The following is a 111,228-nucleotide window of genomic DNA, read 5'->3' on the forward strand; positions in this document are numbered from 1 at the left end:
GGGCGCCCTGCCCCTTGGCACCGGAACCGCGACAGCACGCGCACAAGCGCCGCGCAACAGGCAAGATGACAGCCCGGCGCCGCAGACGCTGCCCCTGCAAACCACGCCCCTGCAAGCCACGTCGGAACTGGGGCGGCTGGCGCTGGCCGCCCGGCACGCTGGCGCCCCGCAAGATCCCGACCTGATCACCCGGACCGCCGCCCGCGCCTATGACCATGCCGCGCAGGTGCTGGGGCCGGGTCAGGCCACGGCGCAAGGCATCTGCGAACGCATTGCGCTGCTGCCTGTGCCGGGCGATCTGTCGCTGGAAGCCTCGCGGATGCCGCCGCTCGGCGATGATGCGCGCCCAACCGGGGAATGAGGCGCGTATGCCGCACCCGTTTCTGCTGCGCGGCATGACCCATTGACGAACTTGTGAGGCATTGTGAAAGCGGCTATGGCAGGGTTCTGTTCTCCCCATAAGTGAGCAAGATCGTGTCGCAAGCTGCCCCGGGCGACCACATCCCCCATCCCGCGAATGTATCCGTTGCCAAGTTGACTCTCGGGGCGATCGGCGTCGTCTATGGGGACATCGGCACCAGCCCGCTTTACGCCATGCGCGAATCGCTGCACGCCGCCAGCCATGACGGGTTGACCCGCAGCGATGTGCTGGGGGTGATTTCGCTGCTGGTCTGGACGCTGACCCTGATCGTGACGCTGAAATATGTGCTGCTGATCATGCGCGCCGATAATAATGGCGAGGGGGGCACGCTGTCGCTGGTCGCGCTGGTACAACAGGCGCTACAGCGCCGCCCGGTCTGGCTGCTTGGCCTCGGCGCAGTGGGGATCTCGCTGTTCTTCGGCGATGCGATCATCACCCCGGCCATGTCGGTTCTGTCGGCGGTGGAAGGCAGCGCGCTGGTGGCGCCGGGGCTGAAGGACTATGTGGTGCCGATCACGCTGGTGATCATCATCCTGCTGTTTGCCGTGCAGTCGCGCGGCACCGAGGCGGTTTCGGTGCTGTTCGGCCCGATCATGGTCGTGTGGTTTCTGGTGATGGCGGCGCTTGGCCTCTATCACCTGACGGATGACCTGAGCATCCTGGCCGCGCTCAACCCGCTTTATGCGCTGCAATTCCTGATGGAGAACGGTGCGGGCTCGCTCATCGTTCTGGGCTCGGTCTTTCTGGCCGTGACCGGCGGCGAGGCGCTTTATACCGATATGGGGCATTTCGGGCGGCGCCCGATCCGCATCGCCTGGGGCATTCTGGTCTTCCCGGCGCTGACGCTCTCTTATCTCGGGCAAGGCGCCATGGTGCTGGCCCACCCCGAAACCGCCAGCAACCCGTTCTTCCTGCTGGCCCCGCCCTGGCTGCTGGCGCCGCTGGTGCTGTTGGCCACCGCTGCCACGGTGATCGCCAGCCAGGCGGTGATCTCGGGCGCCTTCTCTGTGGCAAAACAGGCGGTGCAGATGGGGCTGCTGCCGCGGATGCGCATCCGCCACACCTCCGAGACGCATTACGGCCAGATCTTCCTGCCCAAGATCAATTCGATCATCGCCATCGGCGTGGTGACGCTGGTGCTGGCCTTCGGCTCGTCGTCGAACCTGGCCAGCGCCTATGGGATCGCGGTGACGGGTGACATGGTGATCACCTCGGTTTTGGCAATCTTCCTGCTCAGCCGCGCCTGGCGCTGGCCGCTGGCACTGACGCTGGCGGTGATGCTGCCGCTGCTGGCGCTGGAAAGCCTGTTCCTGGCCGCGAACCTGACCAAGGTGGTTCAGGGCGGCTATATCCCGATCTGCATCGCCGCCGTGATCTGCCTGCTGATCTGGACATGGGTGCGCGGCACCGCGCATGTGAAGCGCAAGTCGCGCGCCTCGTCGATCGAATTTGCCAGCCTGCAACGGATGCTGGAAAAGTCGCACCCGATCGAGGTGCCCGGCACCGCCGTCTTCCTGACCGCCGAAGCGGAAATGGCGCCGCCCGCGCTGATGCACAACCTGAAACACAACCGCGTGCTGCACCGGCAGAACTTCATCGTCACCGTCACCACCGCCCCGATCCCCGAAGTGGCCGAGGCGGATCGCATGACGCTGGAACGGGTGAACGACCGCTTCGTGCTGATCGGCCTGACCTTCGGCTATCTGGAAGACCCCAATGTACCGAAAGCCCTGACGCTGGCGCGCAAGCGCGGCGAGAAGTTCGACATCATGAACACCTCCTTCTTCCTCAACCACCGCAGCTTCCGCTCGGCCAAGGATGAAGGCCTGCCGACCTGGCAGGAAAAGCTGTTCATCTCGATGACCAAGGGCGCCACCAATGCCACCGAATTCTATCGCCTGCCCACCAACCGGGTGATCGAGCTGGGCCAGCAACTGACGATCTGAGCGCGCGAGTCAGCGTCAAAAGAAAGGGGGCGCTCGCGCCCCCTCTTGGCCTGCGGCCAATTCACCCCCGAGGATACTTGGGAACAGAAAATTGAAAGAGCACGTGTGCTTCATTTTCTATTTGAAAATATCCTCTGGGATGCGCCGCGCCCGGAAAACCATCCGGTGGATGGTTTTCAGCGGCGCATGCCCGCAGGGCCGTGGGTGGCAGACAGCCCCCCTCTTTCCCTCACTCAGCCGCTTGCGATGCCGGATTGTTCGGATGCGTCGTCCAGTTGGCATAGTCACCGACCGGCGTGCCGGTGCGCGGGTCCACCTGGCCTTTGGGCAGTTGCACCATGGTGATGCAGTTTTCCACCGGGCAGACATTGACGCACAGGTTGCAGGCGACGCATTCGTCATCCTTCACCTTGAAGGTGCGATCCGGCAGCATCTCGATTGCCTGATGGCTGGTGTCCTCGCAGGCGATGTAGCAGCGGCCGCATTTGATGCAGTCCGCCTCGGAAATCTGCGCCTTGGTCACATAGTTCAGGTTCAGGAACTGCCAGTCGGTGACATTCGGCACCGCACGGCCCACAAGCTCCGACGTGTCGGTGAACCCCTTGCGGTCCATGTAATCCGACAGGCCCGAGATCATCTCCTGCACCACCTTGAAGCCATAGGTCATCGCCGCCGTGCAGACCTGCACATTGCCCGCGCCAAGCGCCATGAACTCTGCCGCGTCGCGCCAGGTGGTCACCCCGCCGATGCCGGAAATCGGGATGCCCGCCGTCTCGCGCGACCGCGCGATTTCGGCCACCATGTTCAGCGCGATGGGTTTCACCGCCGGGCCGCAATAGCCACCATGGGTGCCCTTGCCGTCGATCGTGGGTTCGGGCGCGAAATCGTCCAGATCGACCGAGGTGATCGAATTGATGGTGTTGATGAGAGACACCGCATCCGCCCCGCCCCGCTTGGCCGCCTCGGCCGGTTTGCGGATGTCCGAGATATTGGGCGTCAGCTTCACGATGCAGGGCATCCGGCTGTGCTTCTTCACCCAGCGCGTGACCATCTCGATATATTCCGGTACCTGCCCCACGGCCGATCCCATGCCGCGTTCGGCCATGCCATGCGGGCAGCCGAAGTTCAGCTCCACCCCGTCGGCCTCGGTATCCTCGATCCGGGCGAGGATGTCGCGCCAGCTGTCCTCGTCGCAGGGCACCATCAGGCTGATGATCAGCGCCCGGTCCTTCCAGTCGCGCTTCACCTGCTTGATCTCGCGCAGGTTCACCTCCAGCGGGCGGTCGGTGATCAGCTCGATATTGTTCAGCCCCAGCAGGCGGCGATCCGCCCCCCAGATCGCGCCATAGCGCGGGCCGTTGACATTGACGACCGGCGGCCCTTCGGAGCCGAGGGTTTTCCACACAACGCCGCCCCAGCCCGCCTCATAGGCGCGGCGGACGTTGACCTCCTTGTCCGTCGGCGGCGCCGAGGCCAGCCAGAACGGGTTGGGGGATTTGATGCCGATGAAATTCGTGGTGAGATTGGCCATTGTGCTTGTCTCCTTCAGGCGGGGCTCAGCCCGCCGCCCCCATCAGGCTGGCATGAATCGCTTCGGCGGCATCGCGCCCCTCGGCCACGGCGGTCACGGTCAGGTCTTCGCCCCCTGCCGCGCAATCGCCCCCGGCCCAGATCCGCTGCCCCGGTTGCAGCGCCAGCTTGCCGCCGCTGATCCCCAGCCCCTCGGGCGCACCGGCCAGCGTCTGACCAATCGCCTTGAACAGTTGATCGGCTTTCAGGGTGAAGGTTTCGGACGAGAGTTTCAGCCCCTCGGGCGTGTCTTCGGTATAGGCGAATTCCACCGCCGCCAGTTTGCCCTCGCCCAGCACCCGCACCGGCGCCGCGCCATAGATGATGCGCACGCCGGTCTGGCTGGCGTGATCCTGCTCATAGGCGCTGGCGCTCATCTTCTCGCGCCCGCGGCGATAGACGATGGTCACATTCTCCGCGCCCAGCAGTTTCGATTGCACGGCGGCATCCACCGCAGTCATGCCGCCGCCGATCACCACCACGTCGCGGCCAACCGCCACCGTGGCGCGATCTGCCGCCTGCCGCAGCCCGGCGATGAAATCGACCGCGTTCTGCACCCCCGCCAGATCCTCGCCCGGCACGCGCAACGCATTGACGCCCGCAAGCCCGAGCCCCAGGAACACCGCGTCATATTGCGCCTGCAAATCGCCCAGCATCACGTCGCGGCCCAGCGTCACGCCGGTCTTCACCGTGATCCCGCCGATCTTCAGCAGCCACGCCACCTCGGCCTGCGCGAAATCATCGACCGTCTTGTAGGTGGCGGTGCCGTATTCGTTCAGCCCGCCAGCCTTGGGGCGGCGGTCATAGATCGTGACCTCATGCCCCTTCAGCGCCAGCCGGTGCGCGCAGGCCAGGCCGGACGGCCCGGCGCCCACCACGGCCACCTTCTTGCCGGTGGGGGCGGCGCGGGTGAAGGGATGCACCCCCTTGGCCATCAGCGTATCGGTGGCAAAGCGTTGCAACCGGCCGATCTCCACCGGCTTGCCCTCGGCGGCCTCGCGCACGCAGGCCTCTTCGCACAGTTGTTCCGTCGGGCAGACGCGGGCGCACATGCCGCCCAGGATGTTCTGGCTGAAGATCGTCCTGGCCGCCGCATCCGGCGTGCCGGTAGCGATCTGGCGGATGAACAGCGGAATGTCGATCGAGGTGGGGCAGGCCGTCATGCAAGGTGCATCAAAGCAGAAATAGCAGCGATCCGCCGCCACCCGCGCCTCGTGCCGGTCAAGCGGCGGCTCGTGATCGGTGAAGTTTTCGGCCAGGGTGCTGGCGGGCAGACGCGCAGGCACGATGCCGGGCGTAAGCTGGCTGTTGGACAAGGTGCAATCCTCCGCTGGGTTTGTTCTTGATTGGGGTCAGTCTGCCACAGGCGGTTTTTTTATCAATCGGTAAATTTTCTACCCCCGCCAGATTTTGATGCCCGCGCTGAAGGAAGTGGCAAAAGCCGCCGGATTGTGCAGAAACCCGGACACCAGAGCGGAAAGTCACCGCTTTTCACCCCTGCCCCGCTGGCGTATAACCCATGCCAGCCCTGGCGGCGGCATGCTGGCAAAAGGCAGGCCGACCAATCCGCCGGACACACACGAAGAGGATGGCATGAGCAAACATTCCCCCGACGCCGACGTTGCCTTCATTCAGGCTCTGGCGGAACTTCTGAACAAGAACGACCTCACAGAACTGTCCGTGAAACGCGAATATGGCGAGGATGACAGCCTCGAAGTGCGGGTGGTGAAACAGGCCAATATCGTGACGACGACGATGGCCGCACCGATGATGGCCGCCGCCCCGATGGCCGCAGCCCACGCCCCCGCCCCGATGGCCGCCCCCGCCGCAGCCCTGTCGGAAGACCCGGCGCAGCATCCGGGTGCCGTGACCTCGCCGATGGTGGGCACGGTCTATCTGGCCGCCGAACCCGGCGCGGCCCCCTTCGCCACCGTGGGCACCACCGTGACCGAAGGTCAGACCGTGCTGATCATCGAGGCGATGAAGACGATGAACCACATCCCCGCCCCCAAATCCGGCGTGGTGAAGCGCATCCTCGTCGCCGATGGCAACCCGGTCGAATTCGGCGCGCCGCTGATGATCATCGAGTGAGGCACGCCCAGTGACCCAGATGTTCGAGAAGATCCTGATCGCCAATCGCGGCGAGATCGCGCTGCGCGTGATCCGTGCCTGCCGCGAAATGGGGATCAAGTCGGTGGCGGTGCATTCCACCGCCGATGCCGATGCGATGCATGTGCGCATGGCGGATGAAAGCGTCTGCATCGGCCCCGCCTCTTCGGCGCAAAGCTATCTCAACAAGGCCGCGATCATTTCGGCCTGTGAAATCACCGGCGCACAGGCGGTGCATCCGGGCTATGGCTTCCTGTCGGAAAACGCGGCCTTCGCGCAGGCGCTGGAAGATCACGGCCTGACCTTCATCGGCCCCTCGGCGGAACATATCCGCATCATGGGCGACAAGATCACCGCCAAGGAAACCGCCAAGGCGCTGGGGATTCCGGTGGTTCCGGGGTCCGAAGGCGGCGTGGCCGATTTCGAATCCGCGATCGGCGTGGCGGCGGGCATCGGCTTTCCGGTGATCATCAAGGCCACGGCAGGCGGCGGCGGACGCGGCATGAAAGTGGCCAAGAACGCCGAAGAACTGGAAATCGCGTTCCGCACCGCGCGGGCCGAGGCCAAGGCCGCCTTCGGTAACGACGAAGTCTATATCGAGAAATACCTGCAAAAACCGCGCCATATCGAGATTCAGGTGTTCGGCGACGGCAAGGGCCGCGCCGTGCATCTGGGCGAGCGCGACTGTTCGCTGCAGCGCCGCCACCAGAAAGTGTTCGAAGAGGCCCCCGGCCCCTGCATCACCCCCGAGATGCGCGCGAAGATCGGCAAGGTCTGCGCCGAGGCCGTGGCCAAGATCAACTATATCGGCGCGGGCACCATCGAGTTCCTCTATGAAGACGGCGAGTTCTATTTCATCGAGATGAACACCCGTCTGCAGGTGGAACATCCGGTGACCGAAGCCATCTTCGGCGTCGATCTGGTGCGCGAACAGATCCGCGTCGCCTCGGGCCTGCCGATGTCCTTCACGCAGGACGAGCTGGAAATCAGCGGCCATGCCATCGAAGTGCGCATCAACGCCGAAAAGCTGCCGAACTTCTCGCCCTGCCCCGGCAAGGTGAAGGTGTTCCATGCGCCCGGCGGCCTTGGCGTGCGCATGGATTCGGCGCTCTATGGCGGCTATTCCATCCCGCCCTATTACGACAGCCTGATCGGCAAGCTGATCGTGCACGGGCGCGACCGGCCCGAGGCGCTGGCACGTCTGAACCGGGCCCTGGGCGAGCTGATCGTGGACGGGGTGGATACCACCGTGCCGCTGTTCCATGCACTGCTGGCCGAGCCGGACATCCAGAACGGCGAATACAACATCCACTGGCTGGAGAAATGGCTGGCCGCGCAGTTCGGCTGAGCGGTTGACGCACAGCCCCCGGCGGTGCCTTTGCGGGGACCGCCGGGGGTTTCACACCCCCGGACCCCCGTGGAGTATTTTTGCCAAGATGAAGGGGGCCGACCTGTGACAGACAAGCAGATCACCCCGGACCTGCTGTTGCGCGCCTATGCGATGGGGCTGTTTCCCATGGCAAAGGCGGCGGATGACCCCGAATTGCATTGGGTCGATCCGCGCAAGCGGGGCATATTGCCGCTGGACGGGTTTCACATTTCGCGCACGCTGCGGCGCGAGATCCTGCGCGGCGATTACCAGATCACCGCCGACCGGGATTTTGCCGGCGTTGTGGCGGGCTGCGCCGACCGCGAAACGACCTGGATCAACGCCCCGATCATGGCGCTGTATGGCGCGCTGCATCGCATCGGCCATGCCCATAGTCTGGAGATGTGGGACGGCGATGCGCTGATCGGCGGGGTTTATGGCGTGTCGCTGGGGGGCGGGTTCTTTGCGGAAAGCATGTTCTCGCGCCGCCGCTCCGCCTCGAAGATCGTGCTGGCCTGGCTGGTGCACCGGCTGCGCGCCGGGGGCTTCGTGCTGTGCGACACGCAGTTCCTGACGCCGCATCTGGCCACGCTGGGCGGGGTGGAGATCAGCCGGGCCGCCTATCATGCCCGGCTGGAAGCCGCCCTGAAGGGGCAGGCCAGCTTTCACCCCGCGGGCTATCAGCCCTCTTGCGGCGCGATAATCTCTTCGTCTTCGGCGGGCGGTGGCGGCAATTCCAGCTGAGGCTGATCCGGTGTCAGGCAGCGCAGCACCCAGACATCGTAGCGCGGATGTTCCAGCGCCGACAGCGCCGGGCTGGAGGCCACCATCCAGCCGGAAAACACCGCCGCCCCGGTGCCATTTTCGGTGCCAGCGCCCTTTTCGGTAATCGTCAGATGGGCATAGCCATCCGAAGCCGGGTTGGCCGTCGGGTAGCGGCATTCGTCCATCTGGATCGTCAGCCGCCCCGACACCGCCGCCTGACCGCGGCTCAGTTCGATATCCGCCGTCTCGCCCGTCATCTTGTCGAGCCAGCGCAGGATGCCGCCCGGCGCCGAGGTCACCTCTTCGGCAGCGGCAGGCGCGGCGATCAGCGCCAGGACAAGCGCAAGCCTCATGGCGCGCCGTCCGTCACGGATTTTTCGGCCGAAGAGCCCACGAATTTCATGAGCAGTCCGATCAGCGAGACCGAACCTTGCGTATCTTCGATCTCGGCCCCGGCGGCGAGGTTGTCGAGCGCGCCACCCGGGCGGATCTCGATGAAATTGCCGCCCAGCAAGCCTTCGGAAGACACCAGCGCCGCCGAATCCTCGGGCAGTTGCACCCGGTCCTGCAGCGTGAAGGTGGCATCGGCGTAAAAGGTCTGCGGGTTCAGATCCAGCTTCGATACGGTGCCGATCTTGACCCCGGCCAGCCGCACATCGGTGCCGACGGTGATCCCCTCGACCGATTGGAAGGCCGCGTGCAGCTCATAGGTGCCGGAAGACGCGCCAAAGCCCGCCCCCTGCCCCGCAAAGATCAGGAACCCTGCCGCAACAGCCAGCACAGCCGCGCCGGCAAGAACTTCTGTGGTGCTTTCCGCCATGATACCCGCGCGCCCTTATTCGGGCTGCCACGCCTCGTAATCGCGCCGTTCCACCGGGCTGCCCTTGCGGATCGAGCCTTTGGGGGCATAGGCGGCGGCAGAGCCGGTCAGGTTTTCCTGATGCGGCTTTTCCCAGGCCTTGTGGGTCAGCGGCGCCTTGGTCGGCGGCTGATCCCAGGTGAAATGCAGCCAGCCATGCCAGTCGGGCGACACGCGCGTGGCTTCGGTTTCGCCGTTGAAGATCACCCAGCGGCGCTTGCCGTCGGCGGTCTGGTAATAGATGTTGCCCTGATCATCCTCGCCCACCTTCACGCCCTTGCGCGCGGTGAAGATCTGGGTGCCGAGCGTCTGGCTGTTCCACCAGGTGACGAGACGCTTGAGGAAATACATCGCGGGCCTCCGAAGGGTGTTTGCCCCCATATGAACCATGCGCACCGGAAGGTCCAGAGCCTTGGCGTGCTGCACTGCCGTAATGGCGACTTTGCGCCCGGGATTGACCTCAACGCTTAATAAAAGCTTAATCTTTCGCTGCTTCTTTCTTTCCAGTCCCCGCAAGCGGAGCCTTTCATGCCCGGTCCGTCGCTCGGCACCAATCTTCACGCTCTGGTCGATTGGTCCACTGCATTTCCCTTTGTCGATCTGTTCCGCATGTCGCGCCCCTGGTACACGCAAAGCGAGGGCGCGTTTGACACCGGGCAGGCGGACCTGCTGGAGTTGGACAGCGCGGGGTGGGTGAAGGCCTTCACGCAGGATGGCAGCCCCGCCCCGTTCGAGCGGGTGGCGACCCTCCTGTTCACCGGCGGCCATGTGCCCGCTGGCACCTATGTTCTGGAGTGGGAGGGCGAGGGCAGCATTGATCTGGGGCTGATCCCGGGGGATGCGATCGTGCGGCGTGGCGATCACTCGATCACCTTTCGCCTGGAGGAAGGCGATACGCTGCAAATCGCCCTCACCGAAACAGACCCCGAGGGGGTCGGCAACTATCTTCGTAACCTGCAGCTCTACAATCGGCAAGATGCCGATCTGATCGCCGCCGGGCAGGTTTTCGCACCGGAATTTCTGGAGAAGATTGCGGATTTCCGCGTGCTGCGGTTCATGGACTGGATGTCTACCAACAACTCCAAGGTCACCGAATGGGACGATACGCGGCCCGGCGGATCGGTGCGGGAAACCGATTATGACACTGACGCGCAAGGGGCCTCGGTCGAAACCATGGTGGCAGTGGCCAATCAGGTGAAGGCGGATGCCTGGTTCAACATCCCGCATGGCGCCAGCGACGATTACATCCGCACCTTCGCCACCTATGTCCGCGATCATCTGGCCGACGGGCTGGTGGCGCGGTTCGAGTTTTCAAACGAGGTGTGGAACTGGGGCTTCGATCAGACCCATTACGCCCAGGCCCAGGCCGAGGCGCTGTGGGGCGCCGGGGTCGAAGGTGGCTGGATGCAATGGTACGGGATGCGTGCCGCCCAGATGGCCGAAATCGTGGCCGAGGTGTTCGGCACCGAGACCGGCACCCGCGCGCTGAATGTCTTTGCGACGCAGGCGGGCTGGCAGGGGCTGGAAGGCTATGCGCTCGACGCGGCCGATTTTGTTGCAGCGGGCGGCACCCCGCCCCGCGATGCGCCCTTTCACATCTACGCGATTGCCCCCTATTTCGGCGGGTCCATCGGCTCGGGCGACTATGCGGATCTGGTGAATGACTGGATCGCGGCAGGCGAAAGCGGGTTCGCGGCGGCCATCGACTTTCTGCGCCATGGCGATGTGCCCGACAGCCTTGCCCATATCGGCGAAAGCATCGCCTATCATGCCGGGGTGGCGCAGGCGCTTGGATGGCAGTTGGAGGCCTATGAGGGCGGCCAGCATATCGTCGATCTGGATGGATTGTTCGGCGGTGAACAAGACCCGGAGCAGACGGCGTTTTTCGTCGATCTGGTGAAACGGCCGGAGTTTCAGGATCTTTACGCCGAATATTTCCAGATCTGGAAAGACAATGGCGGCGGATTGATGGCGCAGTTTTCCGATTTCGGCGCGGGCGATCAATATGGAAGCTGGGGCATCTGGGACAGCGCCTATGCCGAAGATTCGCCGCGTGCGCTGGCGGTCAAGGCGTTTCGTGACGGGGTGGCGGCATGGTGGGCCGATGATCGCCCATCCGAGACGTTCGAGAACGGGGCCGCGCGGGTGGACAGGGAGGGCGACGACGTGATGCAGGGCACGGCGCGGGGCGACATCCTTGTGGCACTGGCAGGCAACAACAGTGTGGACGGTGCAGAGGGGGACGATCTGCTGACCGCAGGCGCCGGGGACGACGGCCTGTCAGGCGGCGCCGGAGACGATGTGCTGACCGCGCGCGGTGGCGCAGACGGGCTGCTGGGGGGCAAGGGGCGTGACGTGCTCAACGGCGGTGACGGGGCGGACGTGCTGACCGGCGGGCGCGGCGCGGATCTTCTGTCAGGCGGACTGGGGGCTGACCGTTTCATCTTTACCGAAACAGCCGACAGCGCGGTGGGCGCGGGTGACAGCATCCTCGACTTCCAGCGCGGGCATGATCAGCTGGATATCAGCGCGCTGGGCGGGGGGCAGGCACTGGTCTGGCGGGCAAGCCGGGCTTTCAGCGGCAGCGGCGTGGCCGAATTACGGATCGAACGACCGAATGGTGATCAACCATTGATGGTGCAGATCGACGAGAATGGGGATGGTGCCACCGATCTGGAAATCATGCTGGTCGGCACGGGCGGGATCGGGATCGCGGATCTGCTGCTATAGGCCCGCAGGCCATTCTGCCGCCCGGCAGGCCACCCACCATAGCACAGGGGAAAATGCTGGCATGCGCAGAAAGCCGCCCTGTTCATCGCACAGGCTGCACTCCAAAAGAAAAAGCGGCCCGAAGGCCGCCTTTTGCATCTGTCAGGAACCTTAATCAGCCTGCGGCGGCCGGTTCCTTCTTTTTCGCTTCGCTATGCACCAGAAGGGGCTGCGCCCCGGCATTCACGGCCTCTTCCTTCACCACCACCTCGGACACATCGCCCAGGCCCGGCAGTTCGAACATGGTATCAAGCAGAATGTCTTCCATGATCGACCGCAGCCCGCGCGCGCCGGTCTTGCGCTTGATCGCGCGCTTGGCGATGGCGGTCAACGCATCCGTCGTGAAGGTCAGTTGCACGCCTTCGATATCGAACAGCCGCTGATACTGTTTCACCAGCGCGTTCTTCGGCTCGGTCAGGATGGTGACAAGCGCATCCTCGTCCAGATCGGTCAGCGTGGCGATCACCGGCAGACGGCCGACGAATTCCGGGATCAGACCGAATTTCAGCAGATCTTCCGGCTCCAGCTCCTTGAACATCTCGCCGACGCCGCGATCATCATTCGATTTCACCGCAGCACCAAACCCGATGGCCGAGCCCTTGTTGCGCTGCGCGATGATCTTTTCAAGGCCCGCAAAGGCACCGCCACAGATGAACAGAATGTTGGTCGTGTCCACCTGCAGGAACTCCTGCTGCGGATGCTTGCGCCCACCCTGCGGCGGCACGGAAGCGACAGTGCCTTCCATGATCTTCAGCAGAGCCTGCTGCACGCCCTCGCCGCTCACGTCGCGGGTGATCGAGGGGTTGTCGGACTTGCGGGTGATCTTGTCGACTTCGTCGATATAGACAATGCCGCGCTGCGCCCGTTCCACGTTGTATTCGCTGGCCTGCAGCAGCTTGAGGATGATGTTCTCCACATCCTCGCCCACATAACCGGCCTCGGTCAGCGTGGTGGCATCGGCCATGGTGAAGGGCACATCCAGAATCCGGGCCAGTGTCTGCGCCAGCAGGGTCTTGCCGCAGCCGGTGGGGCCGATCAGCAGGATGTTGGATTTCGCCAGTTCGATGTCATTCTTCGAGGAGTGATTGAGCCGCTTGTAGTGGTTGTGAACCGCGACCGACAGCACGCGCTTGGCATGTTCCTGCCCGATCACATAGTCGTCCAGCACCTTGCAGATCTCGCGCGGGGTCGGCACCCCATCCGAGCTTTTCAGCCCGGTGGTCTTGGTTTCCTCGCGGATGATGTCCATGCACAGCTCGACGCATTCGTCGCAGATGAACACGGTCGGCCCTGCAATCAGCTTGCGCACCTCATGCTGGCTCTTGCCACAGAACGAGCAATAGAGGGTGTTCTTGCTGTCGCTGCCAGAATTGTTCGCCATTGTCGTCCTCTGCCGTGCGCGCCGTCTGGGCGCAGTCTCGAAAGCTTAGGGCAAGCCCCCGGCCTTCACAATCCGAAATCGCCCCGGCGGGGTGCCGCCGGGGCAAGCGGTCACTTCGCCTCGCCCTCGGCCTTGCCGCGGCTTTCGAGGATGTCGTCGATCAGGCCCCAGGCCTTCGCATCTTCGGCGGACATGAAATTGTCACGCTCCAGCGCGGCTTCCACCACCTCATAGGTGTTGCCGGTGTGCTTGACGTAGATCTCGTTCAGCCGACGCTTCAGCTTTTCGGTTTCGCGGGCGTGGATCATGATGTCCGTCGCCTGCCCCTGATAACCGCCCGAGGGCTGGTGCACCATGACGCGGCTGTTGGGCAGCGAGAAGCGCATCCCCTTTTCGCCCGCCGTCAGCAGCAGAGACCCCATCGAGGCCGCCTGCCCGATCACCAGCGTCGAAACCTTGGGGCGGATATACTGCATCGTGTCATAGATCGACAGGCCAGCGGTCACAACACCGCCGGGGCTGTTGATATACATGGCGATTTCCTTGTTCGGATTTTCCGCTTCAAGGAACAGCAGCTGCGCGCAGATCAGCGACGACATGCCATCATGCACCGGGCCGGACAGGAAGATGATCCGCTCCTTCAACATGCGCGAGAAGATGTCATAGGCGCGCTCGCCCCGGCTCGTCTGTTCAACGACCATGGGAACGAGGGTGTTCATGTAAAGGTCGATCGGGTCTTTCATGGTCGCCTGCCTGTTGCCTTGCGTGGAGCATTATCGCCGTGATGTTACCCGAGTCTTAGTGTCGCGCGCCGGGGGCTGCAAGGGCACAAGGATACTGGCACGCAGCGTGCAGGGTTCAGCCGAAGACCCGCCACGCCAGCGCCACCCGGCCAAGCGCCGTGGCAAAGCATAGCGCGCCAAAACCCCAGGCCAGAGGTGCAAAACCGTAGGGCCAAAGGCAGAGCAGGGTGAAAAACACGATGGTTTCGGTGCCTTCCAGCAACCCCGCCGTGAAATAGAGCGATTTTTCACCCCGTGCGCGGGTGGTCAGACCCCGTTTTTCCGCAAGGATTGCGTAGCCCAGAAAACTGGCGCCGTTGACATAGAAACTGCACAAAAGAAAGGCACCCGCCGCACCATTGCCTGCGTCGCGCAACACGAAGGCCAGTGGAATCGCCCCGTAGAACAGGAAGTCGCAGGTGATGTCGAGGAACCCGCCGAAATCGGTCTTGCCCCGCGCCCGCGCTACCGCGCCATCCAGCCCGTCGGCCAGACGCGAGACAAGCAGCGGCACAAGCGCCCAAAGCGTTGGCCCCCCCGCCGCGATCAGCCCCGCCGCCGCCAGCCCCAGCGCCAGCCCTGCCAGCGTCACCGCATCGGCGCCGACCCCGCGCGCTGCCAGCCTGCGCCCCGCCGTATTCAAGGGCGCGTCGATGATGCGCCGCATCCAGCCGTCCAGCATTGCGCACTCCGATTTTGCCGTTGCAGAAATATGCAGGATGCCTTTTCTGGACCAGAACCCGCCGCCAGAAAAGAGTTCCCCGTGCGTCTTGCGTCTTTTGCCCCAGCCCTGATTGTTGCCACACTATCCGCCTGCATTGTCGTGCCGATCCCGATCAAGGTGGCCCCCACCGACAAGACCGGCGATCCTGGCCCCGGCCCGGCCAGCGCCACCTGCCCGCGCCCGGCCAGAGCCGATGCGCTGGAGGCTCGGGTGATCGCGCTGGTCAATGACATACGCGCCGAACAGAAGCTGAAACCGCTGCGCCGATCCTCACGGCTTGCCGCCATTGCCCAAGGCCATGCCTGTGACAATGCCGCCCGGCAAAGCTATGATCACAGCGGAAGCGACGGCTCCAGCTTGCAGATGCGGGCAAAGCGGGGCGGCTATGCCTGGTGGGCCATGGCCGAGAACACCGGGCTGGGCTTCGCCGACTCGCCCGAGCGGCTGGTGGCCTTCTGGAAACACTCGCCCTATCACCGCGAGAACATGCTTGATGACCGGATGACCGAAGCCGGTGTCGGTTTCGCCGATGCGGCGCGTCAAGCGTGGGTGCTCAACCTCGGGCAGCCGCGCTGAGCCGCTTAGCGCGCCAGCACCAGTTCTGCCTTCAGGCCCCCCAGAGTTTCGCTTTCGCCCAGACGCAGCGCGCCCCCATGGCTGCGCGCAATATCGGCGGCAATCGACAGGCCAAGCCCGACGCCGCCGCCGCGATTGGGATCGCGGGCGCCTTCCAGCCGGGCGAAGGGCAGCACCGCCTCGTCGCGCCGCTCCATCGGGATGCCTGGCCCGTCATCCTCCACCGCGATCCGCACAGACCGGCCCGAGGCCGTCAAGGTGATCCGCGCCTGCGTGCCATAGCGGCGCGCATTGTTCAGCAGGTTTTCCAGCGCCCGCGTCACCGCCGCCGGGCGCAACCGCATCACCAGTTGCGTCTCGCCCTGCAGGTCCACCTTCTGGCCCGCCCGTTCGGCATTTTCCACCACACGGCGCAAAAGGGCAGCCAGGTCGGTTTCCTCGGCATCCTCGGTGGCATCGCCGCGCGCAAAGGCCAGAAACTCGTCCACCAGCCGCTCCATATCAGCCACATCACCCAGCAAGGCTTCGGTTTCGTCATCTTCAGGCAGCATCGACAGACCCAGCTTCAGCCGGGTCAACGGTGTGCGCAGATCGTGGCTGACCCCCGACAGCATCAATGTGCGGCTTTCCATCGCTCGTTCGATCCGCCCGCGCATGTCGAGGAACGCCGCGCCTGCCGCCCGGACCTCAGTTGCGCCGCGCGGGCGATAAGGGACATGCTGGCCCTTGCCGAACGCCTCGGCCGCCTGTGCCAGCCGCAGGATTGGTGCCATCTGGTTGCGCAGGAACAGATAGGCGATCAGCGTCATCAGGATCGAAGTCGCAATCATCAGCACCAGAAGCTGGTGTGGATTGGTGGCCGACATGCGCTTGCGGTCGAAATTGGCGCGGATCACCACATCGCCCTGGCGGAAATCGGCCAGCACCCGCCCCTCCTGCGCCAGCAGATCGGCGCCCAGAAAACCCGGCACCTCCTGCGCCAGCGTCTCGGCCACCACCCGCCCCGACAGATCCCAGAAGGCGCGGGTGACGCCCGTCAGGGGGGCTGGCCCCTTGGTCACATCGAACCCCAGCCCCCGGGCGATCAGCCGCGCTTCCTCCGGCTTGCCCGCATCGAGCTCGCTCAGCACCAGCTTCAGCTCCACCGCCACCCCGCCGGTCATCTGCTGCGTCACCCGTTCAAAATGGCGCTGAATGAAGGCTATGGACACGACAAGCTGGATCGTGACGATGGGCACGACCAGAATGAGCAGAGCCCGGCCATACAGGCCACGCGGCAGCAAAGAGCGCGGGAATATCGTCATGGCGCAAGCCTACCCTGCGCCGCAGCCGGACGGAAGAGGAGAGGCAAGATGCACCCATGGACGCCAGGCATTCCCGTGACACTGGAACCCGGCCTGCGGCTGGTTCTTGCCCCCAACCCTTCGCCCATGACGCATTGGGGAACCAATACCTTCCTCATCGGCACCGGCGATGTGGCGGTCATCGACCCCGGTCCGGCCCTGCCCGACCATCTGGAGGCGCTTCTGGCAGCCCTCGATCCCGGGGAGCGCATCAGCCATATTCTGGTGACCCATGCGCATCTGGATCACTCCCCCCTCGCCCGACCTCTGGCCGACCGCTGTGGCGCGACGATTCTCGCCCACGGCGACGCCCGTTCGGGCCGCTCGCCCCGGATGGCGGCACTGGCCGGGTTGGGCGGCGGCGAGGGCGTCGATCACCGGTTTGCGCCCGATACCTGCCTGCGCGATGGCGACAGCGTCAGTGGCACGGATTGGGCGCTGACAGCGCTGCACACACCGGGGCATATGGGTGGGCATCTGTGCTTTGGCTGGGGGGACCGGCTGTTCAGCGGGGATCATGTGATGGGCTGGGCCCCCTCGCTGGTCTCGCCGCCAGAAGGCGACATGACTGATTACATGGCCTCGCTCGCCCGGCTCGACCTGCACCGCTGGCGGCGTGCCTTCCCGGCCCACGGTGCCCCGATCGACGCCCCGCACGCACGCTTCGCCGATCTGACCCATCACCGCCAGGGGCGAGAGGCGGCAATCCTTGCGGCCCTGCAGGACGTGCCAGCCGATCTCGACACCCTCACCGCGCGTGTCTACCACGATGTAGCACCAGCCCTGCTGCCTGCCGCGCGCCGCAACCTTCTTGCCCATCTCATTGATCTTACCCACAGAAACAAGATCTCCGCCCACCCCGCTCCTCTGCCGGATGCACAGTTTTTCCGCCGCTGAGGCGTGCAGAAAAAACTTCACAGGAAGCACGTTTTTTCCACGTCCCCCCTCTTGCGACCCCCGAAACCCGCCGCTATACACCCCCTCGTGTTCCGGCGTAGCTCAGCGGTAGAGCAGTTGACTGTTAATCAATTGGTCGTAGGTTCGATCCCTACCGCCGGAGCCAATAAATCAAAGACTTACGCTACAGCCTCATACGCCAGCCTTACGCGAAGTAAGGCTGGCGTAAGGCTTTATGGGGGTATGTGACTGCTGCGGCCTCACTTTTCGGGTCCCCGGTGGACATAGTGGACCGTCTCCCCCTAGTGTCCACGCATGGACAACTCACAAGACATTGATTCGCCCGAATACCGCGCCTGTCACCCGGCTCCGGTTCGCATTGAGAACTTCAACCCGCGCGCGGTCATCCCGCACGGGCTGACCATTGAGCACCTCTGCTCTGCGATGAATGACTTCATCGACTTCATTGGCTTCATCAACCAGCAGCTAAACGGGCGCAAGATTGAGCGCCTTGAGACGATGCTGATGCCAGCCAACTTCTCCTCCATCGTCGGGGAGTTTATGACCTCCACCATCCCCAAGCACTGCCCCACGCTGGCAAAGAACGGATACCACAACGGCCACCCGGACCTCGTGCCCAAGGGGCGGTTTCCGAATGACACCGTCCAGCACGCTCAGGACGGGATTGAGGTCAAGGGGTCGCGCTACCTCCGGGGCTGGCAGGGCCACAATGCAGAGGACGCTTGGCTGATGGTGTTCTGCTTTGAGTCAGGACGCCCCACCGATGGGGCCAAGGCGGTCGCGCCCGCGCCCTTCCGCTACCTCGGAGTGTTCGGGGCGCAGCTTGTGCAGGCTGACTGGACCTTCTCCGGGCGGTCTGAAACCAGCCGCCGCACGATCACCGCCGGGGTGAACCGGAGCGGCTATGACAAGATGGTCGGCAACTGGATTTACAAGGCCCCGGGCCTAAAGCTCTAGCTGGGCCTGATCCTCGCCCAAGGGCAGAGCCCCGGCCTTGAGGCTGGCGCTCAGGGCTGCCAGCTTGGGCACCGCCGCAGTGGCAAGGTCAAAGTAGGCCCCATGCCGCTCCACGCCAACGGCGCGGTATCCGACAGCCTCTGCCGCCGCGATGGTGGAGCCTGAGCCCATGAACGGGTCAACCACCACTCCTTCGCCCAAGGGGAGCGCGGCCCAGACAAGCTGGCGCATCAGCGACTGGGGCTTGAGGCTGGGGTGGTCAGCAATGTCCCGCTCCCGGCGGGGGGTGCGTTCGCTTGGGATCACGTCAAAGAACGGCTTGTCATCGGTGCGGCGGCGCAGCCCACCCGTCCCGAAGTCGCGCAGGCACTCCCTGACCGTCATGCCCTTGGGCATCGGCTTGCGGAACAGCCCCCAAGGCTCATAGCCGCCCCGGGGCAGCGAACACACGTCTGGAAAGTCCTTCTCCCCCAGCTTGGGGCGGTCCCCGCCGCGCAGCGTCTGCACCAGCCGGATCACCTCTGTGCGGAACTCAAGGCCCCCGTCGATCAGGCTGGAGAACACCAACTGAGACATGAAGGAGTTGCAGGCCACGAACACATGCGCGCCCGGCTTGAGCTTGGGCACAAGGTAGCCTGCCCACTCCCGGAAGAAGCGCACCAACGTCTCCCGCTCCTTCGGGTCCAGTGCCGTGAACCGGGGCAGCGGCGCGCGCACGTTGCCGTCAAAGGCGGGCGGGAGCCGCCAAATCCCGGTGCCGCCCGTGTGCATCCGCTCTATCTGCTCAAGCTCATACTCCTTCACGCCATAGGGCGGGTCAGTGACCACGGCATCAATGGAGTTGTCGGGGAGGTGGCGGAGCCAGTCAAAGCAGTCGGCATGGACAAGCAGGGACCGCCCCACGCTGTGGTGGGGGTAGTCGAACGCAAGTGGTTGGGGCGCAGGGGTGTGTTTGTTCATATTTGTTGTGTCTCTCTCGCAGGGGAGGGTATCAAGTCGGCAACGGTCGCGCCAGTGGGAACGCGCACCGCCGCGCCGTGGTTGGTCTTGCGCCAGTGGGAGGGGTCGCGCACGAGGTCGGAGAGGGCCAGCAGGAGCGCGGCCCAGTGCAGCGCCCAGTAGAACGGCAGCGGGAGTGCAAGCCACACCGGGAGCCTGGCCCGGAGTGCAGCGGCGGCATGCAGCGCGACGGCGGTGGCGTAGCCCAGCAGGAGGAGCGCAGCCAAAGGCCCGGACAGGTCCCCGCCCAGCGCCAGCCCAACGCCCACCGGGTGCGCCCCCGTGCACAGCAGGGAGACGGGAAGCTGCGCCAGTAGGGCGATGCAGCCCGCCGGGCCAAGCTCCCGCATGGTCTGGCGCGGGGTCCTTGCGTGGACGATGGCAGTGACGGCGAAGCCCTTGAACCAGCGCGCCCGCTGGCGCAGCCAGACGCCCGCCCTGAGCGGAGCCTCCTCCCATGTCGTGCTGTCGATTGTCGATGACCGCCACCGAAGCCGGGCCAGCCGGAGCCCAGCGGCAAGCGCAAAGACCGGGGCCAGGATGTAGGACGCCCAAGGGGATGCGAGGGGCAGAAGGGCGATGGCCGGGAGGAGGAGCGCGGCCCAGACGGGCACGGCCAGCCCCCGGGCTGACAGGTGGGCGGGGACCGAAACCACGGCCCAGCGGGCGGCGGAGCCGATGGCAGATGCGATCAGCGAAGTGTTGCAGCGAAGCACCGGTGAGGAAGATGGGCGCAACGGCCCGTGGACCGCTCCGACCTTCTGGCAGACGAATGCCCATGAAGCCCACCGCGTTCATGGTGATCTTCACCCGGTGCTGCGCGGTGATCCGGTCATGCGCAGCCGCACCGACCTTGATGGCAAGACGCTGATCGACGCGCGACCGCTCTATCTGCTGGTCGGGCCTGCCCTCGAAACCGATGCGGAAAAACTGCTCACCTCGATCAACGCCACCACGGCGGAAGATGTGAACCCCTTCGGTGGCAAGCTGCGCCTGCTGGTCGAACCGCGTCTGGGTGACTCGGTTGACTGGTATCTGTTTGCCGATCCGGCCCGGCTGCCCTGCATCGCCCACGCCTATCTTGCCGGGGCGCAGGGGGTGCAGATTCAGCGGCAAGAGGCGTGGAACACGCTTGGCCTTTCGTTCCGCGCCTTCCTCGATTTCGGCGCTGCCTGGACCGACTGGCGCGGCGCGCAGAAGATGCTGGGCGCGTGATGCCTGCTGTTTCCCTCGAACAGTTGACGGCCTGGCGTGACGAGCTGGTGGAGCTGCGGGCGTCGGGTATCCGAACAGTCACGCACCAGAACGGCAGCGCCCTGACCTACAAGAGCGACAACGAGATGGCCGCCGCAATCGCGGCCCTCGACTCCCAGATCGCCGCCGCCACGCAAGCGCGGGCTGGCCGCTTCACCTTCCAGACCTCGAAAGGTATCTGACCATGAAGAACTTCGTGCAGGCCGGTTCGGCCCTGACCATTCCCGCCCCCTATGCCGTCGCCTCGGGCGAAGTCGTGCTGGCGGGCAATATCATCGGCATTGCCAACGGCGCTGCCGCCTCGGGTGCCGATGTGGACGTGACCACGACTGGCGTCTTCGCGCTGCCCAAGGTCGGCGCCGATGCCTTCACGCTGGGCGCGCCGGTCTATTTCAACACCACGACGAAACTCGCCACCACCACCGCTTCGGGGAATACCGAAATCGGCACTGCGGTTGCGGCCGCTGTCGCCGGTTCGGCCACGGTGCGGGTGCGCTTGAAGGCGTTCTGATCGAACAACCCGCCGGGGTTCTGAGCGGTTTCACGGCGGGTTCGGGGCGGCAGGCTGATCGGGCATGACCTGCCGCCCCTCTTATGATGGAGTCTAGTGATGAGCGTTTCCCTTGCCGATCTGCGCGAAGCCCGTGGCATCGTGGCCGAACTGGCCGTGAACAACCCGCTGCTGCAGCCCGTCTTTGATCGGCTGGACCGGGAATATAAGGCCGCCTTTGCCGCGCCGAAGCTGACCCCGGCGCAGGCCGAAGCCCGCCGCCGCCGCGACATCCGCGCGCTGGCCTAAAGCGCGATCTCTGACAGGCGCCGATGGATGTGTTCCAGCGTCGCCCCGTCGCCATAGCGCTGCCGACTGATCGCATGGCCGAACACATCACATTTCATCCGTTCAGGCCATGCCGGTTCTGCCGCCGTCATCCGATCCTCAAACGAATGGCGCAGCCCGTAAAGTGTGTGTTCGGGCGACTCTAACAGCTTGTTTTCGCGCAGGAACTTGTTCGCCGTGGCGCTGATCTTGTCTTTTCCGAAGTAGGACGGGAACAGCCTGTCGCCCTCGGGCGCCGCCTGCACATAGGCTTTCACCGCGTCCAGCGACACGCCCACAAGCGGGATGCGCCGCGCCGATGCGCTGTTCTTCAATTCGCGCCCCTCGGGCCTGATCTCGATATGCGGCACCGGCCCGTCAAGGTGCAGGTGGTGCTTCATCAGCCCGGCAATCTCTGACGGCCGCGCCCCGGTGTTGACGCAGGCCAGAACGATGGTGCGGGCCTGCAGGTTCAGCCCGTCCAGCGCGCCGGCCGCCAAGAGCTTGTCCCTGAGCCATTTGACGCTGAACGCCTTGCGCTGGCCCTTTTCGGTGGCCTTGATCATCAGCCCTTTCAGCGGCAGCGTCAGGTTCAGGCCAAGCGCATCTTCGACCGTGTTCAGCGTGTGGGCAACGTGCGTGAAATCCTTGTTCGCGCTGTTCGCGGTCAAACCTTCGGCGTCGATGCGGGCGTTCCACCAGTCGCGGAACTTCTTGGCATCTTCGCGCGTGATCTTGCGCAGCTCCTTGTCGCCGACGACCTGAACGAAATTCTCCACCGCCTTGATGCGCGGGTTTTTCCATCGCCTGATCTGATCAGCCGTCTTGCCGCGCGTCTGGTCGATACTGATCTTCCAGTATTCCTCCAGCGCTTCCCGAACGGTGATGCCCACTTCCTCGATACCGCCCAGAAGAGCATCGCCCACGATCTGCACCGGCTGCCCATCGGCGCCGCGTGGAACTGCCTTGGCCCGCGCCACCAGATCGGGCAGCGGCAGATCGGCGACGGCAGGGGCATGAAGGAAGGGGACGCCATAGCGCGCTGCGATCTTCTCGCCATTCTTCACCAGCGCCCGCCCCGTCAAGGCGTCGCCGTCCAGCATGGCCTGCCAGCCCGCCTTCATCTTCTGCCATGCCGCATCGGCCTTCCGCCGGGCTTCGCTGAGCGAGTCTGTGTCGAGTGAAATACTGATGATCTTGCGCGGTTCCACGGCTGCGAACTGCAACGGAACGCGCTTGCGCAAGTGATAGGTGGTGCCGCGAAGATAGACTGTCATGCGTCACAGGATACGGCGCCGGGCTGTCCGGTCAACTGGCCCATGATTCCAAAATGCTGCCAAAATGTGATGCAAAACGGCGGACAAAAGGGCAGGAAATGCCATTTTTCGCTTTGAAATCAATATGTTAGTGAAAATGGAATGGCGGACAGAGAGGGATTCGAACCCTCGAGACGGTTCCCCGCCTACACACTTTCCAGGCGTGCGCCTTCGACCACTCGGCCACCTGTCCGTTGCACGCCGTTTAGACCGAAGTCGGGGGGGGATGCAAGGGGCAGTTTCATGCCCTGTGCAGCCCCGGCGTACCCCGGTTTCGGCTCAGGCGGCGGCGATGGCGATGGCCTGTCGGCGGCTCTGGCATTTCAGCTCTGACGCCACCTCGGGCATGTAGGCCGCCTCGATCAGTTTCATGCTGACACAGCGGCGAACCGATTTCTCGGACATCAGCGCCACCTCGACCAGATCGCCAACCTCGATCCGCACGCGCGCGCTTCCCTGTGTCGGGCCGTCATAATGGGCAAGATCCCGGTGGTCCGAGCACCAGACAATTGCCCGGCCTGTGCGCTGGCAGCTCCAGATCACCACACCCAGCATCATTGCGTCTCCGTTCCTAAAGCCGTTGCCTCAACTCGGGGCCTCATGCCCCGTTAAGGTATTAAGGCACAGCAAGCCTGGTCCTGCATTCGGTTTTCCGCATCAACGGGATGGACAAATCAGGGATTTTGTTACACCCCTGACGCTAAATCGCGTCAATGAGCAAGAGGCGCCGCGTGCGGCGCGGTGAAGGGCGGATGCCAAAGGCCACGATATCACCCACAGAGGCACGGGCCGTCTTCGGACGCAACCTGAGGCTGCTTTGCGAGGGCGGACCGCCGATCACCACGCTGTGCCAGGAAATCGGAATCAACCGCACCCAGTTCAACCGCTACCTTTCGGGCGATGCATTTCCCCGCCCCGATGTGCTGGCGCGAATCTGTGCCTTCTTCGAGGTCGATGCCCGCATCCTGCTGGAGCCGCTGGAAGATCTGCGCCGCGCCATGCCCGACCGCTTCCTGACAGAGATGCGCGACAAGCTGTTGATCGGGCGCTCGCGCCCCGTCGATCAGGCGGTGCTGCCCGACGCGATGTATCGCTTCTGGCGCAAATCCTTCATGTTTCAGGGCAAGATCGTCACCAACCTCGCGCTGATCACCACTCGCGACGAGGTGACCCTGTTCAAGGGGTTCGAGGAAAACATCTATGCCAAGCAGGAAAACCCCAATGCCCGCCGCTTTCCGCGGCTGGCCTATTTCGGGCTGGTGCGCCAGCATCTCGACGGCGTGTCGGTCTACTGCCAGGACCGGCAGAACCAGGCCAATGTGAATTTCTTTGAATTCGGGCTGGAGGGGAACATGCGCTTCTATCCCGGCTTTTCGCTGCTGATCCGGCGGCGGATCGACGGGATGAACCGGATGACCGCCGCCGTGCTGGAACGCCTGCCGCAAGAGCCGGCGGTCTGGCGGTCGATCGTGCGGCAGGATGCCATGCATGACATGAGCTTTGCGCCACCCATCGTGCAGCGCGCGCTCAACCGCATCCCCGACGGGCTGTGATCAGGCGATCAGCGTCAGGCTGACCCGGCGGTTCTGGCGGCCCTTCTTCTCGATCTTGCCGATCTCGACCCGGCCGATCTCGCCGGTGCGGGCGACATGGGTGCCGCCGCAGGGCTGCAGATCGACCTGCGTGGCGCCCTGCCCGATCCGCACCAGCCGCACCCTGCCCTGCCCCAGCGGCGGCATCACCGACATGGTTTTCACCAGCCCCGGATTGGCGCGCAATTCGTCATCGCTGATCCAGCTGTCGCTGACCGGCAGATCCCGGTCGATCAGGCGGTTGAGGGCGGCGTCCAGCGCCTCCACATCCTCGGGCGGTTCCGGCATGTCGAAATCCAGCCGCCCACGTTCGGCGCCGATCTGGCCGCCGGTCACCGGCAGCGGAATCACCACCGACAGAAGGTGCAGCGCGGTATGCACCCGCATGTGACGGTGGCGCCGCTCCCAATCCAGATGCTGCATCACCGGCGCGCCGACCGGCGGCAGCGGTTTCGGCTCGGCGGCGACCAGCGCGATCTGGTCTTGCCCGGCCTTCACCGCCGTGGCGATGGCGATCTGGCCCCCATCCCACAGCAACCGCCCGCTATCACCCGGCTGCCCGCCCGACGTGGCATAGAACACCGAAGCATCCAGCAGGATACCGCCTTCCGGCGTATGGCCGATCACCCGTGCCGGGGCGTCGCGCAGATAGGCATCTTCCCGGAACAGCAGGCGCGTGGGGGGGAGGGTCATTTTTCGGTCTCGGTATCCAGATGGTCATGCGGTTCGTCCCGCGTCAGGGGCAGCGCCTCGGTCCCCTCGGGGCGCGTCACGGCGCCCCCCGGCTGCGCAGGCAGCGCCGCCTGAAGCGCGGTCAGCGCCGCCGCCACCGCCTCGGGGTTGCGCAGCCAGATGTCGCGCTGCGAAAACGGCATCGAGATGCCTTCTTCATGGAAGCGCTGCACGATCTGGTGGTTCACCTCGCTGCGCACAGACAGCGAAAAGTTCACATCGCGGATGATCATGCGGATTTCAAAGTTCAGCGCATCGACGCCCAGCCCCATGAACGCCACCACCGGCGGCGGGTTCAACAGGGCCATCGGCTGCGCCTCGGCGATCTCTTGCAGCACCTTTGCCACCTTGCGGGTGTCGCTGCTGTAATCCACCCCGACCGGGATGATCAGCCGCCCCGACAGGTTGAAACGGGTCCAGTTCGTCACCTGTTGGCTGACCAGATCGGCATTCGGCACGATCACGTCGCTGCGGTCAAACGTCTGGATGCGGGTCGATCGCACCGAGATGTTCTTCACCGTGCCCGATACGCCGCCGACCTCGATCCAGTCGCCCTCGCTGACCGGGCGTTCGATCAGCAGGATCACGCCCGACACGAAGTTCTGCACGATGTTCTGCAAGCCGAAACCGATGCCCAGCGACAGCGCCGAGGCAACGATGGCCAGCCCCGACAGGTCGATCCCCGCTGCCGAAAACGCCACGATCCCGGCGATGAAGATGCCGATATAGCCGGTGCCCGAGATGATGGCGTTGCGCCCGCCCTGATCCAGCTTGGTCTTGGGCAGAACCGAGCTGCGCAGCGCCCCCTGAAACATCCGTGTGATGGTGAGGCCGATGGCGAACAGCACAAGGAAATACAGGAAGTTCGACGGCGAAATGCGCGTGTCGCCCAGTTGGAACCCTTCGGTGAAGCGGTTCCACAACTCTCCCAGATCCTCACGCCGGGCCCCCCAGATCAGCGCAAAGAACGGCAGCGAGCCCAGCGTCAGCACGAACCCGGCCAGCACTGGCAGCAGGCCCTGCCCCTGATCCTCGCTGTCGGCATGGATCAGGGCGCGATAGATGTCGGAAATCAGCTGCACCAGCACCAGCAAAAGCCCGACCAGCCCGAGCGAGCCCGCCGCCGGGAAGATCAGCGCCGATGCGGCCGATGTATAGCCGATCACCGCCAGCAACGGCCCCACCAGCGCCACCGCGATCAGTGCCTTGCCTATGATGCGGATCACATGGTTGCGGAACGGGCTTGCGTCTTCGATGACCACCCCGTCCCTCGCGACATGGCGGTTCAGCAGATGCCCCACCCGCCACAGCAGCAGCGCCATGACCAGCATCAGCGGCAGGCTCAACACTGGCACCGCCGCTTCGGCCACCTGCGCCGCAGGGATCAGCGCATGGCGCAACTGTTCCGCCGCCAGAACCGCGCCGATCAGCGCGGTATGCAGCCGCCCCTCGGCGCAATGCGGCGCATCCAGCGCCAGCGGCCCGGTTTCGCAGGCCCCCTTGGGGAACACCCGTCCCGCCAGCCACAGCGCTGCGAACAGCGTGAACCCGGCGCCGGGCAGCGCCATGACGAAATCGCGGGTGATGCCATGGGTCATTTCCGACAGGATCAGCGCCACCGACACCATCACCACGCCGCCCGTCGGCACCACGATCTGCCCCAGCGAGGCGATGAAGGCGAACACCCGGCGCCAGCGCGCCGTCGGGTCCGAGGTTTGCAGCCACAGCGCAAACCGCTCGATCCAGCCGCGCCCGCGCCAGATCAGCAGGATGGCCAGCCCGAACAGCACGCCGATCACCGGCAGGCTGTCGATCATCACCAAGCGCTTTTCGGCCCGGTTCCAGTTGTGACTGACCTCGGCATAGACGCGCAGCACCGTCGCGCTGATGGTCTGCGCCGCATCGCCCCAGTTGGCCGGGTTCAGCGGCGTTGGCCACAGCTTCAGCATCTGCGCCGCCTGCCGTTCGCGCAGCAGCGTGTCAATCTCGCCGATCAGCCCGCTGGCCCGGCGATAGGCCTCTTCGGCGGCGCGGCGCGGCGCCTCTGCCGTGCCGAGCTGTTCGGTCAGCACCTTGCGGCGGTTGGCAATCTCGTCCGGCTCGGTCGCGCCTTCGGCGGGCGGATCGCCAAGCGCCGCGATCTGTTCGCGCAGACTGGTGATGCGGCTGGCATTGACGCTTTGCGCCTGTTGCAGGCTGCTGCGCCAGACGACAAGCTGGCCGCGCAACAGTTCCAGCCCGTTGTTCGAGGTGGTGGGTGTTGCCAGCACCACTTCGGCCCGCTGGGCCGTCTGTTCCCAGGCGGCATAGTCGATGGCATTTTCGTTCGGCGTGGGCGTCAGAGATTTCTTGCCCGATGCCGTCCCTGCCGTCTGGCTTTTCTTCAGCGGCACCGCGACCGGGGGCACCGCGACCGGAGGGGGCGTGCCCGCAGCGTCAGCCCCGGTTTCAGCTCCTGTGGCAGGCGCTACAGGCGGCGTCTGCGCTGCAAGCGGGGCCGCCAGCGCAAGGCAAAGCGCTGCCGCAAGCGCGCGCAACAAGGACCGGGGCAAGCTCATGCGTCCACATAGACCTCGGGGATATCCGCTGCACCGCGATCCAGCCAATCCGGCACCGGCAGGCCCTTTTCCTTCAGGAAGGCCGGGTTGAACAGCTTGGATTGATAGCGCGTGCCGTAATCGCACAGCACCGTCACGATGGTATGGCCCGGCCCCATCTCGCGCGCCATGCGGATGGCGCCCGCGATATTGATGCCCGACGATCCGCCAAGGCACAGCCCCTCATCCGACAGCAGGTCGAACACGATGGGCAGCGCCTCGGCATCGGGGATGCGATAGCTGAAATCGGGGCGGAAGCCTTCGAGGTTGGCGGTGATGCGCCCCTGCCCGATGCCCTCGGTGATCGACGATCCCGGCGCATCCAGCTTGCCTTCGGTATACCAGGCGTGCAGCGCCGCCCCTTCCGGGTCGGCCAGCCCGATCTTCACGCCCTTGGGCTGCAAGGCCAGACCCACGCCCGCCAGCGTCCCGCCCGACCCCACCGCGCAGATGAACCCGTCCACCTTGCCATCGGTCTGTTCCCAGATTTCCGGCCCGGTGGTCTCGATATGCGCCAGCCGGTTCGCCACATTGTCGAACTGATTGGCCCAGATCGCGCCATTCGGCTCGGTCTTGGCCAGCTCTTCGGCCAGACGGCCCGAATAGCGCACATAATTGTTGGGGTTCTTGTAGGGCGCCGCCGGCACCTGCACCAGTTCCGCCCCGGCAAGGCGCAGCATGTCCTTCTTTTCCTGGCTCTGGGTTTCCGGGATCACGATCACCGTCTTGAACCCCATCGACGCGCCGACCAGCGCCAGCCCGATGCCGGTATTGCCCGCCGTGCCTTCGACAATCGTGCCGCCCGGCTTCAGCAGCCCCTTGGCCACCGCATCCTTGATGATGTAAAGCGCCGCGCGGTCCTTCACCGACTGGCCGGGATTCATGAACTCCGCCTTGCCCAGAATCTCGCAGCCCGTCGCTTCACTGGCCGCCTTCAGGCGGATGAGGGGGGTGTTGCCGATCGACTGGGCCAGATCGCTGTAAACGCGCATGAGGGGCATCCTTTGTTCCGTGAGCCTAGGTGTATGGTCCTGCGCCCCGGAACTCAAGAACCCCGGTGCCTGCGAAACGGGCAACCATCGAAGAAGGAACGCTTTCCCATACGTTACCCCTTGGTTTCGGAGCGAAAATCCGGGAAACTCGACCTGAGGAGGAGAAGTTTTCGGCAATTGGCAAACTTTTCTTACCACTTTTCCAATAAATCATGTAAGAGCGCGACCAGAGCGCCAATTCTTCAGGGGAGGAACGAACCTATGAGAAGTCTGCTCGCGGTATCCTCAGGGATCGACCGCATGAATGAACTGATCGGACGGGCCGTTGCCTGGCTGATTTTCCTGGCGGTGCTGATCAGCGCCGCCAATGCCGTGGTGCGCAAGGTGTTCAGCGTCTCGTCGAACTCCTGGCTGGAACTGCAATGGTATCTGTTCGGCGCGGCCTTCCTGCTGGCCGCCGCCTATACGCTGAAACAGAACGAACATGTGCGCATCGACATCGTTTACGGGATGCTGACGCGCCGGGTGCAGCACTGGATCGACCTGCTGGGTCACCTGCTGTTCCTCATGCCATTCGTCACACTGATGATCTACTACTTCGTGCCCTATGTGCTGCGCTCCATGAACAATGGCGAAGTGTCCACCAATTCCGGCGGGCTGATCATCTGGCCCGCCAAATCGCTGCTGCTGATCGGCTTTTCGCTGCTCTGGCTGCAAGGCGTGTCGGAGATCGTCAAGAAGATCGCCGTCATGCGCGGGGTGATCGACGATCCCAACCCCTTCATTTCGGCACATGAGGCGGCCGAACTGGAAGGCAAGGCGCTGACCGAGGAGCTTTCCAAATGATGGAATTCATCGCACTCAACCTCGCGCCGATCATGTTCGTCTCGCTGGTCGTGTTCCTGCTGATCGGCTACCCGGTGGCCTTTGCGCTGGCCGCCAACGGGCTGTTGTTCTTCGTGATCGGCGTCGAACTCGCCCCCTATTCCAACGGCGCCATCACGCTGGACTGGCCGCTGTTGAACACCATGCCCAACCGGCTTTGGGGGGTGCTGTCGAACGAGACCTTGCTGGCCATTCCCTTCTTCACCTTCATGGGGATCGTGCTCGAACGCTCGGGCATGGCCGAAGACCTGCTCGATACCATCGGCCAGCTGTTCGGCCCGATCCGCGGCGGTCTGGCCTATGCGGTGATCATCGTGGGGGCGCTGCTGGCGGCCACCACCGGCGTCGTCGCCGCCTCGGTCATCGCCATGGGTCTGATCTCGCTGCCGATCATGCTGCGCTACGGCTATGACCGGCGCATCGCCTCGGGGGTCATCGCGGCCTCGGGCACCTTGGCGCAGATCATCCCGCCCAGCCTCGTGCTGATCGTTCTCGCCGATCAGCTGGGCCGTTCGGTGGGCGACATCTATGCCGGGGCGATGTTCCCGGGCCTGATCCTGACCGGGCTCTACATGGGTTATGTGCTGATCATGTCGATCCTGCGCCCCAATGCGATGCCCGCCCTGCCGCTGGAGGCCCGCACGCTGGGCCACGGCGTCACCTCGCTGTTCGTGGCGCTGCTGGCCTGCATGGCCATCGGCTATGGCGCGCATGTCTGGCTGGCCCCGACGCAAGGTGCCAATGCTGACATCCTTGGCGGATCGCTCGGCGTGATCGCGATCTATGTTGCCGCCGTGGTCGACAAGGGCTTCAAGATCGGCCTGATGTCGCGGCTGGCGCAGCAGGTCATCATCGTGCTGATCCCGCCGCTGGCGCTGATCTTCCTCGTGCTGGGCACCATCTTCCTCGGCATCGCCACGCCGACCGAGGGCGGCGCGATGGGGGCTGTCGGCGCCATGCTGCTGGCCGCGCTGAAGGGCCGGCTGAACATGGGGGTCATCACCCAGGCGCTGGCCTCGACCACGCGGCTGTCGGCCTTCGTGATGTTCATCCTGCTGGGCGCGCGGGTGTTCTCGCTGTCCTTCTACGGGGTGAACGGGCATCTGTGGGTGGAACATCTGCTGACCTCGCTGCCGGGTGGCCAGATGGGCTTCCTGATCGTGGTGTCGATCCTGGTGTTCCTGCTGGCCTTCTTCCTCGACTTCTTCGAGCTGGCCTTCATCATCGTGCCGCTGCTGGTCGCCCCGGCCGAGGCGCTGGGGATCGACCTGATCTGGCTGGGCGTCATCCTTGGCGTGAACATGCAGACCTCGTTCATGCACCCGCCCTTCGGCTTTGCGCTGTTCTTCCTGCGTTCTGTCGCGCCGCGCTCGCCCTATATCGACAAGGTGACGGGCAAGGAAACCGCGCCGGTCACCACCGGGCAGATCTACTGGGGGGCGGTGCCCTTCGTGTTCATCCAGGTGGTGATGGTGGCCATCGTGATCGCCTTCCCCGGGCTGGTCATGCACTACAAAGGCGCGCCGGTCGATGTGAGCAATGTCAAGATCACCCTGCCCCAGATGCCGGGCGGCGGTCTTGGCGCGGGTGGCCTCGGTGGTGGGCTTGGCGGTGGTCTGGGTCAACCGGGCGGTCTGGGCGGTGGATTGGGTGGCGGGCTGGGCCAGCCTCCGGGCCTCGCCCCGGCGCAACCGGCCCCCGGCACGCCAGCCCCTGCAGTGCCTGCCCCCGGTCAGCCGACGCTCGGCGCCCCCACGCTTGGCGCCCCGGCCATCGGTCAACCGGGCGCGGTGGCCCCGGCCCCCTCCAACTGACCCACGCCTTCGGGCGGAACCGGGCGGCCCTGCGGGGCCGCCCTTTTTCATGCGCGTGCCCTGCCCGCACCAGACAACAAAAAACCCCCGGCAGACGCGCTGCCGGGGGCATGTCTTGCGACAGGCGGAAAGCTTACAGCTTGCCCGCGTTCTGCTGCATCATCATGAACGTGTCATAGTTGTACTCGGCGATCTGCGCCCAGGTATAGTTCTCCGACCGGAACGCCTTGATCGAGCCCCACAGCTTGGCAAAAGCCGGGTTCGACGCTTCCATTTCCGCATAAACGGCATTGGCGGCATCGAAGCAGGCGCTCAGGATCTCGGGCGAGAACGGACGCAGTTGCGCACCATTGGCCACCAGCGATTTGATCGCCGTTGGGTTCTTGAAATCATACAGTTGCAGCATGTTGGCATCGACGCCCTGGCAAACCGAGCGCAGCAGCGCCTGATAGGCCGGGGGCAGCGCCTCGTAAGCCTTCTTGCCGAACATGAAGTGAACCGTCGGGCCACCTTCCCACCAGCCGGGATAGTAGTAATACGGCGCCACCTTGTAGAAGCCGAGCTTTTCGTCGTCATAGGGGCCAACCCATTCCGACGCGTCGATGGTGCCCTTTTCCAGCGCCGGATAGATGTCGCCGCCGGCGATCTGCTGCGGCACCACGCCAAGGCGTTCCATGATCTTGCCGGCAAAGCCGCCGACACGCATCTTCAGGCCCTGCATGTCGGCAACGGTGTTGATTTCCTTGCGGAACCAGCCGCCCATCTGCACGCCGGTATTGCCGCCCGGCAGCGCGAAGATGTTCTTGTCGGCAAGGAATTCGTTATACAGGTCGATCCCGCCGCCGTGGTAGTGCCAGGCATTGATGCCGCGCGCCGACAGCGAGAACGGCACCGCCGCCGCCACAGCCCAGCTCGGGTCCTTGCCCCAGTAATAGTAACCCACCGTGTGGCAGGCCTCGATATTCCCGGCCGAGACTTCATCCGCGGCCTGCAGGCCGGGGACAAGCTCGCCCGCCGGAAAGACCTGAATCTGGAAATTGCCATCGGTCGCTTCCGACATGCGCTTCGACAGAACTTCGGCCGCGCCGAAGATGGTGTCCAGCGACTTCGGGAACGACGAGGTCAGGCGCCAGGTCACCTTCGGTGCGGTCTGGGCGATGACGGGGGCCGCCAGCGTCGTGGCGGCTGCGGCACCCGCACCGCCGATCGCAGCCTTCGTCAGAAATGAACGACGATCCATGAATTCCTCCCTTGGTGGTCAAACTTGGTCTGGTCACATGTGCTGGGGAAAGGCGCTGCCGCTCCCCCGACAGGTGCGGGAAACTTGGCATGGCAAACCCCGTCTGTCCAGAGCCGCGAGGCACGCAAGCGCTTATTCCGCAAGGGAAACTACATCACATTCAGGGCAGGTGGACGCACCGCCGCAGCCGCGCGGCGGGCCTGCCCATGTGCTGGGCACTCGCCCGCAAAACAGGCGCCGTTCAGGCGCTGCGCGACACCAGCAGCTTGTCGATCCGCCGCCCGTCCAGATCGATCACCTCGATCCGCCAGCCCTCCAGCAACACCCGGTCGCCGGTCACCGGCAGGGTGCCCATCGTGTCGATCACCAGCCCTGCCACCGTCTCGAAATCGCGGTCCGACCGCAGGCTCAGGCCCAGCCGGTCGGCGAATTCGTCCACCGGCATCCAGCCCGCCACCAGCAGTGAGCCGTCCTCCCGCTCCACCAGTTTCGGCTCGTCCTCGGTCGCGTCGGTGAAGCCGCCGGTGATCGCCTCCAGCACGTCCATCGGGGTGATGATCCCCTCGAAATGGCCGTATTCGTCATAGACCAGAACCATATGCGCCGCCGCGCCGCGCAGCGCCTCGATCACGTCCAGCGCGCCCATGCCGTCGCGCACCACCGGCGTCTCGATCAGATGCGCCCGCACATCGGTGCCGCCGCGCTGTGCCGTGGTACCCAGAAAATCGCGCGCATGCAGCACGCCGATCACATTGTCCGGCTCGCCTTCCTTCACCGCAAGGCGCGAATGGCGGCTGTCGCGGAAGCGGCGGATGATGGTTTGCGAACTGTCGTTCACATCGACCAGATCCACCTCGTGGCGCGGCGTCATCAGGCCGCGTGCCGTGCGGTCGGCGATGCGCATCACCCCCGCGATCATCTCGGTTTCCGCCTTGTCCATCACCCCGGCGCTTTCCGCCTCAGAGATGACCAGCTTCACTTCCTCATCGCTCATCGTGCTGTCAGAGACGCCCGTTTGCCCCAGCACCCGCAACAGCAGCCGCCCCGAACGGTCCAGCAGCCAGACCAGCGGCGCGCCGATCCGCGCGATCCACAGCATGACGACCGCCACCTTCGCCGCCACCGCCTCGGGCGCGCGCAGCGCGATCTGCTTGGGCACCAGTTCGCCCACGATCAGCGACAGATAGGTGATCGCCACCACGACCGAGCCAACCCCCAAAGGCTGCGCCAGCGCCGGTGAAAGCCCCAGCTCCAGCAGCGCCCCCGACAGACGCGCGCCCAGCGTAGCGCCGGAAAACGCACCCGACAGCACGCCGACCAGCGTGATGCCGATCTGCACCGAAGACAGAAACCGCCCCGGATGTTCCGCCAGCCGCATCGCCACCATGGCCCCGCGCGAGCCGCGGTCGGCCATGACCTTCAGCCGCGCAGTGCGGGCCGACACGATGGCGAGTTCTGACATCGCCAGACCTCCGTTCACCAGCGTGAGCAGGAAGACGACAGCGATTTCGAAATACATGTGGGGTGCGCCGCAAACGCCGGGCCGGGCCGGCAGGGGCTACAGAATAGGGCCGATGCCCGCGCATGGCCAGAGCAGATTACAGCGATCAGCGGGCAAGCGGCGTCCAGATCACGTCATCGATGCGCGGCGCGGCGGTGGCCAGCATCACCAGCCGGTCAAACCCCAGCGCAATGCCGCTGGCCGGGGGCATCAGCGCCAGCGCCGCCAGAAAATCTTCATCCAGCGGATAGCGCTCGCCATAGACGCGCTGTTTCTCGTCCATCTCGATCTCGAAGCGGCGGCGCTGTTCGGCGGGGTTGGTCAACTCGCCAAAGCCATTGGCCAGCTCTACCCCGCAGGCATACAGCTCGAACCGTTCCGCCACGCGGGCATCATCGGGGGCGGGCCGCGCCAGCGCCGCCTCGGCTGCCGGATAGCGATCCAGAATCGTGGCGCGGCCATGGCCCAGATGCGGCTCCACCTTCTCCACCAGCACGCGGCTCAGCAGGTCGGACCAGGTATCATCCGCCGCATGGCGCAGCCCCACCGCATCCATCTGCGCCGCCAGCGCCGCGGCATCGGTGGCCCCGTCCGGCCCGATGGTCGCCAGCAGGTCGATCCCGGCATGGCGGGCAAAGGCTTCGGCCACCGACACCCGTTCCGGCGCCGCGAAAGGATCACAGTCCACGCCGCGATAGCGCAGCACCGTGCTGCCCGCCGCCTCGGCCGCCAGCCGCAGGAAATCGGCGCAATCCTGCATCAGCACCGTGTACTCCTCGCCCACGCGATACCATTCCAGCATGGTGAATTCGGGGCTGTGCCGGTCGCCCCGCTCGCGGTTGCGCCAGACATGGGCGAAGGCGGCGATCCGCTTCTCGCCTGCCGCCAGCAGCTTCTTCATCGCGAACTCGGGCGAGGTGTGCAGATACATCCGCCGCCCCTGCCCGTCATTGCCGATGGCCTCGGTCGCAAATCCGTGCAGATGCGCCTCGTTGCCGGGGCTGACCTGCAGCGCCGCCGGGTCCACCTCGATGAAATCGCGCGCCGCCAGCCAGCCGCGGATCGCCCCCTGAATCCGGTTGCGCGCCAGCAGCGCCGCGCGCCGCCCCTCATGCACCTCGGGCCTCCACCACGGCGTTGCGTCGGATCGGGTCATTTTCGGCCTCTTTCGGCTGGAAATCATGCGCAATAGGCGTTAAGAGCAGCGCGATTGCGCTGTCTAAGCCGCCCGCCGCGGCCTGACAAGCCCGCCAGACAACCAAGGACAGACCCCGTGAAAGTCATCGCATCCTCGCTTCGCAAAGGCAATGTCGTCGAGATGGACGGCAAGCTCTATGCCGTTCTGAAAGCCGAAAACTTCCACCCCGGCAAAGGCACGCCGACCACCTCGGTCGATATGCGCCGCATTTCCGACGGGGTGAAGGTCGCCGAACGCTGGCGCACCACCGAAATGGTGGAAAAGGCCACGGTGGACGAACGCGAATACGACTTCCTCTATGAAGACGGCGAAGGCTTCCACTTCATGGACCCGAACACCTATGAACAGCTGGTCGCAACCCCCGATGTCGTGGGCGATGACAATGTGTTCCTGACCGACGGCATCAAGGTCTACCTGCGCACCTTCGAAGGCGTGCCGATCGCCATCGAACTGCCGCAACGTGTGGTGGTCGAAATCTCCGAGACCGAGCCGGTGGTGAAGGGGCAGACCGCCTCCTCCTCCTACAAACCGGCGATCTGCTCCAACGGCATCCGCGTGATGGTCCCGCCGCATATCGGCGCGGGCACCCGCATCGTGATCAACACCGAAGACCGCAGCTATCAGGAACGCGCGAAGGATTGATCCTTTCCGCCTGACCGCCCTTGCACCGCCCGGCCCGCACAGGCCGGGCGTTTTCTTTTGCGCAGGCCCCACCAGCCACCGAAACCGCGCAACGAAAAAGGGCCGCACCTTCCGGTGCGGCCCCCAATTTCCCGAAGGAAAAGCGATCAGAGCTCGTCCAGCGCCTCGATGGCCTTCTGCAGATCTTCTTTCGACACTTCCTTGTCGGTCACCTTGGCGCCTGCCACGATGAAATCGACAACCTTGTCTTCGAAGATCGGCGCGCGCAGTTGCTGCTGCATCTGGGCGTTCTTCTGCACGAATTCGAAGAAGGCGCGCTCCTGGCCCGGATACTGACGCGCCTGCGCCAGAACCGCCTGGGTCATCTCGGCATCGGTCACCTGCACGTCGGCCTTGCGGCCCACTTCGGCCAGCAGCAGACCAAGGCGCACGCGGCGCTCGGCCAGCGCCTTGTGCTCGTCGGTGGTTTCGACGTTGCCGTGATTGTGGTCATGCACGTCCGGGTGCTCTTCGTGCCACAGCTGATGCGCGATCTGCGCGGCTTCGGCTTCCACCAGCGCCGCCGGCAGGTCGAATTTCACCAGCGCATCCAGCTGATCCAGCAGCGAGCGTTTCAGCACGGCCCGGGCAGCGCCCTTGTATTCGGCTTCCAGACGTTCCGAAATCTGGCCCTTCAGCGCGGCCAGATCTTCGGCGCCGAACTTCTTGGCCAGCTCATCGTCGATCTCGGCAGCTTTCGGCGCCTTCACCGATTTCACGGTGCAGGCGAACACCGCCGCCTTGCCCGCCAGATGCGCGGCACCATAGCTGTCCGGGAAGGACACGTTCACCGAAACCTCGTCGCCTTCCTTGGCGCCGACCAGTTGCTCTTCAAAGCCCGGAATGAACGAGCCCGAACCCAGCACCAGCGGATAGTCTTCCGCCGAACCGCCCTCGAACAGCTCGCCATCAACCGACCCCTTGAAGTCGATCACGATCTGATCGCCGTCCTTGGCCTTGGAGCCTTTCTTGCGGTCCTCGAACGCTTTCGCGGTATCGGCCAGGTTCTTCAGCGCTTCTTCGACGGCGGCCTCTTCGGCCTTCACCACCAGACGCTCCAGCACCACGGCCGAAGCATCGACCTCCGGGATCGGCGGCAGGGCTTCGTAGGACATCTCGACCACGACATCCTGGCCTTCTTTCCACTCTTCGCCGGCAACCATCTTCACTTCCGGCTGCAGCGCCGGACGGTCGCCCGAGGCGTCGAAATGCGATTTCATCGCGGCGTCGATCGCATCCTGCATCGCGTCGCCCAGAAGGCGCGGGCCGAACTGCTTGCGCAGCATCGCCATCGGCACCTTGCCCTTGCGGAAGCCCTTCATCTCGATCTCGGGCTGGGCCTCGATCAGCTTTTCCTGGACCTTCGCGTCCAGTTCCGCCGCCGTCACCGTGATGGTGTAGCCGCGCTTCAGACCTTCGTTCAGGGTCTCGGTGACCTGCATGTTCCGTCCTTCTCAATCTCTCTGGTGCGGGTGGAGGGACTTGAACCCCCACGCCTCGCGGCGCCAGAACCTAAATCTGGTGCGTCTACCAATTTCGCCACACCCGCTATTTCTCAAAACGCGCCCGGCCCGGCCCTCGCAGGCCAAGGCCGGACGCGCCCTGAAAATCCGCGCCCTTCTAACAAAGCCCCGCGCGGTATGCGAGGGAAAAATCGAGGGTGGCCGATGCGCATCACCCGGCCCAAACCGCAAGGCCGCCCACAGAATGACCTCGCAGGGGGCACATTCCTGCCATAATCTGACTGAAAAAATGAGCAGACGATAAAAAACGCAGGTATAACCCATGTCCAACGCGACTCTGGGGCACTCCGGGGGCGAAGGCGCCCCGGCTGGCCATGCCATCCATCGGTCCGGTCTGACCGCGGGGATTCCCGTGCTGACGCTGGACGGCGCAATTCCGGTGGAATTCCTGTGCCCCGGCGACCGCATCATCACCCGCGACGGCGCGCGCAGCCTGCGTGGCATCTCCGTCTCGGCCTCGCCCGCCGCCATGGTGCGGGTCTGCGCCTCCACCATCGGGGTCGAACAGCCCGAGGATGACATGGTGATCACCGCCGAAACCTGCATCCTCGTGCGCGACTGGCGCGCCCGCGCGCTGCGCGGCTGCGATCAGGCCGCCATCCCCGCCGCCCGGCTGATCGACGGCGAATATATCCGGGCCGAGCCTGCCAGCGACGCCCGCATCTTCACGCTGGAATTCGACGCCCCAGTGGTGATCTATGCCGGTGGGCTGGAACTGGCGCTAACCCCAGCCCCTGTTGTAGCCTAAGCCGCGACATAGCTGGAAGGCCGCAAGCCCGCCCCCAAGGCGGGCTTTCCTATGTCACCCCCAGCGCCCGGAACACCGCCGGAATCCGCTCCGGCAGATCCTCGGCAATCAGCCCCGGCCCGAACGCCCGCGCCGCCTCCACATGCAGCCAGGCGCCCCGGCAGGCCGCCTCGAACGGGCGCTGCCCGCGCGCCAGCAGCCCCGTGATGATCCCGGCCAGCACATCGCCCGCCCCCGCCGTGGCCAGCCAGGGCGCCGCCCGGTCGCGCAGCGCCGCGTTGATCTCGCAGCGCCCATCCGGCGCGGCAATCACCGTATCGGCGCCTTTCAGCAGCACCACACAGCCCGCCCGCGCCGCCGCTGCGCGCACCACATCCACCTTTGACACCGCGACGCCCTCGCCCGGTTCCGCCGCCAGCCGCGCCGCCAGATCGGGGAACAACCGCTCAAACTCGCCCCCATGCGGCGTCAGCACGCAATCGCCATGCAGCGCCGCAAACAGCGCAGGGTCACGCCCGATCAGCGTCAGCGCATCGGCATCCAGCACCACCGGGCGCGCACCTGAAGCCAAGGCAGCCGCCACCAGTTCCGCCCGGTCCAGCCCCAGCCCCGGCCCCAGACACAGCGCATTGATCCGCGCATCCGCCAGCAGTGCCGCCAGCCCCTCTGCCCCGTCCACCGCGCGCAGCATCACCGCCTCCAGCCGCGCCGCATGTTCCGCCTGTGCCGCAACCGGCGCGCCCAGCGTCACCAACCCCGCGCCGACCCGCAGCGCCGCCCGCGCCGCCAGCCGCGCCGCGCCGCCGCGCCCCGGCCCGCCCGCCAGCACCAGCGCATGACCATGCGCAAACTTGTGCCCGCCCGCCTTGCTGAAATCGGCCGCCGACCCCGCCGTAAGCTCCACCACCGCCGCACCCTCTGCCTGCATCAACGCCGCAAGCTCACCCTCCAGCCCGATCGGCACCACCACCAGATCCCCGCTCAGCGCGCCGCCCTCGGCCAGCATATGCCCCAGCTTCGGCGCCTCGAAGGTCACCGTCAGATCGGCGGCGCGTTCGATATAGCCGCCCTCGGCGCGCACCCGCCCGCTATCGGCGCAAAGCCCGGTGAGAATATCCACCGCCACGATCGGGCAACCAGAGGCCACCGCCATATCCAGCGCGCCCCAGATCCCCGGCGCGATGTCGCGCGCAAGCCCGGTGCCGAACAGCGCATCCACCACCACCGGCGTACCCTCAAGCCCCGCCCAGTCCAGCGCGCTCAGCGGCAGCACCGCCCCGCCCCACAGCGCCCGCATCGCCCGCGCATCCGGCGTGCTGCTTTCCGCCAGCGCATGAACCGCCACCGCCCAGCCCGCGTCCTGCAACAGCCGCGCCACCACATAGCCGTCGCCGCCATTGTTGCCCGGCCCGCACAGCACCACCGCCCGCCGCCGCCCGCCCTGCTCTGGCCCCGTCCAGCGCGCCAGAATCGCCGCCGTCACCCCGGCCCCGGCCCGCTCCATCAGCACCAGCCCGCTGACCCGCCCGCGGCTCATCGCGTTTCGCTCGATGGCGCGCATTTGGGCAGCGCTGAGAACTTCGGTCACTTTTCGATCCATATCGTTTTCATTCAGCCTAATTTGAATCCGTTACGCACATTTTTTGACCACTTTTCCGCAATTCCCGGCGAAACCACGCGCAAGACCCAGCCTAGCCAATTGTCCCGTCCGCAGGGAAGTGGTCACTGGCTATCGAGATGCATTTGCACGCGGGGGAGTCGGCAGTGAAGAAGATCGAGGCGATCATCAAGCCCTTCAAGCTCGATGAAGTGAAAGAGGCGCTGCAGGAGGCCGGGATTCAGGGCCTCTCCGTGACCGAGGTCAAAGGGTTCGGGCGCCAGAAGGGCCATACCGAACTGTATCGCGGCGCCGAATATGTCGTCGATTTTCTGCCCAAGGTGAAGATCGAGGTCGTCCTCACCGACGACATGGTCGAAGTTGCGGTTGACGCCATCATCTCCGCCGCGCGCACTGACAAGATCGGCGACGGCAAGATCTTCATCTCGCCCGTCGAACAGGCCATCCGCATCCGCACCGGCGAAACCGGCGACGACGCGGTCTGACCCCGTTTTCCTGAACACCGGGCAACCCGGCAACGGGCGGCCCAGACGAAACACCCCAACCGAAAGGCAGCATGATGAGCGCAGTTGCAAAAGCTCTGAAACTGATCAAGGACGAGGAGATCGAGTATGTCGATGTCCGCTTCACCGACCCCAAGGGCAAGCTTCAGCACGTCACGCTGATCGCCGATCTTGCGGATGAAGACTTCTTTGAAGAAGGCTTCATGTTCGACGGTTCGTCGATCGCCGGCTGGAAGTCCATCGACCAGTCCGACATGAAGCTCATCCCCGATGCTTCCTCGGTCTATATCGACCCCTTCTATGCCGAAAAAACCCTCTGCGTGCATTGCGACGTGGTCGAGCCGGACACCGGCGAAGCCTATGACCGTTGCCCGCGCCAGATCGCCAAGAAGGCCGAAGCCTACCTGAAATCTTCGGGCATCGGCGATGCGGCCTATTTCGGCCCCGAGGCTGAATTCTTCATCTTCGACGACGTGCGCTATTCGGTCACGCCGCAGAAAGTGTCGTATCAGATCGACGCAGAAGCCGCGGCCTGGAACACCGACAAAGAGATCGAAGGCGGCAACCTCGCGCATCGTGCCCCGCACAAGGGCGGCTACTTCCCGGTCAACCCGGTGGACGAAGCCCAGGACCTGCGCGGCGAGATGCTGTCCACCATGAAGCGCATGGGCATCAAGGTTGACAAGCACCACCACGAAGTGGCGACCTGCCAGCACGAACTCGGCATGATCTTCGGCGGTCTGGTCGAACAGGCCGACAACATCCAGAAGTACAAATACGTCATCCACAACGTCGCGGCCGCCTATGGCAAGACCGTGACCTTCATGCCGAAGCCCATGAAGGGCGACAACGGCTCGGGGATGCACGTCAACATGTCGATCTGGAAGGACGGCAAGCCGCTGTTCGCCGGTGACAAATATGCCGACCTGTCGCAAGAGGCCCTGTGGTTCATCGGCGGCATCCTGACCCACGCCAAGGCGCTCAACGCCCTGACGAACCCGTCCACCAACTCCTACAAGCGCCTGATCCCCGGCTTTGAAGCCCCGGTTCTGCGCGCGTATTCGGCCCGCAACCGCTCGGGTTGCGTCCGTATTCCGTGGACCGAATCGCCGAAAGCCAAGCGCGTCGAAGCCCGTTTCCCCGATCCGGCTGCGAACCCCTATCTGGCGTTTGCCGCGCTGATGATGGCCGGCCTCGACGGCATCAAGAACAAGATCGACCCGGGCCCGGCTTCCGACAAGGATCTCTACGATCTGCCGCCGGAAGAACTGGCCGCGATCCCCACCGTCTGCGGTTCGCTGCGCGAAGCGCTGGAAGAGCTGGAAAAGGACATGGACTTCCTGCTCGCCGGTGGCGTGTTCGAGAAGTCGCAACTTGAAGCCTACATGGCGCTCAAGTGGGAAGAGGTCTATGCCTACGAGCATACGCCCCACCCGGTCGAATATGCGATGTACTACTCCTGCTGATCTGCGGATCGGTCTGGATGGAAAGGGCGCCTTCGGGCGCCCTTTCTGCATCTGCAGCCGAGTCTCTGCCCTCGTCTCTTCGATTTCGTTAACTTTCTGTTCATCTCTGTGGCCAAACTCGGGCAGAATCAGGAAAATTTACCCTGATTTAACCGCTTTCCACTCAACTTAAGGGCACATTTCATCTCCAGATTGGAAACTGTAGAAATTCTGTCGGAGTAGATGCCATGCGGGCTTTGCCGAACAGTATGATTGCCCAGCTTTTGTATGCTGACGAAACCTATCTGAACTTCGCCCGCCTCGTGGGCGAGATCGACCTGCATCTGGCGCGCCATTGCGAGGGTAGCCACCGGCTGGGATGGGACAGCGACGAAGTGGCGTGGTTCGATATCGGCAACCGCCGTATCCTGATCGCCCGTGCCGATCCCGCGCCCGAGGGCTATTGCGCCTGCCTGACCGTCGCCGCCGGTCCGGCCCCCTATGACCGCTTTGCCCGGGGCGAAGCCTGCATTGCCGCCGATCCGCGCAAGCTTTGTGCGCAACTGGTGGAAAGCGTGCTGCGCCACAACCCGACCGACACCATCGTCTGGCAGGACAGCAGCGCCCCGCTCGATGCCGAACTGGTCGATGCCCTGGTCGAACTGATCCCGCCGCGCGCGGAAATCGACGCGATCACTGGCGCCGACAAGGCCGCCTCTGGCCCCGGCACCCGCAAGGGCGATGCCGCCAACAGCCGCCCCCACCTTCCGGCGGTCGATCTTGAAAAGCTGCACCGCGTCCGCGCGGCGCTGTATAACGAAGACGAAACCGGCAAGCCGCTTGCCGAACCTCCCTCCACCCAGCTCCGCCTTGCTACCCATGCGCTCAACTGCACGATGCTGGTGGTCTATATGCCGGTCGGGGCCGCGATGATGACCTACAGCATGTTGCGGGGCGAGGATTTCTCGGCCAGCGCAAGGGCCATGGCGCTGACCGCCGCCGCACTGGGCTTCATCCAGTCCGGCCTCGGCGCGCAGCTGACCTCCCTGCTCTGACCCCCGTCACGGGGGTGGGAGAGCCTCCGTGACGGCGAAATCCCTCTGCAACTCAGGTTGCAGAGGGGGGGGTTCGCACCCATCGGGGCATGGTCTTGCGACCCGATCCCGCCCATCCCTGCGGCAACGCGCGTCCCGCGCCTGCCCAAGGATCCCCGTCACAATGCCCTCCCTGCCTTCCCGGCCCGCACCTGCGCCGCGCGGCGCATCCGGCGTGTCAGCCCTGTTGCTGATCCTGCTCTGCACGCTGTTCATGATGGCCACCGCCAACGCCACCTTCTGGGGCCATGCTTGGCGCATCTTCGCCGACAGCCCGCGCGCGCTGCTGACCTTCACCGCCGCGATCTTCTGCCTGACCTTCGCGATGATGCTGCTGCTGGCCAACCGCTGGCTGGTGAAACCGGCGATGATCCTGCTCCTGCTGCTCGCGGCCGCCTCGGGCTGGTTTCAGGATCAGATGGGCGTGGTGATCGACCGCGAGATGATCCAGAACGTCGTCAACACCACCACGACCGAGGCGAGCCACCTGCTCACCCTCCCCTATGCCCTGCACATGGCGCTGTTCGGCGTCCTGCCCGCGCTGGTTGTCGCCTTCCTGCCGCTGAAACGCGAACGTGCCCTGCCCAAGACGCTGCGCATCGTCGGCCTGTCCGCCCTCAGCTTCACCCTCTGCATCGGCCTGCTGCTCAGCGATTATGCCCGCTTTGCCGCCGTGTTCCGCGAACAGAAAGAGCTGATGACCAGCTATCAGCCCGGCGCCCCGGTCGAAGGCATGGTCAGCTATGTGAAGATGATGCTGCGCGCGGGCAATGGCGTGGCAACCGCCTGGGGGCTGGATGCGAAAACCCGGCCCGGTGCAAAGCCGCGCCTCACCGTGTTCATGCTGGGCGAAACCTCACGCGTGCAGAACTGGGCGCTGGCGGGTTACGCCCGCGACACCAACCCCGAACTGGCCAAACGCGACATCACCTTCTTCGCCGATACCACCGCCTGCGGCACTTCCACCGCCGTCTCGGTGCCCTGCATGTTTTCCGGCTTTGGAGAAAAAGAATACAGCTATTCCAAGGCGGTGCGCCGCGAAAACCTGCTCGACATCCTGCGCCACGCCGGACAGGACGTGATCTGGTGGGATCTCAACACCGGCTCGCAGGGCGTGGCGAAACGGGTGGGCGAGGAACATCTGGGCAAAAACCCCGATCCCGCGCTGTGCCCCACCGGCGAATGCACCGACGAGCTGCTGGTGAACCGCCTGTCTGCGCTGATGCCGACGCTCACCCGCGATACCGTGGTGGTGCTGCATACCATCGGCAGCCACGGCCCGTCCTACTACCTGCGCTACCCGCCCGAAGGTGCCCGTTTCACCCCCACCTGCGACACCGGCGAATTTGCCCGATGCAACGCCGACCAGATCGTCAACACCTATGACAACACCATCGCCTGGACCGACCATGTGATCGCGCTGATGATCGACCGGCTGGCGGCACAGGACCGGCTGGACACCAGCCTGATCTACGCCTCCGATCACGGCGAATCACTGGGTGAGGATGGGCTGTGGCTGCATGGCGCCCCGCGCTTCATGGCACCCGAGGTGCAGACCAAGGTGCCGATGCTGCTCTGGCTGTCCGATGACGCCCGCGCGCGCCTGCCCGGTGCCATCCCTTGCCTCGCGCAAAAGGCCCGCCTGCCGCAATCGCATGACGCAATCTTCCCGACGGTCCTTGCCCTTGCCGGTGTCACCACCGCGGTTGCCAATCCGGCGCAAGACCTGACCCATTGCGCGGCCAGCTAGCGCCGCCTCACAGCCCCGCCGCCGCCAGCCCTGCCCGCGCCTCGGGTTCCAGATCCTCCAGCCGCACCAGATAGGTGTGGATGGAAAACACCACGGCGCGACTGACCGGCAGGCGCAGCAGGCATTGCCGCTCGGACCGCAGATAGAGCCGGGCCACCGGCGGCGGGCGGCGCGCGCCTTCCGGGCGCGGCTGGAACAGCGCCGGGTCGTCATAGACCAGCGCATTCATCCGCCACAGCGCCTGCTCGGGCCGGATCGCATCGAACAGCCGCTGCACCCGCCGCGCCACATCGGCATCATAATGCTCCACCGGCGCATGGATGCGCGTCATCGGCCGCCCCAGCTTTTCCGCCAGCGTCCAGCTTGCCGGAAAGCACAGGATCGCGCCGGTCAGCAGATGTTCGTCGCCCGTCCGCTCCAGCAGGCACAAATCCTCCTGCACCAGCCGCCCGGCGGTCAGCAGCGGCTGCCCCCGGTCCAGCGCCACAAGCCCGCCATCGGGGCGCAACACCTCGTCCACCCCGACGCGGTAACCCTCGGTCCCGGCGATCTTGCCCAGCACCCGGTCCAACAATTCCTCTGCCGCAGGCCGCGCGCTGTCCAGCAGCCCATGCACCAGCCCCGGCGCGTCGCGCATCCGCGCCTCGCGCTCGGCCATCTGGCCCGCAAACGCGTCATCGACGCGCAGCCAGTCGTCGCCCTCCACCGGCAGAATGCCGGGCAGGCGCCACAGGCGCGGGTCCATCCACGGGGCGACAGGCAGGCGGGATTGCAGGATCGGCTGTTGCATGGGCAAAACCCTAACCGCCTGCCGCGCCAAGGGCCAGAGCCCTCGGTTTCGCTTGCGCCCGCCCGGCATCTCGCCCATATTTTGCCATATTCCGTTGGATCGGAGCTTTCCCTTGACCCATTCTTTCCGGCTTCTCGGCCTTGTTTTCCTGCTCTGCCCCCTCGCCCTTGCGGGCTGCGGCGGATCGAACAGCACCACCTCGACCGCCAGTCAGGGCCGCTGGGCCAGCATGGCCACCCCCGGCGCGCGCTATTGCGCCGAACTGGGCGGCAAGCTGGAACTGCGCCGCGAACAGGCGGGCGAGGCCGGCTATTGCCATATGCCCGACGGATCGGTGGTCGAGGAATGGAAGCTCTACAAGGGCAAGAACAGCCTCTGACCGCCGATGATCCGCCTGCGGCGGAACGCCTCCGGCGGGAGTATTTTTTCCAGGATGAAAAGGCGGATCGGGGCTTTGGCTTGAATGACGGGTGGGATGCGTCTAAGGGGGCGCAACCCCTGTTGTCCTGAGGAAAGTCCCGCCGATGATCCCGCGCTATTCCCGCCCCGAAATGGTCGCCATCTGGTCGCCCGAGACCAAGTTCAAGATCTGGTACGAGATCGAGGCCCATGCCTGCGACGCACAGGTCGCGCTTGGCGTGATCCCCAAGGCCAATGCCGAGGCGGTGTGGCGCGCGAAAGACGTGCAGTTCGACGTGGCCCGCATCGACGAGATCGAGGCCGTCACCAAACATGACGTGATCGCCTTCCTCACCCATCTGGCCGAACATATCGGCAGCGACGACGCGCGTTTCGTCCATCAGGGCATGACCTCGTCGGACGTGCTGGACACCACGCTGAACGTGCAGCTGGTGCGCGCCACCGACCTGCTGCTGGCGGGCATGGACCGGGTTCTGGCCGCGCTGAAGGCCCGCGCGTTCGAGCACAAGGACACCGTGCGCATCGGCCGCAGCCATGGCATCCATGCCGAGCCGACCACGATGGGCCTGACCTTCGCCCGCTTCTATGCCGAAATGGCGCGCGGCCGCGCCCGTCTGCAGGCGGCCCGCGCCGAAATCGCCACCGGCGCGATTTCCGGCGCCGTCGGCACCTTCGCCAATATCGACCCGGCGGTCGAAGAGCATGTCTGCAAGATGCTGGGCCTGACGCCCGAGCCGATCAGCACGCAGGTCATCCCGCGCGACCGTCATGCGATGTATTTCGCCGTGCTGGGGGTGATCGCCTCCTCCATCGAGAATATCGCCATCGAAATCCGCCACATGCAGCGCACCGAGGTGCTGGAGGCGGAAGAGTTCTTCAGCCCCGGCCAGAAGGGCTCGTCGGCGATGCCGCACAAGCGCAACCCGGTGCTGACCGAAAACCTGACCGGCCTTGCCCGTCTGGTGCGCATGTCGGTGATCCCGGCGCTGGAAAACGTGGCGCTCTGGCATGAACGCGACATCAGCCATTCCTCGGTCGAACGCGCGATTGGCCCCGACACCACGATCACGCTGGATTTCGCGCTGCACCGTCTGGCGGGCGTGGTGGAAAAGCTGGTGATCTACCCCGAAAACATGCTGCGCAACATGAACAAGTTCAAAGGTCTGGTCATGTCGCAGCGCGTGCTGCTGGCGCTGACGCAGGCGGGCGTGTCGCGCGAAGACAGCTATCGTCTGGTGCAGCGCAACGCGATGAAGGTCTGGGAAAAGGGCGCCGATTTCAAGACCGAGCTTCTGGCCGACCCGGAAGTGACCGCCGCCCTTTCCCCCGCCGAGATCGAGGAGAAATTCGATCTGGGCTATCACACCAAACATGTGGACACGATCTTTGCGCGGGTGTTCGGCGCCTGACAAGGGCGCTCCATGATCGGGAAATCTCAGGGGGCGTGCCGCAAGGCGCGCCCCTTTGCCATGGCCGCCCTGCGGCTTTGCCGCAGCGCCGCGCATGATTCCGTGCTATCCTTCCCCGATAGACCGGAGCAAACGCCATGCGCCTCATCCCCCTTCTGCTGTTCTCCCTGCTTCTGCCCGTCCCCGTCCTGGCGCAAAGCTGCGACGACGCGCCCAAGACCTGCGCGCCCGGCAGCCAGTGGAACGAAACCACGAAAAGCTGCGAAACCGTCTCCAGCTAAGCCGCTGTTAACCCGCGCCTGCCACCCTGCCCCAGACCCACGGACTCAGGAGGCGACATGGCGCAGGCGCTTGCACGGATCAAACCGGCCCGGATCGGCCTGCCCGCCCCCGCGCAAGCGGTGGGCGTGCCGCTGTCCCGGCGCCAGAAAGCCGCGATCATCGTGCGGCTGATGCTGTCGGAAGGCACGCCGATCCCCATCGCGGGCCTGCCCGAAGGCCTGCAGGCCGAACTGGCGCAGCAGATCGGCCGGATGCGGCTGGTGGACCGCGACACGCTGCAGCATGTCGTGGCGGAATTCATGGCCGAACTGGAACAGGTCGGCCTGTCCTTCCCCGGCGGGCTGGAAGGTGCGCTGGCGATGATGGACGGGCATCTGTCCACCGCCACCGCCAGCCGCCTGCGCCGCACCATCGGCCTGCGCCCCGATGCCGATCCGTGGGACCGGATCACCGCGCTGCCGCCCGAAACCCTGCATCCGGTGCTGGAGGAGGAAAGCACCGAAATCGCCGCCGTGCTGCTGTCGAAACTGCCGGTGCAGAAGGCCGCCACCCTGCTGGGCAAACTGCCCGGCGAAAAGGCGCGCCGCGTGGCCTTCGCCATGTCGCATACCGGCAATGTCGATCCGCAGACCGTGCGCCGCATCGGCGTCTCGCTGCTGACCCAGTTTGACAACCTGCCCGCCCGTGCCTTCGACATCGGCCCGGTCGAACGGGTGGGCGCCATCCTCAACGTCTCGCCGGAACTGACGCGCGAAGATGTGCTGCGCGGGCTGGAAGAGGCGGATGCCGGATTCGCCGAACGGGTGCGCCGCGCGATCTTCACCTTTGCCCACCTGCCGCAGCGCCTGTTGCCACGCGATGTGCCCAAACTGACCCGCGCGGTGGACCAGCCGACCCTTGTCACCGCCCTGGCCGGGGCACAGACGCAGACCGACCGTCTGGCCGCCGCCGAATTCATCCTCGCCAATATCTCGCAACGCATGGCACAGGCCCTGCGCGAAGAAATTGCCGAACGCGGCAAGGTCAAGGACAAGGACGCCGAGGCGGCGATGAACCAGATCGTGTCAGCCGTCCGCCGGCTGGAGGCCGACCGCGAACTCACCCTGATCGCCGACGAGGAGGAGGAATGACCCCGGCGCCACAGGCCCCCCACGGCCTTCACGCCTGAACAGGGGGCTGGCGACGCGCCTGATGCTTCGCACATGCGCCCGCATCGCCCACCGGCACAAGCCAACGCAACCACCTTTCTTCTTTGCCAAAATACCCCCGCCGGAGGCAACCGCCCCGGCGGGGCCGCAAGGCCGCGCCGGGGCAAGACGCCTTGCGCCGCAGGCGCTCTATTTGATCACATTGCCAAGCCCGCCTTGCCGCCCCCGGCCAAAGCCCCTAGGGTCACCGCAACCGGAGGTATCCCATGCCGCAGACAGACACCGGGCGCGGCATCCTGCTGATGCTGCTCGCCATCGCCACCTTCACCTCGATGGATGCGCTCGCCAAGACGCTGATCGCCAGCTACCCGCCATTGCAGGTGGTCTGGGCGCGCTATACCGGGCAAACCGTCATCGTGGCGCTGGTCTTCCTGCCGCGCCTTGGCCGCCTGCTGCGCACCCGCTATCCCGGCCTGCAGGCGCTGCGCTCCTTGCTGCAATTCGGCGCCACCGCCTTTTTCTTCTTCAGCCTTGGCCATATCGGCCTGGCCGAAGCCACCGCGATCACCGACCTGAACCCCGTGCTCATCACGCTGGGCGCCGCGCTGTTTCTGGGCGAAAAGCTCGGCCCCCGCCGCCTGATTGGCGTCTTTGTCGCATTGACCGGCGCGCTGATCATCATCCGCCCCGGTGCCGGGGTGTTTCAGCCCGCCGCCCTGCTGCCGCTGTGCTGTGCGCTGTGCTATGCCGGGTTCGCGCTGGCCACCCGCCATGTCGGGCGCGACGAATCCCCTTCCACCTCGCTGATCTATTCGGCGCTGTTCGGCACCCTCGTCACCTCGGCCCTGCTGCCCTTCGTCTGGGTGCCGATCGCCCGCGCCGATCTCTGGGCCTTCCTGCTGATCGGTGTGCAAGGCTCGGTCGCGCAATTCTTCCTGATCCGCGCCTTCACCATTGCCGAGGCCTCGGCCATCGCCCCCTTCGGCTATGTCGGCATCGTCTTTGCCACCGGCTGGGGCATCCTGCTGTTCGACGAATGGCCCGATCTGTGGACGGTGGTCGGCGCCCTTGTGATCGCGGGGGCCGGCATCTATGTCTGGCACCGCGAGGCGCGCATCGCCCGTGCCACCTGAACCACCATGGCCAAAGCATCATCCCCGGGCTTCCGCCTCGATCACTGGCTGCAGAATCTGGTTCTGCGCGCCCTGATCGGTGCGCTGCTCGTGCTGCCCTATCGCTGGCGCGTGCCGCTCTGTGGCTGGGTCTTTGCCCGGCTGATCGCGCCGCTGGCCGGTTACAGCCGCCGCATCCGCGACAACCTCGCGCTGATCTTCCCCGACATGCCAGAGGCCGAAATCCGCCACATGCTGCGCGCCGTGCCGAACAATGTCGGCCGCACGGTGATCGAGATGTATTCGGGCGACGAATTCATCGCCCGCGCCAAGGCCGCCCCGCTGCACGGCCCCGGCCTTGCCGCATTGGAAGAAGCGCGCGCCGCAGGCCGCCCGGTGGTGCTCGTCACCGGCCATTTCGGCAATTACGACGCCAGCCGCGCCGCCCTGATTGCGCGTGGCTTTCCGGTGGGCGGGCTCTATCGCCCGATGACCAATGCCTATTTCAACGCCCATTACGTCGCCGCCATCCGCCATATTGGCGAGCCGTTGTTCGCGCGTGGGCGGCAGGGCATGGCCGCGATGATCCGCTTTCTGCGGCAGGGCGGGATGCTGGGCATCGTGCAGGACCAGCACATGAAATACGCGCCGGTGCTGCGCTTCTTCGGCCAGCCCGCCAAGACCGCGCTCTCTGCCGCCGAACTGGCGCTGAAATACGATGCCCTTCTGGTGCCCAGCTATGCGATCCGCCAGCCTGACGGGCTCAGCTTCGACATTCTCGTCGATGCACCAATCCCGCACAGCACCGCCGAGGTGATGACCCAGGCGCTCAATGATCACCTGGAGACGCATGTCCGCCAGAACCTCGACCAGTGGTTCTGGATTCACAAGCGCTGGAAATAACGCGCTAGTCCAGCGCCGCCGCCGCCAGAATGGCCCCCGGCCCGGGCTGCTGCAGGATCACCACCGCAGGCCCCGCCCCCGGATCGGGCAGCGCCAGATCCAGCGGCGCCAGCCCGGCCCATTCGGCCACCGGCTCCCAGCTTGTCACGATATTGCGATAGGTCACCACCTGCCCGGCATTTTCGCCATGCGCGATGTCCACCGTCTCTTCCGGGCGATACCGCACCAGTTGCACGATCACCGGCCCCACCGCGGCCAGCGCGGCCCCTGCCGCCGCCACCTGCCTCATCTCGGCGCGGATGCGCAGCCCTGCCGCCTCGCGCGTCACCTGCAGCAGCACGGGCGCCGCCCCGGCCTGCGCCGCCGCAATCGCGCCCGCCACCGCCTCGGGGTCATTGCCTTCCACCCGCGCCGCCCCCTGCACGATCATCTGCGGCGTATAGATGGTGCGGCTATGCGCCGCCCGGGCATAGGCCTTCTGCCGCGCGGTGAATTGCGGATCGGCGAACCGATCCTCCCAGCCGATGTAATCCCAATAGTCCACATGCAGCGCCAGCGGGATCACCCCCGCCTGCCCGGTCAGCGTGGCGAAATAGGCATCGGCGGGCGGGCAGGACGAACAGCCCTGCGAGGTGTAGAACTCCACCACAACGGCGCCCTGCTGCGCCAGCGCCATGGGCGCAAAGGCCACCCAAAGGCCGCAGGCGGCTTTCACTGCGTTCAGCATGTTGCGATCCCGATCCCCTCGTATCTTCTTCGCTTCTAGTCAAACGGGCGGTTTTCTGCCAATCAAGGATTTGCGAGACGGCGTGTCTGCCCCCAAAGGCGCGGCAACAGGGCCACAGCGCAGGCGCCGCGCGGGGCCCCGCGCAAAACCCGCCACATCCCGCAAATCTGCACTGGATTTTCGGCATACAATTGCATACAAAGGCCACAGATTCCTTGCGTGACGCGCCGCAATGCGGCATGACACGATAGGAACACCGACCCACCGGGGCCGTGCCACGGCCCTCATTTCCGAGCCACAGCCAGGAGGCGACAGATGACCGTCACCGTCGGACACGACAGCAGCAAAACGAGAAAGACCCTCAGCGCCGGTGGCGCCAGCGTCGCCTACTACTCGATCCCCGCCGCCGAAGCCGCCGGTCTGGGCGAGTTCGCCAAGCTCCCGGCCGCGCTGAAGGTCGTGCTGGAAAACATGCTGCGCTTCGAGGACGGCAAGACCGTCACCGTTGACGACATCAAGGCCTTCTCCGACTGGGGCAAGATGGGCGGCAAGAACCCGCGCGAAATCGCCTACCGCCCGGCCCGCGTGCTGATGCAGGATTTCACCGGCGTTCCGGCCGTGGTGGACCTTGCGGCGATGCGCGACGGCATCCTCGGCCTGGGCGGCAATGCCCAGAAGATCAACCCGCTGAACCCGGTCGATCTGGTCATCGACCACTCGGTGATGATCGACGAATTCGGCACCCCCCGCGCCTTCCAGGCCAACGTGGACCGCGAATACGAGCGGAACATGGAACGCTATGTCTTCCTGAAATGGGGTCAGAAGGCGTTCAACAACTTCCGCGTCGTGCCCCCGGGCACCGGCATCTGCCACCAGGTCAACCTGGAATACCTCGCGCAGACCGTCTGGACCGACAAGGACCAGAACGGCGAAGAAGTCGCCTACCCGGATACGCTCGTCGGCACTGACAGCCACACCACCATGGTGAACGGTCTGGCCGTGCTGGGCTGGGGCGTCGGCGGGATCGAGGCCGAGGCCGCGATGCTGGGCCAGCCGGTGTCGATGCTGATCCCCGAAGTCGTCGGCTTCAAGCTGACCGGCACGATGATGGAAGGCACCACCGCCACCGACCTCGTGCTGAAGGTCGTGCAGATGCTGCGCAAGCATGGCGTGGTCAACAAATTCGTCGAATTCTACGGCGAAGGTCTCGATCACCTGCCGCTGGCCGACCGTGCCACCATCGCCAACATGGCGCCGGAATATGGCGCGACCTGCGGCTTCTTCCCGATCGACAATGAAACCCTCCGCTACCTGCGCGGCACCGGCCGTGACGAGGCCCGCATCGCGCTGGTCGAGGCCTATGCCAAGGCCAACGGCATGTGGCGCGACGAAAGCTATGATCCGGTCTACACCAGCACCCTGCATCTCGACATGGGCACCATCGTTCCGGCGATCTCCGGCCCGAAACGCCCGCAGGACTATCTGCCGCTGACCGACGCGAAAGCCTCGTTCGCCAAGGAAATGGAAGCCTCGTTCAAGCGCCCGCAGGGTGTCGAGGTTCCGGTCGAAGGCGAAGATTACACCATGTCCTCGGGCAAGGTCGTGATCGCCTCGATCACCTCCTGCACCAACACCTCCAACCCCTATGTGCTGATCGGCGCCGGTCTGGTCGCCCGCAAGGCACGCGCGCTTGGCCTGAACCGCAAGCCCTGGGTGAAAACCTCGCTGGCCCCCGGGTCGCAAGTGGTGTCGGAATACCTGAACGCCGCCGGTCTGCAGGAAGACCTCGACGCCGTGGGCTTCAACCTCGTCGGCTATGGCTGCACCACCTGCATCGGCAACTCCGGCCCGCTGCAGCCCGAAATCTCCAAGGCGATCAACGAGGGTGACCTCGTGGCGACCGCCGTGCTCTCGGGCAACCGCAACTTCGAAGGCCGCATCTCGCCCGACGTGCGCGCCAACTACCTCGCCTCGCCGCCGCTGGTTGTCGCCTACGCGCTGGCCGGGGACATGAACATCGACCTGACGACCGAACCGCTCGGCACCTCCAAGGACGGCAAGCCGGTGTTCCTCAAGGACATCTGGCCGACCAACAAGGAAATCGCCGATCTGGTGCACGAAGTCGTCACCCGCGAGGCGTTCCAGAAGAAATACGCCGACGTGTTCAAGGGCGATGAAAAGTGGCAGGCGGTGGAAACCACCGACTCCGAAACCTACGATTGGCCGGCGACTTCGACCTATATCCAGAACCCGCCCTACTTCAAAGGCATGGCCAAGACCCCGGGCACGATCAGCAACATCTCCGGCGCCCGCGTTCTGGCGCTGCTGGGTGACATGATCACCACCGACCACATCTCGCCTGCCGGTTCCTTCAAGGCGACCACCCCGGCAGGCAAGTATCTGACCGAACGTCAGGTGCCGGTGTCGGAGTTCAACTCCTACGGCGCCCGTCGCGGCAACCACGAAGTGATGATGCGCGGCACCTTCGCCAATATCCGCATCAAGAACGAGATGCTGGATGGCGTCGAGGGCGGCTACACCAAGGGCCCCGATGGCGAACAGACCTCGATCTTCGACGCCTCGATGGCCTATCAGGCAGCGGGCACCCCGCTGGTGATCTTCGGCGGCATCGAATACGGCGCCGGCTCCTCGCGTGACTGGGCCGCCAAAGGCACCGCGCTGCTCGGCGTCAAAGCCGTGATCGCGGAATCGTTCGAACGCATCCACCGCTCCAACCTCGTGGGCATGGGCGTCATCCCGTTCGAGTTCACCGGCGGCGACACCCGCAAGACGCTGGGCCTGAAGGGCGACGAAGTGGTCAGCATCGACGGTCTGGAAGGCGATCTGAAACCGCTCAGCCTCGTGCCCTGCACCATCACCTATGCCGACGGCTCGGTGAAAACGATCCAGATCAAGTGCCGCATCGACACCGAAATCGAGATCGAATACGTCGAACACGGCGGCGTGCTGCACTATGTGCTGCGCGATCTGGCGAAAGCCTGATCAGGCCTGACCTGTGAAAGAGGCCCCGGAGCAATCCGGGGCCTTCTCTATTGGGGGGCGTCAAGATGGCATGGCAGTCGATGTCTGGTTTGCGGGCCAATGCGGACGGTCGAAACAAGTCACTGTTTCGCCGCATAGCAGTGAAACCATGCTTTCTTGATTCTTGGGATGAGATACGTGCCGGCACCAGACAGAAGCAGAGAACTCGTAGCTGTTGCAGTTCACGTCGGATTATGGGTCGGCATTTGTTTTGTCGCATTCGTAACTGCCGGGTCTTACACGGTGGCAAACTGCTGGACGCTTATACCATTTTTTTTCCCGCCCATCGGCATCGGAATTATGCTGCTGGGTGCGTACAGCGCAGCCTACTTGGTGTCTTGCACCTTCTCCCCGAAACGCCGTCAAGGACATGGCTTCTGGGGAGCCGCTCATGGAACGGTTCTTTTTTCCGGCTTGTGTGCGTGCGTGCTCGCAGCGGCAATTTCTGCCCCGTCAGCCAGTTGCCTTTAGGTGTCCAGCAAAAGGCTGCTATGGACTCAAACCAACCCCACCCGCCTAGACGTGCAGACCGGATCAAACCTCAGGCCATGTCACCGCACAAGGCAACCAATCCCGGCAGGTCTCATTTTGTTTCGCGCTCTGCAACGGGTTGTTTCCAGACATGCCACCGCGCCTTATGTTCCCGTTAAGTTCCCACCGGTATCCTGTCCCCATCAGACACGGAGCCCCCATGCCCTTCCCCACCCTCACCCCGCAAGCCGAACTCGACGCAGTAACACCCCCACCCAGCCTGCCCTGGGGCGCGCTGGCCATGATCTGCCTGTTCGGCCTCTTGCTGCTTTGGGCATGAGGCCCGGCACCTGCTCCCCGGCGCCGACAGCCTCGGGCGGCCTACTCCGCCGCCTTCGCCAGTTCCAGGCGGATCACCCGCTCCAGCTCCTGCGCGGTGATCGGGCCGGGGAAGCGGTAGGTCACCTTGCCCTCGCCATTGATCACAAAGGTCTCCGGCACGCCATAGATGCCCCAGTCCAGCCCCATCCGCCCCGCATCGGTGCCGATGGTGGCATAGGGGTTGCCCAGTTCCGCCAGAAACGCCTCGGCCTTGGCCGGATCGTCCTTGTAGTTGACGCCATGGATCACCACGCCCTCTGCGGCCAGCTGCTCCAGCAGCGGCGCCTCGGCGCGGCAGGGCGCGCACCAGCTCGCCCAGAAATTCACCAGCTTCACCCCCGGCGCCCGCAGCACCGCATCGGTCAGCAGCGGATGGCCCGGCAGTTCCGCCACCTGCACCACCGGCACCGCGCGCCCCACGAAGGTCGAGGGCAGATCGTTCGGGTTCTCGCGCTGCATCCCCAGCCAGAACATCGCCGCCAGCCCGGCAAAGATCACCGGCGGCAGCAGCATCAACCACTTGCCCATCATCGCCCCGCCCGTTTCTCGGCCTCGGTCAAGGCCCGTTTCACCCGGCCATACCGCCAGACCGACAGCGCCACCAGCCCCGCCAGCAACCCCAGCGTCACCCCGTAAGAGGACAGCACCGCCCCCGCATATTTCCCAAGTTCCGGCATCATGCCAGCCTCTCCCGCGCTTGCAGCACCGCCAGCCGCCGCACCCGGATTTCCGTCACCGTGCGCAGCAGCACCAGCGCCACGAACAGCAACACGAACCCGGCGATGCAGATCAGCAGCGGCACATAATAGGCCACATCCAGCGGATCCTTTTCCCCCACCTTCATGATCGTCGAATCCTGATGCAGCCCCTGATTCCAGAATTTCACCGCATAGCGGCTCAGCCCCGCGAAGACCGACCCCACGATGCACAGCAGCCCGGTCAGATCGGCGGCGGTATCGGGGTTCTCCACCGCCTCCCACAGCGCGACATAGCCCAGATAGAACAGGAACAGGATCAGGAAAGAGGTCAGCCGCGGATCCCATTCCCACCACGTCCCCCACATCGGCTGGCCCCAGAACGCCCCGGTGATCAGCGCGATTAGTGTGAAGGTCATCCCGATCGGCGCCGCCGCCTTGGCCGCCAGCGCGCTGACATGATGCCGCCGGATCAGCCAGATCAGACTGGCCACCAGCATCATCCCCCAGGCATTCACCGCCATCATCGCGGCCGGCACATGGATGAACAGGATCTTCACTGTCGCGCCCTGCTTGTAATCATCCGGCGTGAAGAAAAACCCCCAGACCAGCCCGGTGACCAGCGCCCCCGCCGCAAGCACGGCCAGCACCGGCAGCAGCCGCGCTGCGGTCTCCATGAACTTCTTCGGATTGGCATATTCCCAAAGCGACATGGCCCCTCGCTAATTCCTGTGTCCCGTTCCGGCAAGCCGCATGATGCACGCTCACCGCAGATTGATGCGCAGCGCCAGCGCCGAGGCAAAGGGCAGCAGCGCCGCCGCCCCCAGCGTGATGCCGCCCAGCAGCAGCAGCGGCACCTCCACCGCCATGCCCGCGGCCCCGCGCTTCACCACTTCCGCGCCGAAGATCAGCGTCGGCACATAGAGCGGCAGCACCAGCAGGCTCAGCAACAGCCCGCCCCGCTTCACCCCCACCGTCAGCGCCGCGCCAAAGGTGCCGATCACGCTCAGCGCCGGGGTTCCCAGCAGCAACGACGCGACCAGCCAGCCGAACCCCGCCCCCGGCAGATGCAGCAGCACCGCCAGCACCGGCGCGGCCAGCGTCAGCGGCAACCCGGTCACCAGCCAATGCGCCAGCGATTTCACCGCCACCACGCCTTCCAGCGGGATCGGCGCCGTCGCAAGCAGATCGAGCGAGCCATCCTCGTAATCCAGCGCGAAAATGCGGTCGAGGCTCAGTAGGCAGGCCAGCAGCGCCCCCACCCACAGGATGCCCGGCGCGATCACCGCCAGCACCCGCCCCTCCGGCCCCACACCCAAGGGCACCAGCACCGCCACCAGCAGAAAGAACGCCAGCCCAAGGCCAAAGCCGCCGCCCGCCCGCATCGCCAGCCGCAGATCCCGGATCAGCAGCGCGATCATGCAAACGCCTCGTCAAAGCCGCGCGCCGTGGCCTGCCCCTGCCCCTTGGCGCGGAACGGCGTCAGGTCCAGCACCTGCGCCTCGGCCAGCCCAAGGTCGATATGCGTCGCCATCAGCGCCGATCCCCCCGCCGCCAGATGCCCGCGCACCACCTCGGCAAACAGCGCGACCGAGGCGGCATCGAGGCTCACCGTCGGCTCGTCCAGCATCCAGACCGGCCGCCCGCTGACCAAGAGCCGCGCCAGCCCCAGCCGCCGCTTCTGCCCCGCCGACAGGTTCGCCGCCATCCGGTCGCGCAAGGCCGCAAGGTTCATCCGCGTGATCGCTGCCTCTACGCCGCCGGTGCCATAAATCGCCGCCCAGAAACGCAGGTTCTCGGTCACGGTGAGCGTGGCTTTCAGCCCGTCGGCATGGGCGGCATAGGCCATCGCCTCGGGCGGCAACCCGATCCGCCCGGCCAGCGCCGGTTGCAACCCGGCCAGCGTGCGCAGCAGCGTCGTCTTGCCGATGCCGTTCGGCCCCCGCAAAATCAAGGCCGCACCGGGCGCAAGCGTGAAGCTCACCCCCTCCAGCACGCAGAGCCCCCCGCGCGCAACAGCCAGATCCGAGACGGAAAATTCCATGCGCCTTGCCTAGCCGATTGCGCGGCAGAGGCAAAGCGAAAGCGGCGGAATGCGACAAAGGAACAGGGGGGCGGAAGAAGGGGGCGCTGCCCCCGCCGCGCGTGCCGCGCGACTCCCCCGGAGTATTTTTACCAGGATGAAGCGCAAGAAGCCCCGCGCGCCCGCCGATCAGACCGGCAGCACCGCCAGCGCGATACGGCGGCCTTCGCTCAGCAGCACGTTGTAGGTGCGGCAGGCGGCGGGCGAGGACATCACCTCGACCCCGATCCCGGCCTCTTCCAGCGTGCGGCGCAGGGCCACCGGCGCATGGGCAATCTCGGCCCCCATGCCCAGGAACAGCACATCCACCTTGCCCGCCAGCGCCAGCAGCGCCGCCGCATCCTCCAGCCCGCCCCAGCCCCCGGCATCCCAGGGGGTGATGATGCAGGCGCCGCGCAGCACCTGACCGCCGATGCGGAAGAAGCCGGGGCCGTAGCCTTCAACCGGCTGGGCTTCCGTATAGGTGATCTCGGTCAGGCGCATCGGTCCCTCTCAGGCGTCGATATTGGCGAATTCGTGATCGCCGGGCTTGCGGTCCTTCTTGGCCTTGTCGCTGCGGTCCACCCCCAGCATCAGCACGATGTTCTTGGCCACATACAGCGTCGAATAGGTGCCGATGAACACGCCGAACAGCATGGCAAACACGAAACCGCGGATCACGTCGCCTCCGAAGATGATCAGCGCGGTCAGCGCCAGCAGCGTCGTCGTTGCCGTCATCACCGTGCGCGACAGCGTTTCATTGGTGGTCAGGTTCATCATCTCGCGCAGCGGCATCGTCTTGTATTTGGCCAGATTCTCGCGCAGCCGGTCAAAGATCACCACCGTGTCGTTCACCGAATAGCCCAGAATCGTCAGCAGCGCCGCCACGATGGTCAGATCGAATTTCAGCTGGAACACCGAAAACACGCCCACCGTGACCAGCACGTCATGCAGCAGCGCCGCCACCGTGCCGAGGGCAAACTGCCATTCGAACCGCAGCCAGACATAGAAGGCGATCCCGGCCGAAGCCGCAATGATCGCCGCCAGCGCCTTCCAGATCAGTTCCTGCGAGACTTTCGGCCCCACCGATTCCACCGACGGGAAGGTGATCGCCGGATCTTCCGCCTTCAGCGCCGCTTCCACCGCCGCGATCACCTCGGGCGTCACCGCCTCATCGCCTTCCTGCGGCGCGATGCGCAGCATGGCGACATGCTGGTCGGCGCGGAAGGACGGATCGAAGACCTGCGTGATCGACACTTCGCCCAGACCCGTCTCCGACACCGCCGCGCGATACACCGCCACATCCACCGGCGTGGTGCTTTCGGTGCGGATGGTCGTGCCGCCCTTGAAGTCGATGCCGAAATTCAGCCCCAGAATCATCACCGCCAGAATCGAGGCGATGGACGCCACGACCGAGCCGCCGAAGGTGACGAACTGCCATTTGAAGAAGTCGATATTCGTCTTGGTCGGAACCAGTTTCAGACGGAAAGCCATGACCCGCTCCTCACACTTCGATCGTCTTCGGGTGACGCCACCCGATATACAGGTTGACGATGGCCCGCGTCACATAGACCGCCGTGAACATCGAGGTCATGATGCCGATCCCGGTCGTCACCGCAAAACCGCGCACCGCGCCAGACCCCACGACGAACATGATCACCGCCGTCAGCAGGCTGGTCAGGTTCGAATCGATGATCGCCGACAAGGCCTTGCCAAAGCCGATGTCGATGGCCGCGGCCGGCGATTTACCCTCGCGCAATTCCTCGCGGATGCGTTCATAGATCAGCACATTGGCATCCACCGCCACCCCCATCGTCAGCACGATCCCGGCAATCCCCGGCAGGGTCAGCGTGGCGCCGATCACCGACAGGATCGCGAAGATCATCGAGATGTTGAAGGCCAGCGCCACCACCGCAAAAGTGCCGAACAGCCCGTAGCTGGCGATCATGTAAAGCGCCACCACACAGGCGCCGACCACCGCCGCCATCTGCCCGGCCTTGATGCTGTCGGCCCCCAGTTCCGGCCCGATGGTGCGCTCTTCCAGAAAGGTCATCTCGGCGGGCAGCGCGCCCGCCCGCAGCAGCACCGCAAGCTGGGTGCTTTCCTCCACCGAGAAGCTGCCGGTGATGATGCCGCGCCCGCCGGGGATCGCGCTCTGGATCACCGGGGCCGAAATCACCTCGTTGTCCAGCACGATGGCAAAGGGCTTGCCGATATTGTTGGCGGTATATTCGCCGAACTTCCGCGCGCCCGTCGCGTCGAACTGAAACTCCACCGCCGGGCGGTTGTTCTGGTCGAAGGCGGGCTGGGCATTGGTCAGCTCTTCCCCGGTGACGACCGGGGTTTCCTCGACCACATAATACACGTCTTTCTGGTTCATCGCGGGCAGCAGCAGGTTGCGCGGCCCCGGATTGGCGCCCGCATCCAGCGTCTGGCTGACCACCGGATGGAAGGTCAGCTTCGCGGTGGTGCCGATCAGCGCCTTCAGTTCCGCCGCCGACCCGATGCCCGGTACCTGAATCAGCACCCGGTCTTCGCCCTGCCGCTGGATCGTCGGTTCGCGCGTGCCCACCTCGTCCACCCGGCGGCGCACGATTTCAAGGCTTTGCTGGATGGTGCGCTGGTCGGTGGCGCTGCGTTCCGCCTCTGACAGTTGCACCACGATGTCGCTGCCCTCGGCGGTCACATCCAGATCGGTAGACCCGATGCCGGTCAGCGTCACCACCGGCGAGGCCAGCGCCCGCACCTTCTCCAGCGCTACCGCCATGCCCTCGGGGTTGGAGATGGCAACCCGCAGCACCCCGTCCACCGACGGCAGACGCCGCACATTGCCGACCTGATCGCGCACATCGCGCAGCGCGTCGCGCACCTCGGGCCACAAGGCATCAATGCGGCTCTTGTAGACATCCGCCACCTTCACCTCGGCCAGCAGATGCGCCCCGCCGCGCAGATCAAGCCCCAGCGGGATGATCGCCGACGGCAGCCAGTCGGGCCACAGCGCCCGCGCGGCCTCCTGTTCCGGCGTGGCCGTGCCCCCCGCCTTTTCGATCGCCGCCACGGCGTCATTGTGCTTTTCAACCCGGTCATAGAACAGGTTGGGCGCGGCGAAGATCAGCCCGAGGGCGACGAGCCCCCAGACCAGAAAGCTCTTCCACAGCGGCGTCTCGGTCATTTCGGCATTCCGTCTCAGGAGGCAGGCTTGGGGGGCAGGCGGCAGCTTGGGCCGATCAGGCCGCGGCGGCCGGCTCGGTCTTCGACATGACCTGAACGATGGTCGCGCGCGGGGTCTTCACGGTCACGCCCTGCGCGATCTCGACTTCCAGAATGCCGTCGTCATGCACCTTCATCACCTTGCCGATGATGCCGCCCTGCGTCAGCACCTGATCGCCGCGGCGCAGTTGTTCCACCATCGCGCGGTGTTCCTTGGCCTTCTTTTGCTGCGGGCGGATCAGCAGGAAATACATGATGCCGAAAATCAGGATCAGCGGCATGAAGCTGGTGAAAGCCGAAGCGGCGCCACCGGCACCGGCGGCCTGAGCGAAGGCGGGAGTTGCGAACATGGGGTCTCGTCCTCTTGTCGTCACACGCCGGCAGCCCGGCAATTTGGTGGCGCACCGTATCCGCGCCTCTGGATGAAGGCAAGGCGGGGGCCTGCACCTGCCGTCGCAGATAAGCGCGGTTGCAGGGCGGTGTAAGGTCCGCGCGGGCATTTTCCCGCGTCCATTTCGCCCGACAGCGGCGGGACACGGGGTGTACAGGGGGTGTACAGATGTCACCCCCCTCGTTTTTCCTTCACCCCGGCCCTCGGTTGTTGCATATGGGGGCCACCTGCAACCAGAGGTGAGACCATGCACGACATCCGCGCGATCCGCGAAAACCCTGCCGCTTTTGATGCCGCTTTGGGGCGCCGGGGCCTCTCGCCGATGTCGTCCGACGTGCTGGCCGTGGACGAAGCGCGCCGCGCCCGCATCCTGGCCGCCGAAACCGCGCAGGCCGCGCAAAACGCCGCCTCCAAACAGGTGGGCGCCGCCAAGGCCGCAGGAAACAACGAAGAATTTGAGCGCCTGCGCGCGCTGGTGGCCGAGAAGAAGGCCGAAATCGCCGCCCTGACCGCCGAGGCCGATGCCGAAGATGTGAAGCTGCGCGACATGCTGCTGCGCATCCCCAACCTGCCGCATCCCGATGTGCCCGAAGGCCGCGACGAGGCCGACAATGTGGAACTCCGGCGCTGGGGCACGCCCCGCGTGATGGACTTTTCGCCGAAAGAACACTTTGAAATCAAGGGTGTGCAGCCCGGAATGGATTTCGCCACCGCCGCCAAACTGTCGGGCAGCCGCTTTGTGGTGCTGCGCGGTGCGGTGATCCGCGTACATCGCGCGCTGGCGCAATTCATGCTGGATACCCACATTACCGAGCATGGCCTGACCGAAACCTGGACCCCGGTTCTGGTGAAGGAAGAAGCGATGTATGGCACCAACCAACTGCCGAAATTCGCCGAAGACAGCTATCAGACCACCAATGGCTGGTGGCTGGTGCCCACGTCCGAAGTGACGCTCACCAATACCGTGGCGGGCGATATTCTTGAGGAAAATCAGCTTCCTATTCGCATGACCGCCCATACCCAGTGCTTCCGCTCCGAAGCCGGGTCGGCGGGCAAGGACACCACGGGGATGCTGCGCCAGCACCAGTTCGAGAAGGTGGAAATGGTGTCGATCACCACCCCCGAAACCGCGTTGGCCGAACATGAACGAATGACGCGCTGCGCCGAAAATATCCTTGAAAAACTGGGGCTTCCCTATCGCACCATCGTGCTTTGCACCGGCGATATGGGCTTTGGCGCGCAGAAAACCCATGATCTGGAGGTTTGGCTGCCCGGCCAGAACACCTACCGCGAGATCAGCTCGGTCTCCGTCTGCGGCGACTTTCAGGCCCGCCGCATGAACGCGCGGTTCCGCCCGGCAGGCGGCGGAAAACCCGAGTTTGTTCATACCCTTAACGGCTCCGGCCTCGCCGTGGGCCGCTGCCTGATCGCGGTCTTGGAAAATGGCCAGCAGGCCGACGGCTCCGTCGATCTGCCCGCCGCGTTGCACCCCTATCTCGGCGGCAAGACCCGGATCAGCGCCGACGGCGCCATGGAATGACAAAAGGGGCCGAAAGGCCCCTTTATTCTTCTGGATCAATGTGTTGAAGGGTGATCCTCAACTACCGTAGATCACCTTCACATAATTCTTCGTCTCGGCATAGGGCGGCACGCCGCCATGCTTTTCCACCGCTTTCGGCCCGGCATTATAGGCCGCCAGCGCCAATTGCCATGTGCCGAATTTCCCATACATCATCGACAGATAGCGCGCGCCACCTTCCAGATTTTCCTGCGGATCGTTGATGTCCACCCGCAGCAGACGCGCGGTATCCGGCATCAGTTGCGCCAGCCCCGTGGCGCCCTTGGGCGACACCGCGCCGGGGTTCCAGCCGCTTTCCTGTTGCACCAGCCGCAGGAACAGATCTTCCGGCACGCCATGCTTGCGCGCCGCAGACTTGGCCGTCTCCAGATACTCGCCCTTGTAGCGCCCGCGATAGCTGGGCAGCGCAACCGCGCTGGCCTGCTCGATCTTTGGCGGTTTCGGCATCAGCCGGACAGAGCCGGAATACTGCTTGGCCAGCCGCCCATCCAGCAGCGCCGCCTGCGATTTGAACAACAATCCCCGGGACTTGGTAGAGCCGGACAGGTTGAGCCCCTCGGCCCCCGCTGCCCCGGCAAAAGCCAGAGAAACCAGCACTGCCAACGAAACGACTTTGCGACGCATCCGCCACCCTTGGACCTGAACACACGCGCTGGACTATACGGATTTCGCCCTGCTCCGCCAGAGTTTTCCGCCGCAGATCCCCGGATCAGGCAGGTTCCCGCCGGTCCTGCGGCACAAGCGGGGCTTCGCCGACCAGCGGCGCGCGCAGCAGATCCTCGATCAGCAGCGAGGTCAACTGCCCCCGCCCCGTCACCCCGGCCTTGCGATAGATCGCGTTCAGATGGGTCTTCACCGTCGCCTCGGCAGAGCCCCGGAAGCCCGCGATCTCGGCGATCGAATAGCCCTTGATGGTGAAGCCCGCGATGTCCTGTTCCGAAGGGGTCAGCTTCCACTCGCGGAAATAGCCCTCCATCACCTCGTTCAGCGCGCCCGCAGCCACGCTCACCTGCCGCTCCATCTGTGCCTGTTTGCGAAGAATACGCAGCAAGTATCTGGCTTCGAACGCAATTCCCAGAATCATGCCGAGCGTGGCTCCCAGTTCCGGCAGCAGGTGGATGTCAGTCGCGGCAGCCCAGCCCGCCTCGGCAATGTCTTCCGCCACATCGGCGACGAAGAACAGCACACAGGCGCACTGGAACAGGATCATCAGGGTCAGACCGATCTGGCGCCGGTCTGGCGTGACGGTCGGGGTCTTGGCAGTCATGGGAGTTCAGCCTCAGGTTTCGGGCATGTCCTTGTAGCCTGTCACCATCGACCGGGGAAGGTTGATCCCGAGCCTGCGGCTTTCAAATACCACCGCAAGGATATGCAGCACCACCGAAGCCTCGGCCCAGAGCACCGCCGCCTCATGCAGCTCCTCTACCCATTCCACGCCGAAAAAGGCAAGCGTGGTCATAAGATAGCCGCTGGCGCCGATCACGATCACCGACAGCAGCAGGTTGTAGATCATCAGCGCGCCCAGCGGCGAATGGCCCCGATGCGCATTGCGACGGCCCGTGGCCATTTCGGCCACCTGCCCCAATGCCGCCGCCGGATCGGGGGGGAAATCGCTGAAACGGGCATGGCGGGTGCCGATCAGGCCCCACAGGATCCGCGCCACCACAAGGCCCACGGCGACATAGCCCACCCCATGATGCAGCTTCGATTCGGGATCGGTGAACAGCGCATTGGCGCCGAAGCTCAGCACCAGCGACCAATGGAACAGACGCACGAAGGCGTCCCAGACGAAAACGGGTTTGCGCATGGCAGGCTCCGGTGGAAGGGGGCCGCCCGTCCGCTGCCGGACGGGCGGCGGGCCGATCAGTTGACGTTCTGCTTCACGATCTTCAGCGCTTCGTCGAGATACAGCTCGTAGGTCTTGCCGTCCTTGACCGCATAGACCTCGATCATGCCGTCTTCCATGCCGACCTTGCGCACGTCATAGCCCTGCGCGGTCAGTTCGGTGGTCACCTTTTCCTGCATCGCAGCGTCGATCGCCTCGCCTTCGGCAAAGGCGGCGGGGGCGGCCAGCGCGAGGAAAGCGGCGGTCAGAAGGGAAAGCGATTTCATAGGGTTCGTCCTTTTGGCAGATGGCCCGGCCTGCATCCGTTGCGGCGGGGTGAGGCCGAGATGCCCCTTGCCGCAGCGCAGCACCATCGGCGGCGAGGGGCAGAGCGGCCGCCTGCAACCGCGGTTGCAGGGTACGGCCCGCATCGGTATAGGTGCCATCAAGCATTCATTTACCAGAACGGGCGAAGCTGGCCCGACAACGAGAATCATCGGGGGCACGCGCATGGCTGGATCCGTCAACAAGGTCATCATCGTCGGCAATCTGGGGCGCGACCCCGAGGTGCGCAGCTTCCAGAATGGCGGCAAGGTGGTGAACCTGCGCATCGCCACCTCGGAAACCTGGCGCGACCGCAACTCGGGCGAGCGGAAAGAGCGGACGGAGTGGCATTCGGTCGCCATTTTCAGCGAGCCTCTGGCCAAGATCGCCGAGCAGTATCTGCGCAAGGGGTCGAAAGTTTATATCGAGGGCGCGCTGGAGACGCGGAAATGGCAGGATCAATCCGGCCAGGACCGTTACACGACCGAGATCGTGCTGCGCCCCTATCGCGGCGAGCTGACGCTGCTGGATGGACGCGGCGAAGGCGGCGGCGCATCGGCAGGCGGCGGTTATGAGGACCGCGGCGGCGATTACGAGGGCGGTTCCACGGGTGGCAGCTTTGGCGGCGGTGCCAGCAGCAGCGGTGGCCGGGGCAGCTATGGCGGCAGCCGGTCGTCGGGCGGGGCTTCGTCCGGCGGGGCAGCCTCGGGCGGCTTTGGTGGGGGCGGCCATTCCGACATGGATGACGAAATCCCGTTCTGATTCAGCAAGACGAGCCGCGCATGTCCTCCGCCGGGCGCAGCCGCGCCATTGACGTGTTGAAAATCGCCATGGCGCTGTTCGTGGTTGGCATTCATGCCAACCCGCTGTTAGGCCTGTTCGAAGGCGCGAGCCTTTACACCGGCGACGGCATCTACCGCATGGCGGTGCCGGTGTTTCTGGTGATCAACGGCTATTATTTCCTGCCGGTGGCGCAAACCGGGCGGGCTTGGGGCTATGTGCGCCGCATCGTCTGGCTGTTCGTGATCTGGTCCCTGCTTTACCTGCCGCTGTCCTGGAAGGATTACACGGTGCAATCGCCGGGCGGGTTGGTGGTGCTGGTGCTCAATGGCTATTGGCATCTGTGGTATCTGTCCTCGCTGGCCCTTGCGGCTGCGCTGGCGGCGCTGATCCATGCCTGGCCCAGCCGGGTGCTGGCCGGGGTGACGCTGGTCACCTTTCTGGGCGGCATTGCCATGTCGGCGGCCATCGCCTGGCAGATCATCCCGGTTTATGGCCCGGTGATCGGCAGCGGCGATTTTCTGCACCGCAACGGGTTGCTGCTCAGCCTGCCCTTCTTCCTGATCGGCTATCTGATGCGGCGGCACGATCTGCCGGACCGATTCAGCTTTGGCACATCGGCCCTGCTGGCGGCGCTGGGTGTGGCGGCTCTGCCGCTCGAATCGCTGATCTGGCACGAGATCGCACCGCAGGGCGTGGCGCATGACAACATGTTCGCCACGCTTCTGGCCGCCCCCATGGCGGTGATCGTGGCGCTGAAGATCCCCGGCGCCGCGCAAAGCCGCAATCTGGGGCTTTATGCCAATGGCATCTTCTTCACCCATGTCGCCATCTGCGGCCCGCTGTTCCGCTTTACCCACCTGCCCCGCCCGGTGATCTATGCGCTGACCGTGGCCGGAGCCGTCAGCCTGACCTGGGCGCTGATCCGCAGCGGACTGTCGCGCCGCCTGCTGTGAAACCCTTTTATTCTGGACGCTGGACCTTGGCGCCGGGATTTCCTATATAATCGGTCAACAACTGCGCGAGAGTGCCATGACCGAAGTTCAGCACCAGATCGAGGGTGCGCCCCTGATCGTCCCCTCCACCACCGACCACCCGCTTTACGACAGCGTTGTCGAGGCCTGCCGCACGGTGTTCGACCCGGAAATCCCGGTGAACATCTATGATCTGGGCCTCGTCTATACTGTCGAGATCAATGACCAGAGCGATGTGCGCATCGTGATGACGCTGACGGCGCCGGGTTGCCCGGTGGCGGGCGAAATGCCGGGCTGGGTGTCGGATGCGGTGGATGCCGTGCCGGGCGTGCGCACGGTCGAGGTGCAGATGACCTTCGATCCGCCCTGGGGCATGAACATGATGTCCGACGAAGCACGGCTGGAACTGGGTTTCATGTAAGCCCCCCTTGAGGGTTGCGACGTGAAAACCTATGTTTAAGCCATAGCATAAGGAACCTCCCATGTTCGGCATCCCCGGCAAGCAGGCCGTCTCTCTTACCCCCTCTGCCGCGAAGCAGATCGCCCGGCTGATGGAAAAGCAGGGCGCCAGCGGGCTGCGCATCGGCATCAAGAAGGGCGGCTGCGCAGGCATGGAATACACGATGGATTACGTGTCTGACGTGAATCCGCTGGATGAGGCCGTGGAACAGGACGGCGCGCGGGTGCTGATCGCGCCGATGGCGCAGATGTTCCTGTTCGGCACCGAGATCGACTATCAGGTCTCTGCGCTGGAAGCCGGCTTCAAGTTCAACAACCCCAATGTCGCCGAGGCCTGCGGCTGCGGGGAATCCATCAAATTCAAGGACCAGCCGACGCCGTAACCCCGTCGGCCCTTCCCCCGCGCGCTTCGGGGTGGCATAACCTCCGCAAATCTTTGGGAGGATTACAGATGCGCAAACTCGCCGCCGGGAACTGGAAGATGAATGGCACCGCTGCCGCGCTGACCGAAGTGCAGGCATTGCTGGGTGCCCATCCTGCCCCGGCCTGCGAGATGCTGCTCTGCCCGCCTGCCACCCTGACGGCGCGCATGGCCGAACTGGCGCGCGGCACGGCGCTGCGGGTCGGCGGGCAGGATTGCCATGCCAAGCCTTCGGGCGCGCATACCGGCGATATTTCGGCAGAGATGCTGCTGGATGCCGGGGCGACCCATGTGATCCTTGGCCATTCCGAACGCCGCGCCGATCATGGCGAAACCGATGCCGAGGTGCTGGCCAAGGCCGAGGCGGCGATGGCTGCCGGGTTGGTGGCCGTGGTCTGTCTGGGCGAGACCGAGGCGGAACGCGACGCGGGCCAGACGCTGGATGTGGTGGGCCGCCAGCTTGCCGGATCGGTGCCCGAGGGTTCGACCCCCGCGACGCTGGTCATCGCCTATGAACCCGTCTGGGCCATCGGCACCGGCCGCACCCCGACGTTGGAGGAAATCGCCGAGGTGCACCGCTTTCTGCGCGGTCGCCTGATCGCGCGGTTCGGCCAGCCCGCCAACGAAATGCGGCTGCTGTATGGCGGTTCGGTCAAACCCGCCAATGCCGATGACATCTTTGCCGTGCCGCATGTGGATGGCGCTCTGGTGGGCGGGGCCAGCCTGAAGGCCGCTGATTTCGGCGCGATCGTCGCAGCTCTCGCCAAGGCCTGAACGACGCGGATGCGTCGTTTCCGGGCGTGCAGCCAGGGCCAGACCGGGGCACCTTGCGCGAAACTTCAGTCACAGGTGCCCGCCGCATGAGCCCGCTCAAGGCCAATCTTCTCTGCCTCGCCTCGATGCTGGTCTGGGCCTCGGGCCTGCCTGCCGCCGAATATCTGATCGGGCCGATCCCGCCCCTGCCGCTGACCGCGATGCGGATGGCGCTGGCGGCGGCGGCGCTGCTGCCGGTCTGGATCCTGCTGGACGGCTGGCAAGTGGTGGTGCGCGCGCCGTGGATACGCGGCATCCTGATCGGCGGGCTGATGCTGGGGCTGGCAGGGTTCCTGCTGGTGCTGGCGCAGGCGGCCAGCGGGCCGGTCACCGTGGCGGTGATTTCGGCCACCATGCCGGTGCTGGGGATCGCGCTGGAAAGTCTGCTGGATGGCCGCCGCATCACGCTGACCGTGGTGCTGGGCGTGGGCCTGTCGCTGGCAGGCGGGCTGATTGCCTATGCCGAGGCGATGGGCACGTTCTCGCTCGGGTTCGGGGCGCTCTGCGCCTTTGGCTCGATCCTGTGCTATACGCTCGGCTCGCGGCTGACCGTCACCGCCCTGCCCGATCTGACCCCGGTGGGGCGCACGGCGCTGACGCTGGCGGGCGCGGCCATTGCCACCGGCATTGCGGTGCTGATCGCAGCCGCCTTCGGCGCCTCCGGCCCCGATTGGGCGGCCCTTGGCGGGCGCGAGGCATTGGCGCTGGCGGTCTTTGCGCTGCTGGGCCTGTCGCTGACGCAGATGCTGTGGATCGCTGCGGTCGGCCATCTTGGCATTGGCGTCGCCTCGCTGCACATGAACGCGGCGCCGTTCTACGTCATGCTGTTCCTGTTCGCGCTTGGCGATCCGTGGAACTGGACCCAGGCGTTTGGCGCCCTCATCGTCGGGGCGGGGGTGCTGATCGCCCAGTCCAGCCGCCCTGCCCCTGTGACGGCCTGATACCCATGCAAACCCTGTCGCAATCCCCGCTCGATCCCGCTTTCGTGCAAAACCCCTACCCGTTCTATGCCCGCGCCCGTGCTGCCGGGCCGTTCTTCCGCTGGGCAGACTATGGTGACCGGGTCAGCACCGGCAATTACGCGGCAGTGAATGCCCTGTTCCGCGACCGCCGCCTTGGCCGCGAAGTGCCCCCCGAAAAGCTGGCCGCGATCCCTGCCCATCTCGCGCCCTTCTACGCGGTCGAAGCCCATTCCATGCTGGAGCTGGAGCCGCCGCGCCACACCCGCCTGCGCAGCCTCGTGCTGCGCGCCTTCACCTCGCGCCGCATCGCCGCATTGGCGCCGGAGATCACGCAGCTTTGCCACGATCTGATCGACAGGCTGCCGCCGGGCGAGTTTGACCTGCTGCGCCATTTCGGCCAGCACCTGCCGGTGATCGTCATCGCCCGCCTGCTCGGGGTGCCGGAAGACATGGGCGACGACCTGCTGCGCTGGTCCAATGCCATGGTCGGCATGTATATGGCGGGCCGCGACCGCGCCCGCGAAGACGCCGCCGTGGCCGCGACCGAGGCTTTCGTAGGTTTCATGCGCGGCTATGTCGATCAGCGCCGCCGCGACCCGCGCGACGATCTGATCACCGCCCTGATCGCAGCAGAGGAGGCGGGCGAGAAGCTCAGCACCGACGAGCTGATCACCACCTGCATCCTGCTGCTGAATGCCGGGCACGAGGCGACGGTGCACAGTTTCGGCAATGGGGTGAAGACCCTGCTGGAAACCGCGACCCCGGCCAGCACCCTCGCGCCCGACCGGATCGAAGGCACGGTGGAAGAAATCCTGCGCTATGACCCGCCGCTGCATATCTTCACCCGGCATGTCTACGAGGATGTGGAGATCATGGGCACCACCCTGCCCAAAGGCTCCGAGGTCGCGCTGCTGCTGGGCGCGGCGAACCGCGATCCGGCGGCCTATGATGCGCCTGACCGCTTCGATCCCGCCCGCCCGATCAAACCCAATACCAGCTTCGGCGCGGGCCTGCATTTCTGCGTCGGCGCGCCGCTCGCCCGGCTGGAACTGCAAACCGCCCTGCCGATCCTGCGCAACCGCCTGCCGAAGCTGCGCCTGACCGAGCCGCCCGTCTATGGCAATGTCTATCACTTCCACGGCCTGACCCGCCTGATGGTGCGGGCCGATTGAAGAAGGGGGCTGCCTGCCCCCTCTTGAGCGCGTGCCGCGCTCAATTCACCCCCGGGGATATTTTTGAACAGAAAATGAAACAGACGATGCCCTGTTCATTTTCTGTTCAAAAATATCCTGCGGGGGGAGGCTCCGCAGGAGCCGGGGGGCGCAAAGCCCCCCTGCACCGCCCTACAAGGGCAGCGCCGTCACCGACTTGATTTCCTCCATACTCAGCAGCGCCGTCACATTGTGGATCTTCACTTGTGCGATCAGCGCCTGATAGAACTGGTCATAGGCCCGCGCGTTCTTCACCCGCACCTTCAGGATATAATCGATGTCGCCCGCCAGCCGATGCGCCTCCAGCACCTCGGGGCGTTCGCGCAGGGTTTGCAGGAAGCGGCGCTGCCAGTCGGCCTCATGCTCGGAGGTGCGGATCAGCACGAAGAAACACGCCTCCAGCCCCAGCGCATCGGGGTCCAGCAAAGCGGTGGTGCGCAGGATCACCCCGGCCTCTTTCATCCGCTTGATGCGATTCCACACAGGCGTCTTGCTCGACCCCACCTTGCGGGCGATCTCGTCCAGGGATTGCTCGGCATCGTCCTGCAGTTCCGCAAGGATTTTCCGGTCCATCTCGTCCAGCCGGGTCGGCATTCCGCAAATCTCCACCTTTGGGGAACCATGTTCCATCCCGGCGCAGTATCGGAACGATTGTCCTTATCGACAAGGGCACCTAGCCAGAATCCGGGAAAATATCCTATATTGCAGCGCAGAAAACCCCAGCCGGAGAGTACCATGGCCCGCTTCACCCCAAAAGTCGTCACCGCGAATGCGCTGATCGAGGGCGACGTGGTGTATCTCACCGCCGATGGCCGCTGGTCGCGCCATCATCACGAGGCCGAACTGCTGGACGACGAGGCCCATGCCCAGTTGCGTCTGCTGCATGGCATGTCGCAGCGCAATGTCGTTGTTGGCGCCTATCTGGCCGATGCCAAGGCGGGCCCGAACGGCCCCGAACCCACACATTTCCGCGAGGTATTCCGCACCCGCGGTCCTTCGAACTATGCCCACGGCAAGCAGGTGGAGCTGAACTGATGTACAATTATTCCGAATTCGACGAAGCCTTCGTGCGCGCCCGTGTGGCGCAATTCTCGCATCAGGTGGCCCGCCGCATCGACGGGTCGCTGTCGGAAGACGAATTCCGCCCGCTGCGCCTGATGAACGGGCTCTATCTGCAACTGCACGCCTACATGCTGCGCGTGGCCATCCCGTATGGCACGCTGAACCCGAACCAGATGCGCCAACTGGCCCATATCGCCGAGACCTATGACAAGGGCTATGGCCATTTCACCACGCGCCAGAACATCCAGTTCAACTGGCCGAAGCTGAGCGACGTGCCCGCCATCCTGTCGGCGCTGGCCGATGTGGGGATGCACGCCATCCAGACCTCGGGCAATTGCGTACGCAACGTGACGGCGGACCATTTCGCCGGGGCTGCGGCGGACGAGATCGAAGACCCGCGCCCGGTGGCCGAACTGCTGCGCCAATGGTCCACCGACCACCCGGAATTCCAGTTCCTGCCGCGCAAGTTCAAGATCGCCATCACCGGCGCCCCGAATGACCGCGCCGTGACCCGCGCCCATGACATCGGGCTGCGCATGGTGCGCAATGCGGCGGGCGAGCCGGGGTTCGAGGTGATCGTGGGCGGTGGCCTTGGCCGCACGCCGATGGTCGGCATGACGGTGCGCGAGTTCCTGCCCAAGGCCGATCTGCTGCCTTACGTCGAGGCGGTGCTGAGCGTCTACAACACGCTGGGCCGGCGCGACAACAAGTACAAGGCCCGCATCAAGATCACCCTGCACGAGACCGGCAAGGAAGAAATCACCCGTCAGATCGAGGCGCGGTTCGAGGAACTGCGCCCGCTGTTCGGCGGCAATGACCAGAAGCTTCTGGCCGAGATCGAAGCGGCGTTTGCTCCCCCGGCCTTCCGCAATGCGCCGGTCGATGCCTATGACGCCTTCCACAAGGCCGACCCGGTGTTCCGCGCCTGGGCCGATACCAACCTTGCCGCCCATCGCAACGATCAATACGCCATCGTTACGATCAGCCTGAAGGCCCATGGCGCCACCCCGGGCGATGCCAGCGCCGACCAGATGCGCCTGATCGCCGATCTGGCAGAGAAATACGGCCATTCGCAACTGCGCATCAGCCACGAACAGAACGTCATCCTGCCGCATGTCCACAAGGGCGACCTGCCTGCCGTTCATGCCGCGCTGGTGCAGGCGGGGCTGGGCACCGCCAATGTCGGCCTGATCTCGGACATCATCGCCTGCCCCGGCATGGATTATTGCGCGCTGGCCACCGCCCGCTCGATCCCTGTGGCGCAGCAGATCGCCACGCGCTTCGACGAGCTGAAGCTGGAGCATGATATCGGCCCGCTGAAGATCAAGATCTCGGGCTGCATCAACGCCTGCGGCCACCACCATGTCGGCCATATCGGCATTCTGGGGCTGGACCGCGCGGGGGTGGAGAATTATCAGATCACGCTGGGCGGCGACGGGTCCGAAACCGCGGTGATCGGCGAGAAAACCGGCCCCGGCTTTGCCTATGACGAAATCGTGCCGGCGATTGAGCGGATCATCGCCGCCTATCTGGAACACCGCGAGGCCCCCGAGGAAACCTTCCTCGAAGCCTATCGCCGCCTCGGCCTTGCGCCGTTCAAGGCGGCGCTCTATCCGGCCGAAGGGAAACGGGATGCCGCGTGATACAAGCCTCGGCCCGAACGGCTCGGTTGCCGAACGGGTCGCTGCCCTGAACGCCCGCTATCGGCACCACGGGGCGACGGCGGTGCTGGAACGGGCGCTGAAAGACCCCGATCTGGGGAAAGTGGCGCTGGTGTCGTCTTTCGGGGCGGAATCGGTGGTGCTGCTGCATCTGGTCAGCGTGATCGCACCGGAAACCCCTGTGTTGTTCATCGACACGCGGATGCTGTTTCAGGAAACGCTGGATTATCAGCGCGAGGTGGCGGAAAAGCTGCATCTGTGCGACATCCGCACCATCCGCGCCGCCAATCCGCGCGTGCAATTCGAAGACCCGGACGGCACGCTGCACCAGTTCAGCACCGATGCCTGCTGCAATGTGCGCAAGGTGGAGCCGCTGGAACGCGCGCTGAAAGAGTTTGACGGCTGGATCACCGGGCGCAAACGCTATCAGGGTGCGACGCGCGAGACGGTGGATTTCTTCGAGGCCGAGGGCGAGACCCGCATCAAGGTGAACCCGCTGGCCCATTGGGGCCGCGAGGATCTGGAAGACTATATCGTCAACAACCGCCTGCCCCGGCATCCGCTGGTGGCGCAAGGCTATCCGTCCATCGGTTGCGCCCCCTGCACCAGCAAGGTCGCCCCCGGCGAAGACCCCCGCGCGGGTCGCTGGCGCGGCCAGTCCAAGGTGGAATGCGGCATCCACTTTATCAACGGCAAGGCCGTGCGTGGCCCCATCTCAGAGGAGAACGCGGCATGAGCGTGATCGTCACCGATACCGGCTTTACCAAAGGGACCGATACCACGAATCCCGGCCTCGCCGATCTGGGCGCGGGCACGGCGGTCGATCTGGCCCATACCGACGACCCGGCGGCGCTGGAAGCGGTGCTGCCGCAGCTTTCGCTGATCCGCGTCGCCTTCCCGGCTTTCAGCGACGGACGCGCCTTCACCATCGCGCGCCGGTTGCGGATGATGGGCTATACGGGTGAACTGCGCGCCCTCGGCCCGGTGATTGCCGATCAATATGCCATGGCCCGCCGCGTCGGATTCGATTCGGTCGAGATTTCCGACGATCTCGCCGCCCGCCAACCGGAAGATCAGTGGAAATTCCGCGCCAACTGGCAGGCCCATGACTATCAGTCGCGGCTGCGCGCCTGATTCCGGGCTTCCCTCACCCTTCCGGCTGACATATTCAGGAATTGATATTCCATGACCGAGCAAAAACCCGTGTCCGACACCAACGCCGCCAAAGTCCATCTGCCCGACGCCCAGACCGTGCTTTCGGTGAAACACTGGACGGACCGGCTGTTTTCCTTCCGCGTCTCGCGCCCGAAATCGCTGCGCTTCCGCTCGGGCGAATTCGTGATGATCGGGTTGATGGGCGAAAACGGCAAACCCTTGCTGCGCGCCTATTCCATCGCCTCGCCCTCCTGGGATGAGGAGCTGGAGTTCTATTCGATCAAGGTGCCGGATGGCCCGCTGACCTCGAAACTGCAGCATATCGGGGTGGGCGACGAGATCATTCTGCGCCCGAAACCCGTGGGCACACTGGTGCATGATGCGCTGCTGCCCGGCAAGACGATCTGGTTTCTGGCCACCGGCACCGGCATCGCGCCCTTCGCCTCGCTGATGCGCGACCCGGAAACCTACGAGAAATACGACCGCGTGGTGATGATGCACACCTGCCGCGAAAACGCCGAACTGCAATACGGGCGTGAGCTGGTGGAAAGCCTGAAAGACGATCCGCTGATCGGCGAAATGGTGGCGGACAAGCTGCTTTACTATCCCACAACCACGCGCGAAGCCTCGGCGCATATGGGCCGCATCACCGACAACCTGTCCTCTGGCAAGGTGTTTGCAGATCTGGGTCTGCCGCCGATGACGCCAGAAACCGACCGCGCGATGGTCTGCGGCTCCCTCGCGTTCAACGTCGATGTGAAGGCGGTGCTGGAAAGCTTTGGCTTGCGCGAAGGCGCGAATTCCGAGCCGAAGGAATATGTGGTCGAAAAGGCCTTTGTCGGCGACGGAATCTGAAGAGCGCCGCATAAAGCGCTGAATTGAAAAGGCCGCCTGCATAATAGCAGGCGGCCTTTTGTCAATCTGCCGGGATCAGAGCCCCAGCGCCGATTTCACCTGCGCAACCGCGGATTCGACCAAGGCCGGGCTTTTCGCCGCCCCATCCACCGCCGCTTTCAGCGTGGTTTTGGTCGCGTCGTCCAGCGAAGACGCGTCAATCAGCGCAGTCACCCGCACCGGATCAAAATTCGCCGGGTCCAGCACGGCTGCGGCATCGCTGGCCACGTCCTTGGCGGCTTCGGTCGCGGCGGCCACGCTATTGCCTGCTGCGGTTGCGGCATCAGAGGCTGCCGTCGCTGCGGCACCTGCCGCTGCGGTGGCCGCATCCGCGGCCGTCTTGGCAGCATCGGTGGCCGCTTCAGTTGCAGTCGTGGCGGCCTCGGTCGCGGCATCCGCTGCCGTCTTGGCGGCTTCGGTCGCCGCTTCGGTCGTGGCCTTCACCGCCTCCTCAGCCGCCGTCGCCGCCACCTTGGCCGCATCGCTTGCGGCCTGCGCCGCATCGGATGCAGCGTCCCCGGCGGTTTCGGCAGCTCCTTGCGCGCCAGTGGTGGCTTCGGTCGTGGCCTGCTCGACCACCTCCTCTGCCGGGCGGCCGAAATAGTAATAGCCGCCTGCCGCTGCTGCGATCACGACAGCCCCGATAATGACCTTGCTGTTCATCTCTGGTCTCCTTCCTCCCGTGTTTCCTCCACGGGGTTGCCTTGCAGATGGCACCTGCGCCGCCGATTTGAAAGGGGGCAAAGCGCTTTGCCGCAGGGGGAATTTCTGCCTTGGCACATCAATGCCGATCTCAGGAGGCCCAACTGGCCGATTCTGGTTGAAGTGCCGGGCCGTGACCCTTATTTTGCGCGCGACACGTCAATGGCAGAAGGATCACAGCCATAGCCCGCAGACCCCACAACGCCCCGCCGCAACGCGAAACGGGCCCCCGCGTGAATGAACGCATCCGCTCACCGGAAATCCGCCTGATCGGTGCCGATGGCGAAAACGTCGGGGTTGTGACCCCCGCGCGCGCCATGGCCATGGCCGAAGAGGCGGGCCTTGATCTTGTCGAGATCTCGCCGAATGCGGAACCTCCGGTCTGCAAGATCATGGATTTCGGCAAGTTCAAATACGAACAGCAGAAACGTGAAGCCGAAGCCCGTAAGAAACAGAAGATCATCGAGATCAAGGAAATCAAGTTCCGCCCCGGGACCGATGACCATGACTATGATGTGAAGATGCGCGCCGTGATGAAATTCCTTGGCGAAGGCGACAAGGTGAAGGTCACCCTGCGCTTCCGTGGCCGCGAAATGGCGCACCAGGATCTGGGGCTCGAACTGCTGAACCGCGTGGCCGCCGATGTCGGCGATGTGGGCAAGATCGAGTCGATGCCAAAGCTCGAAGGCCGCCAGATGGTGATGATGATCGCGCCGAAATAAGGCCTGTTTCCATGCGGACCAGCAAGGGCCGGGCTTTTGCCCGGCTTTTTGCTGCGGCCTTCTTCTTTGCCCAAATACCCCGCCGGAGGCACGTCCTTGACGATCCGGCCTCTGGCCGGTCGGGCAAGGCAGAAGGGATGCGCGCATCGCGCGCTCCGCTTAGCTGGCTTCCCTCGGGCGTCCGCGCGTCGGGATTTCCTTCAGCAACCCGCCAACCCCCATGGCGGCGATGTCTTCTGCCGTCACGCGCTGGCCGCAGATCACCCGCTCCAGCACCCAATCCGCGCCGTTCAGCGCAGGCGAGCGGGCGCAGCCCGGCAGGCCGATCACCGGACGGCCCTGCATGTCGCCCAGAAACAGCAGATTGCCCGGATCGACCGGCATCCCGAACCGGATCAGCCGCCCGTCGGCCAGGCCCAGTGCCGCCGGGCCGACATCGCCGGGGTCCGAGGTGGCAGAGGCGGTGAGGATGAAGACGATCTCACCTTCCGCCTGCCGCAACGCCTCGGCCAAGGGCGCCGCGCGATGGGGCACGATGCAGCGCGGCCCCAGCGCAACCCCCAGCCGCCGCAAGCGCAGCCCCAGCGCCTCGCGGCCTTTGGGCGCAGGGTCTTCGCCCGCCAGCGCCGTCTCGATCAGTGTGGCGCTGTGCAAAACGGGCGGCGCCACGCGCAGCGCCCCCACCGCATGGCGGCAGGCCTCGGTCAGCGCCACCTCAGGCACGCCATAGGCGATGATCTTGGCGGTGGCGACCATGCTGCGTGGCTCCACCCGCGCGAAAGGTGGCAGGGTGGCCAGCGTGATCATCGGATGCACCCGGTTCAGCGCCGCGATCCGCCCGGCATCCGGCAGAAACAGCCCCGGACCGGCTGCATAGAGGTTCACCCGCCCGGTCGCCGCCGCTGTCAGCCGCAGACCAAGCGCCTCGGGATCCGGGGCCAGTGCTGCGGCAAGCTGTGCGGCGGCGGCATCCTCGCCGATCTCGCCGGGGTCCAGCCGGGCCACGATCACTTCGGCCAGCCCCGCCCCGGCCAACTGCGCCACGGCAGCCGCATCCAGCAGGCTGCCCTTGGCCAAGGGACCGCCATCGGTATCCACCCGATGGGCGAGGATCGCGCCTTCCGCTTCGGCAATGGGCACCGGACCAAAGCGCATCTCAGCCCTGCCGCAAGACTTGGGTGATCTGCGCCATGATCGACACGGCAATCTCTGCCGGGCTTTTGGCGCCGATGTTCAGCCCGACCGGCGCATGGATGCGCGCGATCTGCGCCGGGGTAAAGCCAGCCGCCGCCAGCCGGTCCAAGCGTTTGGCATGGGTGCGGGTGGAACCGAGACAGCCAAGATAGAACACGTCCGAAGCCAGCGCCGCGCAGATTGCCGGGTCGTCCAGCTTCGGGTCATGGGTCAGCGTCACGACAGCGGTGCGCGCATCGGGGCCAAGCGCGGCCAGCGCTTCGTCCGGCCAGTCATCCAGAATCTTTTCGCCGGGAAAGCGCGCCGCGGAACCGAAGGTTTCGCGCGGGTCGATCAGCGTGCAGTCATAGCCACAGGCGCGCGCCATCTGCACCAGCGGCTGGGCGATATGAACCGCCCCAACCACCACCAACCGCAGGCCGGGGTTGTGAATGGCTGCGAACCAGCCACCCTCCTCCATCCCGGATCGGTCGGCCCGCATCCGCGCGGCAATCACATCGGCCAGAGGATCGCCGGGGCCGGCGGTCAGTCGCCGCTCCCAGGTCTCAAGGTTCACAAGATAGGCGCGCGGCGCGCGGGCCGCCCGTGCCACCACCAGATCGGCCAGCATGGGTTCCGGCAGTACCGCCCCCACCGGCTCCAGCAAGATACGGATGGTGCCCCCACAGGCAAGGCCGACGGTGAAGGCGGTCTCGTCGCTGACCCCGAAGGTCAGCAACCGGGGGGTGCCATCGGCCAGCGCCTCTTGCGCCTCGGTGATCACCGCGCCTTCGACACAACCGCCAGAGACCGAGCCCATGATCTGCCCGGACCCATCAATCACCAACTGGCTGCCCGGCTGGCGCGGGGCAGAACCCCAGGTTTCCACCACGGTTGCCAGAACGGCGCCGCGCCCGGCGCGGTGCCAGTCCAGCGCGATCTCGGGGATCTGATCGTGCCGCAGGTCCATGATGTCCTCCCTTGTGGCCAGCTTGGCGCAGGCGGGATCACCCTGCCATACGACTAAAGTCCGGGCCAGCAAAGCACGGCGCAGCGCAAAAGAAAACGCCGCAGAGCACAGGGCTCTCCGGCGTTGAAAGGCGCGCACGATCAGGGAGGAAAGTGCAGACGCACACAAAGGTTTACAGGGAGTAGCCTTCGCAAGTTTTGAGTAGCGCGACCGGGGCCGCGCTACCTTGATCTGAGTCAAACCCGGCTCAGTTTGATGCAACCTGCTGCATCAGCGGCGAAATCATCCGCACCACGGCCCGGCGGTTGCGCGGCTCGTCGCCCCCCGTCGGGACCAGCAACTCGCCTTCGCCATACCCCTGCACCACCATGTTTTCCGGCGGCACCCCGAAATATTCGGTCAGCGCCAGGGCAAGGCTTTCAGCCCGGCGATCCGACAGCGCAAGGTTATAGGCGGCATCCCCCACCGCATCGGTATGACCTTCGATCAGGAACATCTCGGCCGGGTTGCGGTCGATCAGGCCTTTCATGAAGGTGCCCAACTGCTGCAGCTTCGGTGCCTCGTTCGGGTCGATCGCGGCAGAGCCCGAGGCAAAGACCACGTTGTCCACGTCGATCATCGGCGACAAGGCGCGCACTTCGCTATAGTCACGGATCTGCGCAAGGCTGTAGGCCCGCCCATCCTGCCCGGCACGCATCCGCAGCATTTCGGCGCGCAGTTCCGCATCCGATTGCGAGGTGGACACCACAAGGCTGCCCGGAACGGGGCGCGGCAGGGTGCTCAGGTTCACCGGCTGCACCCGATCGCTCAGATCGTCGATCAGCAGGGTCTGGCTGCCGTCAAGGTTGATGCGCGCGCTGCGCAACACCCGGCCCGAGGCATCGCGGATCGTCACGATCTGCGTGCCGTCGCTGCGGTAAACCGTGGTGCGGGTGGAGCCGTCGGGGAAGGTTTCGGTGCGCACATCGCTGCCCGGCAGGAACAGGCGGGCATTGTCATCCTTGTAGATCGCATATTGGCCATCGCCACGATCCACGATCACCCGATCACCCGTGTTGGACACGACCTGATCGCCATTGTTGAGCAGCGATCCCACGACCAGCGCCCCCAGCACGACAAGCCCGGCCTTTTCCAGATCCGACAAGCCGCCATCATGCTTCTTGGCATCCTTGTCGGATACCGGCTTCGATTTGAAGTCGTCCTTCGAGCGGCGGATGTCGGCCTCGGTCACCTTGCGCTGGGTCACCTTGGCGGAGGGGGCCGCAGCGGTCAGGTCGATATCGGCGGCAGCCGGTTTGCGCGGTTTGCTTGTCCGGCGCGGCGCCTCATCCCCCTCGGCCGACCGGGCCTCGGCATCTTCATCGGTGATGATGTCGCTCAGCGCGACAACTGCTTTCCTGTCCGGCGTTTCAGCACCTTGCGAGGGGGCGATTTCGGGCAGCACATTTGGATCGACCGGCTTTTTCTTGCGACCCTCTTTCTTCACTGCCGCAGGCGCGTTATCCGGGATCGCGTTGTCCGGCGAGACCTCGGGCGTCCCGGGAACAGGCACGATAACCGGGGCATCGGCAGCGGGCGCATCTACGGTTTGGGCTTTTTTCTTCTTGCCGCCAGTCGCGCCGTCCGACGACGGGGCATCGGGCTGTTCCAGAGCAGGCGGCAGCACTTGCGGGTCGGTTGCCGGTTGCTTTTTGGGCTTGGGGGCCGGCTGCACATCGGGTGCGGGCACCTGTTCGGCCTCGGCCTGCTTCTTCTTTTTTTTCTTCTCGGTCTGCGGCTGATCCGTGGCGGTATTCGCCCCGCCATCCTGCCCGGCCTCTTGTTTTTTCTTCTTTTTCTTGGTCGGCTCGGGGCAGCCCGGGCCACCTTCAGGCGGACAGATCAATACTCCGTCGGCCCCGACCTGCTGTGCCATGAGCATTGCCGGGCTGAACCCCGACAATGCAATCGACAGCGCCGTGGTTGTGATGAGAAGCCGCTTCATATCCGGTCCTTTCGTGATTCGTCGCAGACCAACGGCCAGCCGCCGGTTCGGTTCCCTTCTGCCGCATTTCCGCGCTGCTATGCGATAGCAGAGTGCGGTCACAGGATGACCGGCGCAGAAATCTGCCTTTATGCCCGCTAGCCTGCGCCCCAGCGCAGTTCGCGCTTGCGACAGCCCCCCTTCGCATGTATGCACCCGCATCCTTCCGCATTCCCATGAACCGGCGCAGCCTCTCGTGGACGGGCCGCGGAAGGGTCACAGGCCCGCCCTATGAAATGCGCCCCGTAGATACGGAGCTTACATGCCGCTTTACGAGCATGTCATGATTGCGCGTCAGGATCTGTCCAACACGCAAGCCGAAGGTCTCATCGAACATTTCTCCACGGTTCTCGCGGATAACGGCGGCAAGGTCGTCGAACACGAGTACTGGGGCGTCAAGACGATGGCCTACAAGATCAACAAGAACCGCAAGGGCCACTATGCCTTCCTGAAATCCGATGCCCCGGCATCGGCTGTCATGGAAATGGAACGCCTGATGCGCCTGCATGACGACGTGATGCGCGTGCTGACCATCAAGGTTGACACCCACGCTGAAGGCCCGTCCGTGCAGATGCAGAAGCGTGACGAGCGCGAGCGTGGCGAACGCGGTGACCGTCCCGAAGGCGGCGAACGTCGTGAGCGCAGCTTCGGCGGCGACCGCGGTGATCGCGGTGGCTTCGGCGGCGATCGTCGTCGTTGATCTGAGCAGGAAAGGACCAACACATGGCGAACAAACCCTTCTTCCGCCGCCGGAAAGTCTGCCCCTTCTCGGGGGACAATGCACCGGCGATCGACTACAAAGACGTGCGTCTTCTGCAGCGCTACATCTCTGAGCGTGGCAAGATCGTGCCGTCGCGCATCACCGCCGTCTCGGCAAAGAAGCAGCGTGAGCTGGCGCAAGCCATCAAGCGTGCCCGCTTCCTCGCCCTGCTGCCATATGCCGTGAAATAAGGAGAGCTGACATGCAAGTTATCCTTCTTCAGCGCGTGGCCAAACTTGGCCAGATGGGCGAAGTCGTGAACGTCAAGGACGGTTACGCCCGCAACTACCTGCTGCCGCAAGGCAAGGCGCTGCGCGCGAACGACTCCAACATCAAGTCGTTCGAAGCCAAGAAAGCCCAGCTGGAAGCCCAGAACCTGGAAACGAAGAAAGAAGCTGCTGTCGTCGCTGAAAAGCTCGACGGTCAGATTTTCGTCGTGATCCGTTCCGCTTCGGATTCGGGCGCGCTTTATGGTTCGGTGACCACCCGTGACGCGGCGGATGCCGCGACCGCTGGCGGCTTCACCGTGAGCCGTGGGCAGGTTGTGCTGGACCGTCCGATCAAGGATCTGGGCCTGCACACCGTGACCATCGTGCTGCACCCGGAAGTTTCGGCCAAGATCACGCTCAACGTGGCGCGTTCGACCGAAGAAGCCGAGCTGCAAGCTTCGGGCAAATCGATCCAGGAGCTGGCTGCCGAAGCCGAAGCTGCTGCCGAGTTCGAAATTGCCGAGCTGTTCGACGAAATGGGTTCGGCTGCTTCGGAAGAGTGATCTTCCAAAGCCCGGAAACAGAACCGCGCGGGGGCAACCCCGCGCGGTTTTTTCATGCCATGGGTTGCATGATCTCCACCTCGGCCCCGTCGCGCAGCGCGGTGTAGAAACAGGACCGGCGGTTGGTGTGGCAGGCGGGCCCCTCTTGCGTCACCAGCAGCAGCAGGCAATCGCGGTCGCAATCAATCCGCGCCTCCACCAGCCGCTGCACATGACCCGAGCTTTCGCCCTTGGCCCAGAAGCTTTGCCGGGACCGCGACCAGTAGGTCACCTGCCCGCTGTCCAGCGTTTTGGCCAGCGACGCGGCGTTCATCCAGGCCATCATCAGCACCTCGCCCGTCGTATGATCCTGCGCAATGGCAGGAATCAGGCCATTGGCGTCATACTTTAGGCTTGCGGGGTCGAAGGGCATCGCGCAGATCCTTTGCTTGAGCGGGATGGACGATTATCTATGCCCAAGAACCGCCGGAGGGAAGCGATGAGCGACAGCGATCTGATCAAGCTCTATTCGGGGCGCATCCTCGCCTTGGCCGCCGATATTCCGCATCTGGGCCGGCTGAGTGCGCCACAAGGCACGGCGCGCAAACGCTCGCCGCTCTGCGGGTCCACCGTGACGGTCGATGTGGTGCTGAAGGACGGGCGGGTGGCCGAATTCGCGCAGGATGTGAAGGCCTGCGCGCTGGGTCAGGCTTCGGCGGCGGTGCTGGGGGCTGCGGCGCTTGGCCGGACCCGCGCCGAGGTAGAGGCGGCGCGCGATGCGCTGCGCGCCATGCTGAAAGACGGGGCCGCGCCACCTGCGCCCCCGTTCGACGGGTTCGAGGTGCTGATCCCGGCACGCGATTACAAGAACCGCCATGCCTCGATCCTGCTGGCGATCGACGCCTTGGCCGAGGCGATGGCACAGGCCGAAGCGGCGTAAAAAAACCGCCGCAGCGCGAAGCTGCGGCGGCAAGTGGCGTGTCTGGCGGGCAGTGGCGTCGGGACAGACGCGGGCATCAGCTTGGGGACCGATGCGCCCGGAATTCAGACCGCAGGCAGAAATCCTCAGACCAGACCGGGCAGATGCAGCCCGGCGATCAGCAACATGAACAGGGCCACAGCGCCAAGCGCATCCTGAAGCGCCGTATCTGACGAGCGGGCAAGAACGGCTTTCACTTCCTTCAGCATCGTGACCTCCTGTGTTTGTTGCTATATTGTTCTCATGAGATTCAGATTCTGTAAAGAACTTTTTGAGAACATTTGAGAACGAATGGGAAACTTTGGCCACAAGCCAGGTTGGATACCCAGGCAAGGAAGGAGGAGGTCAGCCGACCGAGATCAGCTTGATGGCGCGATCCTGGTCCAGCAGCCACAACAGCAGCCGCGCCGCCCGGCCGCGCGGGCTTTCCAGCGCCGGATCTTCCGCCAGCAGGCGGCGCGCATCGCTTTGCGCGATTTCCATCAGCGCGGATTGCCGCTCCAGATCGGCCACGCGAAACCGCGGCAGACCCGATTGCGCCGTGCCGATCAGATCGCCCGCGCCGCGCATCGCCAGATCCTCCTCGGCGATGCGAAAGCCGTCTTCCGTGTCGCGCAGGATCTGCAACCGCCGCTCGCCGCTTTCCGACAGCGGCGCCTGATACATCAGCAGGCAGGTGGATTGCGCTGCCCCGCGCCCGACCCGGCCGCGCAACTGGTGCAACTGCGCCAGCCCAAACACCTCGGCCCGCTCGATCACCATGATCGAGGCATTGGGCACGTTCACCCCCACCTCGATCACCGTGGTCGCCACCAGAACACTGGTCTGCCCCGCCACAAAGCGCGCCATGGCGGCGTCTTTCTCGGCGGGGGGCATCTGGCCATGCACCAGCCCGACCCGATCCCCCAAGGCGGCGCGCAGATGCTGAAACCGCGCTTCGGCGCTGGCGTAATCGACCAACTCGCTGTCATCGACCAGCGGGCAGACCCAATAGGCCTGCCGCCCCTCGGCCACCGCGCGGCGCAGATGTTCCACCACCTCGTCGATGCGCTGCGTGGTGACCAGCGCGGTTTTCACCGGCTTGCGCCCGGCGGGTTTCTCATCCAGCACCGACACATCCATATCGCCATAGCTGGCCAGCGCCAGGCTGCGCGGGATCGGCGTTGCCGTCATCACCAGCACATCCGCCGCCTGCCCCTTCGCCCCCAGCTCCATCCGCTGCGCCACGCCAAAACGGTGCTGTTCATCGACGACCGCCAACCGCAGATCGGCGAACTGCACATCCTTCTGGAACACCGCATGGGTGCCGACCAGCACCGCGATCTCGCCCGAGGCCAGCGCCGCCAGTTTCGCCGCCCGCTCCGCCCCCTTGTCACGCCCGGTGAGGATGTCCAGCCGGATACCGGCGGCCTGAGCCAGCGGCGCGAGGCTGTCCAGATGCTGGCGGGCGAGGATTTCGGTCGGCGCCATCATCACGCCTTGCCCGCCCGCCTCAACCGCGATCAGCAGCGCGAGGAACGCCACAAGCGTCTTGCCAGAGCCAACATCGCCCTGCAAAAGCCGGTTCATCCGCTGGGCAGATGCCATATCCGCCGCGATTTCCGTCACCGCCCGAACCTGAGCGCCGGTTGGAAGATAGGGAAGCGATTCCATAACCTTGCGCTGCAAATCTCCAGTGCCACACGAACTTTGCCCCTTGCCCCGGCGGCTGCGCGCCCGCGCCAGCGCCAGCGTCAACTGATGGGCAAACAGCTCGTCATAGGCCAGCCGAAGCCGGTTCGGCGCGGTGGGGGCAATATCCGCCGCACTGCGCGGCGCGTGCACCGAGGCCAGTGCCACATGCCAATCCGGCCAGCCCTCGCGCAGCTTCAGCGGCCCGTCGATCCACTCCGGCAACACTGGCGCCCGCCTCAACGCCGATTGCGCCGCCTTGGCAAGCAGTTTCTGCGTCACCCCCGCGACCAGCGGATAGACGGGTTCATAGGCGGGCAGATCGTCCGCCTCCTCGGGGCGCAGCACATGGTCGGGATGCACCATCTGCGCCACACCGTCGAACAACTCCACTTTGCCGGACACCAGCCGCCGCTGCCCGGTGGGCAACAGCTTGGTCAGATAGTCCCCCCGCGCATGGAAGAACACGAGCTGAAATTCCAGCGCCGCATCCTTCACCATGATCCGGTAAGGCCGCCCACGAGAGGCTGGCGGGAAATGGCTGCCCACCACCACCTCGACCGTCGCTGTCACCGGCGGCACCACCTCGCGCAGCGAGGCGCGGCGCGCGCGGTCCACCCCGGAATGGGGAAGCAGGAACAGCAAATCCTTCGGCCGTTCCACCCCAAGCCCAGCCAACGCTTTCGCCGATTTCGGCCCCACACCCTCCAGCGTCTCAAGGTCCGCGAACAGCGGGAACAGGATTTCCGGGCGGCTCATCTCAGGCCTGACCGGCGAGAGCGATCCACGCATCTTCGTCGATGATCTTCACGCCAAGCGCCTGCGCCTGCTTGGCCTTGGAGCCCGCGCCCGGCCCGGCAATCACCAGATCGGTCTTGGCGCTGACCGACCCGGCCACCTTGGCGCCCAAGGCCTCGGCCCGCGCCTTCGCCTCGGCCCGCGTCATCTTTTCCAGCGTGCCGGTGAAGACCAGCGTCTTGCCCGCCACTTCGGAATTCACCGGCGCACGGGTGACCACATCCTGCACTGAAAGATGCGCCACCAGCACATCGATTGCCGCGCGCTCCGCCTGCTGATGAAACGCAGTGACGAGCGAGCTGGCCAGCACCGCGCCCACGCCATCAATGGCGATCAGTTCGGCCCATTCCGCCCCCTCACCGATCTGCGCCGCGGTCATGGCCGTCTCGAACGCCGCCCAAGTGCCATAATGGGTGGCCAGCAGACTGGCCGAGGTTTCACCGACATGGCGGATGCCAAGCGCGAAGATCAGCCGGTTGAGCGAGATGTTCCGGCGCTCACGGATCGCGGCGAACAGGTTGTCCGCCGATTTCGCGCCCCAGCCCTCGCGGTTCTTCAACTGTTGCAGACCCGCGCCAAACCGTTGTTCCAGCGTGAAGATATCGGCAGGCCGGGCGATCCAGCCATCCTTGTAGAACGCCTCCACCTGTTTTGCGCCCAGACCTTCGATGTCAAAGGCGTTGCGGCTGACGAAATGCTTCAGCCGCTCCACCGCCTGAGCCGGGCAGATCAGCCCGCCGGTGCAGCGGCGCACGGCATCGCCTTCTTCCCGGATCGCCTCTGACCCGCATTGGGGGCAGAGGTGCGGAAAGACAAATAGGGCAGCCTCGGGCGGGCGCTGGGTCAGATCGACATCCGCAATCTTTGGAATCACATCGCCGGCGCGGTAGACCTGTACCCAGTCACCCACACGGATATCCTTGCCGCTGCGGATCGTGTCGCCCCGCGAATCGCGGCCCGCGATGTAATCCTCGTTATGCAGTGTCGCGTTGGACACGACGACGCCGCCCACCGTCACCGGCTTCAGCCGCGCCACGGGGCTGAGTGCGCCGGTGCGGCCCACCTGAATGTCAATCGCCTCCAGCCGCGTCCAGGCGAGTTCGGCGGGGAATTTATGCGCGATCGCCCAACGCGGCGTGGTGGAGCGGAAACCGAGGCGGCGTTGCAGGGCCAGATCGTTCACCTTGTAAACAACGCCGTCGATGTCATAGCCCAAGGTGGCGCGCTGCGCCTCGATCGCCCGATACTGCGCCAACAACGCTTCCGGGCCTTGGCACAGCCGGGTCAGCGGATTGGTCTGGAACCCAAGGCGGTGAAGGCAGGCAATCGCCTCGATCTGGGTTTCCGCCAGCGGTGCGGACAGCGCCCCCCAGGAATAGGCGAAAAAGCGCAAAGGTCGCGCCGCAGTGATCTGCGGGTCAAGCTGGCGCAGAGATCCGGCGGCGGCATTGCGCGGATTGGCGAAGGTTTTTTCGCCCGCCGCCTGCTGCCGCGCGTTCAGCGCCGCGAAATCGGCATGGCTCATATAGACCTCGCCGCGCACCTCCAATACCTCAGGCGCATTGCTGAGGGTTGCAGGAATATCGGCGATGGTGCGGGCATTCTCTGTGACATTCTCACCCATTTCGCCGTCGCCGCGGGTGGCGGCCTGCATCAGAACGCCACCTTCATAGCGCAAAGACAGCGACAGTCCGTCGATCTTCGGCTCTGCTGTATAAAGAAGCGGCCCCTCGAAACCGAGATAGCTGCGAATCCGCGCTTCGAAATCCGCCACATCCTCGGCGGCGAAGGCGTTTTCCAGACTCAGCATCCGCACCTCGTGGCGGATCTTACCGAATCCTTCGGCCAGGGCTGCGCCCACCTGCGTAGAAGGGCTGTCAGCGCGTTTCAGGTCCGGAAACCGAGCCTCGATTGCCGCATTGCGCTGTTTGAGCGCATCATAGTCGGCATCGCTGATCTCGGGGGCATCCAGCGTGTGATAAGCTTCGTTCGCCCGACCGATTTCTGCCGCGAGCCGCGCCAATTCTGCGCGGGCCTGTGCCTCGGAAAGCTGTTCAACTGGCGTCACGTCCGACATCCTGTCCCCCACCGTCGGCCCCAGATGTAGGAGAGCTGCCGGGTGAGGTAAAGCGGCTCAGGCGCCCATCGCCAACCTTCCGTCCAGACCCACGGGGGACGGATCGCGCAACACATATCCCCGCCCCCAGACCGTTTCAATGTGGTTCTGCCCACCCGTCGCCTCGGCCAGTTTTTTGCGCAGCTTGCAGATGAACACGTCGATGATTTTCAGTTCCGGCTCGTCCATGCCGCCATAGAGATGGTTAAGGAACATCTCTTTGGTCAGCGTCGTGCCCTTGCGCAGGCTGAGCAGTTCGAGCATCTGATATTCCTTGCCGGTCAGATGCACGGTCTTGCCTTCGACATCCACGGTCTTGGCATCAAGATTGACGCAGACACGGCCCGTGCGGATCACCGATTGCGAATGGCCCTTGGAGCGGCGGATGATCGCATGGATGCGCGCCACCAGTTCTTCGCGGTGGAATGGCTTGGTCATGTAGTCATCAGCGCCGAAGCCGAAGCCTTTGAGCTTGTTTTCGGTATCGTCCGCCCCTGACAGAATCAGAATCGGCGTTTCAACCCGCGCCAGACGCAACTGGCGCAGCACCTCATGCCCGCTCATATCCGGCAAATTGAGATCCAGCAGGATCAGGTCGTAGTCATAAAGCTTGGCAAGATCGATGCCGTCTTCGCCGAGATCCGTGCAATAGACGTTCAGATTCGCATGCGTCAACATCAGTTCGATGCTGCGCGATGTCGTCGGATCGTCCTCCACCAGCAGAATGCGCATCTTGTCTTCTCCGCTCCAGCGCCAATCACGTTAACGATACTGGGGGGCAATAGTTAACTACCGATTACTGTGACATAGCCAGACAGAAAAACAATCTAAAGTTGTCTGTACTTCTGGATCGCAGTTACCTTTAGCGCTTTTTCCCCATGCTTTTCAACGGCTCCGCGCCAAAGTGCGAATTCTTCTTCTGACAGGGCATACCGCTCCAACGCCTCCGACTCGGGGATGAGACCGTGAATGACCGCCTTGACCACGACCGCCTTGCGCGAGGCGACCCAGCGTTGCGTATCTGCCGGGGGCAGATCGGCCCGGCTGAGTACAGAACCATCGGGCAGCGTCACCTGCCGCGGACCATCGACACGTTTGAGATACATCGCAGACCTCTCTTCCTTCGCGCCAGTCTGCCCAGACAGGCTTAAGCGGAAGTGAAGCGCGGGGTTGAGACTGCGCCGCATTTTCCTATATTGCGCTGCAATTGCCGCTTGCAGCGGCCCCTCTCCAGGATCACCGCCATGCTCGACCATCCGCTCAACTCGCTGGGCTTCGCAAAGCCGCCGTCCGAGACGCGGGTGGTGGTCGCCATGTCGGGCGGGGTGGACAGTTCTGCCGTGGCGGCCCATCTGGCCGCCGAAGGCTATGACGTTGTGGGGGTCACGCTGCAGCTTTACGACCATGGGGCAGCGCTGGCGAAGAAGGGGGCCTGCTGTGCCGGGCGCGACATCCATGATGCGCGCCGCGTGGCCGAAACCATGGGCTTTCCGCATTATGTGCTGGATTACGAAAACACCTTCCGCGAGGCGGTCATCGAAGAATTCGCCGATGCCTATCTGGCCGGCGCCACCCCGGTGCCCTGCATCCGCTGCAACGAGCGGGTGAAGTTCAAGGATCTGCTGGCCACCGCCCGTGATCTGGATGCTGATTGCATGGCCACGGGGCATTACATCCAGCGGAAGATGGGCGCAGCCGGGCCAGAACTGCATTGCGCGGCAGATGCGAACCGCGATCAGAGCTATTTCCTGTTTTCCACCACGCCGGAGCAATTGGCCTATCTGCGCTTCCCGCTGGGGCATCTGGCATCAAAGGCCGAAACCCGGGCGTTGGCGGCACAATATGGGCTGGCGGTGGCGGACAAGCCCGACAGTCAGGACATCTGCTTTGTGCCGAACGGCAATTATGCGGCGGTGATCGAAAAGCTGCGCCCCGGTGCGGCCGAGCCGGGCGAGATCGTCGATCTGTCGGGCAAGGTTCTGGCGACGCATCGCGGCGTGATTCATTACACGATCGGCCAGCGCAAAGGCCTTGGCATCGGCGGGCTGGGCGAGCCGCTGTATGTGGTGCGGCTGGATGCGGATCAGCGGCAGGTCGTGGTCGGGCCGAAAGAGGCGCTGTCCACCCGGATGATCCCGGTGCGCGAGATCAACTGGCTGGGCGATGCGCCGCTTGACAGTGCGGCGGAATGGCATGTGAATGTGAAGGTCCGCTCCACCCGCCCACCCCGGCCTGCGGTGATCCGCCCGTTGTCCGCGACCGAGGCGGAGGTGGAACTGCTGGACCCCGAAGACGGGGTCAGCGCCGGTCAGGCCTGCGTGTTCTATGCACCTGAAGGGAGCCGCATTCTGGGCGGCGGCTGGATCTGGCGCGGGCGTTGACGCGATTTTTCTGCGAAAAATCAGGGCTCTGTCATTTGAACCGAAGGGCGGGTGGTGAGGAATACGATTTTTCGTAGAAAAATCGTGCCTCTGGTGGAGTATTTTTACAAAGAAGACGGCTGGAGTGCGGCGAGGACCGAGCGGGCTGCGCGCAGCCCCGGAGCCTCGCCCCCGGCGCCGAGGCGCTGCATGGTCAGCGCCATGGCGGCTTTCTGAGCAACACGCGCAGGGCCGTCCTGCATCAGATCGGCGAGGACAGGGGCGATCAGGTCGGCGCGGCAGCGCGGGCCAAGGAATTCCGGCACCACCCGCGTTTCCGTGACGAGGTTGACCAGCGTCACCGTGTCGATCCGCGCGGCACGGCGCATCAGCCAGAAGCTGAGCGGATTCATGTCATAGGCGATGACCATCGGACAGCCATTCGCCGCCAGCTCCAGCGAAACCGTGCCGGAGGCGGCAAGCGCCACGTCGGCGCAGGCGAAGGCCGCGCGTTTGCGCGCCGGGTCGGTGATGATTTCGGGCGAGGTGGGCCAGTTCTGCACCGTCTCGCGCACCAAGGCCTCGACACCGTGCACGGTGGGCAGGGCGACGCGGGGGGTAAGGCCCATCGCCCGCAGGCGCACCAGCGTGTCACCGATCACCGGCATCAGGCGGCTGACTTCGCCCCTGCGCGAACCGGGAAGGGCGAGCAGCAGCGGCCCTTCCCCGGCCATCAGGGCGCGTTCCCCGGCACTGGCCAGCGGTTCGGCAACCACCGGGTGGCCGACGAAATCGCAGGTCATGCCCGCAGCGGTCATGTAAGGCGGCTCGAAGGGCAGCAGCGCCAGCACATGGTCGATCACTTCGGCCATCCTGGCGGCGCGTCCGGGGCGCCAGGCCCAGACCGAGGGCGCGACATAGTGGATCAGGCGCATCTTTGGCCGGGCGGCCCGCACCAGTCGCGCCACGCGCAGACAGAAATCCGGACTGTCGATGGTCACAAGCGCATCTGCGCCGCTGGCAATGACGGCCTCGGCCGTCTGGTGCAGGCGGCGGCGCAGGTGCAGGTATTTCGGCAGCACCTCGGCAATGCCCATCACCGACAGGTCTTCCATCGGGAACAGGCTGTGCAGACCCTGCGCCTGCATCAGCGGGCCGCCGACGCCACAAAACCCGACACCCGGCGCAAGCTGCGTCAACCCCGCCATCAGCGCGGCGCCGAGGCGGTCGCCCGAAGGCTCACCTGCGACAAGGAACAGCTTCATGGCTGGCGGGCCCAGAGGAACAGGCCCTGTGCCTGCGCCTCGGTAACCATCGCGGCGCGGTCGAGCAGGATCACCCCACTCGCCTCGAAGGCGATCCCGGCGAGGCCTGCGGCGGCAGCGCGGCGCAGGGTGTCCAGCCCCAGCGTCGGCAGGTCGATGCGGCGATCCTGCCCGGGTTTCGGCGCCTTGTAGAACACACCGCGCGCGCCGCGCGGATCAGGGCGGCGCGCGGTCTGCGCCACCCAATCCAGCATCGCATCGGTGCCAGGCAGCGCCTCGACCGCGAGGCAAAGCCCTTGGGCCACCACCGCGCCCTGCCCGACATCCACCGCGCCAAGCGCCGTGACGATGGCGGCGGCGCGGGTGGCATCGGCGGTGTCGGCATCCGAGACCGTGCCGACGAGGAACCCGGCGCCGGGCAGCAGATCAGGCGCCAGATCCTCGACGCCCACCACCGCGAACCCCGCCTCTTCGAAAATCCCGATCACCGCGCGCAGCGTGGCATCATCGCCCGCCTGCATCGCGGCCAACAGGCGCGGCACCATCTGGGCGGTGGCCATGTCGAACAGCGCCGGGTCAAGCCGGGGGCGGCTGACGGCACCCGCGAAACAGACACGGGTCACCCCAGCCTCTTCCAGACCGCGCAGGAAGGGCACCAGACGCTCCACCCGGAACACCTGATCGACGGCCAGCCCTTCGGGTGCGAACCCGTCCAGCGCGCAGATCAGCGGGGTGTCGAGGGCAGCGGCAAGGGCGGCGGGCAGGCGCCCGGCACCCGCGATGAGGGCGGTGCGGCTCATTTCGGCGTCAGGAAGCTGCGGTCAGAGGCGCCGAGAATGAAATCGGTCATCTCGCGCACATAGGTGCTGTCGCTTTCCTCGGCCAGTTTGCGGGCGCGATCAAGGAACGAGCCCTCGCCCTGTGCCAGCATCTGATAGGCGGCGCGCAGGGCGGTGATCTCGGCCCGGTCCACGCCGCGCCGCTTCAGCCCCACAAGGTTCAGCCCGTCCAGCACGCCGCGCGGCCCCTGCACAAGGCCATAGGGCACCACGTCATTGGTGACCATGGTCACCGCGCCGATGATCGCACCCTTGCCGACGCGCACCCATTGATGCACGCCGGACAGGCCGCCCACGATCACGTCATCGCCGATCTGGCAATGGCCCGCGATGGCTGCCTGATTGGCGAGGATCACCCGGTCGCCCAGCCGCGCATCATGGCCGACATGCGCCCCGGTCATCATCAGGCAATCGTCGCCGATGCGGGTGATTCCGCCGCCGCCTTCGGTGCCGGTGTTCAGCGTGGCGCCTTCGCGGATCTTGCAGCGCTTGCCGACCACCAACCGCGTCCGCTCACCCCGGAACTTCAGGTCTTGCGGCACCTCGCCGACGCAGGCGCCCGGAAAGATCACCGTGCCCTCGCCCACCTCGGTCCAGCCGGTCACGACGGCATGAGGTTTCACCACGACACCGGGGGCCAGGGTCACCTCGGGGCCGATCACGGCAAAGGGGCCGATCTCGCAGCCCGCGCCGATCACGGCGCCTGGCTCGACAACGGCCATCGGGTGGATGCGGGCGTCTTGCATGGGTCAGGCCTTCGGCAGATCGAACATCGCGGTAAAGGTGGCCTCGCAGGCCAGTTCGCCTTCAACCATGGCGCGGCCCTCGAATTTCCAGACCTTGCCACCGCCGCGCAGCGCCTTCACATGCAATTCCAGAACGTCACCCGGCACGACTTTCCGCCGGAATTTCACGCCATCGACGCCCATGAAAAACACCTTGGCGTTCTTGTCCACCAGATCCATCGACAGGCCGACAAGGATGCCAGAGGTTTGCGCCATCGCCTCGATGATCATCACCCCCGGGAATACCGGCATTCCGGGGAAATGGCCGGTGAATTGCGGCTCGTTGATCGTGACGCATTTGATGCCCACGCAGCTTTCGTTGATGAAGATGTCCCGCACCTTGTCCACCAGCAGGAAGGGGTAGCGGTGCGGGATGATGCGCTGGATCAGATCGAGATCTGCGGAAAGCGGTTGCGGGGTGGTCTCGGTCATCGGGGTCTCCTGTCGCGGCCGCGCGGGCACGGCTATCGGTGTCTTCGGGTGGTGCCTTCCGGCATCTTCAGGGGGCAGCGCCGCTCCCGGTCGTGACCTCGGGAGCCGGTGGCACAACCGGGGCTTCTCCCGGCACCGCACCATCGCCCAGCACCGTATCAATGCGCGCCACAGCACGGTCGGTGATGTCGATCACATCCAGCGACAGGATGACACTGCCCTTGTCAAGCAGGGCCACAGCGCCCAGTTCGCCCATCATATCCGCAAGGATCGGGGCGGCCGTCTGGAAAAAGCGCTGGCGATCCTCTTCTGCCTGCCGCGTCATGGCGCGGGATTTAGACTCCTGTGCCGCACGGATCCCCTCGACCTTGCTGTCGAACGCATCCGCCAGTTTGCGAAACGCATCAGGGGCAAGTGTTTGACGCTGCTGGGTCAACAAGCGCTCTTCAGCCTCCAGATCTGTTTCGATCCGGCGGTTTTCTTCCTGCAAGGCACGGCTCGCGGCCTCGATCCTCTCCTGAACGGCCCGGCCATACCGGCTGCGGGTGAACAACTGGTCCTGCTGGATCGTGGCGATCTGACTACGAAACGCATCGTCTCCCCCCTGCGCATGTGCCGCCCCGCCCCCCGCAAGGTCGAGCGCAGCAAGCGCGAGCGCGACAATGGCCAGACGCAGCGGCAGCGGCATCATCAGAACTGGGTCGAGACAGTCAGGTCGAAGACCTGTTCCCGATCATAGTCCTTCTTGGCCAAGGCTTTGGCAAAGTTGAAACGCAGCGGGCCGATCGGGGTTTTCCAGTAAAGCGAAAAGCCGATCGACGAGCGCAGATAGAAATCATCGTCCACGGTCGTATAGCCCGCCTTGTTGTCGAGCCCCCAGACAGAGCCAAAATCGGCGAACAGACCACCGTTGATACCGTATTCCTCGGGCAGGCCCAGCGGGAAATCGGCCTCGAACCGGGCGACGGCAAACAGGTTGCCCCCTAGCGCATCGCCGCTGCGATCCGCCGGATCGCGCGGGCCTAGCCCCGAAGGCTCGAAGCCACGAATACGGCCACCGCTGAAGAAACGGTCGGTGATGCGGCTGGGATCGTCACCGAACATGCTCAGTGCGCCGCCTTCCAGAATGGCGCGCACCGTGACTTCCTCGTTCCAGATGCGCGATTCCACCATGGCAAGACCCGTGGTGGTCAGGCTTTCCACATCGCCGCCAAGCCCTGCGTAATCGACCCCAAACCGAAGCAAGACCCCACCCTTAGGGTTCAGCCCGGTCACGCGGGTGTCATAGCTGTAGGTTGCCCCCAAACCCGACGAGATCAGCGCACCGCGATCCGCATCGTCCTGGATGATCGGCGAGGTTGGCAGCGTATCGTCTTCGTCGGTGAAGTCACCGTCTTCATTCGCATCTTCACCGGCATAGACATGGCTCATGCTCGATTGCTTGATGAAATAGCGCAGCTCAAGGCGCCCCTGCTCGCTGACAGGGAAGTCAATCGAGGGCTGGATACCGATCATCCGCGTGTCATAGGTCGCGGCGTCGTCATTTGTCTGGTTGTAATAGGCATTGAACCGGAAGCGCAGATTGCGGCCAAGGAAGGCAGGCTCAATGAAGGTGATCGAGCTGTTGGCATCGTCGCTGGTGGTCGCGATATTGACACCGACTGTCTGGCCACGCCCAAGGAAGTTTGTCTCGGTCAGGCCGACATTGAACCCAACGCCGGACGACACCCCATAGCTGGCCCCGAAAGACAGCGAGCCGGTCGGTTGTTCTTCCACATCGACATTCACCACCACCTGATCCGGGCCGCTGCCCGGTTCGGTATTCACCTTGGCATCTGCAAAGAAGCCAAGCGCACGGATACGTTCTGCCGACTGGCGGATTTCGCGCGGGTTGAAGGGGTCGCCTTCCACCGTGCGGAACTGGCGGCGCACCACCTCGTCCAGTGTCGTGGTGTTGCCCTCGATGTCGATGCGCTCGACAAAGACTTTCTTGCCGCGCACCAGCGCAAAGGTCACATCGAGCGTGCGCGCGGCTTCGTTGCGGGTGATGCGCGGCTCGACGGTGACGAAGGTCAGACCCTTTTTCAGCGCAAGCGTTTCCAGCCGCGTGATGTTGTTGTCGATCTCGGCGGGTGAATAGGTCGTGCCGGGGCTCAAGCGCAGCGCGGCGTTGTACTCCGTCGCGTCCAGCCCCTCGACCTCGCTGACAACCACGGCCTTGTCGAACGAGAATTGTTGGCCTTCCTGCACCGTGAAGGTCACGAAAACCCCGTCCCGCTCGCGCGAGATCTGCGCCGATGCATCCAGCACCTGCACATCGACATAGCCGCGCGACAGGTAGAAATCGCGCAAAAGCTGCTTGTCCACTTCCAGCCGCTCGGGCTGCAACGTATCGGCCTTGATCAACTGGCGCAGAAAGCCCGCCTGCTTGGTTTCCAGAACCTGCCGCAGACGACGGTCCGAGAAGGCGCGGTTGCCGACGAAGGACAACCGCTCGATCTCGACGGTCTTGCCCTCGGCAATCTCGAACACCAGATCGACCCGGTTGTCCGAGCGGCGGATGATCTTCGGCGTGATCGAGGCCGCCAGCCGCCCCTGCGCGCGATAGGCCTCTGCCAAAGTCGCGGCGTCCTGTTCAGCCAAGGCAGGAGAATAGGCCCGGCGGGACTTGGATTCGACGAAGCCCGCCAAGTCCTCGTCCTTCAGCCGCGAATTTCCCTCGAACGACACTACGTTGATCATCGGGTATTCCTTCACCCGGATCACGAGACGCGACCCTTGCGGGGTGATGGATACCTCTTCGAACAGGCCAGAACTTTGCAGCCCCTGATAGGCATCGTTCACCTGCGCGGCGGTGACGCTCTGCCCCCGGGCGATTCCGGCAAATTTCAGGATCGTGGCCGCATCAACCCGGGCGTTGCCTTCGATCGTCACCTGTGAAAACGCGTAGGTCTGGGCCTGCACCTGAAGCAGGTTCGGCGCGGAAAGGCTTGCGGCAGCAAGGAAAACCGTGACGGCAGCCCCCTGCATCAGACGCGACTTGCGCTTGCCCTGTGCCGCGACTTTGCGCTTTGCCCGATCCATCGCCAACCCCGTCTTGAAAACTCTTTGCACCTGACTAGCGGGATTGGTCTCTGTTGTCAAAACACTCGATCCAGACTGCGCAAAACCAGCCCTTGCGTTACGCATGACGCATACCACAAGCTCTACGCGCCTGCGATACGGGCAACATGAAAATCCAAGGCAGGGTCAGCAGAATAACGCCGCTCAGTGCGGCAGCAGGGCGGTACCAAGAAACGCGCCGGCAAGCAGGCCCACCACAATGGTGCCAAGCGTGAACAGCCAATCCCAATTGAGACCGACCAGATAGCTTAGCCCCTGATAACTCCGCATGACGGTTTGCATGATGTGCCCTCCTCAAAAAAGGATGCCTTTATCTAGCAAGCGAATATGGCATGATTTGGGCGCAGACGGGGCTGCGCCTGCCCGATTTACGGGCAGAACAGATCGTTGGACAGCGAGAAGACCATCATGCCCAGCAGCAGCGAAAGGCCCAAGGCCATCAGCGCCCGCAGCGCTCGCTCCGACGGCGGCTTGCCTGTGACGGCCTCCCAGGCGTGAAACACCAGATGACCGCCATCCAGAATCGGAATGGGGAACAGGTTCATCAGCCCGACAGCGGTGGAAAAGACCGCAACAAACCAGATGAAGGCCTCGATCCCCTGCGACGCGGCGGCGCCCGAGGTTTCGGCGATGCCAAGCGGGCCTTGCAGGTTGCAGGACGAAATCGCCCCCGTCACCATATGCCAGACCCCGGAAAGCGAGGTCAGTGCCACCGACTGCATCTGCTGCACACCAAGCCACACCCCCTCGACAGGGCCTGGCGTCCGGGTTTCGGGGGTGAAGACCAACCCGCCCGACAATCCGATCAACCAGCGCGTCTCGAACCCACCTTCGGGCAACGGCAGATCGACACGTTTCGGCGTCATCACCACCTCGACCGTCTGCCCGGCCCGCAGCACGCTCAACCGCACCGGGTTGCCGCCAGAGCCGCCGACGATGGTGCGCATCTCCTCGAAGCTTTTCACCGGCGTGCCGTCGATCGACAGCACATAGTCGCCCGCCAGCATCCCGGCCTCTGCCGCGGCACTGCCCGGCTGCACCGCATCGACCAGAGGCGGATAGGGATAGGGGCCGCGCAGATTCATCGGGGCGCCGTCCCGTTCGACCCGGTAATCGGCGGTGTCGGCGGGCGGCAGGGCGCGGGCCGTGGTCAGAAAGGTTTCAAGATCGGTGGTTTCCTGCCCGCCAATCGCCGTGATCCGGTCGCCGGGCAACAGCGCTTGCACGGCATGGGGCGTTTCCTTCACCGTGCCGACGACCGGCAGGTCGGTAGCGATGCCATTGGCCCAAAAGAACCCTGCAAAGACGAGGATCGACAGGGCGAAGTTGAACAGCGGCCCCGCCGCCACCGTGGCCGCCCGTGCCCAGAGCGGCGCGCCGTGCATGGTGTGGCGCCGTTCTTCCGGCGTCAGGGTCGAAATGATCTCGGCATCCTTGCCGGAAGCCGCATTACTGTCACCCAGAAATTTCACATAGCCGCCAAAGGGCAGCGCCGCGATCTGCCAGCGGGTGCCCTGACTGTCCACCCGGCTGAACAGCACCGGGCCGAATCCCAGCGAGAACACTTCGGCATGGATGCCGGACCAGCGGGCCACGATGTAATGGCCATATTCATGCACTGCCACGATGATCGAGAGAGCTGCGATAAAAGCCACGAGCGTAAAGGCAAGGTTCCCGAACGACGGGATCAGACCCAGAATATCCAACTGCTACACCTTCTGTCAGCCAAAGCGCCGGGATGCCAAAGACTGCACCGCGCGGCCCGCGCAATCGCGCGCGCATTCATCCATTGCCAGCACATCTTCCAGACAGCTCGGGGCATTTCCAAGGCCATTCCCGCGCGAAAGCGCGGCAAGCGTTTCTTCCACGACACCAGCCATATCGGCAAAGCCGATGCCACCGCCAATGAAATGATCGAGAGCGATTTCCTTCGCCGCGTTGAAGGCGGCACCGGCCAGGCCATGCACCTCCATCACCTCGCGCGCGATGCGCAGCGCGGGATAGCGCGCATCATCGGGGGCGCGGAAGGTCAGCCGCCCCAGCGCCGCGAAATCCAGCCGCGCCACTGGCAGATCGGCACGTTCGGGCCAGTTGAGCGCATAGCCGATGGCGTGGCGCATGTCGGCGGCGCCCAGATGCGCCATGATCGCCCCGTCGCGGTACCCCACCATTGAATGGATGATGCTTTCGGGATGAATGATCACCTCGATCTGCGCGGGGGAAACACCGAAATACTCGCGCGTCTCGATCACTTCCAGCGCCTTGTTGAACATCGAGGCGCTGTCGATAGTGATCCGCTGCCCCATCGACCAGTTCGGATGCGCCAGCGCCTCGGCCAGCGTCGCGCGCGCCAGCCGCTCCAGCGGCCAGTCACGCAGCGCCCCGCCCGAGGCGGTCAGCACGATGCGTTCCACCGCCGCCAGATCCTCGCCCACCAGCGCCTGAAAGATCGCGCTGTGTTCGCTGTCCACCGGCAGGATGCGGGCACCGTGGCGGGCGGCTTCGGCCATCAGCAGCGGCCCGGCGGTGACAAGGCTTTCCTTGTTGGCCAGCGCCAGCGTCGTGCCATGGCGCAAGGCACGAAAGCCCGGCTCCAGCCCCGCCGCACCGACAATGGCCGACATGATCCAGTCTGCCGGGCGATCCGCCGCCTCCAGCAACGCCGTGCGGCCTGCGGCGGCGGCGATCCCGCTGCCGGCCAGCGCCGCGCGCAGGGCGGGCAGGCCATCGTCATGGGCCGTCACCGCCACCTCGGCCCGCAGCGCGCATGCCATTTCCGCTAGCCGGACCACATTGCGCCCGCCGGTCAGTGCCACTGTCTGAAAGGCCGCTGGCCCGCCTTGCCGCATCAGCAGGTCGAAGGTGCTTTCGCCTATGGAGCCGGTGGCCCCGAAAATCGAAATCCGCCGCATCAGGGCATCCCTACCGGCAGCGGCACCAGATGGGCCAGCGCCACGACCAACACCACAGCCCCCGCCAGCGCATCGAACCGATCCATCGCACCGCCATGACCCGGGATCAGCTGCGAGCTGTCCTTCGCCCCGGCGCGGCGTTTGATCGCGCTTTCGGCAATGTCGCCCAGCTGTCCGGCAAAGGCCACCAGCGGCGACAGCCAGAGCAGCGCCGCCCCGCCCTGCCCCGCCAGCATGAAGCCAAGCCCGACGACCACAGCCCCCAGCCAGCCAGCCACGGTACCGGACCATGTTTTCTTCGGGCTGACCTTGGGCCAGAACTTCGGCCCGCCGATCAGACGCCCGGCAAAATAGCCCATCACATCCGACACGATGACCACCGCCAGCAGCCACAGGATCACCGCCACCCCATGCCCGGCACGCAGCGTGATCAGCCCATAGCCGGTCAACATCACCAACAGGGCATAGGCCAGGAACACCGCCCGGTCGCGCCGGGGGGCCACAACTCCGGCCAACGCGGGGACCAGCAGCAGCCCGGTCGCCAAGGCCCCGCCAATCTGCATCACTGCCAGCAGAACCGCCGCGCCAAGCGCCCCGAGCGCCAGCGCGGGCAGGCTGCCCGGCAGCGCCGTCATCTGCCCCAGTTCCCACAGCATGGTACCGCAGACCAGCAACACAAGCGCCGCAAAAGCCCAACCGCCCAGCCAAAGCGCCAGCGCCCCTACCGCCAGCATCACCAGCGCCGACAGCGCCCGCGCCTTCAGGTCGCCCCACCGTCGCGCGGACACACCGCTCATGCGCCAAGCACCCCGCCGAAGCGCCGCTCGCGCTGACCGAAACCGCCGACGATGCGGGCCAGTTCCGCAGGGGTGAAATCCGGCCAGAGTGTCGGGGTGAATTCATATTCCGAATAGGCCGCCTGCCAAGGCAGGAAGTTCGAGGTGCGCGTCTCGCCGCTGGTGCGGATGATCAGATCGGGATCAGGCAGATCGGCAGTATCGAGATAGGCCGAAATCGTCGCATCGGTGATCTGCGCCGGATCCAGCCGCCCCGCCGCCGCCTCTGCAGCGATGCGGCGGGTGGCGCGAAGGATCTCGTCCCGTCCGCCATAGTTGATCGCCACGGTCAGGTTAAGCCGTGTATAAGGCGCGGTGCGCGTCTCGATCCCGGCCATGAGCTTTTGCAGCTTCGGGTCCAGCCGCGAGCGATCCCCGATAAATCGCATCCGCACGCTTTCGGCGGCCAGCCGGTCGGCCTCGCGCTCGATATAGCGCGCGAAGATCGACATCAGGCCCAGCACCTCTTCGGTGGAGCGTTTCCAGTTCTCGGTCGAAAAGGCATAAATGGTCAGCCAGCGAATACCCAGATCGGGCGCACAGCGCACGATCTCTTTCACCCGCTCGGCACCCTTGCGGTGGCCCACAAGGCGCGGCCAGCCGCGATTGGTGGCCCAGCGGCCATTGCCATCCATGATGATGGCCACATGCTCCACCGTCTTGCCGCCTTTGGCGGGTGCAGGGGTCGCGGGCGTGTCAGTGGCGGCCAAGTGCTGCCCCTTTGCGGCTGAAGATCGAGGATGCAGGCCGGTCAGACCTGCATGATTTCCTGTTGCTTGGACTCAAGCACCTTGTCCACGGCGGCAATCGCCTTGTCAGTCAGTTCCTGCACCTCGTCGGACCACATCTTCTGGTCGTCCTCGCCCATGCCGGCGGCCTTGGCCTTCTTGATCTGGTCCATCCCGTCGCGCCGCACGTTGCGGATGGCGACCTTGGCGCTTTCGGCATACTGCGCGGCAACCTTGGTCAGCTGGCGACGGCGTTCCTCGTTCAGTTCGGGGATCGGCAGACGGATCAGCGGGCCGTCGGTCACCGGGTTGATGCCGATGCCACTTTCGCGGATCGCCTTTTCCACCTTGCTGATCATCGCCTTGTCCCAGACGTTGATCACAACCATGCGCGGTTCGGGCACGTTGACTGTGCCCAACTGGTTGATCGGTGTCATCTGGCCATAGGCATCGACCTGGATCGGCTCGACGATGGAGGCCGAGGCGCGACCGGTGCGCAGCGAGGCGAATTCGGTTTTCAGCGCGGTCATCGCGCCGTCCATCCGGCGCTGAATGGCATCGAGATCAATCTCAAGATCGTCTTGCGACATCGGGGTCCTCATCGGTTCGGCGCGGCAGCCTGTTCCGCTTCTATAGCAGCAGGCCGCGCGCATGGGTATAGGATTGCGCCGCACAGGGCAGGCGGTGCGTCCGCCGCCCGGCAAAGGCCCGCTTAGCCCTGCACGGTGGTATAGGTGCCCTGCCCGGCCAGAATGCCGCGGAAGCCGCCCGGTTCGTCCAGCGAGAAGACGATGATCGGCAGATCGTTATCGCGCGCCAGCGCGATGGCAGAGGCATCCATCACCCCCAGATGCTTGGCCAGACACTCATCATAGCTGACCTTGTCATAGCGCTTGGCATCGGCGTGCTTCTTGGGATCCTTGTCATAGACCCCATCCACCTTGGTACCCTTGAAGATCGCCTCGCAGGCCATTTCATTGGCACGCAGCGTTGCGGCGGTATCTGTGGTGAAATAGGGGTTGCCGGTGCCCGCCGCGAAAATGCAAACCCGTTTCTTTTCCAGGTGGCGAACGGCGCGGCGGCGGATATAGGGCTCGCAGACCTGATCCATCGGAATGGCCGAGATGACGCGGGTGAAGACGCCAAGCTGTTCCAGTGCCGATTGCATGGCCAGCGCGTTCATCACCGTGGCCAGCATCCCCATATAATCGGCAGTGGTGCGTTCCATCCCCTGCGCCGATCCGGCGAGACCGCGGAAAATATTGCCGCCGCCGATCACCATGCAGATCTCGACCCCGAGATCGCGGACCGATTTCACCTCTTGCGCGATGCGCTGCACGGTTGGCGGGTGCAGACCGAAGCCCTGATCCCCCATCAACGCCTCGCCCGAGATTTTCAGCATCACGCGGCTGTATTTCTTCACGGGATGGGGCGCGGTTTCGGAGGTCATCGGGTTCATCCCTTGTCTGATGCAGGCTGTGTGGCGGAATTTCGGGTTTTGCTGGCGCGCAAAATGTCGGAAAACGGCGGCGGGTTCAACCGGGGAAGCGCGGCTTGCGCGACGCCAATGGCAGCGGGGGGCCAGCCCCCCGCACCCCCCGGAGTATTTGGGCCAGGATGAAAGGGAACGGGATGGAGGGTTTTCTGCGCAATCTGTCAGCCGAACAGCCGGTGCTGATTGCCGGGCCGACAGCCTCGGGCAAATCGGGGCTGGCGTTGGAGATTGCACAGCGGCAGGGCGGCGTGATCGTCAATGCCGATGCGTTGCAGGTCTATGGCTGCTGGCGCCTGCTGACCGCGCGCCCGACCGCAGAGGAAGAGAGCGCGGTGCCCCACCGGCTTTATGGCCATGTCGGGCGCGATGACCCCTATTCGGTGGGGCATTGGCTGCGCGAGGCGCGGGCAGTGCTGGAAAGTGGCGTCCGGCCGATTTTTGTCGGCGGCACCGGGCTTTATTTCATGGCGCTGACCGAGGGGCTGGCGGAAATCCCCGATGTGCCACCCGAAATCCGCGCCGAGGGGGATGCGCTGCGCATGGTGGATCTGCCGGCAATGATCGCAGCGCTGGATGCCGCGACGCGGGCGAAGACCGATCTGCACAACCCTGCGCGGGTGCAGCGCGCCTGGGAAGTGTTGCGCGCCACCGGGCGGGGGCTTGCCGACTGGCAGGCCAACACGCCCGCGCCGCTGTTGCCCCGCGCCACCTGTGCGGCCCTGGTGCTGCGGCCCGAGGTTGATTGGCTCAATGCGCGCATCGACCAGCGGTTTGACGCGATGATGGATCAGGGGGCGCTGCAAGAGGCGGCAATGGAATTGCCGCAGTGGCAACCGCAGCGCCCGTCTGCGCGGGCGATCGGCGCACCGGAGTTGATCGCGCACCTGCGCGGCGAGATCGGGCTGGAGGCGGCGGTGGCAGCGGCCAAGCTGGCCTCGCGCCAATATGCCAAACGGCAGCGCACCTGGTTCCGGTCGCGCATGGGCGACTGGAATGCGCTGATGTTGCCGTAACACATGAGGAACGGGTGTTATCCACAGGTTTACCCACGAGAAATGGCGCATTTCTGCAACGCCCCGAGAAGTTCTGAACCCTGCCGCAAAATTGCTTTGGCCTTGGCGCAAGGAAAGGTATCACGGGGCGTCCTTGCCAGTGCCCCTCCTCGTCGCAATCAAGAAGACCTAACGCACCATGGATCACTCCATCCCTGCCACCAAGCTTCGCCTTGTCGCCATTCCGCGCCTTGCTGCCGGGGGACGCTGGCGGGTGGAAGCGATGCGTGCCTATTCGGAGCCCTGTCTTTTGTGGTTCACCAAGGGCCAGGGGCGCATCACGCTGGCCGGGCAGACACGAGGCTACACCGCGAACAACGCGATCTTCATCCCGCCCGGCATCATGCACGGGTTCGAGGTGGGGCCGCAGGTTTTTGGCACAGCCGTCTTCTTTGGACGCGACAGCCGGGTGACGCTGCCGAAAGAACCGCATCACCTGCGCATCCGCGAGACTTTCGTGGCACAGGAGATGAACGTCACGCTGGATGCGATCCAGCGTGAAATGGACAGCACCAGCCCCGGGCATGACCGCGCAACCAGCCATTATGTTGGCCTGCTGTCGGTCTGGCTGGAGCGTCAGATTGCGCGGCTTCCGGCAGATCAGAACAAACCCGATGCCGCGCGGCGGCTGGTCGCGCGCTATACCGCGCTGTTGGAGCGCGAGTTCCGTTCAGGCATGGGGGTGGCCGAATTTGCCATGGCCCTTGGCGTCACGCCCACGCATCTGACGCGCTGCTGCAAGCAGGCCTGCGGGCGGCCTGCCTCGGCGCTGCTGCATGACCGGCTGATCTTCGAGGCGCGCCGGTTGCTCACAGAAACCGACCTGCCGGTGAACATGATCGCCAGCAGCCTTGGCTTCACCTCGGCGGCCTATTTCACCCGCGCCTTCCAGCATCAGACCGGCAAATCCCCCACCGCCTTCCGCCGCGCGCCCTGACCGGCCTTTTCCCGCACCGCACCGGAATTTCGGGAGGCCTTGCGGAAAAGTACATGAATTTGTCGCAAACTGACCTTCAACTGCCGAAAGCAGACCTAGACGCCTTGTGAAAAACAATGCGGAAATGGCGCTGTGAGACTTCCGTTGCGGCGACTGCCCGGCGTCTTCCTTCCGGCGATCTGCGACGGTGGCACCCGCCACATAAAAAGACCTGTCAGGGAGTTGAAGATGACGCACGATCACACCGGCCGCCCGCCGCTGCATCCCGCCGCCCCGGCCTACGCGCGCGAAGTGCGCACAGGCACCATGAGTCGGCGCGAGTTTCTGGCGCGCGCCACCGGCCTTGGCGTTTCCGTCGTGGCGGCTTACGGGCTGCTGGGGCTCGACGCTCCGGCGCTGGCGCAGGAAACCCCGGTTGCAGGGGGCACGCTGCGGATGCAGATGTTCACCAAGGCGCTGAAAGACCCGCGTCTGGCCGACTGGTCTGAAATCGCCAATGTCACGCGCGGCTGGCTGGAATATCTGGTCGAATACAACAATGACGGCTCCATCCGCGGCATGCTGCTGGAAAGCTGGACCACGAATGACGACGCCACCGAATATACGCTGAACGTGCGCAAGGGCGTGAAGTGGAACAATGGCGATGATTTCACCGCCGAGGATGTGGCCTTCAACATCACCCGCTGGTGCGAAGCCGGGGTCGAGGGCAACTCGATGGCGACACGCATGGCCGGGCTGGTCGATCCCGAGAAGAAGGTGCTGAAGGACGGCGCCATGACGGTGGTGGACAGCCATACCCTGAAGCTCACGCTGTCCACCCCGGATGTCACGCTGATCGCTGGCATGGCCGATTATGCGGCAGCGATCGTGCATCAGTCCTACACCAATGGCGATCCGGCCCAATCGCCCGGCACCGGCCCGTTCAAGCCCGAAACGGTGGAAATCGGCGTGAAGGTCGTGCTGGTGAAGAACACCGATCACGTCTGGTGGGGCACCGAGGTCTATGGCGGGCCGTATCTGGACCGGATCGAATATCTCGACCTTGGCACCGACCCGGCAGCGGTGGTGGCGGCAGCAGAATCTGACGAGATCGACGCCACCTATCAGACCACGGGCGAGTTTGTGGCGCTGTTCGACGGGCTGGGCTGGCCGAAATCCGAGGCCGTGACAGCGGCAACGCTGGCGGTGCGCTTCAACCAGCTGGCCGAGGAATACAAGGATGTCCGCGTACGCCGCGCCCTGCAGATGGCAGTGGACAACGCTGTCGTTCTGGAACTGGGCTATTCCGGCCTTGGCACCGTGGCGGAAAACCACCATGTCTGCCCGATCCACCCGGAATATTTCCAACTGCCACCGCTGACCGTCGATCCCGCCGCCGCCAAGGCGATGATCGCCGAAGCGGGCATGGCCGACCATGAATTCGAGCTGATCTCGCTGGATGATGGCTGGCAGGCGGAAACCTGCAACGTCGTGGCCGAACAGATCCGCGATGCAGGCATCAAGATCAAACGCACCGTGCTGCCGGGATCGACCTTCTGGAACGACTGGCTGAAATTCCCGTTCTCGGCCACCGAATGGAACATGCGCCCGCTGGGCGTGCAGATTCTGGCACTCGCCTATCGCTCGGGCGAGGCGTGGAACGAAAGCGGCTTCGCCAATGCGGAATTCGATGCCGCCCTGGCCGAAGCGATGGCAATCGCCGATGCCGAAAAGCGCCGCGTGGCGATGGAGAAGGTCGAAAAGATCATGCAGGACGAAGGCGTCATGGTGCAGCCCTATTGGCGTTCGCTCTACCGCCACACCAATTCCAAGGTGCGCGGCGCCGACATTCATGCCACGTTCGAGCATCATCACTACAAATGGTGGATGGCGGCCTGATCGCTTTCGCGCACAACGGATTGGACAGGCGGCACCGTGCCGCCCGTCCCCTTTATTTCCCGAAGGTGACCGCCGCCGATGCTCCGCTTCCTCGCCCGACGCCTTGCCACCATGGTGCTGACGGCGCTTTGCCTCACCTTCATCGTGTTCTGGCTGACCAACCTGCCGCCCAACCTTGAGAAGGTCGCGAAGTCCGAGGCTGGCAGCCGGATCAGCGATGCCGAGGTGGCAAGCTGGCTGCAGAAATACGGCTATGACCGCCCGGTCCTGCTGCGCTATGGCGAATGGCTGGGCGTGGTGCCTGCCCATGTGGCGCAAGGCCCGGATGGCCCGGTAGGCCGTTGCCTGCCGCGCGGCACCGATCCGGCCACCGCGCCGTCCTTCTGCGGCATCCTGCAAGGCGGTTGGGGCTTTTCCAATGTGTTCAAAGAGCCGGTGGGCGGCATCGTCGCCAAGCGGCTGGGTCTGACCGGCTGGCTGATGTTCGCGGTGATGGCGGTGATGGTGCCCGCCGCCCTGTTGATTGGCGTGCTGTCCGGGATGCGCGAGGGATCAAAGCTTGACCGCGCGCTCTCCTCCGCCTCGATCGTCACCACGGCCACGCCGGAATATGTGTCGGGCGTGATCCTCGTCACGCTGTTCGCCTCGTCCGTCACCGGGCTGAAATGGTTCAAGGGCACGGCGACCGGCGCGATGGAGGACATCACATTCGAGAATTTCTTCCTGCCGGTGATGACCATCGCCCTTTACGGCATCGGTTATATCGCCCGGATGACCCGCGCCTCGATGGCCGAGGTGATGACCCAGCAATATATCCGCACCGCGCGGCTGAAAGGTGTGCGCTTCCGTGACGTGGTGATCCGCCACGCGCTGCGCAATGCGCTGATCGCACCCTTCACCGTCATCATGCTTCAGTTCCCCTGGCTGCTGAACGGTGTGGTGATCGTAGAAACCCTGTTCAACTACAAAGGCTTTGGCTGGACACTGGTGCAAGCGGCGGGCAATAACGACATCGACCTTCTGCTGGGCTGCTCCATCGTCGCCGTCATCGTCGTGCTGGTGACACAACTGATCTCCGACCTCGGATATGCGCTGCTCAACCCGCGCATCCGGCTTTCGTGACGGAGGCGATGATGAGCGACCTTTCCTGGAGCCAGATCCTCGCCGTCATGGCCGCCCAATTCCTGCCGGTCTGGCTGGCCCTGTCGGCGACCTTCGCCCTGTCGCACCGCTTGCGCCGCCGCCTCGGGCTCTATGGCAAGCTGTTCGACAGCCCGGTCGGCATGATCGGCCTCGCCATCGTGCTGTTCTGGGTGTTCACCGCGATCTTCGCACCGCTGATCATCACCCATCAGCCGCTGGCGCAGATTTCCGGCCTGAAGAACGCTCTGCCCGGCGCCGCCATTGCCAGCGCCGAGGCGGGTGAGTTCGGCCATTACCTGCTGGGCGGTGACAGCCTCGCCCGCGACGTGTTTTCGCGCATGGTGATGGGCGCGCAGTCGGTGCTGGCCATCGCCCCCGCCGCCACGGCCTTTGCCTTCATGGTCGGCATCACGCTGGGTCTGCCCGCCGGTTACTTCGGCGGCAAGCTGGATACCGCGCTCAGCTTCGGCGCCAACCTCGTGCTGGCCTTTCCGGTGATCCTGCTGTTCTACCTGCTGGTCACGCCGGAAATCCAGAACACCGGCCCGCTGCTGCTGGGCTGGCGCGCCTCGATCCCCAATAGCATGGCGGCGATCCTGTTCGCCTTCCCGATCCTGTTCTTCACCCTACTGTGGCAGACGCGCTATTTCACCAACCCGCCGCGCCGCAACCTGTTTGTTGGCACCACGCTCGTGCTGGGCCTGTGGATCTATGCCGGCCTCGCCTTCAACGCCGATCCGACCGGGTTATGGGCGATGGAGCCGAACCTGCTCAACGTCTTCGTCTCGGTGGTCTTCGTCAACGCCCCCACCGTGTTCCGCATCGTGCGCGGCCTGACGATGGACCTGAAGTCGCGCGATTACATCGCCGCCGGCCAGACCCGCGGCGAAGGGCCATGGTATCTGATGCTGTGGGAAATCCTGCCCAATGCGCGCGGCCCGCTGATCGTCGATTTCTGCCTGCGCATCGGCTACACCACCATCCTGCTCGGCACGCTGGGCTTCTTTGGCCTTGGCGTCTCGCCCGAAAGCCCCGACTGGGGCTCCACCATCAATTCCGGCCGCAAGCTGCTGTCTGTCTTCCCCCACCCCGCTGTCGTCCCCGCCCTTGCCCTGATGAGCCTCGTGCTCGGCCTCAACCTGCTGGCCGACGCGCTGCGCGAGGAAAGCCTGAAAGACTGATTTCATCTTGGCCCAAATATCCCACGGGGGTCCGGGGGTGTGAAACCCCCGGTCCTGCCCCAGCCAGCGAGACCCACCATGCCAGACTGGACCCCGGATCAACCCATCCTCGAAATCGATAACCTCTCGATCTCCTTCTCCACCCGCCTGCGCGACATTCCGGCGGTGATGGATTTTTCCTGCACCGTCATGGCGGGCGAGGCGATGGGGCTGGTAGGCGAATCCGGGTGCGGCAAATCCACCGTGGCGCTGGCGGTGATGCGCGATCTGGGGCGCAATGGGCGGATCACCAGCGGCACCATCCGGTTCAAGGGGCGCGACCTCACGCAACTGGGTGAAGCAGAGCTGCGCCATATCCGCGGCCGCGAGATCGCGATGATCTATCAGGAACCGATGGCCTCGTTGAACCCCGCCATGACCATCGGCGCGCAACTGGCCGAAGTGCCGATGATCCATGAACGGATGCCCCGCCCCAAAGCCATGGCACTGGCCCGCCAGATCGTTGCCGATGTGCGCCTGCCCGATCCCGACCGCATCCTGCGCGCCTATCCGCATCAGCTTTCGGGCGGGCAGCAGCAACGCATCGTCATCGCCATGGCGCTGATGTCGAAACCCGCCCTACTGATCCTCGACGAACCCACCACAGCCCTGGACGTGACGGTGGAGGCCGGGATCGTCGATCTGGTCAAGGATCTGGGCGCGAAATACGGCACCTCGATGCTGTTCATCTCGCACAACCTCGGGCTGGTGCTGGAAGTTTGCGACCGCATCACCGTGATGTATTCCGGCGAGGCGGTGGAAACCGGCGCCGTGGCCGAGGTGTTCGACCATATGCGCCACCCCTATACGCAGGCGCTGTTCCGTTCGATCCCGCTGCCCGGCGCCGACAAGAACAGCCGCCCGCTGGTGGCGATTCCCGGCAATTTCCCGCTGCCGCATGAACGCCCGCCCGGCTGCAACTTCGGCCCGCGCTGCGACTATTTCAAAGCCGGGCAGTGCGATGCCCGTGATGTTCCCATGCGCGCCGTGCCAGACCGCGACCGCCACGACAGCCGCTGCCTGCGCTTTGACGAGATCGACTGGGACGCCCCGCCCGCCCTGCGCCGCATCGTCGAAAAGACCCCGGTGGGCGAGGTGGTGCTGCGCATGGAAGACCTGCGCAAATATTACGAGGTTTCGGGTGGCGGCCTGTTCGGCGGCGGCGCCACCAAGGTGGTGAAGGCCAATGAAACGCTCAGCTTCGAGGCGCGCGAGGGTGAAACGCTGGCCATCGTGGGCGAATCCGGCTGCGGCAAATCCACCTTCGCCAAGGTGTTGATGGGGCTGGAAACCGCGACCTCGGGCAAGATCATGCTTTATGACCGCGACATCCAGAACACCCCGATCGAAAAGCGCAATATCGATACGGTGTCGGGCGTGCAGATGGTGTTCCAGAACCCGTTCGACACGCTCAACCCCTCGATGACCGTGGGCCGCCAGATCATCCGCGCGCTGGAAATCTTTGGTGTCGGCGCATCCGATGCCGAACGCCATGCCCGGATGCTGGAACTGCTGGATCTGGTGAAACTGCCGCGCGCCTTTGCCGAACGGATGCCGCGCCAGTTGTCAGGCGGGCAGAAACAGCGCGTCGGCATCGCCCGGGCCTTT

114 protein-coding genes and 3 tRNA genes (2 of these 117 running past the window's edge) are annotated in these 111,228 nt (G+C 64.9%); 55 read left to right on the top strand and 62 right to left on the bottom strand.

Annotated features, from left to right (window positions below):
- Both BMX43_RS05135 and BMX43_RS05140 read left to right on the top strand, forming a co-directional pair.
- A protein-coding gene (locus BMX43_RS05135) for a hypothetical protein (protein WP_091297962.1) crosses the window boundary here: on the top strand, positions 1–361 show its 3' portion. The gene continues 32 nt to the left of window position 1, outside the view; 361 of the gene's 393 nt are visible here — the last part of the coding sequence; its start codon lies off the left edge, out of view; it ends in the stop codon at positions 359–361.
- Between the two features lie 113 nt (positions 362–474).
- A complete protein-coding gene (locus BMX43_RS05140) occupies positions 475–2,367 on the top strand; it encodes a potassium transporter Kup (RefSeq protein WP_217643934.1) in 1,893 nt (630 codons plus the stop codon).
- 229 nt (positions 2,368–2,596) lie between these two features.
- Here the strand turns inward: BMX43_RS05140 and preA are convergent, their stop codons facing one another.
- Positions 2,597–3,898 (bottom strand): NAD-dependent dihydropyrimidine dehydrogenase subunit PreA, encoded by a 1,302-nt coding sequence (gene preA / locus BMX43_RS05145; RefSeq protein WP_091297966.1) that lies wholly within the window; start codon positions 3,896–3,898, stop codon positions 2,597–2,599.
- Positions 3,899–3,923: 25 nt separating this feature from the next.
- Positions 3,924–5,252, bottom strand: coding sequence for an NAD(P)-dependent oxidoreductase (locus BMX43_RS05150; protein WP_091297969.1), 1,329 nt, complete (start codon positions 5,250–5,252; stop codon positions 3,924–3,926).
- 277 nt (positions 5,253–5,529) lie between these two features.
- On the opposite strand from BMX43_RS05150, the gene accB reads away from it, so the two are divergent.
- The 3 genes from accB (at position 5,530) to aat (ending at position 8,158) form a co-directional block, all read left to right on the top strand.
- On the top strand, positions 5,530–6,027 hold the full coding sequence (accB, locus tag BMX43_RS05155; RefSeq protein WP_091299035.1) for an acetyl-CoA carboxylase biotin carboxyl carrier protein: 498 nt from the start codon (positions 5,530–5,532) through the stop codon (positions 6,025–6,027).
- Between the two features lie 19 nt (positions 6,028–6,046).
- Entirely contained in the window at positions 6,047–7,393 is a 1,347-nt protein-coding gene (accC, locus tag BMX43_RS05160; protein WP_091297973.1) for an acetyl-CoA carboxylase biotin carboxylase subunit, read from the top strand.
- Positions 7,394–7,498: 105 nt separating this feature from the next.
- Entirely contained in the window at positions 7,499–8,158 is a 660-nt protein-coding gene (gene aat / locus BMX43_RS05165; protein ID WP_217643935.1) for a leucyl/phenylalanyl-tRNA--protein transferase, read from the top strand.
- Here aat and BMX43_RS05170 read toward each other — a convergent pair.
- Genes BMX43_RS05170 through BMX43_RS05180 form a run of 3 tightly spaced genes read right to left on the bottom strand, consistent with a single transcriptional unit; the run spans position 8,095 to position 9,389 of the window.
- A complete protein-coding gene (locus BMX43_RS05170) occupies positions 8,095–8,532 on the bottom strand; it encodes a DUF2155 domain-containing protein (RefSeq protein WP_091297980.1) in 438 nt (145 codons plus the stop codon). The two genes, aat and BMX43_RS05170, sit on opposite strands and share 64 nt — an antisense overlap.
- Complete coding sequence (gene mlaD / locus BMX43_RS05175; protein WP_091297984.1) at positions 8,529–8,999, bottom strand: outer membrane lipid asymmetry maintenance protein MlaD; 471 nt, start codon at positions 8,997–8,999, stop codon at positions 8,529–8,531. Before mlaD ends, BMX43_RS05170 begins: the two co-directional genes overlap by 4 nt.
- 15 nt (positions 9,000–9,014) lie before the next feature.
- Positions 9,015–9,389 (bottom strand): NADH:ubiquinone oxidoreductase subunit NDUFA12, encoded by a 375-nt coding sequence (locus BMX43_RS05180; protein WP_091297986.1) that lies wholly within the window; start codon positions 9,387–9,389, stop codon positions 9,015–9,017.
- A 177-nt stretch (positions 9,390–9,566) separates the two neighbouring features.
- On the opposite strand from BMX43_RS05180, the gene BMX43_RS05185 reads away from it, so the two are divergent.
- Entirely contained in the window at positions 9,567–11,768 is a 2,202-nt protein-coding gene (locus BMX43_RS05185) for a calcium-binding protein (protein WP_091297989.1), read from the top strand.
- Between the two features lie 154 nt (positions 11,769–11,922).
- Here the strand turns inward: BMX43_RS05185 and clpX are convergent, their stop codons facing one another.
- From clpX to BMX43_RS05200, 3 genes are all read right to left on the bottom strand, one after another.
- On the bottom strand, positions 11,923–13,188 hold the full coding sequence (gene clpX, locus BMX43_RS05190; RefSeq protein ID WP_091297992.1) for an ATP-dependent Clp protease ATP-binding subunit ClpX: 1,266 nt from the start codon (positions 13,186–13,188) through the stop codon (positions 11,923–11,925).
- A gap of 110 nt (positions 13,189–13,298) precedes the next feature.
- The gene (locus BMX43_RS05195) at positions 13,299–13,931 is read right to left on the bottom strand and encodes an ATP-dependent Clp protease proteolytic subunit (RefSeq protein WP_091297995.1); all 633 of its coding nucleotides are present in this window, start codon (positions 13,929–13,931) and stop codon (positions 13,299–13,301) included.
- A gap of 115 nt (positions 13,932–14,046) precedes the next feature.
- Entirely contained in the window at positions 14,047–14,652 is a 606-nt protein-coding gene (locus BMX43_RS05200) for a CDP-alcohol phosphatidyltransferase family protein (RefSeq protein WP_091297998.1), read from the bottom strand.
- Positions 14,653–14,733: 81 nt separating this feature from the next.
- Here BMX43_RS05200 and BMX43_RS05205 point away from each other — a divergent pair, with 81 nt between their 5' ends.
- Complete coding sequence (locus BMX43_RS05205; RefSeq protein ID WP_175482027.1) at positions 14,734–15,270, top strand: CAP domain-containing protein; 537 nt, start codon at positions 14,734–14,736, stop codon at positions 15,268–15,270.
- Between the two features lie 5 nt (positions 15,271–15,275).
- On the opposite strand, the gene BMX43_RS05210 is transcribed toward BMX43_RS05205, so the two are convergent.
- Positions 15,276–16,574 (bottom strand): ATP-binding protein, encoded by a 1,299-nt coding sequence (locus BMX43_RS05210; RefSeq protein WP_091298005.1) that lies wholly within the window; start codon positions 16,572–16,574, stop codon positions 15,276–15,278.
- A 48-nt stretch (positions 16,575–16,622) separates the two neighbouring features.
- On the opposite strand from BMX43_RS05210, the gene BMX43_RS05215 reads away from it, so the two are divergent.
- The 3 genes from BMX43_RS05215 (at position 16,623) to BMX43_RS05225 (ending at position 18,488) form a co-directional block, all read left to right on the top strand.
- The gene (locus BMX43_RS05215; protein ID WP_245749377.1) at positions 16,623–17,510 is read left to right on the top strand and encodes an MBL fold metallo-hydrolase; all 888 of its coding nucleotides are present in this window, start codon (positions 16,623–16,625) and stop codon (positions 17,508–17,510) included.
- Between the two features lie 91 nt (positions 17,511–17,601).
- Positions 17,602–17,676, top strand: a tRNA-Asn gene (locus tag BMX43_RS05220).
- Positions 17,677–17,825: 149 nt separating this feature from the next.
- Positions 17,826–18,488, top strand: a complete 663-nt coding sequence (locus BMX43_RS05225; protein WP_091298009.1) for a hypothetical protein — start codon at positions 17,826–17,828, stop codon at positions 18,486–18,488.
- Here the strand turns inward: BMX43_RS05225 and BMX43_RS05230 are convergent.
- The gene (locus tag BMX43_RS05230; protein ID WP_091298013.1) at positions 18,477–19,448 is read right to left on the bottom strand and encodes a DNA-methyltransferase; all 972 of its coding nucleotides are present in this window, start codon (positions 19,446–19,448) and stop codon (positions 18,477–18,479) included. The genes BMX43_RS05225 and BMX43_RS05230 overlap by 12 nt on opposite strands.
- On the bottom strand, positions 19,445–20,101 hold the full coding sequence (locus BMX43_RS05235) for a glycosyltransferase family protein (RefSeq protein WP_139201526.1): 657 nt from the start codon (positions 20,099–20,101) through the stop codon (positions 19,445–19,447). Before BMX43_RS05235 ends, BMX43_RS05230 begins: the two co-directional genes overlap by 4 nt.
- A gap of 64 nt (positions 20,102–20,165) precedes the next feature.
- On the opposite strand from BMX43_RS05235, the gene BMX43_RS05240 reads away from it, so the two are divergent.
- The 4 genes from BMX43_RS05240 to BMX43_RS05255 all read left to right on the top strand — a co-directional run bounded on the left by BMX43_RS05240 (position 20,166) and on the right by BMX43_RS05255 (position 21,540).
- Positions 20,166–20,702, top strand: a complete 537-nt coding sequence (locus tag BMX43_RS05240) for a phage major capsid protein (protein ID WP_091298022.1) — start codon at positions 20,166–20,168, stop codon at positions 20,700–20,702.
- Positions 20,702–20,923 carry a phage head-tail joining protein gene (locus BMX43_RS05245; protein WP_091298025.1) on the top strand — a complete coding sequence of 74 codons (222 nt, stop codon included), beginning with the start codon at positions 20,702–20,704 and terminating at the stop codon, positions 20,921–20,923. The genes BMX43_RS05240 and BMX43_RS05245 overlap by 1 nt, the downstream gene beginning before the upstream one ends.
- Before the next feature lie 2 nt (positions 20,924–20,925).
- Positions 20,926–21,252: a DUF2190 family protein gene (locus tag BMX43_RS05250; RefSeq protein WP_091298029.1), complete on the top strand. Its 327-nt coding sequence runs from the start codon at positions 20,926–20,928 to the stop codon at positions 21,250–21,252.
- A gap of 99 nt (positions 21,253–21,351) precedes the next feature.
- Positions 21,352–21,540 carry a hypothetical protein gene (locus BMX43_RS05255; protein ID WP_091298033.1) on the top strand — a complete coding sequence of 63 codons (189 nt, stop codon included), beginning with the start codon at positions 21,352–21,354 and terminating at the stop codon, positions 21,538–21,540.
- Here the strand turns inward: BMX43_RS05255 and BMX43_RS05260 are convergent.
- From BMX43_RS05260 to BMX43_RS05270, 3 genes are all read right to left on the bottom strand, one after another.
- Positions 21,537–22,835 carry a site-specific integrase gene (locus tag BMX43_RS05260; RefSeq protein WP_091298037.1) on the bottom strand — a complete coding sequence of 433 codons (1,299 nt, stop codon included), beginning with the start codon at positions 22,833–22,835 and terminating at the stop codon, positions 21,537–21,539. The two genes, BMX43_RS05255 and BMX43_RS05260, sit on opposite strands and share 4 nt — an antisense overlap.
- A gap of 142 nt (positions 22,836–22,977) precedes the next feature.
- A tRNA-Ser gene (locus BMX43_RS05265) sits at positions 22,978–23,067 on the bottom strand.
- An 86-nt stretch (positions 23,068–23,153) separates the two neighbouring features.
- Positions 23,154–23,432: a hypothetical protein gene (locus BMX43_RS05270; protein WP_091298041.1), complete on the bottom strand. Its 279-nt coding sequence runs from the start codon at positions 23,430–23,432 to the stop codon at positions 23,154–23,156.
- A gap of 173 nt (positions 23,433–23,605) precedes the next feature.
- Between BMX43_RS05270 and BMX43_RS05275 the strand changes: the two genes are divergently transcribed.
- Positions 23,606–24,427: a helix-turn-helix domain-containing protein gene (locus BMX43_RS05275; RefSeq protein WP_139201527.1), complete on the top strand. Its 822-nt coding sequence runs from the start codon at positions 23,606–23,608 to the stop codon at positions 24,425–24,427.
- Here BMX43_RS05275 and BMX43_RS05280 read toward each other — a convergent pair whose 3' ends face one another.
- From BMX43_RS05280 to BMX43_RS05290, 3 genes are read right to left on the bottom strand one after another with little or no spacing between them, the layout of a single operon-like run.
- Positions 24,428–25,159: an alanyl-tRNA editing protein gene (locus BMX43_RS05280; RefSeq protein ID WP_091298049.1), complete on the bottom strand. Its 732-nt coding sequence runs from the start codon at positions 25,157–25,159 to the stop codon at positions 24,428–24,430.
- Positions 25,156–27,756 (bottom strand): DUF3772 domain-containing protein, encoded by a 2,601-nt coding sequence (locus tag BMX43_RS05285; RefSeq protein WP_091298052.1) that lies wholly within the window; start codon positions 27,754–27,756, stop codon positions 25,156–25,158. The genes BMX43_RS05280 and BMX43_RS05285 overlap by 4 nt, the downstream gene beginning before the upstream one ends.
- A complete protein-coding gene (locus BMX43_RS05290; protein WP_091298055.1) occupies positions 27,753–28,787 on the bottom strand; it encodes a cysteine synthase A in 1,035 nt (344 codons plus the stop codon). The genes BMX43_RS05285 and BMX43_RS05290 overlap by 4 nt, the downstream gene beginning before the upstream one ends.
- Positions 28,788–29,048: 261 nt before the next feature.
- Between BMX43_RS05290 and BMX43_RS05295 the strand changes: the two genes are divergently transcribed.
- Both BMX43_RS05295 and BMX43_RS05300 read left to right on the top strand, forming a co-directional pair.
- Positions 29,049–29,633 (top strand): TRAP transporter small permease subunit, encoded by a 585-nt coding sequence (locus tag BMX43_RS05295; RefSeq protein WP_091298060.1) that lies wholly within the window; start codon positions 29,049–29,051, stop codon positions 29,631–29,633.
- Positions 29,630–31,486 carry a TRAP transporter large permease gene (locus BMX43_RS05300; protein WP_091298064.1) on the top strand — a complete coding sequence of 619 codons (1,857 nt, stop codon included), beginning with the start codon at positions 29,630–29,632 and terminating at the stop codon, positions 31,484–31,486. Before BMX43_RS05295 ends, BMX43_RS05300 begins: the two co-directional genes overlap by 4 nt.
- A 133-nt stretch (positions 31,487–31,619) precedes the next feature.
- Here the strand turns inward: BMX43_RS05300 and BMX43_RS05305 are convergent, their stop codons facing one another.
- The 3 genes from BMX43_RS05305 to epmA all read right to left on the bottom strand — a co-directional run bounded on the left by BMX43_RS05305 (position 31,620) and on the right by epmA (position 35,383).
- Positions 31,620–32,726, bottom strand: a complete 1,107-nt coding sequence (locus BMX43_RS05305) for a TRAP transporter substrate-binding protein (RefSeq protein WP_091298066.1) — start codon at positions 32,724–32,726, stop codon at positions 31,620–31,622.
- A gap of 241 nt (positions 32,727–32,967) precedes the next feature.
- Positions 32,968–34,245, bottom strand: a complete 1,278-nt coding sequence (locus BMX43_RS05310; protein ID WP_091298069.1) for a hemolysin family protein — start codon at positions 34,243–34,245, stop codon at positions 32,968–32,970.
- Between the two features lie 88 nt (positions 34,246–34,333).
- Complete coding sequence (epmA, locus tag BMX43_RS05315; protein ID WP_091298073.1) at positions 34,334–35,383, bottom strand: EF-P lysine aminoacylase EpmA; 1,050 nt, start codon at positions 35,381–35,383, stop codon at positions 34,334–34,336.
- A gap of 117 nt (positions 35,384–35,500) precedes the next feature.
- Between epmA and efp the strand changes: the two genes are divergently transcribed.
- Entirely contained in the window at positions 35,501–36,067 is a 567-nt protein-coding gene (efp, locus tag BMX43_RS05320; protein WP_091298079.1) for an elongation factor P, read from the top strand.
- Between the two features lie 146 nt (positions 36,068–36,213).
- Here efp and tig read toward each other — a convergent pair whose 3' ends face one another.
- On the bottom strand, positions 36,214–37,548 hold the full coding sequence (gene tig, locus BMX43_RS05325; RefSeq protein WP_091298083.1) for a trigger factor: 1,335 nt from the start codon (positions 37,546–37,548) through the stop codon (positions 36,214–36,216).
- 22 nt (positions 37,549–37,570) lie between these two features.
- Positions 37,571–37,655 (bottom strand) — tRNA-Leu (locus BMX43_RS05330).
- A gap of 236 nt (positions 37,656–37,891) precedes the next feature.
- Between BMX43_RS05330 and BMX43_RS05335 the strand changes: the two genes are divergently transcribed.
- Entirely contained in the window at positions 37,892–38,377 is a 486-nt protein-coding gene (locus tag BMX43_RS05335) for a Hint domain-containing protein (protein ID WP_091298087.1), read from the top strand.
- A gap of 49 nt (positions 38,378–38,426) precedes the next feature.
- On the opposite strand, the gene BMX43_RS05340 is transcribed toward BMX43_RS05335, so the two are convergent.
- Positions 38,427–39,965 carry an NAD(P)H-hydrate dehydratase gene (locus BMX43_RS05340; RefSeq protein WP_342711198.1) on the bottom strand — a complete coding sequence of 513 codons (1,539 nt, stop codon included), beginning with the start codon at positions 39,963–39,965 and terminating at the stop codon, positions 38,427–38,429.
- A gap of 176 nt (positions 39,966–40,141) precedes the next feature.
- On the opposite strand from BMX43_RS05340, the gene BMX43_RS05345 reads away from it, so the two are divergent.
- The 4 genes from BMX43_RS05345 (at position 40,142) to BMX43_RS05360 (ending at position 44,787) form a co-directional block, all read left to right on the top strand.
- Entirely contained in the window at positions 40,142–40,480 is a 339-nt protein-coding gene (locus tag BMX43_RS05345) for a P-II family nitrogen regulator (RefSeq protein ID WP_091298093.1), read from the top strand.
- Positions 40,481–40,554: 74 nt separating this feature from the next.
- A complete protein-coding gene (gene glnA / locus BMX43_RS05350; RefSeq protein ID WP_091299042.1) occupies positions 40,555–41,964 on the top strand; it encodes a type I glutamate--ammonia ligase in 1,410 nt (469 codons plus the stop codon).
- Between the two features lie 227 nt (positions 41,965–42,191).
- Complete coding sequence (locus BMX43_RS05355; RefSeq protein ID WP_139201528.1) at positions 42,192–42,998, top strand: hypothetical protein; 807 nt, start codon at positions 42,192–42,194, stop codon at positions 42,996–42,998.
- Between the two features lie 214 nt (positions 42,999–43,212).
- Positions 43,213–44,787: a phosphoethanolamine transferase gene (locus tag BMX43_RS05360; protein WP_175482028.1), complete on the top strand. Its 1,575-nt coding sequence runs from the start codon at positions 43,213–43,215 to the stop codon at positions 44,785–44,787.
- A gap of 7 nt (positions 44,788–44,794) precedes the next feature.
- Here BMX43_RS05360 and BMX43_RS05365 read toward each other — a convergent pair whose 3' ends face one another.
- On the bottom strand, positions 44,795–45,577 hold the full coding sequence (locus tag BMX43_RS05365; RefSeq protein ID WP_245749378.1) for a heme-dependent oxidative N-demethylase family protein: 783 nt from the start codon (positions 45,575–45,577) through the stop codon (positions 44,795–44,797).
- Between the two features lie 112 nt (positions 45,578–45,689).
- Between BMX43_RS05365 and BMX43_RS19980 the strand changes: the two genes are divergently transcribed.
- From BMX43_RS19980 to BMX43_RS05390, 6 genes are all read left to right on the top strand, one after another.
- Positions 45,690–45,956, top strand: coding sequence for a putative hemolysin (locus BMX43_RS19980; RefSeq protein ID WP_217643937.1), 267 nt, complete (start codon positions 45,690–45,692; stop codon positions 45,954–45,956).
- Between the two features lie 145 nt (positions 45,957–46,101).
- Positions 46,102–47,406, top strand: a complete 1,305-nt coding sequence (purB, locus tag BMX43_RS05375) for an adenylosuccinate lyase (protein WP_091298103.1) — start codon at positions 46,102–46,104, stop codon at positions 47,404–47,406.
- Between the two features lie 137 nt (positions 47,407–47,543).
- A complete protein-coding gene (locus BMX43_RS19755; protein ID WP_175482029.1) occupies positions 47,544–47,687 on the top strand; it encodes a hypothetical protein in 144 nt (47 codons plus the stop codon).
- A gap of 57 nt (positions 47,688–47,744) precedes the next feature.
- Positions 47,745–48,818 (top strand): flagellar motor switch protein FliG, encoded by a 1,074-nt coding sequence (locus BMX43_RS05380; protein WP_091298106.1) that lies wholly within the window; start codon positions 47,745–47,747, stop codon positions 48,816–48,818.
- 284 nt (positions 48,819–49,102) lie between these two features.
- Positions 49,103–49,969, top strand: coding sequence for a DMT family transporter (locus tag BMX43_RS05385; RefSeq protein WP_091298110.1), 867 nt, complete (start codon positions 49,103–49,105; stop codon positions 49,967–49,969).
- Between the two features lie 6 nt (positions 49,970–49,975).
- Positions 49,976–50,851, top strand: coding sequence for a lysophospholipid acyltransferase family protein (locus tag BMX43_RS05390; protein ID WP_091298113.1), 876 nt, complete (start codon positions 49,976–49,978; stop codon positions 50,849–50,851).
- Positions 50,852–50,855: 4 nt separating this feature from the next.
- Here the strand turns inward: BMX43_RS05390 and BMX43_RS05395 are convergent, their stop codons facing one another.
- On the bottom strand, positions 50,856–51,578 hold the full coding sequence (locus BMX43_RS05395) for a DUF1223 domain-containing protein (protein WP_091298117.1): 723 nt from the start codon (positions 51,576–51,578) through the stop codon (positions 50,856–50,858).
- 315 nt (positions 51,579–51,893) lie between these two features.
- Here BMX43_RS05395 and acnA point away from each other — a divergent pair, with 315 nt between their 5' ends.
- The gene (gene acnA / locus BMX43_RS05400; RefSeq protein WP_091298121.1) at positions 51,894–54,581 is read left to right on the top strand and encodes an aconitate hydratase AcnA; all 2,688 of its coding nucleotides are present in this window, start codon (positions 51,894–51,896) and stop codon (positions 54,579–54,581) included.
- An 891-nt stretch (positions 54,582–55,472) separates the two neighbouring features.
- Here acnA and BMX43_RS05405 read toward each other — a convergent pair.
- From BMX43_RS05405 to yajC, 9 genes are all read right to left on the bottom strand, one after another.
- Positions 55,473–56,000 carry a DsbE family thiol:disulfide interchange protein gene (locus BMX43_RS05405; protein WP_091299053.1) on the bottom strand — a complete coding sequence of 176 codons (528 nt, stop codon included), beginning with the start codon at positions 55,998–56,000 and terminating at the stop codon, positions 55,473–55,475.
- The gene (ccmD, locus tag BMX43_RS05410; RefSeq protein ID WP_091298126.1) at positions 56,000–56,152 is read right to left on the bottom strand and encodes a heme exporter protein CcmD; all 153 of its coding nucleotides are present in this window, start codon (positions 56,150–56,152) and stop codon (positions 56,000–56,002) included. Before ccmD ends, BMX43_RS05405 begins: the two co-directional genes overlap by 1 nt.
- Positions 56,149–56,880: a heme ABC transporter permease gene (locus tag BMX43_RS05415; protein ID WP_091298129.1), complete on the bottom strand. Its 732-nt coding sequence runs from the start codon at positions 56,878–56,880 to the stop codon at positions 56,149–56,151. The genes ccmD and BMX43_RS05415 overlap by 4 nt, the downstream gene beginning before the upstream one ends.
- A gap of 51 nt (positions 56,881–56,931) precedes the next feature.
- Positions 56,932–57,588, bottom strand: a complete 657-nt coding sequence (gene ccmB / locus BMX43_RS05420; RefSeq protein ID WP_091298133.1) for a heme exporter protein CcmB — start codon at positions 57,586–57,588, stop codon at positions 56,932–56,934.
- Positions 57,585–58,211, bottom strand: a complete 627-nt coding sequence (gene ccmA / locus BMX43_RS05425; RefSeq protein WP_091298137.1) for a heme ABC exporter ATP-binding protein CcmA — start codon at positions 58,209–58,211, stop codon at positions 57,585–57,587. The genes ccmB and ccmA overlap by 4 nt, the downstream gene beginning before the upstream one ends.
- 168 nt (positions 58,212–58,379) lie before the next feature.
- On the bottom strand, positions 58,380–58,733 hold the full coding sequence (locus BMX43_RS05430; RefSeq protein ID WP_091298141.1) for an Mth938-like domain-containing protein: 354 nt from the start codon (positions 58,731–58,733) through the stop codon (positions 58,380–58,382).
- A 9-nt stretch (positions 58,734–58,742) separates the two neighbouring features.
- On the bottom strand, positions 58,743–59,723 hold the full coding sequence (secF, locus tag BMX43_RS05435; RefSeq protein WP_091298146.1) for a protein translocase subunit SecF: 981 nt from the start codon (positions 59,721–59,723) through the stop codon (positions 58,743–58,745).
- Positions 59,724–59,733: 10 nt separating this feature from the next.
- Entirely contained in the window at positions 59,734–61,401 is a 1,668-nt protein-coding gene (gene secD / locus BMX43_RS05440; RefSeq protein WP_091298149.1) for a protein translocase subunit SecD, read from the bottom strand.
- Between the two features lie 55 nt (positions 61,402–61,456).
- On the bottom strand, positions 61,457–61,789 hold the full coding sequence (gene yajC, locus BMX43_RS05445) for a preprotein translocase subunit YajC (protein ID WP_091298153.1): 333 nt from the start codon (positions 61,787–61,789) through the stop codon (positions 61,457–61,459).
- Positions 61,790–62,077: 288 nt separating this feature from the next.
- Here yajC and serS point away from each other — a divergent pair, with 288 nt between their 5' ends.
- A complete protein-coding gene (serS, locus tag BMX43_RS05450; protein WP_091298156.1) occupies positions 62,078–63,370 on the top strand; it encodes a serine--tRNA ligase in 1,293 nt (430 codons plus the stop codon).
- 57 nt (positions 63,371–63,427) lie between these two features.
- Here serS and BMX43_RS05455 read toward each other — a convergent pair whose 3' ends face one another.
- From BMX43_RS05455 to BMX43_RS05470, 4 genes are all read right to left on the bottom strand, one after another.
- Entirely contained in the window at positions 63,428–64,033 is a 606-nt protein-coding gene (locus BMX43_RS05455; protein ID WP_091298159.1) for a lytic transglycosylase domain-containing protein, read from the bottom strand.
- Positions 64,034–64,118: 85 nt separating this feature from the next.
- Positions 64,119–64,676: a helix-turn-helix transcriptional regulator gene (locus tag BMX43_RS05460; protein ID WP_245749379.1), complete on the bottom strand. Its 558-nt coding sequence runs from the start codon at positions 64,674–64,676 to the stop codon at positions 64,119–64,121.
- Positions 64,677–64,688: 12 nt separating this feature from the next.
- A complete protein-coding gene (locus tag BMX43_RS05465; protein WP_091298162.1) occupies positions 64,689–65,216 on the bottom strand; it encodes a cytochrome b/b6 domain-containing protein in 528 nt (175 codons plus the stop codon).
- 56 nt (positions 65,217–65,272) lie between these two features.
- Positions 65,273–65,521, bottom strand: a complete 249-nt coding sequence (locus BMX43_RS05470) for a PepSY domain-containing protein (RefSeq protein WP_091298164.1) — start codon at positions 65,519–65,521, stop codon at positions 65,273–65,275.
- A gap of 223 nt (positions 65,522–65,744) precedes the next feature.
- Between BMX43_RS05470 and ssb the strand changes: the two genes are divergently transcribed.
- The 7 genes from ssb to BMX43_RS05505 all read left to right on the top strand — a co-directional run bounded on the left by ssb (position 65,745) and on the right by BMX43_RS05505 (position 71,139).
- Positions 65,745–66,320, top strand: coding sequence for a single-stranded DNA-binding protein (gene ssb / locus BMX43_RS05475; RefSeq protein ID WP_091298166.1), 576 nt, complete (start codon positions 65,745–65,747; stop codon positions 66,318–66,320).
- 20 nt (positions 66,321–66,340) lie between these two features.
- Positions 66,341–67,294: an acyltransferase family protein gene (locus BMX43_RS05480; RefSeq protein WP_091298169.1), complete on the top strand. Its 954-nt coding sequence runs from the start codon at positions 66,341–66,343 to the stop codon at positions 67,292–67,294.
- 76 nt (positions 67,295–67,370) lie between these two features.
- Complete coding sequence (locus BMX43_RS05485) at positions 67,371–67,733, top strand: SUF system Fe-S cluster assembly protein (RefSeq protein WP_091298171.1); 363 nt, start codon at positions 67,371–67,373, stop codon at positions 67,731–67,733.
- A 61-nt stretch (positions 67,734–67,794) separates the two neighbouring features.
- Entirely contained in the window at positions 67,795–68,154 is a 360-nt protein-coding gene (locus tag BMX43_RS05490) for a HesB/IscA family protein (protein ID WP_091298174.1), read from the top strand.
- A 68-nt stretch (positions 68,155–68,222) separates the two neighbouring features.
- Positions 68,223–68,966 carry a triose-phosphate isomerase gene (tpiA, locus tag BMX43_RS05495; RefSeq protein WP_091298177.1) on the top strand — a complete coding sequence of 248 codons (744 nt, stop codon included), beginning with the start codon at positions 68,223–68,225 and terminating at the stop codon, positions 68,964–68,966.
- Positions 68,967–69,052: 86 nt separating this feature from the next.
- Positions 69,053–69,946, top strand: coding sequence for a DMT family transporter (locus tag BMX43_RS05500; protein WP_091298181.1), 894 nt, complete (start codon positions 69,053–69,055; stop codon positions 69,944–69,946).
- Between the two features lie 5 nt (positions 69,947–69,951).
- Positions 69,952–71,139, top strand: coding sequence for a cytochrome P450 (locus BMX43_RS05505; RefSeq protein ID WP_091298185.1), 1,188 nt, complete (start codon positions 69,952–69,954; stop codon positions 71,137–71,139).
- Positions 71,140–71,310: 171 nt separating this feature from the next.
- Here the strand turns inward: BMX43_RS05505 and BMX43_RS05510 are convergent, their stop codons facing one another.
- Positions 71,311–71,772 carry an Lrp/AsnC family transcriptional regulator gene (locus tag BMX43_RS05510; RefSeq protein WP_091298189.1) on the bottom strand — a complete coding sequence of 154 codons (462 nt, stop codon included), beginning with the start codon at positions 71,770–71,772 and terminating at the stop codon, positions 71,311–71,313.
- A 141-nt stretch (positions 71,773–71,913) separates the two neighbouring features.
- Between BMX43_RS05510 and BMX43_RS05515 the strand changes: the two genes are divergently transcribed.
- The 5 genes from BMX43_RS05515 to BMX43_RS05535 are packed head-to-tail and all read left to right on the top strand — an operon-like array spanning position 71,914 to position 75,911.
- Complete coding sequence (locus BMX43_RS05515; protein ID WP_091298192.1) at positions 71,914–72,213, top strand: DUF2849 domain-containing protein; 300 nt, start codon at positions 71,914–71,916, stop codon at positions 72,211–72,213.
- Positions 72,213–73,883: a nitrite/sulfite reductase gene (locus BMX43_RS05520; protein ID WP_091298196.1), complete on the top strand. Its 1,671-nt coding sequence runs from the start codon at positions 72,213–72,215 to the stop codon at positions 73,881–73,883. The genes BMX43_RS05515 and BMX43_RS05520 overlap by 1 nt, the downstream gene beginning before the upstream one ends.
- The gene (locus BMX43_RS05525; protein ID WP_091298199.1) at positions 73,873–74,637 is read left to right on the top strand and encodes a phosphoadenylyl-sulfate reductase; all 765 of its coding nucleotides are present in this window, start codon (positions 73,873–73,875) and stop codon (positions 74,635–74,637) included. The genes BMX43_RS05520 and BMX43_RS05525 overlap by 11 nt, the downstream gene beginning before the upstream one ends.
- The gene (locus BMX43_RS05530; protein WP_091298203.1) at positions 74,634–75,035 is read left to right on the top strand and encodes a DUF934 domain-containing protein; all 402 of its coding nucleotides are present in this window, start codon (positions 74,634–74,636) and stop codon (positions 75,033–75,035) included. The genes BMX43_RS05525 and BMX43_RS05530 overlap by 4 nt, the downstream gene beginning before the upstream one ends.
- A 51-nt stretch (positions 75,036–75,086) precedes the next feature.
- The gene (locus BMX43_RS05535; protein ID WP_091298207.1) at positions 75,087–75,911 is read left to right on the top strand and encodes a ferredoxin--NADP reductase; all 825 of its coding nucleotides are present in this window, start codon (positions 75,087–75,089) and stop codon (positions 75,909–75,911) included.
- A 75-nt stretch (positions 75,912–75,986) separates the two neighbouring features.
- Here BMX43_RS05535 and BMX43_RS05540 read toward each other — a convergent pair whose 3' ends face one another.
- Positions 75,987–76,613, bottom strand: coding sequence for a hypothetical protein (locus BMX43_RS05540; protein WP_091298210.1), 627 nt, complete (start codon positions 76,611–76,613; stop codon positions 75,987–75,989).
- Between the two features lie 272 nt (positions 76,614–76,885).
- On the opposite strand from BMX43_RS05540, the gene infC reads away from it, so the two are divergent.
- Positions 76,886–77,374, top strand: a complete 489-nt coding sequence (gene infC, locus BMX43_RS05545) for a translation initiation factor IF-3 (protein WP_245749380.1) — start codon at positions 76,886–76,888, stop codon at positions 77,372–77,374.
- A gap of 159 nt (positions 77,375–77,533) precedes the next feature.
- Here infC and BMX43_RS05550 read toward each other — a convergent pair whose 3' ends face one another.
- The 3 genes from BMX43_RS05550 to BMX43_RS05560 all read right to left on the bottom strand — a co-directional run bounded on the left by BMX43_RS05550 (position 77,534) and on the right by BMX43_RS05560 (position 81,501).
- Positions 77,534–78,529, bottom strand: coding sequence for a molybdopterin-binding protein (locus tag BMX43_RS05550; RefSeq protein ID WP_091298217.1), 996 nt, complete (start codon positions 78,527–78,529; stop codon positions 77,534–77,536).
- 1 nt (position 78,530) lies between these two features.
- The gene (locus BMX43_RS05555) at positions 78,531–79,517 is read right to left on the bottom strand and encodes an XdhC family protein (protein ID WP_091298221.1); all 987 of its coding nucleotides are present in this window, start codon (positions 79,515–79,517) and stop codon (positions 78,531–78,533) included.
- Positions 79,518–79,764: 247 nt separating this feature from the next.
- Positions 79,765–81,501 (bottom strand): OmpA family protein, encoded by a 1,737-nt coding sequence (locus tag BMX43_RS05560; RefSeq protein WP_175482030.1) that lies wholly within the window; start codon positions 81,499–81,501, stop codon positions 79,765–79,767.
- 301 nt (positions 81,502–81,802) lie between these two features.
- On the opposite strand from BMX43_RS05560, the gene rpsF reads away from it, so the two are divergent.
- From rpsF to rplI, 3 genes are read left to right on the top strand one after another with little or no spacing between them, the layout of a single operon-like run.
- Positions 81,803–82,240 (top strand): 30S ribosomal protein S6, encoded by a 438-nt coding sequence (gene rpsF / locus BMX43_RS05565; protein WP_091298230.1) that lies wholly within the window; start codon positions 81,803–81,805, stop codon positions 82,238–82,240.
- A gap of 23 nt (positions 82,241–82,263) precedes the next feature.
- On the top strand, positions 82,264–82,491 hold the full coding sequence (gene rpsR, locus BMX43_RS05570; RefSeq protein WP_023666208.1) for a 30S ribosomal protein S18: 228 nt from the start codon (positions 82,264–82,266) through the stop codon (positions 82,489–82,491).
- A gap of 11 nt (positions 82,492–82,502) precedes the next feature.
- Positions 82,503–83,072, top strand: coding sequence for a 50S ribosomal protein L9 (gene rplI, locus BMX43_RS05575; RefSeq protein ID WP_091298233.1), 570 nt, complete (start codon positions 82,503–82,505; stop codon positions 83,070–83,072).
- 52 nt (positions 83,073–83,124) lie between these two features.
- Here rplI and hisI read toward each other — a convergent pair whose 3' ends face one another.
- Positions 83,125–83,484 (bottom strand): phosphoribosyl-AMP cyclohydrolase, encoded by a 360-nt coding sequence (gene hisI, locus BMX43_RS05580; RefSeq protein ID WP_091298236.1) that lies wholly within the window; start codon positions 83,482–83,484, stop codon positions 83,125–83,127.
- Positions 83,485–83,550: 66 nt separating this feature from the next.
- Between hisI and BMX43_RS05585 the strand changes: the two genes are divergently transcribed.
- A complete protein-coding gene (locus tag BMX43_RS05585; protein WP_091298239.1) occupies positions 83,551–83,991 on the top strand; it encodes an iron-sulfur cluster assembly scaffold protein in 441 nt (146 codons plus the stop codon).
- Between the two features lie 125 nt (positions 83,992–84,116).
- Here BMX43_RS05585 and BMX43_RS20360 read toward each other — a convergent pair whose 3' ends face one another.
- The 5 genes from BMX43_RS20360 to sciP form a co-directional block, all read right to left on the bottom strand.
- Entirely contained in the window at positions 84,117–84,239 is a 123-nt protein-coding gene (locus BMX43_RS20360; protein ID WP_281243110.1) for a hypothetical protein, read from the bottom strand.
- A gap of 136 nt (positions 84,240–84,375) precedes the next feature.
- Positions 84,376–86,460 carry an ATP-dependent DNA helicase RecG gene (recG, locus tag BMX43_RS05590; RefSeq protein ID WP_091298243.1) on the bottom strand — a complete coding sequence of 695 codons (2,085 nt, stop codon included), beginning with the start codon at positions 86,458–86,460 and terminating at the stop codon, positions 84,376–84,378.
- Between the two features lies 1 nt (position 86,461).
- Positions 86,462–88,576: an NAD-dependent DNA ligase LigA gene (ligA, locus tag BMX43_RS05595; protein WP_091298245.1), complete on the bottom strand. Its 2,115-nt coding sequence runs from the start codon at positions 88,574–88,576 to the stop codon at positions 86,462–86,464.
- Positions 88,577–88,633: 57 nt separating this feature from the next.
- The gene (ctrA, locus tag BMX43_RS05600) at positions 88,634–89,347 is read right to left on the bottom strand and encodes a response regulator transcription factor CtrA (protein ID WP_091298249.1); all 714 of its coding nucleotides are present in this window, start codon (positions 89,345–89,347) and stop codon (positions 88,634–88,636) included.
- Between the two features lie 95 nt (positions 89,348–89,442).
- Positions 89,443–89,721, bottom strand: coding sequence for a CtrA inhibitor SciP (gene sciP / locus BMX43_RS05605; protein ID WP_091299059.1), 279 nt, complete (start codon positions 89,719–89,721; stop codon positions 89,443–89,445).
- A gap of 138 nt (positions 89,722–89,859) precedes the next feature.
- On the opposite strand from sciP, the gene mnmA reads away from it, so the two are divergent.
- Positions 89,860–90,996, top strand: coding sequence for a tRNA 2-thiouridine(34) synthase MnmA (mnmA, locus tag BMX43_RS05610; protein ID WP_091298253.1), 1,137 nt, complete (start codon positions 89,860–89,862; stop codon positions 90,994–90,996).
- Positions 90,997–91,100: 104 nt separating this feature from the next.
- On the opposite strand, the gene lpxB is transcribed toward mnmA, so the two are convergent.
- From lpxB to pyrH, 13 genes are all read right to left on the bottom strand, one after another.
- A complete protein-coding gene (gene lpxB / locus BMX43_RS05615; RefSeq protein WP_091298256.1) occupies positions 91,101–92,240 on the bottom strand; it encodes a lipid-A-disaccharide synthase in 1,140 nt (379 codons plus the stop codon).
- Positions 92,237–93,040, bottom strand: a complete 804-nt coding sequence (locus BMX43_RS05620) for an LpxI family protein (protein WP_091298259.1) — start codon at positions 93,038–93,040, stop codon at positions 92,237–92,239. Before BMX43_RS05620 ends, lpxB begins: the two co-directional genes overlap by 4 nt.
- Positions 93,037–93,825 carry an acyl-ACP--UDP-N-acetylglucosamine O-acyltransferase gene (gene lpxA, locus BMX43_RS05625; RefSeq protein ID WP_091298264.1) on the bottom strand — a complete coding sequence of 263 codons (789 nt, stop codon included), beginning with the start codon at positions 93,823–93,825 and terminating at the stop codon, positions 93,037–93,039. Before lpxA ends, BMX43_RS05620 begins: the two co-directional genes overlap by 4 nt.
- 3 nt (positions 93,826–93,828) lie before the next feature.
- Entirely contained in the window at positions 93,829–94,296 is a 468-nt protein-coding gene (gene fabZ, locus BMX43_RS05630) for a 3-hydroxyacyl-ACP dehydratase FabZ (protein WP_091298266.1), read from the bottom strand.
- A 67-nt stretch (positions 94,297–94,363) separates the two neighbouring features.
- Positions 94,364–94,984, bottom strand: a complete 621-nt coding sequence (locus BMX43_RS05635) for an OmpH/Skp family outer membrane protein (RefSeq protein WP_245749381.1) — start codon at positions 94,982–94,984, stop codon at positions 94,364–94,366.
- Positions 94,985–94,986: 2 nt separating this feature from the next.
- Entirely contained in the window at positions 94,987–97,380 is a 2,394-nt protein-coding gene (gene bamA, locus BMX43_RS05640) for an outer membrane protein assembly factor BamA (protein ID WP_091298271.1), read from the bottom strand.
- A 183-nt stretch (positions 97,381–97,563) separates the two neighbouring features.
- Entirely contained in the window at positions 97,564–97,701 is a 138-nt protein-coding gene (locus tag BMX43_RS19760; protein WP_175482031.1) for a hypothetical protein, read from the bottom strand.
- Positions 97,702–97,787: 86 nt separating this feature from the next.
- The gene (rseP, locus tag BMX43_RS05645) at positions 97,788–99,125 is read right to left on the bottom strand and encodes an RIP metalloprotease RseP (RefSeq protein ID WP_091298277.1); all 1,338 of its coding nucleotides are present in this window, start codon (positions 99,123–99,125) and stop codon (positions 97,788–97,790) included.
- Positions 99,126–99,140: 15 nt separating this feature from the next.
- Complete coding sequence (gene dxr / locus BMX43_RS05650) at positions 99,141–100,331, bottom strand: 1-deoxy-D-xylulose-5-phosphate reductoisomerase (RefSeq protein WP_091298281.1); 1,191 nt, start codon at positions 100,329–100,331, stop codon at positions 99,141–99,143.
- Positions 100,331–101,128: a phosphatidate cytidylyltransferase gene (locus tag BMX43_RS05655; RefSeq protein ID WP_091298284.1), complete on the bottom strand. Its 798-nt coding sequence runs from the start codon at positions 101,126–101,128 to the stop codon at positions 100,331–100,333. Before BMX43_RS05655 ends, dxr begins: the two co-directional genes overlap by 1 nt.
- Positions 101,125–101,877 carry a polyprenyl diphosphate synthase gene (uppS, locus tag BMX43_RS05660; RefSeq protein WP_281243111.1) on the bottom strand — a complete coding sequence of 251 codons (753 nt, stop codon included), beginning with the start codon at positions 101,875–101,877 and terminating at the stop codon, positions 101,125–101,127. The genes BMX43_RS05655 and uppS overlap by 4 nt, the downstream gene beginning before the upstream one ends.
- 41 nt (positions 101,878–101,918) lie before the next feature.
- Positions 101,919–102,485 carry a ribosome recycling factor gene (gene frr / locus BMX43_RS05665; RefSeq protein ID WP_091298289.1) on the bottom strand — a complete coding sequence of 189 codons (567 nt, stop codon included), beginning with the start codon at positions 102,483–102,485 and terminating at the stop codon, positions 101,919–101,921.
- Positions 102,486–102,607: 122 nt separating this feature from the next.
- Positions 102,608–103,345: a UMP kinase gene (pyrH, locus tag BMX43_RS05670; RefSeq protein WP_091299066.1), complete on the bottom strand. Its 738-nt coding sequence runs from the start codon at positions 103,343–103,345 to the stop codon at positions 102,608–102,610.
- Positions 103,346–103,527: 182 nt separating this feature from the next.
- On the opposite strand from pyrH, the gene miaA reads away from it, so the two are divergent.
- From miaA to BMX43_RS05700, 6 genes are all read left to right on the top strand, one after another.
- Positions 103,528–104,403, top strand: coding sequence for a tRNA (adenosine(37)-N6)-dimethylallyltransferase MiaA (miaA, locus tag BMX43_RS05675; RefSeq protein ID WP_091298293.1), 876 nt, complete (start codon positions 103,528–103,530; stop codon positions 104,401–104,403).
- Between the two features lie 178 nt (positions 104,404–104,581).
- Complete coding sequence (locus BMX43_RS05680) at positions 104,582–105,379, top strand: AraC family transcriptional regulator (RefSeq protein ID WP_091298296.1); 798 nt, start codon at positions 104,582–104,584, stop codon at positions 105,377–105,379.
- 228 nt (positions 105,380–105,607) lie between these two features.
- Complete coding sequence (locus BMX43_RS05685) at positions 105,608–107,257, top strand: ABC transporter substrate-binding protein (RefSeq protein WP_091298300.1); 1,650 nt, start codon at positions 105,608–105,610, stop codon at positions 107,255–107,257.
- A gap of 78 nt (positions 107,258–107,335) precedes the next feature.
- Positions 107,336–108,379, top strand: a complete 1,044-nt coding sequence (locus BMX43_RS05690) for an ABC transporter permease (protein WP_091298303.1) — start codon at positions 107,336–107,338, stop codon at positions 108,377–108,379.
- 11 nt (positions 108,380–108,390) lie between these two features.
- Positions 108,391–109,581, top strand: a complete 1,191-nt coding sequence (locus tag BMX43_RS05695) for an ABC transporter permease (RefSeq protein WP_091299070.1) — start codon at positions 108,391–108,393, stop codon at positions 109,579–109,581.
- A 78-nt stretch (positions 109,582–109,659) separates the two neighbouring features.
- Positions 109,660–111,228, top strand: partial view of an ABC transporter ATP-binding protein gene (locus tag BMX43_RS05700; protein ID WP_091298307.1) — the 5' portion only. Its footprint extends 516 nt past the window's final position; only the first 1,569 of its 2,085 coding nucleotides appear in the window; its start codon is at positions 109,660–109,662; its stop codon lies off the right edge, out of view.

This window comes from Gemmobacter aquatilis (assembly GCF_900110025.1).
In the GTDB taxonomy this organism is placed as follows: Bacteria; Pseudomonadota; Alphaproteobacteria; order Rhodobacterales; family Rhodobacteraceae; genus Gemmobacter; species Gemmobacter aquatilis.

Excerpts from the sequence above, each read along its gene's own strand:
- tig (WP_091298083.1), bottom strand. The coding sequence starts at position 37,548 with ATGCAGGTCACCGAGACCCTGAACGAAGGTCTGAAGCGCGGCTACACC.
- tpiA (WP_091298177.1), top strand. The coding sequence starts at position 68,223 with ATGCGCAAACTCGCCGCCGGGAACTGGAAGATGAATGGCACCGCTGCC.
- BMX43_RS05245 (WP_091298025.1), top strand. The coding sequence starts at position 20,702 with ATGCCTGCTGTTTCCCTCGAACAGTTGACGGCCTGGCGTGACGAGCTG.
- ccmA (WP_091298137.1), bottom strand. The coding sequence starts at position 58,211 with ATGGAATTTTCCGTCTCGGATCTGGCTGTTGCGCGCGGGGGGCTCTGC.
- BMX43_RS05485 (WP_091298171.1), top strand. The coding sequence starts at position 67,371 with ATGACCGAAGTTCAGCACCAGATCGAGGGTGCGCCCCTGATCGTCCCC.
- dxr (WP_091298281.1), bottom strand. The coding sequence starts at position 100,331 with ATGCGGCGGATTTCGATTTTCGGGGCCACCGGCTCCATAGGCGAAAGC.
- yajC (WP_091298153.1), bottom strand. The coding sequence starts at position 61,789 with ATGTTCGCAACTCCCGCCTTCGCTCAGGCCGCCGGTGCCGGTGGCGCC.
- BMX43_RS05535 (WP_091298207.1), top strand. The coding sequence starts at position 75,087 with ATGACCGAGCAAAAACCCGTGTCCGACACCAACGCCGCCAAAGTCCAT.
- hisI (WP_091298236.1), bottom strand. The coding sequence starts at position 83,484 with ATGCCCTTCGACCCCGCAAGCCTAAAGTATGACGCCAATGGCCTGATT.
- recG (WP_091298243.1), bottom strand. The coding sequence starts at position 86,460 with ATGAGCCGCCCGGAAATCCTGTTCCCGCTGTTCGCGGACCTTGAGACG.
- BMX43_RS05395 (WP_091298117.1), bottom strand. The coding sequence starts at position 51,578 with ATGCTGAACGCAGTGAAAGCCGCCTGCGGCCTTTGGGTGGCCTTTGCG.
- BMX43_RS05540 (WP_091298210.1), bottom strand. The coding sequence starts at position 76,613 with ATGAACAGCAAGGTCATTATCGGGGCTGTCGTGATCGCAGCAGCGGCA.
- pyrH (WP_091299066.1), bottom strand. The coding sequence starts at position 103,345 with ATGACCTCCGAAACCGCGCCCCATCCCGTGAAGAAATACAGCCGCGTG.
- BMX43_RS05480 (WP_091298169.1), top strand. The coding sequence starts at position 66,341 with ATGTCCTCCGCCGGGCGCAGCCGCGCCATTGACGTGTTGAAAATCGCC.
- BMX43_RS05530 (WP_091298203.1), top strand. The coding sequence starts at position 74,634 with ATGAGCGTGATCGTCACCGATACCGGCTTTACCAAAGGGACCGATACC.
- BMX43_RS05515 (WP_091298192.1), top strand. The coding sequence starts at position 71,914 with ATGGCCCGCTTCACCCCAAAAGTCGTCACCGCGAATGCGCTGATCGAG.
- lpxA (WP_091298264.1), bottom strand. The coding sequence starts at position 93,825 with ATGCAAGACGCCCGCATCCACCCGATGGCCGTTGTCGAGCCAGGCGCC.
- BMX43_RS05685 (WP_091298300.1), top strand. The coding sequence starts at position 105,608 with ATGACGCACGATCACACCGGCCGCCCGCCGCTGCATCCCGCCGCCCCG.
- epmA (WP_091298073.1), bottom strand. The coding sequence starts at position 35,383 with ATGACCCGATCCGACGCAACGCCGTGGTGGAGGCCCGAGGTGCATGAG.
- BMX43_RS05550 (WP_091298217.1), bottom strand. The coding sequence starts at position 78,529 with ATGCGCTTTGGTCCGGTGCCCATTGCCGAAGCGGAAGGCGCGATCCTC.
- BMX43_RS05460 (WP_245749379.1), bottom strand. The coding sequence starts at position 64,676 with ATGACTGCCAAGACCCCGACCGTCACGCCAGACCGGCGCCAGATCGGT.
- BMX43_RS05225 (WP_091298009.1), top strand. The coding sequence starts at position 17,826 with ATGGACAACTCACAAGACATTGATTCGCCCGAATACCGCGCCTGTCAC.
- BMX43_RS05430 (WP_091298141.1), bottom strand. The coding sequence starts at position 58,733 with ATGCGCCTGACCGAGATCACCTATACGGAAGCCCAGCCGGTTGAAGGC.
- BMX43_RS05505 (WP_091298185.1), top strand. The coding sequence starts at position 69,952 with ATGCAAACCCTGTCGCAATCCCCGCTCGATCCCGCTTTCGTGCAAAAC.
- BMX43_RS05270 (WP_091298041.1), bottom strand. The coding sequence starts at position 23,432 with ATGATGCTGGGTGTGGTGATCTGGAGCTGCCAGCGCACAGGCCGGGCA.
- rpsR (WP_023666208.1), top strand. The coding sequence starts at position 82,264 with ATGGCGAACAAACCCTTCTTCCGCCGCCGGAAAGTCTGCCCCTTCTCG.
- rpsF (WP_091298230.1), top strand. The coding sequence starts at position 81,803 with ATGCCGCTTTACGAGCATGTCATGATTGCGCGTCAGGATCTGTCCAAC.
- BMX43_RS05285 (WP_091298052.1), bottom strand. The coding sequence starts at position 27,756 with ATGAGCTTGCCCCGGTCCTTGTTGCGCGCGCTTGCGGCAGCGCTTTGC.
- BMX43_RS05390 (WP_091298113.1), top strand. The coding sequence starts at position 49,976 with ATGGCCAAAGCATCATCCCCGGGCTTCCGCCTCGATCACTGGCTGCAG.
- BMX43_RS19760 (WP_175482031.1), bottom strand. The coding sequence starts at position 97,701 with ATGCAAACCGTCATGCGGAGTTATCAGGGGCTAAGCTATCTGGTCGGT.
- miaA (WP_091298293.1), top strand. The coding sequence starts at position 103,528 with ATGGAGGGTTTTCTGCGCAATCTGTCAGCCGAACAGCCGGTGCTGATT.
- BMX43_RS05415 (WP_091298129.1), bottom strand. The coding sequence starts at position 56,880 with ATGTCGCTTTGGGAATATGCCAATCCGAAGAAGTTCATGGAGACCGCA.
- BMX43_RS05490 (WP_091298174.1), top strand. The coding sequence starts at position 67,795 with ATGTTCGGCATCCCCGGCAAGCAGGCCGTCTCTCTTACCCCCTCTGCC.
- BMX43_RS05465 (WP_091298162.1), bottom strand. The coding sequence starts at position 65,216 with ATGCGCAAACCCGTTTTCGTCTGGGACGCCTTCGTGCGTCTGTTCCAT.
- BMX43_RS05250 (WP_091298029.1), top strand. The coding sequence starts at position 20,926 with ATGAAGAACTTCGTGCAGGCCGGTTCGGCCCTGACCATTCCCGCCCCC.
- BMX43_RS05255 (WP_091298033.1), top strand. The coding sequence starts at position 21,352 with ATGAGCGTTTCCCTTGCCGATCTGCGCGAAGCCCGTGGCATCGTGGCC.
- purB (WP_091298103.1), top strand. The coding sequence starts at position 46,102 with ATGATCCCGCGCTATTCCCGCCCCGAAATGGTCGCCATCTGGTCGCCC.
- preA (WP_091297966.1), bottom strand. The coding sequence starts at position 3,898 with ATGGCCAATCTCACCACGAATTTCATCGGCATCAAATCCCCCAACCCG.
- frr (WP_091298289.1), bottom strand. The coding sequence starts at position 102,485 with ATGTCGCAAGACGATCTTGAGATTGATCTCGATGCCATTCAGCGCCGG.
- BMX43_RS05290 (WP_091298055.1), bottom strand. The coding sequence starts at position 28,787 with ATGCGCGTTTACAGCGATCTGGCCCAGTCGATCGGCAACACCCCCCTC.
- BMX43_RS05310 (WP_091298069.1), bottom strand. The coding sequence starts at position 34,245 with ATGTATTTCGAAATCGCTGTCGTCTTCCTGCTCACGCTGGTGAACGGA.
- BMX43_RS05355 (WP_139201528.1), top strand. The coding sequence starts at position 42,192 with ATGCGGGCTTTGCCGAACAGTATGATTGCCCAGCTTTTGTATGCTGAC.
- BMX43_RS05470 (WP_091298164.1), bottom strand. The coding sequence starts at position 65,521 with ATGAAATCGCTTTCCCTTCTGACCGCCGCTTTCCTCGCGCTGGCCGCC.
- ccmB (WP_091298133.1), bottom strand. The coding sequence starts at position 57,588 with ATGATCGCGCTGCTGATCCGGGATCTGCGGCTGGCGATGCGGGCGGGC.
- ctrA (WP_091298249.1), bottom strand. The coding sequence starts at position 89,347 with ATGCGCATTCTGCTGGTGGAGGACGATCCGACGACATCGCGCAGCATC.
- BMX43_RS05215 (WP_245749377.1), top strand. The coding sequence starts at position 16,623 with ATGCACCCATGGACGCCAGGCATTCCCGTGACACTGGAACCCGGCCTG.
- BMX43_RS05635 (WP_245749381.1), bottom strand. The coding sequence starts at position 94,984 with ATGCCGCTGCCGCTGCGTCTGGCCATTGTCGCGCTCGCGCTTGCTGCG.
- BMX43_RS05695 (WP_091299070.1), top strand. The coding sequence starts at position 108,391 with ATGAGCGACCTTTCCTGGAGCCAGATCCTCGCCGTCATGGCCGCCCAA.
- BMX43_RS05280 (WP_091298049.1), bottom strand. The coding sequence starts at position 25,159 with ATGACCCTCCCCCCCACGCGCCTGCTGTTCCGGGAAGATGCCTATCTG.
- BMX43_RS05385 (WP_091298110.1), top strand. The coding sequence starts at position 49,103 with ATGCCGCAGACAGACACCGGGCGCGGCATCCTGCTGATGCTGCTCGCC.
- bamA (WP_091298271.1), bottom strand. The coding sequence starts at position 97,380 with ATGGATCGGGCAAAGCGCAAAGTCGCGGCACAGGGCAAGCGCAAGTCG.
- clpX (WP_091297992.1), bottom strand. The coding sequence starts at position 13,188 with ATGGCGAACAATTCTGGCAGCGACAGCAAGAACACCCTCTATTGCTCG.
- BMX43_RS05210 (WP_091298005.1), bottom strand. The coding sequence starts at position 16,574 with ATGACGATATTCCCGCGCTCTTTGCTGCCGCGTGGCCTGTATGGCCGG.
- BMX43_RS05510 (WP_091298189.1), bottom strand. The coding sequence starts at position 71,772 with ATGCCGACCCGGCTGGACGAGATGGACCGGAAAATCCTTGCGGAACTG.
- accB (WP_091299035.1), top strand. The coding sequence starts at position 5,530 with ATGAGCAAACATTCCCCCGACGCCGACGTTGCCTTCATTCAGGCTCTG.
- accC (WP_091297973.1), top strand. The coding sequence starts at position 6,047 with ATGTTCGAGAAGATCCTGATCGCCAATCGCGGCGAGATCGCGCTGCGC.
- ccmD (WP_091298126.1), bottom strand. The coding sequence starts at position 56,152 with ATGATGCCGGAACTTGGGAAATATGCGGGGGCGGTGCTGTCCTCTTAC.
- fabZ (WP_091298266.1), bottom strand. The coding sequence starts at position 94,296 with ATGACCGAGACCACCCCGCAACCGCTTTCCGCAGATCTCGATCTGATC.
- mnmA (WP_091298253.1), top strand. The coding sequence starts at position 89,860 with ATGCTCGACCATCCGCTCAACTCGCTGGGCTTCGCAAAGCCGCCGTCC.
- BMX43_RS05680 (WP_091298296.1), top strand. The coding sequence starts at position 104,582 with ATGGATCACTCCATCCCTGCCACCAAGCTTCGCCTTGTCGCCATTCCG.
- serS (WP_091298156.1), top strand. The coding sequence starts at position 62,078 with ATGCACGACATCCGCGCGATCCGCGAAAACCCTGCCGCTTTTGATGCC.
- BMX43_RS05230 (WP_091298013.1), bottom strand. The coding sequence starts at position 19,448 with ATGAACAAACACACCCCTGCGCCCCAACCACTTGCGTTCGACTACCCC.
- BMX43_RS05185 (WP_091297989.1), top strand. The coding sequence starts at position 9,567 with ATGCCCGGTCCGTCGCTCGGCACCAATCTTCACGCTCTGGTCGATTGG.
- ligA (WP_091298245.1), bottom strand. The coding sequence starts at position 88,576 with ATGTCGGACGTGACGCCAGTTGAACAGCTTTCCGAGGCACAGGCCCGC.
- BMX43_RS05170 (WP_091297980.1), bottom strand. The coding sequence starts at position 8,532 with ATGAGGCTTGCGCTTGTCCTGGCGCTGATCGCCGCGCCTGCCGCTGCC.
- BMX43_RS05300 (WP_091298064.1), top strand. The coding sequence starts at position 29,630 with ATGATGGAATTCATCGCACTCAACCTCGCGCCGATCATGTTCGTCTCG.
- BMX43_RS05690 (WP_091298303.1), top strand. The coding sequence starts at position 107,336 with ATGCTCCGCTTCCTCGCCCGACGCCTTGCCACCATGGTGCTGACGGCG.
- BMX43_RS05295 (WP_091298060.1), top strand. The coding sequence starts at position 29,049 with ATGAGAAGTCTGCTCGCGGTATCCTCAGGGATCGACCGCATGAATGAA.
- BMX43_RS05365 (WP_245749378.1), bottom strand. The coding sequence starts at position 45,577 with ATGCAACAGCCGATCCTGCAATCCCGCCTGCCTGTCGCCCCGTGGATG.
- BMX43_RS05585 (WP_091298239.1), top strand. The coding sequence starts at position 83,551 with ATGAGCGACAGCGATCTGATCAAGCTCTATTCGGGGCGCATCCTCGCC.
- rplI (WP_091298233.1), top strand. The coding sequence starts at position 82,503 with ATGCAAGTTATCCTTCTTCAGCGCGTGGCCAAACTTGGCCAGATGGGC.
- secF (WP_091298146.1), bottom strand. The coding sequence starts at position 59,723 with ATGGCTTTCCGTCTGAAACTGGTTCCGACCAAGACGAATATCGACTTC.
- BMX43_RS19755 (WP_175482029.1), top strand. The coding sequence starts at position 47,544 with ATGCGCCTCATCCCCCTTCTGCTGTTCTCCCTGCTTCTGCCCGTCCCC.
- mlaD (WP_091297984.1), bottom strand. The coding sequence starts at position 8,999 with ATGGCGGAAAGCACCACAGAAGTTCTTGCCGGCGCGGCTGTGCTGGCT.
- BMX43_RS05180 (WP_091297986.1), bottom strand. The coding sequence starts at position 9,389 with ATGTATTTCCTCAAGCGTCTCGTCACCTGGTGGAACAGCCAGACGCTC.
- BMX43_RS05335 (WP_091298087.1), top strand. The coding sequence starts at position 37,892 with ATGTCCAACGCGACTCTGGGGCACTCCGGGGGCGAAGGCGCCCCGGCT.
- BMX43_RS05655 (WP_091298284.1), bottom strand. The coding sequence starts at position 101,128 with ATGAGCGGTGTGTCCGCGCGACGGTGGGGCGACCTGAAGGCGCGGGCG.
- BMX43_RS05305 (WP_091298066.1), bottom strand. The coding sequence starts at position 32,726 with ATGGATCGTCGTTCATTTCTGACGAAGGCTGCGATCGGCGGTGCGGGT.
- glnA (WP_091299042.1), top strand. The coding sequence starts at position 40,555 with ATGAGCGCAGTTGCAAAAGCTCTGAAACTGATCAAGGACGAGGAGATC.
- BMX43_RS05405 (WP_091299053.1), bottom strand. The coding sequence starts at position 56,000 with ATGGGCAAGTGGTTGATGCTGCTGCCGCCGGTGATCTTTGCCGGGCTG.
- BMX43_RS05525 (WP_091298199.1), top strand. The coding sequence starts at position 73,873 with ATGCCGCGTGATACAAGCCTCGGCCCGAACGGCTCGGTTGCCGAACGG.
- BMX43_RS05560 (WP_175482030.1), bottom strand. The coding sequence starts at position 81,501 with ATGAAGCGGCTTCTCATCACAACCACGGCGCTGTCGATTGCATTGTCG.
- BMX43_RS05240 (WP_091298022.1), top strand. The coding sequence starts at position 20,166 with ATGGCAGATGCGATCAGCGAAGTGTTGCAGCGAAGCACCGGTGAGGAA.
- BMX43_RS05380 (WP_091298106.1), top strand. The coding sequence starts at position 47,745 with ATGGCGCAGGCGCTTGCACGGATCAAACCGGCCCGGATCGGCCTGCCC.
- BMX43_RS05200 (WP_091297998.1), bottom strand. The coding sequence starts at position 14,652 with ATGCTGGACGGCTGGATGCGGCGCATCATCGACGCGCCCTTGAATACG.
- BMX43_RS05260 (WP_091298037.1), bottom strand. The coding sequence starts at position 22,835 with ATGACAGTCTATCTTCGCGGCACCACCTATCACTTGCGCAAGCGCGTT.
- BMX43_RS05620 (WP_091298259.1), bottom strand. The coding sequence starts at position 93,040 with ATGAGCCGCACCGCCCTCATCGCGGGTGCCGGGCGCCTGCCCGCCGCC.
- sciP (WP_091299059.1), bottom strand. The coding sequence starts at position 89,721 with ATGTATCTCAAACGTGTCGATGGTCCGCGGCAGGTGACGCTGCCCGAT.
- acnA (WP_091298121.1), top strand. The coding sequence starts at position 51,894 with ATGACCGTCACCGTCGGACACGACAGCAGCAAAACGAGAAAGACCCTC.
- BMX43_RS05555 (WP_091298221.1), bottom strand. The coding sequence starts at position 79,517 with ATGGACCTGCGGCACGATCAGATCCCCGAGATCGCGCTGGACTGGCAC.
- BMX43_RS05195 (WP_091297995.1), bottom strand. The coding sequence starts at position 13,931 with ATGAAAGACCCGATCGACCTTTACATGAACACCCTCGTTCCCATGGTC.
- ssb (WP_091298166.1), top strand. The coding sequence starts at position 65,745 with ATGGCTGGATCCGTCAACAAGGTCATCATCGTCGGCAATCTGGGGCGC.
- secD (WP_091298149.1), bottom strand. The coding sequence starts at position 61,401 with ATGACCGAGACGCCGCTGTGGAAGAGCTTTCTGGTCTGGGGGCTCGTC.
- BMX43_RS05455 (WP_091298159.1), bottom strand. The coding sequence starts at position 64,033 with ATGCGTCGCAAAGTCGTTTCGTTGGCAGTGCTGGTTTCTCTGGCTTTT.
- BMX43_RS05520 (WP_091298196.1), top strand. The coding sequence starts at position 72,213 with ATGTACAATTATTCCGAATTCGACGAAGCCTTCGTGCGCGCCCGTGTG.
- BMX43_RS20360 (WP_281243110.1), bottom strand. The coding sequence starts at position 84,239 with ATGCTGAAGGAAGTGAAAGCCGTTCTTGCCCGCTCGTCAGATACGGCG.
- lpxB (WP_091298256.1), bottom strand. The coding sequence starts at position 92,240 with ATGAAGCTGTTCCTTGTCGCAGGTGAGCCTTCGGGCGACCGCCTCGGC.
- BMX43_RS05500 (WP_091298181.1), top strand. The coding sequence starts at position 69,053 with ATGAGCCCGCTCAAGGCCAATCTTCTCTGCCTCGCCTCGATGCTGGTC.